At 72.8% G+C, this 115,343-nt stretch carries 94 protein-coding genes and 5 pseudogenes (2 of these 99 cut by a window edge); 67 read left to right on the top strand and 32 right to left on the bottom strand.

The genetic code is table 11. The features are described from left to right. The 7 genes from J3486_RS02415 to denD all read left to right on the top strand — a co-directional run. Window positions 1-254, top strand: partial view of a carbohydrate ABC transporter permease gene (locus J3486_RS02415; protein ID WP_207818225.1) — the final stretch only. It extends 691 nt beyond the left edge of the window; only the last 254 of its 945 coding nucleotides appear in the window; its start codon lies beyond the left edge, outside the window; the stop codon is at window positions 252-254. Beyond that, a complete protein-coding gene (locus tag J3486_RS02410) occupies window positions 251-1,207 on the top strand; it encodes a carbohydrate ABC transporter permease (RefSeq protein WP_229377347.1) in 957 nt (318 codons plus the stop codon). The genes J3486_RS02415 and J3486_RS02410 overlap by 4 nt, the downstream gene beginning before the upstream one ends. 131 nt (window positions 1,208-1,338) lie before the next feature. Next, complete coding sequence (locus J3486_RS02405) at window positions 1,339-2,640, top strand: extracellular solute-binding protein (RefSeq protein WP_207818224.1); 1,302 nt, start codon at window positions 1,339-1,341, stop codon at window positions 2,638-2,640. A 141-nt stretch (window positions 2,641-2,781) separates the two neighbouring features. Continuing rightward, the gene (locus J3486_RS02400; protein WP_207818223.1) at window positions 2,782-4,086 is read left to right on the top strand and encodes a BNR-4 repeat-containing protein; all 1,305 of its coding nucleotides are present in this window, start codon (window positions 2,782-2,784) and stop codon (window positions 4,084-4,086) included. Between the two features lie 246 nt (window positions 4,087-4,332). Continuing rightward, window positions 4,333-5,166, top strand: coding sequence for an endonuclease/exonuclease/phosphatase family protein (locus J3486_RS02395; protein WP_207818222.1), 834 nt, complete (start codon window positions 4,333-4,335; stop codon window positions 5,164-5,166). 9 nt (window positions 5,167-5,175) lie between these two features. Then, the gene (gene otnI, locus J3486_RS02390) at window positions 5,176-5,979 is read left to right on the top strand and encodes a 2-oxo-tetronate isomerase (protein WP_207818221.1); all 804 of its coding nucleotides are present in this window, start codon (window positions 5,176-5,178) and stop codon (window positions 5,977-5,979) included. Further along, window positions 5,976-6,992: a D-erythronate dehydrogenase gene (gene denD / locus J3486_RS02385; protein WP_207818220.1), complete on the top strand. Its 1,017-nt coding sequence runs from the start codon at window positions 5,976-5,978 to the stop codon at window positions 6,990-6,992. Before otnI ends, denD begins: the two co-directional genes overlap by 4 nt. 65 nt (window positions 6,993-7,057) lie before the next feature. Here denD and J3486_RS02380 read toward each other — a convergent pair whose 3' ends face one another. Beyond that, a complete protein-coding gene (locus J3486_RS02380) occupies window positions 7,058-7,915 on the bottom strand; it encodes a LysR family transcriptional regulator (RefSeq protein WP_207818219.1) in 858 nt (285 codons plus the stop codon). Window positions 7,916-7,983: 68 nt separating this feature from the next. On the opposite strand from J3486_RS02380, the gene J3486_RS02375 reads away from it, so the two are divergent. Beyond that, on the top strand, window positions 7,984-8,925 hold the full coding sequence (locus tag J3486_RS02375; protein WP_207818218.1) for a DMT family transporter: 942 nt from the start codon (window positions 7,984-7,986) through the stop codon (window positions 8,923-8,925). Window positions 8,926-8,952: 27 nt separating this feature from the next. On the opposite strand, the pseudogene J3486_RS02370 reads toward J3486_RS02375, so the two are convergent. Both J3486_RS02370 and J3486_RS02365 read right to left on the bottom strand, forming a co-directional pair. Then, window positions 8,953-9,646, bottom strand: a pseudogene (locus J3486_RS02370) (GntR family transcriptional regulator). Between the two features lie 77 nt (window positions 9,647-9,723). Then, entirely contained in the window at window positions 9,724-12,033 is a 2,310-nt protein-coding gene (locus tag J3486_RS02365; RefSeq protein WP_207818217.1) for an FdhF/YdeP family oxidoreductase, read from the bottom strand. 200 nt (window positions 12,034-12,233) lie between these two features. Between J3486_RS02365 and J3486_RS02360 the strand changes: the two genes are divergently transcribed. The 15 genes from J3486_RS02360 (at window position 12,234) to J3486_RS02290 (ending at window position 29,457) form a co-directional block, all read left to right on the top strand. Then, a complete protein-coding gene (locus J3486_RS02360; protein ID WP_207818216.1) occupies window positions 12,234-13,139 on the top strand; it encodes a LysR family transcriptional regulator in 906 nt (301 codons plus the stop codon). 147 nt (window positions 13,140-13,286) lie between these two features. Then, entirely contained in the window at window positions 13,287-14,210 is a 924-nt protein-coding gene (locus J3486_RS02355; protein WP_207818215.1) for an ABC transporter substrate-binding protein, read from the top strand. Beyond that, window positions 14,207-15,013, top strand: coding sequence for an ABC transporter permease (locus J3486_RS02350; RefSeq protein ID WP_207818214.1), 807 nt, complete (start codon window positions 14,207-14,209; stop codon window positions 15,011-15,013). The genes J3486_RS02355 and J3486_RS02350 overlap by 4 nt, the downstream gene beginning before the upstream one ends. After that, window positions 14,980-15,798, top strand: coding sequence for an ABC transporter permease (locus J3486_RS02345; protein ID WP_307804656.1), 819 nt, complete (start codon window positions 14,980-14,982; stop codon window positions 15,796-15,798). Before J3486_RS02350 ends, J3486_RS02345 begins: the two co-directional genes overlap by 34 nt. Window positions 15,799-15,802: 4 nt before the next feature. Continuing rightward, on the top strand, window positions 15,803-17,434 hold the full coding sequence (gene mdlC, locus J3486_RS02340; protein WP_207818213.1) for a benzoylformate decarboxylase: 1,632 nt from the start codon (window positions 15,803-15,805) through the stop codon (window positions 17,432-17,434). A gap of 9 nt (window positions 17,435-17,443) precedes the next feature. Further along, on the top strand, window positions 17,444-18,202 hold the full coding sequence (locus J3486_RS02335) for an ABC transporter ATP-binding protein (RefSeq protein WP_207818212.1): 759 nt from the start codon (window positions 17,444-17,446) through the stop codon (window positions 18,200-18,202). 521 nt (window positions 18,203-18,723) lie between these two features. Next, window positions 18,724-20,265 carry an ABC transporter substrate-binding protein gene (locus J3486_RS02330; RefSeq protein ID WP_207818211.1) on the top strand — a complete coding sequence of 514 codons (1,542 nt, stop codon included), beginning with the start codon at window positions 18,724-18,726 and terminating at the stop codon, window positions 20,263-20,265. After that, window positions 20,262-21,275 (top strand): ABC transporter permease, encoded by a 1,014-nt coding sequence (locus J3486_RS02325; protein ID WP_207818210.1) that lies wholly within the window; start codon window positions 20,262-20,264, stop codon window positions 21,273-21,275. Before J3486_RS02330 ends, J3486_RS02325 begins: the two co-directional genes overlap by 4 nt. Beyond that, the gene (locus tag J3486_RS02320) at window positions 21,272-22,165 is read left to right on the top strand and encodes an ABC transporter permease (protein WP_207818209.1); all 894 of its coding nucleotides are present in this window, start codon (window positions 21,272-21,274) and stop codon (window positions 22,163-22,165) included. Before J3486_RS02325 ends, J3486_RS02320 begins: the two co-directional genes overlap by 4 nt. Before the next feature lie 49 nt (window positions 22,166-22,214). After that, complete coding sequence (locus J3486_RS02315) at window positions 22,215-23,396, top strand: anhydro-N-acetylmuramic acid kinase (protein WP_207818208.1); 1,182 nt, start codon at window positions 22,215-22,217, stop codon at window positions 23,394-23,396. Beyond that, window positions 23,393-24,580 (top strand): serine hydrolase, encoded by a 1,188-nt coding sequence (locus J3486_RS02310; RefSeq protein WP_207818207.1) that lies wholly within the window; start codon window positions 23,393-23,395, stop codon window positions 24,578-24,580. Before J3486_RS02315 ends, J3486_RS02310 begins: the two co-directional genes overlap by 4 nt. Continuing rightward, window positions 24,577-26,271, top strand: a complete 1,695-nt coding sequence (locus J3486_RS02305) for an ABC transporter ATP-binding protein (RefSeq protein WP_207818206.1) — start codon at window positions 24,577-24,579, stop codon at window positions 26,269-26,271. Before J3486_RS02310 ends, J3486_RS02305 begins: the two co-directional genes overlap by 4 nt. Before the next feature lie 136 nt (window positions 26,272-26,407). Next, a complete protein-coding gene (locus J3486_RS02300; RefSeq protein ID WP_207818205.1) occupies window positions 26,408-26,755 on the top strand; it encodes a hypothetical protein in 348 nt (115 codons plus the stop codon). A gap of 6 nt (window positions 26,756-26,761) precedes the next feature. Further along, a complete protein-coding gene (locus tag J3486_RS02295) occupies window positions 26,762-27,790 on the top strand; it encodes a hypothetical protein (protein ID WP_207818204.1) in 1,029 nt (342 codons plus the stop codon). Next, window positions 27,787-29,457, top strand: a complete 1,671-nt coding sequence (locus J3486_RS02290; protein ID WP_207818203.1) for a hypothetical protein — start codon at window positions 27,787-27,789, stop codon at window positions 29,455-29,457. The genes J3486_RS02295 and J3486_RS02290 overlap by 4 nt, the downstream gene beginning before the upstream one ends. Here J3486_RS02290 and J3486_RS02285 read toward each other — a convergent pair. Then, a complete protein-coding gene (locus J3486_RS02285) occupies window positions 29,441-31,228 on the bottom strand; it encodes an APC family permease (RefSeq protein WP_207818202.1) in 1,788 nt (595 codons plus the stop codon). The two genes, J3486_RS02290 and J3486_RS02285, sit on opposite strands and share 17 nt — an antisense overlap. A gap of 151 nt (window positions 31,229-31,379) precedes the next feature. On the opposite strand from J3486_RS02285, the gene J3486_RS02280 reads away from it, so the two are divergent. From J3486_RS02280 to cynS, 7 genes are all read left to right on the top strand, one after another. After that, on the top strand, window positions 31,380-34,271 hold the full coding sequence (locus tag J3486_RS02280) for a Na+/H+ antiporter subunit A (protein ID WP_207818201.1): 2,892 nt from the start codon (window positions 31,380-31,382) through the stop codon (window positions 34,269-34,271). Beyond that, complete coding sequence (locus J3486_RS02275; RefSeq protein WP_207818200.1) at window positions 34,268-34,813, top strand: Na(+)/H(+) antiporter subunit C; 546 nt, start codon at window positions 34,268-34,270, stop codon at window positions 34,811-34,813. The genes J3486_RS02280 and J3486_RS02275 overlap by 4 nt, the downstream gene beginning before the upstream one ends. Next, on the top strand, window positions 34,810-36,414 hold the full coding sequence (locus J3486_RS02270; RefSeq protein ID WP_207818199.1) for a Na+/H+ antiporter subunit D: 1,605 nt from the start codon (window positions 34,810-34,812) through the stop codon (window positions 36,412-36,414). Before J3486_RS02275 ends, J3486_RS02270 begins: the two co-directional genes overlap by 4 nt. Then, on the top strand, window positions 36,411-36,992 hold the full coding sequence (locus tag J3486_RS02265; protein ID WP_207818198.1) for a Na+/H+ antiporter subunit E: 582 nt from the start codon (window positions 36,411-36,413) through the stop codon (window positions 36,990-36,992). The genes J3486_RS02270 and J3486_RS02265 overlap by 4 nt, the downstream gene beginning before the upstream one ends. Continuing rightward, window positions 36,989-37,291: a monovalent cation/H+ antiporter complex subunit F gene (locus J3486_RS02260; protein ID WP_207818197.1), complete on the top strand. Its 303-nt coding sequence runs from the start codon at window positions 36,989-36,991 to the stop codon at window positions 37,289-37,291. The genes J3486_RS02265 and J3486_RS02260 overlap by 4 nt, the downstream gene beginning before the upstream one ends. Continuing rightward, window positions 37,288-37,674, top strand: coding sequence for a monovalent cation/H(+) antiporter subunit G (gene mnhG, locus J3486_RS02255; RefSeq protein WP_207818196.1), 387 nt, complete (start codon window positions 37,288-37,290; stop codon window positions 37,672-37,674). Before J3486_RS02260 ends, mnhG begins: the two co-directional genes overlap by 4 nt. Before the next feature lie 121 nt (window positions 37,675-37,795). Beyond that, on the top strand, window positions 37,796-38,242 hold the full coding sequence (gene cynS / locus J3486_RS02250; RefSeq protein WP_207818195.1) for a cyanase: 447 nt from the start codon (window positions 37,796-37,798) through the stop codon (window positions 38,240-38,242). Window positions 38,243-38,258: 16 nt separating this feature from the next. Here the strand turns inward: cynS and J3486_RS02245 are convergent, their stop codons facing one another. The 7 genes from J3486_RS02245 to J3486_RS02215 all read right to left on the bottom strand — a co-directional run bounded on the left by J3486_RS02245 (window position 38,259) and on the right by J3486_RS02215 (window position 46,678). Beyond that, on the bottom strand, window positions 38,259-38,936 hold the full coding sequence (locus J3486_RS02245) for a hypothetical protein (RefSeq protein WP_207818194.1): 678 nt from the start codon (window positions 38,934-38,936) through the stop codon (window positions 38,259-38,261). A 448-nt stretch (window positions 38,937-39,384) separates the two neighbouring features. Then, window positions 39,385-40,311: a GNAT family N-acetyltransferase gene (locus tag J3486_RS02240; protein ID WP_207818193.1), complete on the bottom strand. Its 927-nt coding sequence runs from the start codon at window positions 40,309-40,311 to the stop codon at window positions 39,385-39,387. Next, a complete protein-coding gene (locus J3486_RS02235) occupies window positions 40,308-42,419 on the bottom strand; it encodes a peptidase C14 (protein ID WP_207818192.1) in 2,112 nt (703 codons plus the stop codon). The genes J3486_RS02240 and J3486_RS02235 overlap by 4 nt, the downstream gene beginning before the upstream one ends. Before the next feature lie 14 nt (window positions 42,420-42,433). Next, the gene (locus J3486_RS02230) at window positions 42,434-43,282 is read right to left on the bottom strand and encodes an SDR family NAD(P)-dependent oxidoreductase (RefSeq protein WP_207818191.1); all 849 of its coding nucleotides are present in this window, start codon (window positions 43,280-43,282) and stop codon (window positions 42,434-42,436) included. After that, the gene (locus J3486_RS02225; protein WP_207818190.1) at window positions 43,279-44,121 is read right to left on the bottom strand and encodes an amidohydrolase family protein; all 843 of its coding nucleotides are present in this window, start codon (window positions 44,119-44,121) and stop codon (window positions 43,279-43,281) included. The genes J3486_RS02230 and J3486_RS02225 overlap by 4 nt, the downstream gene beginning before the upstream one ends. After that, complete coding sequence (locus tag J3486_RS02220) at window positions 44,118-45,308, bottom strand: mandelate racemase/muconate lactonizing enzyme family protein (protein WP_207818189.1); 1,191 nt, start codon at window positions 45,306-45,308, stop codon at window positions 44,118-44,120. The genes J3486_RS02225 and J3486_RS02220 overlap by 4 nt, the downstream gene beginning before the upstream one ends. Beyond that, window positions 45,308-46,678 (bottom strand): aspartate aminotransferase family protein, encoded by a 1,371-nt coding sequence (locus tag J3486_RS02215; RefSeq protein WP_207818188.1) that lies wholly within the window; start codon window positions 46,676-46,678, stop codon window positions 45,308-45,310. The genes J3486_RS02220 and J3486_RS02215 overlap by 1 nt, the downstream gene beginning before the upstream one ends. A 231-nt stretch (window positions 46,679-46,909) precedes the next feature. Here J3486_RS02215 and J3486_RS02210 point away from each other — a divergent pair, with 231 nt between their 5' ends. The 14 genes and pseudogenes from J3486_RS02210 to J3486_RS02150 all read left to right on the top strand — a co-directional run bounded on the left by J3486_RS02210 (window position 46,910) and on the right by J3486_RS02150 (window position 60,863). After that, window positions 46,910-47,734, top strand: coding sequence for an IclR family transcriptional regulator (locus tag J3486_RS02210; RefSeq protein WP_207818187.1), 825 nt, complete (start codon window positions 46,910-46,912; stop codon window positions 47,732-47,734). A gap of 285 nt (window positions 47,735-48,019) precedes the next feature. After that, complete coding sequence (locus J3486_RS02205) at window positions 48,020-50,170, top strand: peptidase C14 (protein ID WP_229377346.1); 2,151 nt, start codon at window positions 48,020-48,022, stop codon at window positions 50,168-50,170. Between the two features lie 34 nt (window positions 50,171-50,204). Continuing rightward, window positions 50,205-51,464, top strand: coding sequence for a Gfo/Idh/MocA family protein (locus J3486_RS02200; RefSeq protein ID WP_207818186.1), 1,260 nt, complete (start codon window positions 50,205-50,207; stop codon window positions 51,462-51,464). A gap of 41 nt (window positions 51,465-51,505) precedes the next feature. Beyond that, window positions 51,506-52,771: an extracellular solute-binding protein gene (locus tag J3486_RS02195; RefSeq protein ID WP_207818185.1), complete on the top strand. Its 1,266-nt coding sequence runs from the start codon at window positions 51,506-51,508 to the stop codon at window positions 52,769-52,771. Window positions 52,772-52,822: 51 nt separating this feature from the next. Further along, window positions 52,823-53,728, top strand: coding sequence for a carbohydrate ABC transporter permease (locus tag J3486_RS02190; protein WP_207818184.1), 906 nt, complete (start codon window positions 52,823-52,825; stop codon window positions 53,726-53,728). Window positions 53,729-53,736: 8 nt separating this feature from the next. Beyond that, window positions 53,737-54,657, top strand: coding sequence for a carbohydrate ABC transporter permease (locus J3486_RS02185; RefSeq protein ID WP_207818911.1), 921 nt, complete (start codon window positions 53,737-53,739; stop codon window positions 54,655-54,657). A gap of 8 nt (window positions 54,658-54,665) precedes the next feature. Further along, window positions 54,666-55,694, top strand: a complete 1,029-nt coding sequence (locus J3486_RS02180) for an NAD(P)-dependent oxidoreductase (RefSeq protein ID WP_207818183.1) — start codon at window positions 54,666-54,668, stop codon at window positions 55,692-55,694. An 8-nt stretch (window positions 55,695-55,702) separates the two neighbouring features. Next, entirely contained in the window at window positions 55,703-56,734 is a 1,032-nt protein-coding gene (locus tag J3486_RS02175) for a dihydrodipicolinate synthase family protein (protein ID WP_207818182.1), read from the top strand. Continuing rightward, window positions 56,718-57,746, top strand: coding sequence for a hydroxyacid dehydrogenase (locus J3486_RS02170; RefSeq protein WP_207818181.1), 1,029 nt, complete (start codon window positions 56,718-56,720; stop codon window positions 57,744-57,746). The genes J3486_RS02175 and J3486_RS02170 overlap by 17 nt, the downstream gene beginning before the upstream one ends. A 47-nt stretch (window positions 57,747-57,793) precedes the next feature. After that, window positions 57,794-58,642 (top strand): fumarylacetoacetate hydrolase family protein, encoded by an 849-nt coding sequence (locus tag J3486_RS02165; protein ID WP_207818180.1) that lies wholly within the window; start codon window positions 57,794-57,796, stop codon window positions 58,640-58,642. Between the two features lie 35 nt (window positions 58,643-58,677). Then, window positions 58,678-58,890, top strand: a pseudogene (locus J3486_RS45105) (hypothetical protein); the annotation flags it as partial. A gap of 53 nt (window positions 58,891-58,943) precedes the next feature. Further along, entirely contained in the window at window positions 58,944-59,930 is a 987-nt protein-coding gene (locus J3486_RS02160; protein WP_374194674.1) for a Gfo/Idh/MocA family protein, read from the top strand. A 20-nt stretch (window positions 59,931-59,950) separates the two neighbouring features. Next, window positions 59,951-60,385, top strand: coding sequence for a helix-turn-helix domain-containing protein (locus tag J3486_RS02155; RefSeq protein WP_207818179.1), 435 nt, complete (start codon window positions 59,951-59,953; stop codon window positions 60,383-60,385). 40 nt (window positions 60,386-60,425) lie between these two features. After that, window positions 60,426-60,863 carry a VOC family protein gene (locus J3486_RS02150; RefSeq protein ID WP_207818178.1) on the top strand — a complete coding sequence of 146 codons (438 nt, stop codon included), beginning with the start codon at window positions 60,426-60,428 and terminating at the stop codon, window positions 60,861-60,863. A gap of 4 nt (window positions 60,864-60,867) precedes the next feature. Here J3486_RS02150 and J3486_RS02145 read toward each other — a convergent pair whose 3' ends face one another. The 3 genes from J3486_RS02145 to J3486_RS02135 all read right to left on the bottom strand — a co-directional run bounded on the left by J3486_RS02145 (window position 60,868) and on the right by J3486_RS02135 (window position 66,944). After that, window positions 60,868-61,581, bottom strand: a complete 714-nt coding sequence (locus tag J3486_RS02145; protein ID WP_207818177.1) for an alpha/beta fold hydrolase — start codon at window positions 61,579-61,581, stop codon at window positions 60,868-60,870. Between the two features lie 80 nt (window positions 61,582-61,661). Next, complete coding sequence (locus J3486_RS02140; protein WP_207818176.1) at window positions 61,662-62,993, bottom strand: M1 family metallopeptidase; 1,332 nt, start codon at window positions 62,991-62,993, stop codon at window positions 61,662-61,664. Between the two features lie 63 nt (window positions 62,994-63,056). Then, window positions 63,057-66,944: a Pls/PosA family non-ribosomal peptide synthetase gene (locus J3486_RS02135; RefSeq protein ID WP_207818175.1), complete on the bottom strand. Its 3,888-nt coding sequence runs from the start codon at window positions 66,942-66,944 to the stop codon at window positions 63,057-63,059. A 281-nt stretch (window positions 66,945-67,225) separates the two neighbouring features. Between J3486_RS02135 and J3486_RS02130 the strand changes: the two genes are divergently transcribed. After that, the gene (locus J3486_RS02130) at window positions 67,226-68,461 is read left to right on the top strand and encodes a cytochrome P450 (RefSeq protein ID WP_207818174.1); all 1,236 of its coding nucleotides are present in this window, start codon (window positions 67,226-67,228) and stop codon (window positions 68,459-68,461) included. A 12-nt stretch (window positions 68,462-68,473) separates the two neighbouring features. Here the strand turns inward: J3486_RS02130 and J3486_RS02125 are convergent, their stop codons facing one another. Continuing rightward, window positions 68,474-69,802: an aminopeptidase C gene (locus J3486_RS02125; RefSeq protein ID WP_229377345.1), complete on the bottom strand. Its 1,329-nt coding sequence runs from the start codon at window positions 69,800-69,802 to the stop codon at window positions 68,474-68,476. Between the two features lie 314 nt (window positions 69,803-70,116). On the opposite strand from J3486_RS02125, the gene J3486_RS02120 reads away from it, so the two are divergent. Both J3486_RS02120 and J3486_RS02115 read left to right on the top strand, forming a co-directional pair. Beyond that, window positions 70,117-71,142: a LacI family DNA-binding transcriptional regulator gene (locus J3486_RS02120; RefSeq protein WP_207818173.1), complete on the top strand. Its 1,026-nt coding sequence runs from the start codon at window positions 70,117-70,119 to the stop codon at window positions 71,140-71,142. Between the two features lie 92 nt (window positions 71,143-71,234). Beyond that, window positions 71,235-71,858 (top strand): histidine phosphatase family protein, encoded by a 624-nt coding sequence (locus J3486_RS02115; protein ID WP_207818172.1) that lies wholly within the window; start codon window positions 71,235-71,237, stop codon window positions 71,856-71,858. Window positions 71,859-71,899: 41 nt separating this feature from the next. Here J3486_RS02115 and J3486_RS02110 read toward each other — a convergent pair whose 3' ends face one another. Next, the gene (locus J3486_RS02110; RefSeq protein ID WP_207818171.1) at window positions 71,900-73,327 is read right to left on the bottom strand and encodes a glycoside hydrolase family 32 protein; all 1,428 of its coding nucleotides are present in this window, start codon (window positions 73,325-73,327) and stop codon (window positions 71,900-71,902) included. 156 nt (window positions 73,328-73,483) lie between these two features. On the opposite strand from J3486_RS02110, the gene J3486_RS02105 reads away from it, so the two are divergent. After that, window positions 73,484-74,413, top strand: a complete 930-nt coding sequence (locus tag J3486_RS02105) for a carbohydrate kinase (protein ID WP_207818170.1) — start codon at window positions 73,484-73,486, stop codon at window positions 74,411-74,413. 149 nt (window positions 74,414-74,562) lie between these two features. After that, window positions 74,563-74,886 carry a hypothetical protein gene (locus J3486_RS02100; protein ID WP_229377343.1) on the top strand — a complete coding sequence of 108 codons (324 nt, stop codon included), beginning with the start codon at window positions 74,563-74,565 and terminating at the stop codon, window positions 74,884-74,886. An 84-nt stretch (window positions 74,887-74,970) separates the two neighbouring features. Here J3486_RS02100 and J3486_RS02095 read toward each other — a convergent pair whose 3' ends face one another. Continuing rightward, window positions 74,971-76,524 (bottom strand): glycoside hydrolase family 32 protein, encoded by a 1,554-nt coding sequence (locus J3486_RS02095; RefSeq protein ID WP_207818169.1) that lies wholly within the window; start codon window positions 76,522-76,524, stop codon window positions 74,971-74,973. Between the two features lie 207 nt (window positions 76,525-76,731). On the opposite strand from J3486_RS02095, the gene J3486_RS02090 reads away from it, so the two are divergent. From J3486_RS02090 to J3486_RS02080, 3 genes are all read left to right on the top strand, one after another. Further along, complete coding sequence (locus J3486_RS02090; RefSeq protein WP_207818168.1) at window positions 76,732-78,141, top strand: extracellular solute-binding protein; 1,410 nt, start codon at window positions 76,732-76,734, stop codon at window positions 78,139-78,141. Continuing rightward, entirely contained in the window at window positions 78,138-79,043 is a 906-nt protein-coding gene (locus J3486_RS02085) for a carbohydrate ABC transporter permease (RefSeq protein WP_207818167.1), read from the top strand. Before J3486_RS02090 ends, J3486_RS02085 begins: the two co-directional genes overlap by 4 nt. A 62-nt stretch (window positions 79,044-79,105) precedes the next feature. Continuing rightward, on the top strand, window positions 79,106-79,954 hold the full coding sequence (locus J3486_RS02080; RefSeq protein ID WP_374194684.1) for a carbohydrate ABC transporter permease: 849 nt from the start codon (window positions 79,106-79,108) through the stop codon (window positions 79,952-79,954). On the opposite strand, the gene J3486_RS02075 is transcribed toward J3486_RS02080, so the two are convergent. After that, window positions 79,929-81,296 (bottom strand): MFS transporter, encoded by a 1,368-nt coding sequence (locus tag J3486_RS02075; protein WP_207818165.1) that lies wholly within the window; start codon window positions 81,294-81,296, stop codon window positions 79,929-79,931. The genes J3486_RS02080 and J3486_RS02075 overlap by 26 nt on opposite strands. Window positions 81,297-81,545: 249 nt before the next feature. After that, window positions 81,546-82,265 (bottom strand): IclR family transcriptional regulator, encoded by a 720-nt coding sequence (locus J3486_RS02070; protein WP_207818164.1) that lies wholly within the window; start codon window positions 82,263-82,265, stop codon window positions 81,546-81,548. Window positions 82,266-82,366: 101 nt separating this feature from the next. On the opposite strand from J3486_RS02070, the gene J3486_RS02065 reads away from it, so the two are divergent. The 7 genes from J3486_RS02065 to J3486_RS02035 all read left to right on the top strand — a co-directional run bounded on the left by J3486_RS02065 (window position 82,367) and on the right by J3486_RS02035 (window position 90,188). After that, window positions 82,367-83,131 carry an IclR family transcriptional regulator gene (locus tag J3486_RS02065; RefSeq protein WP_229377339.1) on the top strand — a complete coding sequence of 255 codons (765 nt, stop codon included), beginning with the start codon at window positions 82,367-82,369 and terminating at the stop codon, window positions 83,129-83,131. Window positions 83,132-83,613: 482 nt separating this feature from the next. Continuing rightward, on the top strand, window positions 83,614-84,453 hold the full coding sequence (locus J3486_RS02060) for a 2-keto-4-pentenoate hydratase (RefSeq protein ID WP_207818162.1): 840 nt from the start codon (window positions 83,614-83,616) through the stop codon (window positions 84,451-84,453). Beyond that, window positions 84,450-85,397 (top strand): acetaldehyde dehydrogenase (acetylating), encoded by a 948-nt coding sequence (locus J3486_RS02055; protein ID WP_207818161.1) that lies wholly within the window; start codon window positions 84,450-84,452, stop codon window positions 85,395-85,397. Before J3486_RS02060 ends, J3486_RS02055 begins: the two co-directional genes overlap by 4 nt. Further along, a complete protein-coding gene (gene dmpG, locus J3486_RS02050; protein ID WP_207818160.1) occupies window positions 85,394-86,407 on the top strand; it encodes a 4-hydroxy-2-oxovalerate aldolase in 1,014 nt (337 codons plus the stop codon). Before J3486_RS02055 ends, dmpG begins: the two co-directional genes overlap by 4 nt. Window positions 86,408-86,629: 222 nt before the next feature. Continuing rightward, window positions 86,630-87,490: an alpha/beta fold hydrolase gene (locus tag J3486_RS02045; RefSeq protein WP_207818159.1), complete on the top strand. Its 861-nt coding sequence runs from the start codon at window positions 86,630-86,632 to the stop codon at window positions 87,488-87,490. Between the two features lie 17 nt (window positions 87,491-87,507). After that, entirely contained in the window at window positions 87,508-89,247 is a 1,740-nt protein-coding gene (locus J3486_RS02040; RefSeq protein ID WP_207818158.1) for a bifunctional 3-(3-hydroxy-phenyl)propionate/3-hydroxycinnamic acid hydroxylase, read from the top strand. Then, window positions 89,244-90,188: a 3-carboxyethylcatechol 2,3-dioxygenase gene (locus tag J3486_RS02035; protein ID WP_207818157.1), complete on the top strand. Its 945-nt coding sequence runs from the start codon at window positions 89,244-89,246 to the stop codon at window positions 90,186-90,188. Before J3486_RS02040 ends, J3486_RS02035 begins: the two co-directional genes overlap by 4 nt. 1 nt (window position 90,189) lies before the next feature. Here the strand turns inward: J3486_RS02035 and J3486_RS02030 are convergent, their stop codons facing one another. Next, a complete protein-coding gene (locus tag J3486_RS02030) occupies window positions 90,190-91,071 on the bottom strand; it encodes an SDR family oxidoreductase (protein ID WP_207818156.1) in 882 nt (293 codons plus the stop codon). Between the two features lie 87 nt (window positions 91,072-91,158). On the opposite strand from J3486_RS02030, the gene J3486_RS02025 reads away from it, so the two are divergent. Next, the gene (locus J3486_RS02025; RefSeq protein ID WP_207818155.1) at window positions 91,159-91,740 is read left to right on the top strand and encodes a TetR/AcrR family transcriptional regulator; all 582 of its coding nucleotides are present in this window, start codon (window positions 91,159-91,161) and stop codon (window positions 91,738-91,740) included. Window positions 91,741-91,767: 27 nt separating this feature from the next. Here the strand turns inward: J3486_RS02025 and J3486_RS43815 are convergent. From J3486_RS43815 to J3486_RS02005, 5 genes and pseudogenes are all read right to left on the bottom strand, one after another. Continuing rightward, window positions 91,768-91,920 (bottom strand): annotated as a pseudogene (locus J3486_RS43815) (acyltransferase); the annotation flags it as partial. Further along, window positions 91,920-92,129 (bottom strand): annotated as a pseudogene (locus J3486_RS43810) (glycosyltransferase family 2 protein); the annotation flags it as partial. The pseudogenes J3486_RS43815 and J3486_RS43810, both read right to left, overlap by 1 nt. Window positions 92,130-92,184: 55 nt before the next feature. Further along, entirely contained in the window at window positions 92,185-92,694 is a 510-nt protein-coding gene (locus tag J3486_RS02015) for an SRPBCC family protein (RefSeq protein WP_207818154.1), read from the bottom strand. Between the two features lie 23 nt (window positions 92,695-92,717). Further along, window positions 92,718-93,962 (bottom strand): MFS transporter, encoded by a 1,245-nt coding sequence (locus J3486_RS02010; protein ID WP_207818153.1) that lies wholly within the window; start codon window positions 93,960-93,962, stop codon window positions 92,718-92,720. A 240-nt stretch (window positions 93,963-94,202) separates the two neighbouring features. Further along, window positions 94,203-95,690: an FGGY-family carbohydrate kinase gene (locus J3486_RS02005; protein WP_207818152.1), complete on the bottom strand. Its 1,488-nt coding sequence runs from the start codon at window positions 95,688-95,690 to the stop codon at window positions 94,203-94,205. A gap of 94 nt (window positions 95,691-95,784) precedes the next feature. On the opposite strand from J3486_RS02005, the gene J3486_RS02000 reads away from it, so the two are divergent. The 4 genes and pseudogenes from J3486_RS02000 (at window position 95,785) to J3486_RS43800 (ending at window position 98,662) form a co-directional block, all read left to right on the top strand. Further along, the gene (locus tag J3486_RS02000; RefSeq protein ID WP_374194673.1) at window positions 95,785-96,960 is read left to right on the top strand and encodes an NUDIX domain-containing protein; all 1,176 of its coding nucleotides are present in this window, start codon (window positions 95,785-95,787) and stop codon (window positions 96,958-96,960) included. A 73-nt stretch (window positions 96,961-97,033) separates the two neighbouring features. Continuing rightward, the gene (locus tag J3486_RS01995; RefSeq protein WP_207818150.1) at window positions 97,034-97,396 is read left to right on the top strand and encodes a hypothetical protein; all 363 of its coding nucleotides are present in this window, start codon (window positions 97,034-97,036) and stop codon (window positions 97,394-97,396) included. Window positions 97,397-97,510: 114 nt separating this feature from the next. Then, window positions 97,511-98,005: pseudogene (locus J3486_RS43805) on the top strand (hypothetical protein); the annotation flags it as partial. An 81-nt stretch (window positions 98,006-98,086) separates the two neighbouring features. Beyond that, window positions 98,087-98,662, top strand: a complete 576-nt coding sequence (locus J3486_RS43800; protein WP_229377519.1) for a fibronectin type III-like domain-contianing protein — start codon at window positions 98,087-98,089, stop codon at window positions 98,660-98,662. Between the two features lie 78 nt (window positions 98,663-98,740). On the opposite strand, the gene J3486_RS01985 is transcribed toward J3486_RS43800, so the two are convergent. Next, window positions 98,741-100,192, bottom strand: a complete 1,452-nt coding sequence (locus tag J3486_RS01985) for an HEXXH motif-containing putative peptide modification protein (protein ID WP_207818149.1) — start codon at window positions 100,190-100,192, stop codon at window positions 98,741-98,743. Next, on the bottom strand, window positions 100,189-101,439 hold the full coding sequence (locus J3486_RS01980; RefSeq protein ID WP_207818148.1) for an FxsB family cyclophane-forming radical SAM/SPASM peptide maturase: 1,251 nt from the start codon (window positions 101,437-101,439) through the stop codon (window positions 100,189-100,191). The genes J3486_RS01985 and J3486_RS01980 overlap by 4 nt, the downstream gene beginning before the upstream one ends. A 243-nt stretch (window positions 101,440-101,682) precedes the next feature. Here J3486_RS01980 and fxsA point away from each other — a divergent pair, with 243 nt between their 5' ends. The 3 genes from fxsA (at window position 101,683) to J3486_RS01965 (ending at window position 106,683) form a co-directional block, all read left to right on the top strand. Beyond that, entirely contained in the window at window positions 101,683-101,901 is a 219-nt protein-coding gene (gene fxsA, locus J3486_RS01975; RefSeq protein ID WP_207818147.1) for an FxSxx-COOH cyclophane-containing RiPP peptide, read from the top strand. Between the two features lie 85 nt (window positions 101,902-101,986). After that, window positions 101,987-105,655, top strand: a complete 3,669-nt coding sequence (gene fxsT / locus J3486_RS01970; RefSeq protein WP_207818146.1) for an FxSxx-COOH system tetratricopeptide repeat protein — start codon at window positions 101,987-101,989, stop codon at window positions 105,653-105,655. Window positions 105,656-105,687: 32 nt separating this feature from the next. Next, a complete protein-coding gene (locus tag J3486_RS01965; RefSeq protein ID WP_207818145.1) occupies window positions 105,688-106,683 on the top strand; it encodes a hypothetical protein in 996 nt (331 codons plus the stop codon). 102 nt (window positions 106,684-106,785) lie between these two features. On the opposite strand, the gene J3486_RS01960 is transcribed toward J3486_RS01965, so the two are convergent. From J3486_RS01960 to J3486_RS01940, 5 genes are all read right to left on the bottom strand, one after another. After that, window positions 106,786-109,065 carry a hypothetical protein gene (locus J3486_RS01960; protein WP_207818144.1) on the bottom strand — a complete coding sequence of 760 codons (2,280 nt, stop codon included), beginning with the start codon at window positions 109,063-109,065 and terminating at the stop codon, window positions 106,786-106,788. A gap of 51 nt (window positions 109,066-109,116) precedes the next feature. Further along, the gene (locus J3486_RS01955; protein WP_207818143.1) at window positions 109,117-110,214 is read right to left on the bottom strand and encodes a hypothetical protein; all 1,098 of its coding nucleotides are present in this window, start codon (window positions 110,212-110,214) and stop codon (window positions 109,117-109,119) included. After that, window positions 110,211-111,116, bottom strand: coding sequence for a hypothetical protein (locus tag J3486_RS01950; protein WP_207818142.1), 906 nt, complete (start codon window positions 111,114-111,116; stop codon window positions 110,211-110,213). The genes J3486_RS01955 and J3486_RS01950 overlap by 4 nt, the downstream gene beginning before the upstream one ends. 51 nt (window positions 111,117-111,167) lie before the next feature. Beyond that, window positions 111,168-112,427, bottom strand: a complete 1,260-nt coding sequence (locus J3486_RS01945) for a hypothetical protein (protein ID WP_207818141.1) — start codon at window positions 112,425-112,427, stop codon at window positions 111,168-111,170. Window positions 112,428-112,807: 380 nt separating this feature from the next. Beyond that, window positions 112,808-115,343, bottom strand: the 3' portion of a protein-coding gene (locus tag J3486_RS01940; RefSeq protein WP_207818140.1) for a S8 family serine peptidase. It continues 1,250 nt past the right edge of the window; 2,536 of the gene's 3,786 nt are visible here — the last part of the coding sequence; its start codon lies beyond the right edge, outside the window; its stop codon occupies window positions 112,808-112,810.

Raw genomic sequence — 115,343 nt, 5'->3', positions numbered from 1 at the left:
GCGGGGTCGCCTCGATCGTGCTGCTCCTGGAGTTCATCTGGAACTTCCAGCACTTCGACACCATCTACGTGCTCACCGGCGGCGGCCCCGCAGGTTCCACCGAGACCTTCGCGACCGCCGTCTACCAGACCGCGTTCAAGGGCTTCGACATCGGGCGCGCGACCGCGCTCGGCGGGCTGTGGATGCTGCTCCTGCTCGTCCTCGTCGCCGTCTACCTCAGGATCACCGACCGGAAGGGCGACGACGCCCGATGACCTCCACGACCCCGACGCCCTCCCCCGTGGCCTCCATGACCTCCATGACCTCCACCCCGCTCGCCGGCACCGACCGGGCGGACCGGTCCGAGACCGCCTCCGGGCCCACCGCCCGGCGCCGGATACGCAAGGACCATGTGCGCTCGCGGATCGTCGCCTGGACCGCGGTCGTCGTCATCGGCGCCTTCGGCCTGCTGCCGGTCTACTGGCTGCTCGCGACGGCGCTGAGCACGCCCGAGTCGACGTTCCAGTTCCCGCCGAAGCTGATCCCCACCGATCTCACCCTCAGCAACTTCACGGCCCTCGCCGAGAACGACCAGCTGATCAAGTACCTGATCAACTCCCTGGTCGTCGCGTCGATCACCGCGGTGCTGAGCGTGATCGTGGCCACGTACATGGGGTACTCGTTCTCCAAGTTCCGCTACCGCGGACGCCGCTCCCTGATGCACCTGGTGCTGGCCTCGCAGATGTTCCCGCAGGCCCTGCTCCTCGTGACGCTGTACGCCGTGTTCTCCAGCTTCGGCCTGCTGAACACGTACACCGCGCTCGTGCTCTCCTTCACCACGTTCACGATGCCGCTGTGCGTGTGGATGCTGAAGGGCATCTTCGACACCATCCCGGACGCCCTCCTGGAAGCCGCGTCGATCGACGGCGCGTCCCGCTGGCGCACCCTGCACTCGATCGTGGCGCCGCTGGCCGCGCCCGGCATGGTCGCAGCCGGTCTGTTCGCCTTCGTCCGCGGCTGGAACGACTTCATCTTCGCGGTGACGCTGGCCGACAAGGAGAAGCAGACGCTGCCGCCCGGCCTCGTCTCCACCTACATCGGTGAATTCCAGACCGCCTGGCCCCAGCTGATGGCCGCCTCGCTCGTCGTGTCGGTCCCCGTGATCGTCGCCTTCATGTTCCTGCAGCGCTACCTCGTCGGCGGCATGACCGCCGGATCGGTCAAGTAGCCCACCGCTGCCCCGTATCGCGCTCGTCACCGAGCCGATCCCCAGCTCGCGATCCAGTCGCACCCCCGCGGGCCGAGCCCGCACGCGCCCCCACATCCTTCCCTTCCGTCCCACTCCCCCATGGAGACACCATGACCACCTCTGGCATCAGCCGTCGCGGCGCGCTGCGCATGTTCGGTATCGGAGCCCTCGGTGTGGCCGGCGCCGGTGTGCTCGGCGCCTGCGCCCCGTCCGGGCCCAGCACCTCCTCCAACGGCGGCGACACGAAGTCCAAGAACTTCGACTTCACCTCGTGGTCGCTGAACGAGGAGGCGGCCAAGCCGTCGATCGAGAAGATCATCAAGGCGTGGGAGAAGGACCAGAACTCGAAGATCCGCGCGGTCTCGTACCCGTACAACGAGTACCTGAGCCAGCTCACCCTGAAGCTCGGCGGCGGCGAGACCACCGGCGCCGTGCACCTCGACATCGCCTGGCTCGCGGCGGTCGCGCAGATGGGCAAGCTCGCCGACCTCGGCTCGGTGGCCGGCAAGGGCGGCTACACGGACGTGGCGCTGAACAGCGGCAAGTACGACGGCAAGCAGTACGGCCTGCCGTGGAACACCGGCTCGATCGGTGTGATCGCCAACTCCAAGCTCCTGAAGAAGGCCGGCATCAAGGAGCACCCGGTCACCGTCGAGGACTTCGAGGCCGCGCTGCGGGAGCTGAAGGGCCTGGGCGGCGGGGTCGTGCCCTACGCCGCCGCGACCAAGGTCGCGCAGCTCAAGGACATCTTCCCGTGGATGCAGACCTTCGGCTGCACGCTGCTGGACGGCGGCAAGGTGACGATCGGGGACGACGCCTCGATCGATGCCGTCACCTGGTACAAGAAGCTGCACGACGAGAAGCTGATCGCCGCGGACGTGGACCGCTTCGACGCGCGCGCCCTGTTCAGCCAGGGCAAGGCCGCCTTCTACGACGACGCCATCATCGGCAAGGGCGTGACCGCGGCCCAGTCGAAGGACAAGACGCTGGCCGACGCGATGCAGCCGATGGAGCGCCCGGTCCTGAAGGCCGGTGACACCCCGCAGGCGCTGCTGTGGGGCGGCGTGATCGCGATCGTGAAGGGCAAGGGTCAGGACGCGGCGACGGACTTCGCGCTGCACACCACCACCGACCAGGCCACCGTCGCCCAGTACTTCACCGAGCGTGCCCTGCCGCCGTCGACCACCAAGGGCCTGGCCGACCCGAAGGTCGCCCAGGACACGTTCAGCACCGAGTGGACCGAGAAGATCACGAAGACGGCGACCGGCAGCCCGTTCTGGCAGTTCGCGCAGAACGCCCAGATCGAGGAGGCCGTCGCCAAGCAGGTCCAGGCCGTCCTCGTCGGCAAGTCGAAGCCGAAGGACGCGATGAAGCAGGCCGGCGAGGAGGTCGCCGCGCTCATCAAGCGCTGACCCGCGCCATCCCCCAGGGACCCGGGGCCCGGTGAACGTCGTACGGCTGTCACCGGGCCCTGCGCTGTCCTGCCCCCGAACCGGCCCGTCCCGCGGGCCACTCCTGTACGGCATCTCACCGCACCCGCGAAGGAGTTCACCATGAGACGTTCCCGACTGCGCACGTACGCCGCGTCGGCGGCGACACTGGCCGCCCTGCTGATGCCCGTCTCGGCCGCCCGCGCCGACGATCCGGCGGCGACCGCCGCGACGGCGACGGTGATCGAGAAGGTCCCGTACACGATGGACTCGTCGAACCAGGCGGCGTGGTGGACGCCCGCGGCCACGTACAAGGGGCGCGGCCAGTACACGTACTTCGCGTTCAACGAGCCCGGCTCGACGGAGACCACGCACCGCCCGGCGATCGCCCGCCGTGACCCCGACGGCGTGTGGAGCCGGCTGCCGCTGCTCAATTCCGACGGGACGCAGGCCGAGTTCGTCGACGACAACGGCCACAACCAGCCGTCGATCGCACGGGACGGCAGCGGCCGACTGCACGTGTTCACCTCCATGCACGCCAATCCCTGGCGCTACTTCCGCACCGAGGCCCCCGGCGGCGACGTCACCGACCACGCCGCCGAGCTGCCCGACCAGGGCGAGGGCATCACGTACCCGGTCCTGACCACGGCCCCGAACGGCGACCTGTACCTGGCCGCCCGGGTCGGCACCGGCGCCGACCAGCGGCCCGGCAAGCTGTACCGCTGGGACAACGCCAACTCCCGCTGGAGCGTGGTCGCCACCTTCGCGAGCGCGCTGTACCGCTCCGTGTACCCCGACGATCTGACGGTGGACTCGGCCGGCCGCGTGCACATCCTCTTCGAGTGGGCCAAGGCCCCCGCGGTGGCGTTCCGGCACATGCTGACCTACATGGTGTACGACCCGTCGACGGGGACCTTCTCGGACAGCAGGGGCGCCGCGGTCACCACCCCGGTCACCCCGGACACCTCCGACGTGATCCAGGGCTTCACCACCGACGAGGTGTGGAGCAACGACAACGCGTACACCGGTCCTGCCGTGCAGAGCGCGAAGCTCACGCTCGACGGCTCCACCCCGAAGGTCGCCTACCGCTACCGCTCGACCGAGAGCGCCGGGAACTTCCGTGTGTACTACGCGTACCCGAGCGGCAGCTCCTGGGTGAGCAAGACCGTGTACGCGGGCGGGCAGACCTCCGCGGCGCTCGGCATCACCTGGGACGAGACGGACACCAAGCGGGTCTACTACGTGACGACGTCCGGCACGGACCGGGTGTTCGCCGCGACGCAGGCCGCGGACGGCTCGTGGACCGCGGAGTCGGCCGCGCCGGGCGTGACCGCGGACCGGCTCGCCGTGCGGCGGGACTCGGACGGGAACGACGTCCTGTACCTGCCCGACACGGCGAACCACGCGCTCTACTACGGCCGCCGCTGAGTCCCGGCGCCGTCGCGGTGTCCTCCTGGCGTGTCGGCGGCCGATGAGTCTCGCCGCGCCGGATCGCCCGCACGGTGGGAAGGTCTCCCACCGTGCGGGCGGGAGCCCGGGACGACGAGGACTCGCATGCCCCCCGCCGTTCGGCCCCGACCATCCGGCGAACTCGCTCCACCACCTGGCCGCCCTCGACCGGACGTCCCGACTGTGATCCCATGTGGGTCCGGCGGAGGAGGCGGGGTGCGGCGCATGGACACACGGGTACTCGCGGGCGCCCTCGCGGTGATCTGTCTGCTGCTCACCGGGCCCAGCGCCCCCAGTGGCGACCCCGCACCCCACCCGCTGCCCACCGACGCCGCCACGGGATTCGTCGCGAACCGGGTCATGACGTGGAACATCTGCAACCCCTGCCGGAGCAGCGGCCAGAACATGGGGCGCGCGGCCGACATCGCCACGTACGCGCCCCAGGTCGTCGCCCTCCAGGAGGCGTGCGTCCGTGATGTCGACGAGATCCGGCGCTATCTGAAGCAGTACTACGGGCTCGACTACCACGTCGCGTACGGGTCGGTGCTGCGCAACTGGAGCCGCTGCGGGGGCCTTCCGTGGCACCCGGGCGGATACGGCCAGGCGATCCTCTCGGCCGCGCCGATCACGGACGGACGGCTCGTGGAGTATCCCGACGGCGGGTCCGAGGACCGCGGTTATCTGGAGGTCACCACCACGGTGGCCGGCCGGCCCGTGCGCGTCTTCGACACGCACCTCGCCGAGCGGCGCCAGGAGGAGGTCCGCGCCCGGCAGGTCCCCGTGCTCGCCGCCGAGGTCGCCCGGCACGACCGGGCGATCGTCCTCGGCGACTTCAACGCCGTGCCGGACTCCCCCGAACTCCACGCCATGTGGCCGCTGGCCACCGACGCGAACCCGGCGTGCCGCCCGTCGTCCGGCGGCGACTGCGAGCCGACCACCGACTGGTACAGCAGGTTCGACTACGTCTTTCTGCGCGGCATCACCGCACACGCCGACCGTGTGCGGCCCAGCGCGTACTCGGACCATCATGTGGTGTACGCCGATCTGGCCCCGCTCTGAGGAGACCGCATGCCGAGGTTCGCCGCGAACCTGACGACCCTGTATTCCGAGCACGCTTTCCTCGACCGTTTCGCGGCGGCGTCGGCGGACGGCTTCGAGGCCGTCGAGTATCTCTTCCCGTACGCCTACGACCCCGCCGAGCTGCGCCGCAGGCTCGACGACCACGGGCTGCGGCAGGTGCTGTTCAACGCGCCGCCCGGCGACTGGGACGCGGGCGAGCGCGGGACCGCGGCGCTGCCCGGCCGCGAGGCGGAGACCCGCTCCGGGATCGAGCGGGCGCTGGAGTACGCGGCCGTCGTCGGCAGCCCGCGCGTTCATGTGATGGCCGGCGTCGCACCGGCGGGGACGGAACCGGCGGCTCTGCGCGACACCTATCTGGCCAACCTCGCGTTCGCCGCCGAGCGGGCCGCGGCCGTGGGCGTGGACGTGCTGATCGAGCCGATCAACGGCCGTGACATGCCGGGGTACTTCCTCCGGCGGCAGGCCGCCGCGCACGCCGTGGTCCAGGAGGTGGGGGCGCCCCGTCTCAAGGTGCAGCTCGATCTGTACCACTGCCAGATCGTGGAGGGCGATCTCACCACGACGCTGCGCCGCGACCTACCGACCGGCCGGGTCGGGCATCTGCAGATCGCGGGCGTGCCGGACCGCCACGAGCCGGACTCGGGCGAGCTCTCCCTCGGTCATCTCTGCGCCGTGATCGACGAGTCGGGCTTCGACGGGTGGATCGGCTGCGAGTACGTCCCGCGGGCCGGTACGCGTGCGGGGCTCGGCTGGTTCACCGCCCTTCGAGGTCTTCGAGGAGTGCACGCATGAGGGTCGTCGTCACGGGTGGCTTCGGTTTTCTGGGGCAGCGGGTGGCTCGCGCCCTGCTGGAGCGGGGCACGTTCGACGGCGTCCCGATCGACCGGCTGGTCCTGGCGGACCTGGTCGTCCCGGACGGATCGCCGCCGGCGGCCGACCCGCGGGTGGACGTCGTCCAGGGGGATCTCACGGACCGGCTCGGCGCCCTCTTCGCGGACCCGGTGGACGTGGTCGTGCACCTGGCCGCCGCTGTGTCGGCCGCGTGCGAGGCGGACTTCGACCTCGGCATGCGCGCCAATCTCGACACGACCCGCGCACTGCTCGACGCGGCCCGTGCCCAGTCGGCCGCCGGTGGGCCGACGGTACGGCTGTTCTTCTCCAGCAGCGTCGCGGTGTACGGGTCCGACGCCGCGCTGCCGCTGCCCGCGGTCGTCACGGAGGCGACGCTGCCCGCCCCGCGGTCGAGCTACGGCGTCCAGAAGCGGATCTGCGAGCAGTTGATCGCGGAGTACACCCGCCGGGGCTTCGTCGACGGCCGGGTGGCCCGGCTGATGACGGTGGCGGTGCGGCCGGGCCGGCCGAACGCGGCCGCCTCCGGCTTCCTGTCCGGCATCGTGCGCGAACCGCTGGCGGGCCTGCCTGCGGTCTGTCCCGTCGCCCCGGACCTGCGCGTCGCGCTGGCCTCCCCGCGCCGCACGGTGGAGGGCATCCTCCGTGTCGCGCAGGCCGAACGCGGCGTGGGCCCCGGCCTGTTGAACGGCACGCTGCCGGTCAACCTGCCGGCGCTCACGGTCACGGTCGCCGAGATGCTCGGCACGCTGCGCGCGCTGGCGGGCGACGCGGTCGCCGATCTGGTGACGCTCGCCCCCGACCCGGCCGTGGAGGCCATCGTCGGCTCGTGGCCCGCCGTCGTCGATCCCGCGCGGGCGAACGGTCTCGGGCTCGCGGCCGATCCGGACTTCGCGTCGGTGGTGCGGCAGTACGCGGCGGAGCACCGGGAAGCCGTCGTCGTACCGGTCCGGTGACCGGCCGCGGGAAGCCCCGCGGCACCCGCCGGTTCGAGCGCGGGAGCGTACGGGCCCACGTGCCGTCAGGTGTCGCCCCGGTACAGCGCCGTGAGCAGTTCGATCACCTGCTGGGTGGCGGGGTGCGGATCGTCGGACCACCAGGCGATCCGCACCGCGATCGGCTCGGCGTCCTTGACGGGCCGGTAGACGACACCGGGCCGCGGGTACTGGTGGGCGGTGGACTCCGCCGTCATGCCGAGGCAGCGGCCGCCCGCGATCACGGTCAGCCAGTCGTCGACGTCGTGGGTCTCCTCGATCGCGGGGCGGGACTCGGGCGGCCACAGTTCGGGGGTGGTGGTGCCGGTACGGCGGTCGATCAGCAGGGTCCGCTCGCTCAGGTCGGCGAGTCGCAGCGACCGGCGCCTGGCCAGCGGATCGTCGGCGGACAGGGCGCACAGCCGCCGCTCCAGGCCGATGATCGCGCTGTCGAAGCGCCGCGCGTCGACGGGCCTGCGGACCACGGCGATGTCGCAGCGGCCCTCGGCGAGCCCGGCGGTGGCGGAGTGCGTCCGCACCAGGTGCAGATCCGTCTCCGGGTGTGCGCTCGCCCAGCGGCGCTGGAACGCGGAGGTGTGCCGTCCGACCGCGGACCACGCGTAGCCGATCCGTACGCTGCTGCGGCCCGACGTGGCCTCCTGGACCAGGTCGTCGACCTCCCCGAGCACCCGGCGGGCGTGCGCCACCACGCGGGTGCCGCTCGCGGTCGGGGTCACCTCGCGCGAGGTGCGCCGCAGCAGCCGTACGCCGAGGGCCCGCTCGAGCGCGGCCAGGTTCCGGGACACCGCCGCCTGGGAGACGCCGAGCCGGATCGCGGCGTCGGTGAAGGTGCCCTCGTCGACGATGGCGACGAGGCAGCGCAGGTGACGGAGCTCCACATCCATACGCCCAGCGTATGGCTATGGGCGTCGGTGCATTTTGCGCATGGCGGCGGACGGCGCACGCTCAGCGCATGCCAGACGCCTCCGCAGCGCGCCCCGTGTCCCCTGCCCCGCTCCCCGCGCCCGCCCCTGCCCCTGCCCCTGCCCCTGCCACCGCCGTCGCCGTCGGAGCCCCGGTGGCCGCCGGGCAGTTGGCCGGTGTCGCCACCGTGCTCGGCAGCGGCCTGTCGAACCAGGTCGGCGCAGCGATCGGTTCCGTGGCGTTCCCCGTGCTCGGGCCCGTGGGGGTCGTCGCGGTTCGCCAGTACGTGGCCGCGCTCGTGCTGTTCGCCGTGGGCCGGCCCCGGCTGCGGAGCTTCACCTGGGCGCAGTGGCGTCCGGTCCTGGGGCTCGCGGTGGTCTTCGGGACGATGAACCTGTCGCTGTACACGGCCATCGACCGGGTCGGCCTCGGTCTGGCGGTGACGCTGGAGTTCCTCGGTCCGCTCGCCATCGCGCTCGGTGCCGCGCGGCGCCGGATCGACGCCTGTTGCGCGGTGCTCGCCGCCGCGGGTGTCGTGGCCCTGATGCGTCCTCAGCCGTCCACGGACTACCTGGGCCTGGGCCTCGGGCTGCTCGCCGCGAGCTGCTGGGCGTCGTACATCCTGCTCAACCGCACCGTCGGCCGCCGCGTCCCGGGCGTGCAGGGTTCCGCGGCAGCCGCCGGGGTGTCCGCGCTGCTGTTCCTGCCGGTGGGTGTCGCGGTCGTGCTGCACCGTCCGCCCACCGTCGGGGCCGTGGGCTGCGCGATCGCGGCCGGGGTGCTGTCGTCCGCCGTGCCCTATCTCGCCGATCTGCTCACGCTGCGCCGGGTGCCCGCCCAGACGTTCGGCCTGCTGATGAGCGTCAATCCGCTGCTCGCCGCTCTGGTCGGGTGGGTCGGGCTCGGCCAGCGACTGGGCCGGCTCGAGTGGGCGAGCATCGTGGCGATCATGACCGCCAACGCGGCGAGCATCCTCGCGCGCAGGAGGTGAGCGGCGGAGGTGAGGGGCCCTCGGGTCTCAGATCAGCGCGCGGATGGCGCGCCCGAAGTCGTCGACGTGCTCGGCGGCGAGGGTCGCCGCCTTCGCCGCGTCCCCCTCGATGATCGCCCGAAGCAGCGCCCCGTGCTGGTGCACGTGCTGGTCGAGGCCGTCGAGGCGGTCGATGAACAGGCACCAGATGCGGGTGGCGAGGTTGTCGTAGCCGACGAGCGTGGCTTCGAGGTACGGGTGGTGCGTGACGGCGTAGACGGCGCGGTGGACCGCCATGTCGAGCCGGATCAGCTCGGTCTCGCGCTCCGGTCCGCGCGCCCTGCCCGCCCCGCCCGCCGTCTCCATCCGTTCCAGCTGCTCCAGGTGGCCGTCGAGCATGTCGCGGTCGGCCGACGTGGCGCGGCGGCTGGCCAGCGAGGCCGCGAGTGGCTCCAGCTCCTGACGGACCTCGCAGATGTGGCCGAGGTCGGCGATGTTCACCTCGGTGGCGAACGTGCCGCGGCGCGGGTACGCGACGATCAGCCGCTCGGTCTCCAGGCGCCCCAGCGCCTCGCGCACCGGCGTGCGGCCGAGACCCAGTTCCTCGGCGAGCCGGCCGTCGTGCACCGGTTCGCCGGGGCGGATCCGCAGGGTGACCAAGACGGTCCGTGATCGTCCGGTACGCCTGCTCGGCGAGGGACACGCCCTGCGCCGCCCCCTCGGCCGCGGATGCGGAGGCCATGCGCCGCTCCCTCGCTTCCCCTCGACTCGATGTGTCAGGAGTGGGGGATTGCCGTAGCGCGGCCGCAGACTGACATATCAGTCCTGTGACGCTGGGACCGGCGCCGGCTCCGCGGGTTCGAGCCGTATGATCACCGACTTCGACGTGGGCGTGTTGCTCCGTTCGGCCACACTGTCCAGCGGCACCAGCACATTGGTCTCGGGGTAGTAGGCGGCGGCCGAGCCGCGCGGTGTCGGGTAGGCGACGGTGCGGAACCCGTTCGCCCGGCGCTCGACCCCGTCCTCCCAGACGCCGACCAGGTCCACCAGGGCGCCCTCCTCGATCCCGAGTTCCGCGAGGTCGTCCGCGTGGGTGAGGACGACGCGCCGGGCGCCCTTGATGCCGCGGTACCGGTCGTCCATCGCGTACGGGACGGTATTCCACTGGTCGTGCGAGCGCAGCGTCTGCAGGATCAGGTGGCCGGGCGGGGCCGTCAGTGCGGTGAAGGTGTTCGCGGTGAAGACGGCACTGCCACTGGCCGTCGGGAACGTCATCGAGTTCACCGGGTTGGGCAGCGTGAAGCCGCCGGGTTCGCGCACCCGCCGGTTGAAGTCGTGGAACCCCGGGACCACGTTCGCGATGTGGTCGCGTACGAGGTCGTAGTCCTCCTCGTACTTCTGCCAGGTGATCCCCTGCTCCTCCCCCAGCACCAGGTGGGCGAGGCGGCTGATGATGGCGACCTCGCTGAGCAGCGCCGGGGAGGCGGGGGCGAGGCGGCCGCGGGTGGTGTGGACGTCGCTCATGGAGTCCTCGACCGTCATGAACTGCTCGCCGGTGGCCTGCAGATCGCGGTCGCTGCGGCCCAGCGTGGGCAGGATCAGCGCCGTGTCGCCGCACACGGTGTGCGAGCGGTTCAGCTTGGTGGAGATGTGGGCGGTGAGGCGGCAGTTGCGCAGGGCGCGTTCGGTGACGTCGCTGTCGGGGGTGGCGCGCACGAAGTTGCCCGCCACGCCCAGGAAGACATGGGCGCGGCCGTCGCGCATGGCCCGGATCGCATCGACGGAGTCGAGGCCGTGCCGGGTGGGCGGCGCGAACCCGAACTCCTTCTCCAGGGCGTCGAGGAACGACTGCGGCATGCGTTCCCAGATGCCCATGGTCCGGTCGCCCTGGACGTTGCTGTGTCCGCGCACCGGGCAGACCCCGGCGCCCGGCCGTCCGACGTTGCCGCGCAGCAGCAGGAAGTTGACGACCTCCCTGATGGTGGGGACGCCGTGCTTGTGCTGGGTGAGGCCCATGGCCCAGCACACGATGACGCTGCGGGACTTCAGGACCCGCTGGTGGACCTCTTCGATCTCCTCGCGCCGCAGGCCGGTGGCGGCGAGCACGTCGTCCCAGTCCAGGGCGCGGATGTTGTCGTTGAAGACACCGAAGCCGGTGGTGTGGGCGGCGATGAAGTCCTGGTCGAGCACGGTGCCCGGGGCCTTGTCCTCGGCTTCCAGGAGCAGCAGGTTCAGCGCCTGGAACAGGGCGAGGTCGCCGCCGGGCCGGATCTGCAGGAACTGGTCGGCGATCCGGGTGCCGCGGCCGATGATCCCGCGCGCCTTCTGCGGGTGCTTGAAGCGCAGCAGTCCCGCCTCGGGCAGCGGGTTCACGGCGACGACCTGGCCGCCGCGCCGCTTGGTCTCCTCCAGGGCGGTGAGCATCCGCGGATGGTTGGTGCCGGGGTTCTGGCCGACGACGAACACCAGGTCGCTGTTGTGCAGGTCGTCCAGGCTGACGCTGCCCTTGCCGATGCCCAGGGTCTCGTTCAGGGCGGAGCCGCTGGACTCGTGGCACAGGTTGGAGCAGTCGGGCAGGTTGTTGGTGCCGTAGGCGCGGGCGAACAGCTGGAGCAGGAAGGCGGGTTCGTTGGCGAGGCGGCCCGAGGTGTAGAAGAGCGCCTCGTCGGGCTGGTCGAGCGCCTTGAGCTCGTCGGCCACGAGCGTCAGGGCCTCGTCCCAGCCGATGGGCTCGTAGTGGTCGCCGCCCGGCCGCTTGACCATGGGCTCGGTCAGCCGGCCCTGCTGGTTGAGCCAGTAGTCGGAGCGTTCGGCGAGTTCGCTCACGGAGTGCTCGGCGAAGAACTCACGGGTGACGCGACGGGTCGTCGCCTCGTCGCTGATGTGCTTGGCGCCGTTCTCGCAGTACTCGTTGCGGTGCCGCTCCTTCGGCGCGCCCTCGGGCCAGGCGCAGCCGGGGCAGTCGATGCCGCCGGCCTGGTTGATGGTGAGGAGGGTGAGCGCCGTGCGCTGCGGCGAGGTCTGGCCGAGCGCGTACGTGAGGGCGTGGGCCACGGCGGGTGCGCCCGTCGCCCAGGTCTTGGGCTTCTTGACGGAGAGTTCCTCTTCCGGCTCGACGATCTCGCCCATACCCATCACCTCAACGTTCCGTCCGTGGACCGCGCGCCTGCGTGGCCCGCGCACAGCAGCATTCGCCCGGGTCTCCCGCACGGTCAAAGCGGAAGATCCGATGGCTGATAGGCGGTTACGATCACCAGGGCCCCGGCAGCCGATTGCGTGCGGCCGTGACGTGCCCGACGAACGATCCGAACAGGCGGTGGCCGCGACCCGTGCTCCTTCGACAGCTCGAGTACCTGGTGGCGCTGGCCCGCACCGGGCACTTCGCGCGGGCGGCCCAGACCTGCTTCGTCTCCCAGCCGACCCTGTCCGAGGGCATCCGCAAGCTGGAGAGCGAGCTCGGGGTGCCGCTGGTGCGCCGGGGTCGCCGTTTCGAGGGGCTGACGGCGGAAGGTGAGGAGGTCGTGGTCTGGGCGCGCCGGATGCTCGCCGACCGCGACGCCATGACGGCTGGCCTGGCCGCGCTGCGCGCCGGGCTCGAAGGCGAGTTGCGGATCGGTGCCGTGCCGACGGCGGTCGCCGCGGTCGCGTTGCTGACCGAGCCGTTCTGCGCGGCGAATCCGCACACGACCGTACGGGTGCACGCGGATCTGCAGGGCGACGAGATCGTCAGGCGGCTGCGCGCATTCGAGTTGCACGGAGCCGTCACCTATCCGAGCCGGGAGCCCGATCTGCCGTTCGTTCCCCTGTACCGGGAGCGCTATGTCCTGCTGACCCAGGAGGCGGCGGAGTTCGGCGAGGAGGGGGTCAGCTGGGCGGAGGCCGCGGATCTGCCGCTGTGTCTGCTGCATCCGCGGATGGTGGGCCGCCAGGTTCTGGACGCGGTCTTCGCCGAACTGCGGGTCAGGGTGGCGCCGCGGGTGGAGACGGATTCGATCGCGTCGCTCATCTCCCATGTCCGCACGGGCCACTGGTCGACGGTCGTCCCGCACACCTGGCTGCACGTCTTCGGGATCCCCGCCGGAATGCGGGCCGTGCCCCTGGTACGGCCCCGGCGCAGTGCGCGCATCGGGCTGCTGCTGCCGCCTCGTACGCCGTTGTCGGTGATGGAGCAGGCACTGGCCGATCTGGCCCGTGACTCGGTCATGCACACGGTTCTGGACGAGCCACCGGGCTGAGTCGGACGACCTTGTGCAAGGACGCGCCGTTCCTCCGGCCGCCCATGGCGATCACGTCATGTACCTGATAGGCACGAAGTTGTGACGTCGCATCAGACAACTGGCTCAGGTGGCTCGCGGACGAGGGCGTACGGGGCCGCGGCGGTCATGGCCGCCCTCACCCTGCTGGCCGCGGGGTGCGGGGACAGTGACTCAAAAGGCTCGGGGGGCGCAGAGGGCACCCGGCTCACCGTCGCCGCACTGCCGTTGACGGACTCCGCGGCGCTGTACATCGCCCGGGACCGCGGCCTGTTCAAGAAGGAGGGCCTGGACGTCCGCATCCAGCCGGTGCAGCAGAGCATCCAGGCGCTGCCCGCCCTCTCCAAGGGGCAGGTCGACGTGATCGCGAGTGCCAACTACGTGACCTTCCTCCAGGCGTACGAGCAGGGCACGCTCGACGTCCGCATCCTCGCGGAGGGTGTGCGGACGGCGTCGCACATGATGGACGTCCTCGTGCCGAAGGACTCCTCGATCAAGTCCGTGGCCGACCTCAAGGGCAAGAAGGTCGCCGTCAACATCCTCAACAACATCCAGTCGCTGACCCTGAACGCGATCCTCGACCAGCGGGGCGCCGGACGGCCCGCCTACCGGCAGATCGCGTTCCCGCAGATGGGCCCCGCCCTGCAGAAGGGCCAGGTCGACGCGGTGCACGCGGTCGAGCCGTTCGACAGCGCGATCCAGAGCGACCTCAAGGCACGGGTGCTCGTGGACGGCGGCTCGGCCCCCGTGCAGTCCCTGCCCATCAGCGGGTACGTCACGACGGCGCAGTACGCGAAGAAGAACCCGGGGACGGCCGCCAAGTTCCGGCGCGCGATCGAGGCCGCTTCGAAGATCGCGGCCGGTGATCCGTCGGCCGTGCGCAAGGAACTGCCGAAGTACACCAAGGTGACGGCGGCGCAGGCCACATCGATGGGGCTGCCCGCGTACCCGTCGTCGACCGAGGCGAGCCGGCTGCGCCGACTGACCGAACTCATGCGGAAGCAGGGGCTGTTGAAGAAGTCCCTCGACCCCTCCTCACTGATCGTCGAGTGAGTCGTCCGCGGCGGCACGGACAGCGGCGCGGGCGCCGCGACATCGCGCTCGGCGTGCTCGGCGCGCTGCTCGCGTTCGGGGTGTGCGAGGCGGTGTCGCGATCCGGGATCGTGCGACGCGACTATCTGCCGCCCGCCTCCGAAGTGGTGCGCCGCGCCGTCGAGTTGGCCGGGGACTCCGCCTTCCTCGACGGGGTCGGGGCGACGCTGCGGGCCTGGGCCCTGGGGCTCGCGCTCGCCTGCCTGATCGCGGTGCCGGTGGGTCTGCTGCTGGGCAGCGTGCCGGTGGTGGACGCGGCGGTGCGGGCGATCGTGGAGTTCCTGCGGCCGCTGCCGTCGGTGGCGCTGATCCCGCTGGTGTCGCTGCTGCTCGGCTCCGGCACCGGGACGGAGGTCGCGCTGGTCACGTACGCGGCGGTGTGGCCGATCCTGTTCAACACGATGTACGGCCTCGGGGAGAGCGAGCCGCTGGCCAAGGAGACGCTGCGGGCCTTCGGGTTCGGGCGGGCCGCGGTGCTGCTGCGTGTCGATCTGGCGGGGGCGGCGCCGTTCGTGGCCGCCGGGATCCGGATCTCGGCGGCCGTGGCGCTGATCGTGGCGGTGGCCACGGAGCTGCTGTCCGGGTTCGGTGAGGGGCTCGGCATCTTCATCGCCCAGGCCCAGCTCGCCACGGACGGCACCCGGGACGTGCTCGCGGGGGTGGTCTGGGCGGGCGCGCTCGGCCTGGCCGTCAACGGCGTACTGGTCTGGGGCGAACGGCGGTTGTTCCCGTGGACGCCCGAGCGGCGGGGCGCGCGGCCGTGACCCGGCGGCCCGCACTCGGTGATCTGCTGCGCCTGCCGGTCCTCGCCCTCGCCGTCGGCATGTGGGAGCTGGCGGCCCGGACGCACGGCAGTGTGTTCTTCCCGCCGCCCTCGCGCATCGGTCGGCACGCGTACGACCTGTGGTTCTCCGGCCCGGCCGGTCATCTGTTCCTGACGGACGCCGCGGTCGACACGATCGGGCCGAGTCTCGGCCGGATGGCGGCCGGGTTCCTGCTCGCCGCGGCCGTGGGGATCGCCCTCGGCGTGGCGATCGGGCGCTCGCGGCGGGTGTACGCGCTGTGCGATCCGGTGCTCCAGTTCGCGCGGGCGGTGCCGCCGCCCGCGCTGGTCCCGGTGTTCGTCGTCGTCTTCGACTTCGGTACGCCGATGCAGATCGCCTCGATCGTGTTCAGCGCGGTGTGGCCGGTCCTGGTGAACACGGCGGAGGGCGCCCGGGGCACCGATCCGCTGCGCCTGGACGTCGCGTCCGTGCTGCGGCTCTCCCCGCTCGAACGGCTGCGGTTCGTGATCGTGCCGTCCGCGCTGCCCCGGATCTTCGCCGGGCTGCGGCTGAGCCTGTCGCTCGCGCTGATCCTGATGGTGTTCTCGGAGCTGCTGCCGGGCACCGAGAACGGGATCGGCTTCACCCTCACCGACGCCCAGTCCCGCTCGGATCTGCTCACCGTGTGGGCGGCGCTCATGCTCCTCGGCGTTCTGGGGTATCTGCTCAACACCGGCCTGCTGGTTCTGGAGAGACGACTGCTCGGCACGGGAAGGACGGCCTGACGGCATGACGACACCGGACAGCGGCGACGCGGGGACGACGGTCAGGGAGGCGGTCGTCGGGCTGTTGCGCGCGACCGGCATGACGACCGTGTTCGGCAATCCGGGCTCCACGGAACTGCGCATGTTCCGCGACTGGCCCGACGACTTCCGTTACGTCCTCGGGCTCCAGGAGGCGTCGGCGGTGGCGATGGCGGCGGGGCACGCCCTGGGCACGGGGCGCGCCGGGTTCGTCTCGCTGCACTCGGCGGGCGGGGTCGGCCACGCGCTGGGCAATGTCTTCAACGCCTACCGGGACCGGGTGCCGCTGGTGATCGTCGCCGGGCAGCAGGCCCGCTCCCTGATCCAGCTGCGTCCGTTCCTCGGCGTCGACGAGCCGGCGCAGTTCCCGCGGCCGTACGTGAAGTTCGCGCGCCAGCCGGAGCGCGCCGCCGACGTCCCGGCCGTGCTCGCCGAGGCGCACCGGATCGCGATGACGCCACCGCGCGGGCCGGTCTTCGTCTCCGTACCGGAGGACGACTGGGACGAGCCGGCGCAGCCGGTGCCGCCCCGTGCGGTGCACGCCGGTTTCACCGCGGACCCGGACGCGCTCGCCGCGCTCGCCGCCCGCCTCGACGCGTGCGCGCGGCCCGCGCTGGTGATCGGCCAGGGCGTGGACGACGAGGGCGCGCTCGATCAGGCGGTCGCGCTGGCCGAGCGGATCCGGGCCGGGGTGTGGATCAGCCCGCTGTCCGGCCGCTCCGGTTTCCCCGAGTCGCATCCGCTGTTCCAGGGGTTCCTGCCGCCGCTGGCCGGGGAGCTGGCGGCGCGCCTGGCCCCGTACGACGTGGTGGTGGCGCTCGGCACGCCCGTGTTCACGTACCACGTACCCGACGACAGCCCGCCGCTCCCGCCCGGCACCGACCTGTTCCATCTGGACTGCGATCCGGCGCAGGCGGCGTGGCTGCCCACGGGCACGAGCCTGGTCACCACGCTGCGCCCCGCTCTCACCGCGCTCGCTTCCTCGGTCGCCGCGTCGGACCGGGAACCACCTCCGCCGCGCACCCGGCCGGCGCCGGTGCCGGCCGGGGACCGGCTCACCCCGGAACTGGTCCTGGACGAGCTGCACCGCAGGCTCCCCCGCGACCGGGTCCTCGTGGAGGAGGCCCCCAGCCATCGGGAGGTGCTGCACGCGCGCGTGCCCGTCGATCTGTCGGGCGGGTTCCTCACCACGGGCAGCGGGGCGCTCGGCTGGGGCCTGCCGCTCGCGGTGGGCCGGGCGCTCGCGGACCGGCGGCGCGTGGTGTGCGTGCTGGGCGACGGGTCGGCGATGTACTCGGTGCAGGCGCTGTGGACTGCGGCGCGGCACGGGGCGCCGGTGACGTTCGTGGTCCTCGACAACGGCGGGTACGGGGCGGTGCGGGCGCTGGGCCGCAGGATCGACATCGCTCCGGTGCCCGGCACGGACATCGGCGGGATCGACTTCGCGCGGCTCGCCATGTCGTTCGGGGTGCCGGCCGACCACGCGGACCACCCGGACGACCTGGACAAGGCTCTCGACCGCGCGGTGACGCGGCCGACCGACGACGACGGGCCTCATCTGCTGCATCTGCACGTCTTGGGCACCGAGGGCACGCTCTACGCACCCTGGGCCAGGTGAGCGCGGCGCATGCTCCGGCTCGACTCCGTGTCCCAGTCCTACGGTGACCGCCGCGTTCTGCACGACGTCTCGCTGACGGTGCCGGGCGGTCAACTCCTGTGTGTCGTCGGCCCGTCGGGCTGCGGCAAGTCGACACTGCTGCGCACGATCGCGGGGCTGCTACCGGCCCGCGCGGGCACGGTCGCGATCGACGGGACACCGGTCACCGGGGTCCCGGACCGGCTCGCGGTGGTCTTCCAGGACTACGGCCGCTCACTGCTGCCGTGGCTGACGGTCCGCGACAACGTGGCGCTGCCGCTGCGCCGCCAGGGCCTGCGGCGCGCCGAACGCCGCGCGCTGGCCGGGGAGTTCCTCGACCGGGTGGGCCTGGAGGCGTCGGCCCGGCACTATCCGTGGCAGCTGTCCGGGGGCATGCAGCAGCGTGTCGCCATCGCCCGCGCCCTGGTGGTCCGTCCCTCGCTCCTGCTCATGGACGAGCCCTTCGGCTCGCTGGACGCCCAGACCCGCGAGGACCTGGAGGACCTGCTCCTGGAGGTGCACCGCACGGACGGCACCACGATCGTGTTCGTCACGCACGACATCGACGAGAGCGTCTACGTGGGCGACCGTGTCGTCGCCCTCTCCCCCGGCCCCGACGCGCACCTCACCCTCGACCTCCCGGTCCGGCTGCCCGCCGAACGCGACCAGATCGCCACCCGCGGCCTGCCCGAGTTCGTGACGCTGCGGGCGGAGGTGGGACGGGCGGTGCGGAGGCAGGGGCGGGTGTGAGATACGGGATGTACGGGTCCGAGGAGGCGGCCTGAGGACACGGAACTTTTCCCGTGCCCTGCAACAACCCGCCCGAATAGAGCAGTTGGGCTTCGCCGGCGTTCACCGCCCCATGCGGGCGGGCGCGCCGGCGGCCGGGGGTGCGCACCGGTCCTGCCGTCGTGGTCGGCGGGACGCGAGGGCCGGCCGGAGCGCCCCTTCCCGTGCGGCGACATCTCGGCCCTCCCGTCCCGCCGGAAGCCGGAACCCGCTGGCCGGCTCCCCTCGCTCCCCACTTTTCGCGCCTCCCACCCTGCGCAGAACGGGACGTCGGGCCCGCCGCCGCGCCGGTCGGCCCCACGACCGGGACCGGAGGTCCCGGCGGACACTGCGTGGACCACACATGGAAACGGTCGTTTCTGGAAAACCTTGCGCCTGAGTCCCTCGGCACCCGCCGCACGCAGCCGCCGTCTTCAGCGCACAGGAAAGGAGTCACGCCGGAGAAGGCGCGTCCAGGTCTTCGGGAGAAAGCGAGAACGCTCGTGTCCAGACGACCCCGCCGTACGCCACGGCGCCTGATCGCCGTCGGCGTCGCGGTCACCGCGCTCGCCACCGCCGCCGCCTGCTCCGGTTCCGGCTCCTCGTCCAAGGGGTCCAAGGGGCCGCTGGTGTTCGGGATCAGCGCGGACGCCACCCAGTTGCTGCCCTGGACGGCCACCGCCGTGCAGTCCCAGCAGGTACTCGGGCAGGTGTACAGCACACTCCTCGACCAGAACGCCGCACTCGCCCCGGTCAGCGGTCTCGCGAAGCTGCCGCAGGTCTCGAAGGACGGCCTGACGTACACGTTCACGCTGCGGTCCGGCGTCACGTTCTCGGACGGCTCCGCGCTGGACTCGGCCGACGTCACGTACAGCCTCGACCAGGTGCTCGACCCCGGGACCAAGGCGGTGGCGCGCAGTTCGCTGGGCGCGGTACGGAAGGTGACGGCGCCCGACGCGCGGCACGTCGTGATCACTCTGAAGTCGCGGGACGCGTCGCTGCTGACCGCTCTCACCAGCGTCAACACCTCGATCATGCCGTCGGACAAGTCGCTGGACGCGCTGAAGAAGAAGCCCGTCGGCTCCGGCCCTTACGCGTTCAAGAGCCGCACCCCGAACCAGTCGGTGACCCTGGTGCGCAACGCCGACTACTTCCGCGGCCGGCCCGGCCTGCCCTCCCTGGAGTTCCGTGTCATCCAGGACAAGAACTCCATGGCGTCGGCGCTGCGCTCCGGCTCCGTCGACATGGCCGTCTTCGACGATGCGGTCACCGCGAGAACGGCGAAGTCCGGCGGGGTCACGCTGCACACGGTGGATCAACTCGACTATCACGTGCTGCAGTTGAGGGCGGACGCGGCACCGTTCAAGAAGCTCGACGCACGGCTGGCCGTGCAGTGCGCGATCGACCGGCAGCAGGTCGTGAAGACGGCGGCGCTCGGCCAGGGCAAGGTCGTGGGGCCCTTCACGTCGCCCGAGTTCGCCTCCGACCCCGCCGCCCGGCCCTGCCCCACCCGGGATCCGCGGGCCGCCAAGAAGCATCTCGCCGCCGCCGGCGAGCCGAAGGGGTTCGCGTTCACCGCCCTCGTGCCGCAGGGGCTGTACTCCAGCGCCACCGACGAGGCGCAGAACCTTCAGGCCCAACTCGCGGACGTCGGGATCAGGATGAAGATCGAGACGCTCGACTCCAGTGCGTACGTCGACCGTTGGCTCGCCGGGACGTTCGACGCCGCCGTCGCGCTCAACGGCGCCGGCGCCGACCCCGCCCCGACGTACACCCGGTACTTCACCAGGGACGGGAACTTCAACAAGGTGGCGGGCTACCGGTCCGCACGCCTGGACAAGCTGTTCGCCGAGGGGATCGCGACCACCGACACGGCGGCGCGCGAGGAGATCTACACGAAGGTGTCGCGGGAACTGGAGGACAACGCGGCCTGGATCTGGCTGTACACCGGGCGCAGCCACATCGCGACGAGCACCCGGGTGCACGGCTTCGAACCGGTGACCGATGTGAGTCTGCTGAGCCTGTGGAAGACGAAGCTCGCATGACGCCGACCTCGTCAAGAACGTCGTCCGGAACGTCGTCCGCGCTGCTGCGGCTCGCCGCGCATCCGGTGCCGCGGCGGATCGGCGAGGCCGTGCTGACCCTGCTGGGCGTGAGCATCCTGACGTTCCTGGTGCTGCGGGTGCTGCCGGGCGACCAGATCACCGCGTCGTACGGCGTCGACGCCGGTGATCTGAGCGGGTCCCAGCGGGCCCAACTGCGGTCGTACTACGGCCTGGACAAGCCGCTGGCCGAGCAGTACTTCTCCTGGCTCGGCGGGATCCTGCACGGTCGCCTCGGCTACTCCGCCAACGCCGGGCAGAGCGTGGCGCACCTGACCGCGCACGCCCTGCCCGTCACCCTGGAGCTGGCCGTGCTCGCGATCGCGCTGGCGCTGCTGCTCGGTGTCTGCGGCGGCATGATCGCGGCGTCCCGGCCGGGTGCGCTGCGCGACGGCGCGGCCCAGACCCTGAGCCTGCTGGCGCTGTCGGCACCCGTCTTCCTCACCGGCACCGTCCTCGCCCGGGTGCTGGCCGACTCCTTCGGCTGGAACCCGAACGGCGAGACGTACGCCCCGCCGACCGGTGATCTGCCGCTGAATCTCCAGCAGATGGTGCTGCCCGCGCTGGTCCTCGGCGTGAGCATCGCCTCGCCCGTCGCACAGACCACGCGGGCGGCGGTCCTCGACGTGCGCGGCGAGGACTTCGTCACCACCGTCCGCGCCAAGGGAGTTACGGAACGCGCACTTCAGGTGCGGCATGTGCTGCGCAACGCGCTGATCCCCGTCGTCACCATGAGCGGGCTGCAATTCGGTTTCCTGCTCGGCGGGGCCGTGGTCGTGGAGCAGATCTTCTCGCTGCCGGGGATCGGCCGACAGGTGCTGCTCGGCATGGGGCAGAAGGAGTACGCGGTGGTGCAGAGCACGGTGCTGGTGATCGCGGTGCTGTTCGTCGTGGTCAATCTGGCGACCGATCTCGTCTACCGGCTCGTCGATCCGAGGGTGTGGTCGCGATGAGCGCACTGCCCACGCAGCCGGAGGCGATGGCGCCGTCCGCTCCGGCCCGCCGCGACTCGCTGCCGCGGGCGCTCGTCCGCAACCGGTCGGGGCTCGTCGGGGCCGTCCTGACCTTGCTGGTGCTGGTCGTCGCCGTCGCCGGATGGGCGGGCGCGGTGCCGTACGATCCGGCGGCGCAGGAGGTCGCCGTCGCGCTCCAGGGGCCGAGCGGCTCGCACTGGCTGGGCACCGACCAGTTCGGCCGGGACGTGTTCTCGCGGGTCGCCGCGGGCCTGGGCAGCTCGCTGCTCGTGGCGGCGGGGGCGGTCGCCGCGTCCGGCACGGTGGGGGTCGTCCTCGGCATCGTCGGCGGCTACTTCGGCGGGATCGCCGACCGGGTCATCGGCGTACTGACCAACGTGCTGTTCGCGTTCCCCTCGCTGCTGCTGGCCCTCGCCCTGGCCTCGACGCTGTCGCGCAACCGGGCGACGGTGGCGCTCGCCGTCGCGGTCGTGTACGTGCCGATCTTCGTTCGCGTGGCGCGCGGTCCGGTGCTGACGCTGCGCGGCACGGACTACGTCGTCGCGGCGACGGCCGTCGGCCAGCGCCGCCTGGCCACCCTGTTCACCCACGTGCTGCCCAACATGGGCGGCATCGTCCTGGTCCAGGTCACGCTCAGCCTCTCCTGGGCGGTGCTGACCGAGGCCTCGCTCGGCTTCCTCGGCTTCGGCACCCCGCCGCCCGCCGCGTCGCTGGGCGTGATGGTGTACGACGCCCGCACTCTGTCCGACGTGGCGCCCTGGCTGCTCGCGGGGCCCGGCGTCGCGCTCATCGTGTTCGTGTTCGGGCTCAATCTGCTCGGCGCCGGACTGCGGGACGTGTTCGACCCGCGGACGGGCGGCCGTCGTTGACTCCGCCGCCGGCGGACCCCGCGTCGTCCCCGCTCCGGAAAGGACCGCGATGCGCGTACTCGGCATGATCTCCGGCACCTCCCACGACGGCATCGATGTCGCCGTGGTCGACTTCACGCAGGACGGCACGATCCTGCACGGTCGTCTCGTCCATCACGGTTCGACGCCGTACCCGCCACGGCTGCGGGACGCTCTCGTGGCGGCGCTGCCCCCACGCCGGATCACCGCGGCGGACGTCTGCGCGCTCGACACCCGGATCGGGCAGGCCTTCGCCGACGCGGCCCGGGACGCGCTCGCCGTCGCGCCGGCCGACGCGATCTGCAGCCACGGGCAGACGCTCTACCACTGGGTGGAGGGCGCCACGGCCCTCGGTTCGCTGCAGATCGGCCGCCCGGCCTGGATCGCGGAAGCCACCGGGCTGCCCGTGGTCGGCGATCTGCGCAGCGCCGACGTCGCCGCGGGCGGGCAGGGCGCCCCACTCGTCCCGCTGCTCGACCTGATGCTGCTCGAACCGGCGGTGGCGGACGGGCTGCGGGCCGGGGCGCTGAACCTGGGCGGCATCGCCAATCTGACCGTCGTGGCGCCGGGTACGGATCCCGCCGCCTGGGACATCGGCCCGGCCAACGCGCTGATCGACGCGGTGGTGGCCGCGGCGCCCGGTACCCCGGACGCGTACGACCGCGACGGCCGCCTCGCCGCGTCCGGCACCGTCGACGAGGTCCTCCTCGACGCGCTGCTCGCCGAGCCGTACTACGCGCTCGCCCCGCCGAAGAGCTGCGGCAAGGAGCTCTTCGACGCCACGTACGTGGAGAAGGCGCTGCTGCACGTCGGCCGGCGGCCCGCCCTGGGCGACCTGGTCGCCACCCTGACCGCGCTGACCGCGGAGACCGTCGCCCGCACCGTGCGCCGGGCGCGCCTCGACGTCCTGTACGTGTCCGGTGGGGGCCTGCGCAATCCGGCGCTGATGGCGGCGCTCACGGACCGGCTCGCGGGCCTGCCCGTGCACCCGAGCGACGCGCTCGGCGTCCCGTCGGACACCAAGGAGGCGCTCGCGTTCGCCCTGCTCGGCTGGAGCACGTTGCACGGGCTGCCCGGGAACGTGCCCGGCTGCACGGGGGCGTCGGGCGAACGGGTGCTGGGCCATCTCACGCCCGGGGCACGGGGGTTGACGTTGCCCGGGGTGCCGTCCCAGCGTCCTCGGCGGCTGCGTGTCACCGGTGGCGGGGCATGAGGGCGGGCGCGGCGCACGGGCCGCGGGCGGGCGGCGCGAGCCCCGATCTGGCGCCCGTCGCAGGTGAGGTGCTGCGGACGGGCGGCCCCGTGTCGCGGCCCGCCGGTGTCTGTCTGGGGGTCCTCGTCGACGGCAAGGACCCGTCGGTCGCCGCCACGGGCCGGGCCCGGCTGCCCGACCGCACGGGACCGGGTGAACCGATGACCACGGGGCTGCTCTTCGACCTCGCCTCGGTGACCAAGGTGGCGGCCACCACCGCCGTCGTGATGCGGCTGGTCGCGGCGGGCCTGCTGGACCCGGACGCCCCGGTCCGCCGTCACCTGCCCGGCTTCCGCGGCAACGGCAAGGACCGGGTGACCGTGGCCCAGCTGCTCGCCCACCGCGGCGGGCTGGCCCCCTGGTGGCCGTTGTACTGCCGGACCACGGACCGCGAGGAGGCCCTGGACCTGGTGGAGCGGCTTCCGCTGGAAGCGCCGCCCGGGGCCCGGCGCGCGTACTCGGACCTGGGGTTCATGCTGCTAGGGCGGATCGTGGAGCGGATCACGGGCGCCGGGCTCGACGCGGCGTTCCGGCGGCGCGTCGCCGAACCGCTCGGGCTCGTCCGCACCCGGTTCGGGCCCGTGGATCCGGCCGCGTCGGCGGTGGGCAGCGACGGTGACGGGATCGAGGCGACCATGGTCGACAGCGGCCGCCCGTATCCGGTGCCCTGCACCAGCGCCGAGTTCACCGGCTGGCGCACCGCTCCCGTGCGGGGTGTCGTGGCCGACGGCAACGCCGCGCATGCCCTGGCCGGGGTCGGCGGGCACGCGGGCCTCTTCGCGCCGCTGGACGAACTGCTGCGCCTGGGTGCGGCGCTGGTCCACGACGACTCCTTCGTCCCGGCCGCGGTACGGGCCCGGTTCCAAGCCCCGGCCGATCCGCGCGCGCCCGAACAGGCCCTGGGATGGCGCCGGTTCACGCTGCCCGCGCCGGACGGACCGATCCCGATGGTCGGCCACGGCGGTTTCACCGGCACCCATCTCGCGGCGGCCACCGACCGCCCGCTCGTCGTCGCCCTCGCGGCCACCCGGCTGCACGGCGCGTGCGGGGCGGGCCGTGACGCCCTGGTCCCCGTCGACCTCCTGGCCCGCCGCGCCCATCTGGGCACCCTTCGCGTCCTCTTCGCCCCGCAGGAGCCGTCATGACCGCACCCGTCCCGGCCGAGGCCACCTCCGGGGGCGGCGCCCCTCCCGGCCCGCCCACGTTGCGGATCCGTGGGCTGTCCGTCGTCTACCGGGCCGCAGGGCGCGACGTCACCGCCGTCGACCGGGTCGATCTCGATCTCGCCGCGGGCGAGACGGTGGCGGTGGTCGGTGCGTCGGGATCGGGGAAGTCGACGCTGGCGGGCTGCGTCAACCGGCTGCTCGCCGAGAACGCGCGGATCACCCAGGGCTCTGTGCGGCTCGGCGACCTCGAACTCACCTCCGCGCCCGAGAAGGTCCTGCGGCAGGTGCGCGGAGCGCGGGTCGGGATGGTGCCGCAGGATCCGATGACCAACCTCGATCCGGTCGCCACGGTAGGCGCGCAGATCGCCGAGGCGCTGACGGTGCACGGGCGGGCCCGGGGCCGCGCGGCCCGCGACGAGGCCGCGGCACTGCTCGCACGCGCGGGGATCGACGACGCGGCGTCCCGGTGCGCGCAGTACCCGCACGAGTTCTCCGGCGGGATGCGCCAGCGCGTCCTGATCGCCATGGCCCTGGCCTGCCGGCCGGACGTCCTGGTCGCCGACGAACCCACCTCCGCGCTCGACGTCACCGTGCAGCGCCTGGTGCTCGACCAGATGGCCGAACTCACCCGGGAGATGGGCACGTCGGTGCTGCTCATCACCCACGATCTGGCGCTCGCCGCGGAGCGCGCCGACCGGGTCGTCGTGCTCCACGAGGGACGTGTCGTGGAGACCGGGCCGGCCCGCGCCATCATCGCCGAGGCCCGGCACCCGTACACCCGGCGACTGGTGGCGGCCGCGCCCGGCATCGCCCGGCCCAAGATCGCGCCGGTGCCGCGCCCCACCGGGCACGAGGATCCGGCGCCGCTGCTCGAACTGCGCGAGGTCTCCAAGGAGTACCGGGTGCGCGGCCGCCGCGATCCGCTGCGGGCCGTCGACGGCGTCAGCCTCAGCGTGCTGCCCGGCCGCACGGTCGCCCTCGTCGGCGAGTCCGGCTCCGGGAAGTCCACGACCGCCCGGATCGCGCTGCGCCTGGAGGACTGCGACGCGGGCGCCGCCTACTTCGACGCCACGGACATCACGCGCACGCGGGGGCGGCGACTGCTGCCGTTCCGCCGTGCGGTGCAGCCGGTGTTCCAGAACCCCTACGCCTCCCTCGATCCCCGGCACACCGTCGCCCGGATCGTCGCCGAGCCGTTGCGGGTGCACGGCGTCGGTGACGGCCGCGCCGGGCACCGGGCCGCCGTCGAGCGGCTCCTCGACCAGGTGGCGCTGCCCGCCGGGTACGCCGACCGCTATCCGCACGAGCTCTCCGGCGGGCAGCGCCAGCGCGTCGCCCTCGCCCGCGCCCTCGCGCTCGGGCCGCGTCTGATCGTGCTGGACGAGGCGGTCTCCGCGCTCGACGTGCTCGTCCAGGACCAGATCCTCGACCTGATGGTCGACCTCCAGCGGGAGCTCGGCCTCGGCTATCTGTTCATCAGTCACGACCTCGACGTGGTCCGGCTCGTCGCCCACCACGTCCTGGTGATGCGCAGGGGGCGCGTCGTCGAGGAGGGCGTACCGGAAGCGATCTTCGAGCGGCCCGGCCATCCGTACACCCGGGCGCTCATCGACGCGATCCCCGGAAGCGGAGCGCGTGGCGCGTGCGGTCCGCGGCGGCCTCCGTGGTGATCAAGTCGCGCACGGGGTGCGTGAGTTGGTGAGTGTCATGAGGCTGTAACGGTGATCGGTCCGCCCTCGCTTCGGCAGCGGCGGCCTGGCAGACTACTGAGGATGCTCTGACCGCCGCGGGGGAGGACCGGACGGTATGACAGCGACGATCTCCGTGCGCGTGGAGGGCCCGGTCGGCCTCGACGAACCCGAGGAACTCCTCGTCGAACTGGGCCGGGAGACCGGCCTCGACTGGCGGCTCGACCAGCCGGACGACGAGCGCGGCACCCTCGACGGGGGCCTGAGCGCGGCCCTGCTCATCGCGGTCCTCAGCAGCACCACCGGCGCCGTCGTGCAGGCCACGGTCCAGCGCGCGATCGACAACTGGCGGGGGCGCAGGCTCGATCCGCCGCAGGTCACCGTCATCGTCCTGCCGCCTCAGCCGCCGACGCCGACCTCCGACGCCGACGACGCCGAGCAGCCCGCAGTGTCCGAGGGGAGCTGACCGGCGATGGCCTTCCGCGCGCTGGTGATAGGCGTCGGAACGTACGACGCGGACTCCGGGATGAGCGGCTATCCCACGATCGAGACGAGCGCCCGCGCGTACGGTGACGCGCTGGCGCGGGACGCGCGGTGGGGCGACGCCACCCGTTCGGTCATCCTCTCCGGCGACGAGGCGCGTTCCGCGGACGGCGTGATGCGCGCGCTGCACGAAGCGGCCGCCGCCGCGCAGGGCCCCGAGGACACCCTGCTGGTGGTGTACGTCGGCCATGGCGCGTACTGGAAGGACGTGCCGGGCGGCCAGGTCCACTTCGCCGTGGGCTCCTCCCGGGTCAACGAGCCGTGGACGTGGCTCTCGTCCTGGTACGTGTACCGGGCCATCCGGCAGAGCAAGGCGGGCCTCAAGGTCCTCATCACGGACTGCTGCTACTCGAACCTGCTGCCGCATCTCGGCCCGGACTCCCCGCTGCCCGGCATCCTCGGCACTCGTTCCGAGGGCACCTGTGTCTTCACGGCGGTCAGCGGCAACGTGCACAACGCGGCGGCCGACGCGTGCGCCAACCTGCCGAGCCCGCTGAACGGTTGCACGCCGTTCAGCGGCCATCTGCTGAACGTGCTGGGGCAGGGCATGTCCGAGCACGACGACGACCTCACGCTCGGCGCGCTGCGCGCCGGGATCGACGAGGGCATGCACGAGTGCGGAGTGCACGACGCGCCGCGGATGCTGCTGAACGACGCGTCGGAGGCGGCGACACTGTTCACCAACCACGCCAAGGGCCGCCGCCCGTCCGGCCGTGAGCCGCAGACCGAGGACGACTGGGTGCGGGAGCTGCGGCTGTACGGGGAGCGCAAGTTGCGCACGCTCATGCGGGAGCCCGCGCTCGCGGGCCGGGTCGTGGTCCGCCTGAAGTCCGGCGACGAGCAGAGCCGCGACCTGGCGAGCCGGATCGAGAGCCGTGCCGCCGCCCTGCTGTCCAACCCGGTGGACTTCGTCCGCTACTGGAGTGAGATCGAGTCCGTCCTGCTGGGCGGCGCATGAGCGAAGGGAACGGCGCGGCGGGCGCGCGCCGCACTCATCTCCTCTTCCAGCCGGACGTCGCCAAGCTGCTCACCGAGGACTACGCGTGGGTGACGCAGGTCGACGGGCGGCAGTTCGCCCGCATCCTGGACCAGATGCGGTCCACGAACAACGAGGCCATGGCGATGCGCGCGCTGCACGCCTTCGCGCTGCGCCGCAGCGTCGACGACCTGGTGGACCTCACGGACGGGTTCGACGCCAGGGACGCGGTCATGATCATGGCGACGGCCGCGCTGGCCCGTCCGGTCAGCGAGGCGGCCGAACTGGCGATGCTGCAGCGGGAGCGGGAGGCCGGACGGCAGAGCGCGCCGATCACCGCGAGCCTCGTGCACGACGTCGCGTGTCAGCGCACGGCGTTCGACGTGGCCGTGTTCGTCCGGGTCGTGCACGTCCAGTACCCCGAACTCGCGGACCGCACGGTGGGGGTGTTCGCCGGATCCGGTTCGGGCCGCACCAATCTCGACAAGGTGCTGCTGCACACGGCGCTGCTCGACGAGAAGTGCCGGCTACAGGCCGACCGGCTCCTCGAACTGACCCTGCACGTCGTCGCGGTCGACACGCCGGGCGGCGCGGAGGAGCAGGGCGAGGAGATCGCGGACCTCGCCGGGGCGTTCCTGCATCTGAGTCCGCACGGGCAGGTGCTGGAGACGTGGGCGCAGAGCCAGTTGAGCGCGCCGGACGCCCGGCAGGTGGACCACGCGCGGAAGCTGATCGCCCGGCTGATCGCCCGCCGCGGTTCGGGCCACGACGCGCTCGCCGCCCACATCGGGCGCACCGCGCAGCCGCGCGACGTGGTCAAGCTGTGCGCCCTGCTGACCCGCGAGGAGCTGTCCCCCGCCAAGTGCGCGCTGCTGCGCCGCCACGCCGCCGGGAACACGGACGTGCAGGGTCTGGCGAAGCTGGTGTCGCTGTGGCACCGCGACCCGGTCCTGACCGCGTCCACGCGTGAGCTGCTGACCGACATCGTGACGGTGCCGACGGGCGTGGACGGCGCGCCGCGCTCCCTGGACGTGCTGGCCCAGCTGTGCGACTGGCTGAACGAGGAGGAGGGCGGCGACGACACGTGTGCGGCGCTGCTGTGCCACATCGCGGCGGTGCAGGTGCGCGGCCGCTCGGGCAGCGAGCTCGCCGAGCTCCTGAACCGCATCAAGCGCAGCCGTGAGCGGACCAGGGCCGCGCACGAGGTGGGCCGTCAGCTGGCGGTGGTGGTGATGGGCCCGCAGGGCGACCGGCAGTGGTTCGTGGACTGTCTCCGGGTGCTGCGCCATGGCCGGCACGCCGAGGCGGTGGACGCGGCGTGCCGCGAACTGTCGGACCCGTCGCCCGAGTTGACGGCCGACGCGCTGCTCGTCGCCGAGGTCGCGGGGCAGCTGCACATGGTGGGTCTGGAGAAGGCGGCCTGGACGCTGCTCGAACGGTTCCTGGAGAACGAGCAGTTGGTGCAGCCGCCGGACGTGCTCGCCGTGGTCGACGGCATCCTGGCGATCCCGCTGCCCGACGCGGAGCTGCTGCTGCGGGCCACCGTGGGCCGCTGGTCCGACGTGCGGCACCGGGACGCCACCGTCGACGCCCTGCGCACGGCCGGCCGCCATGAACCGGCCGACTGGATCGTCAAGTCCCTGCGCTGACCGGCTCGGGCACGCTGGGCGCGGCGCGCCGGCCCGGCAGCGTCGGCTTGACCTGGTCCATGTAGCGGCGGGCGGCGCGCACCAGCAGCGGGAAGACGACGACGGCCGCCAGCACGGACACGGACCGTGTCACCGCCGCGATCCCGTCGAACAGTTCACGCAGCGCCGTGCAGGAGACGAGCACCACCAGGTAGCCGACCAGCAGGAGGAGCGGGCGCACCGCGGGGTCGCCGCGCCTGCCCAGCCGGGAGAGGTGCTCACGGGCGTCGTAATGGCGCAGCACCCGCCCGATGTACGGCAGGTCGCGCACCGCGAGCCAGGGCAGCGCGAGCAGCAGCACCGAGCCGACGCCGACCCCGGCCATGCCCCGCCACACGTCGGCCCAGCCGGCCTCGTGGATCACCAAGGCGATGGACACGAACGCGCTGTAGGACAGGCACCAGCGCACCGCCTTGCGCCGGCCGCTGGTGTCGGCGCCGGGCAGCGCCACGAGGACCACGCCCGGCATGGCGTAGACGACCATGATCGGCACGCTGTTGAGGGCGACGAGTTCCTCCCAGTTGCCGCGCACCAGGGCGAGCGTGGTCAGCCCTATGACGAGGTTGACGACGAGGATCATCCAGTACGCGTCGATCTCCGCCCCGCGGAACCGGAACGAGGCGCGGCGCGCCGTCTGCAGCCCGCGGTGGGTGAGGTGGGCGCGGCTGAGGGCGGCGACCTCGCGGGTCAGGGCGTGGGTGAAGACGATGCCGGAGCCGAGCGGGGACAGCACGGCATTGAGGCGGACCAGCCAGGCGAGCCAGGTCATCGACGCGGCGAGGGCGAACTGCGCGTACGGCGACTGGAGCATGTCGGCGGTGAGGGCGCCGCAGCGCCGGGAGAACACGTACTGCAGCATCGTGTACAGGGCGACGGCGCCGACCAGGGTCCCGTAGACGGCCCAGCGCAGCCGGGCCGCCTCCCCCATGCCGCGCCGCTTGATGTTGCCCGCGAAGTCCAGGGGCGCCTGGAAGCCGATGTAGGCGTAGATGATGCCGCCGCCGAGCACCACGTACAGGACCGAGGCGTGTCCCGCCTGGCTCTTCAGCTGGCCGGCCGTGCCGGACTGGCCGCTGAGGTACCAGGCGTGGTCGGGAGTGCAGGAGCCGGCCGCGTCGGTCGCGGCGAGGAGGAGACAGGCGACGATGAGCAGCGGGACGAGGACCTTGATCACGGTGACGAAGAGGTTGAGCCGTATCAGTCTCCTGGCGGGCAGCAGGTTGAAGCCGACGACGACCAGCATCAGGCCGACCGCGCACAGGGCGCCGGTGAGCGACAGGTCGTAGGCCCGGTCCATGCCCAGGGAGGGTCCGCCGGGGCCCGCGGTCGCGCCTTCGTGGCCGCTGCGCAGCAGGGACGGGAACCAGTGGGCGAGGCCGCGCACCGCCGCGGCCGCCTCGCTGGCCGGGTTCACGGCGTAGACGATCCACAGCGCGGCGGCGACGACGGTGGCCACGAGCGGTCCCGCGGCCTGCAGCGGGAGGAAGATCAGGCCGCCGGTCTTCGGGGCGGCGATGCCCAGTTCGACCATGACGGCGGCGATCACCAGCATCACGACGCCGCCGATCACCCAGGCCCAGACGGCGTCGGGTCCCGCGGCCCAGTGCGCCTGTCCGGCCGCGAGCAGCCAGCCGGATCCGACGACGCCGCCGGCCGCGAGCCCCACCAGATCGAGAACGGAGAGCCGCCGCCCCTCGTCCACGTCCTCGGCCGAACCCCCGCGGGCACGCATATGACCCAACTCCTCCCCCCGTCACTGGAGTTATAGCTGGCCAGGCTATCCCCGATGGCGTACGGAAGGCAGATGAACAGCACAACGATCCGGACGGTCCATCCGGCGCGTCTCACCCTTTCTGCCCCATTGATCCATATATGCATGGTTCATGACCTTGTTGGTCCTCGCTCATTTCGCCGTCGCGCTGTGCGCCGCCCCGCTGATCCGCCGGGCCGGGCCGCGCGCGTTCGTCCTGCTCGCCCTGCCGCCCGCCGCCGCGCTCGGCTGGGCGCTGTCGCGGTGGGGCGAGGTGGAGGCGGGGCGGCCGGACGGCGCGTCCTGGACGTGGATCGAGGCGTACGACGTCCAGGTCTCGTTCCGCCTCGACGCGCTGGGGCTCGTGATGGTGCTGCTCGCGGCGGGTATCGGGGCGCTGGTCCTGGTGTACTGCGCCGGATACTTCAGCGCCGGCACCCCGCAACTGGGCCGGTTCGGCGGGAATCTGCTCGCGTTCGCGGGCGCGATGCTGGGTCTGGTCCTGGCCGACGACCTGATGACGCTGTACCTGTTCTGGGAGCTGACGACCGTCCTGTCGTTCCTGCTGATCGGGTACGACAGCGAGAAGCGGGCGAGCCGCCGCTCGGCGCTCCAGGCGCTGACCGTGACCGCGGTGGGCGGGCTCGCGATGTTCGTCGGGTTCCTGATGCTCGGTCAGCTCGCCGGGACGTACCGGATCTCGCGGATCGTCGCCGATCCGCCCGCGCCGGGCGCCACCCTCACCGCGGCGGTGCTGCTGATCCTGTGCGGGGCGCTCGCCAAGTCGGCGGTGTGGCCGCTGAGCCTGTGGCTGCCCAACGCGATGGCGGCGCCGACGCCGGTCAGCGCCTATCTGCACGCGGCGGCGATGGTGAAGGCGGGCGTGTACCTGGTGGCGCGGTTCGCCCCGGCGTTCGCCGACGTCAGCCCGTGGCGGCCGCTGCTGCTGACACTGGGCACGGCGACGATGCTGCTCGGCGGCTGGCGCGCGCTGCGCCTGAACGACCTGAAGCTCGTGCTCGCGTACGGCACCGTCAGCCAGCTGGGCTTCCTCGTGGTGCTCGCGGGCGCGGGCTCGCACGACACCGCCCTCGCGGCGATCGCCATGATCCTGGCGCACGCCCTGTTCAAGGCGCCGCTGTTCCTGGTGACGGGGATCGTCGACCACGCGGCGGGCACCCGTGATCTGCGGCGTCTTTCGGGAGTGGGGCGGTCGCTGCCGTGGGTGTGCGCGGTGGCCGTCGTCGCGGCTGCGTCGATGGCGGCGCTGCCGCCGCTGCTGGGGTTCGCGACGAAGGAGGCGGCGTTCGACGCGCTGCTGCACGGGAGCGTCGCCGAGCGGTGGGTGCTCGCCCTGATCGTCGTCGGTTCCGCGCTCACCACCGCGTACACGCTGCGCTTCCTGTGGGGCGCCTTCGCTCGCAAGCCGGGCGTCGCCGACACCCCGGTGCACCGGGTCGGCGCGGGCTTCCTCGCGCCGCCCGCGCTGCTCGCGCTCGGCTGTCTGGTGCTGGGTCCGGGGATCGGTCTGGTGGCCGGTCTCTTCGAGGCGTACGCGCACGCGTACCCGGTGCCCGAGCACCCCTACCACCTGGCGCTATGGCACGGGTTCGGGCTCGCGCTCGGCCTGTCGGCGCTCGCCTGGGCGGGCGGCGCCGCGCTGTTCGTGGCGCGGGAGCCGGTGGTCCGGCTCGGACGGCGTCTGGCCTGGCCCAAGGCCGACGAGGTGTTCGGCCGGATCGTGCTGGGCGTCGAGCGCGGCGCGCTCCAAGTGACGGGCTCCGTGCAGAAGGGCTCGCTGCCCGCGTACGTGGCCACGGTCCTGGCGGTCATGCTCGCCGGGCTGATCGCGGTCCTGGCCACCGACCGGCCCTGGCACGGCACTCCGGCGCCCCGCCTGTGGGACTCCGTGTGGCAGCCGGCGGTCGGCGCGCTGACCTGCGCCTGCGCCCTGATGTGTCTCGCGGTGCAGCGGCGGATGAAGGCGGCCGTCCTCGCGGGTCTGACCGGGTACGGCACCGCGGCGCTGTACGTCGTGCAGGGCGCCCCCGATCTCGCGCTCACCCAGTTCGGGGTGGAGACGGTGTCGACGGTGGTCCTGGTACTGGTGCTGCGGCGGCTTCCGGTGTTCTTCGGGGACGCGCGCAAGGTGCGCCGCCGGCTGACGGCCGTGGTCCTGGCGCTGGGCAGCGGCGCGGTGGTGGCGTGCGCGGTGTGGCTGGCCGCGGGGGCGCGCCGGGACGATCCGGCGGGGGCCGCGATGACGGAGGAGACCGCGCACCACGGCCTCAAGGACGTGGTCGCGACGATCCTCGTGGACTACCGGGCCTGGGACACGATGGGCGAGTCCGCCGTCCTCGCGGTCGCCGTGCTCGGCGTGACGAGCCTGCTCTACGTGCACCGCAGGCAGGGCCGCGGGTCCTCGGCTCCGGTGCGGCTGCCCGGCGGGGTGACGGCGTGGTCGCTGGCCACGTCCCGGCTGCGGGTGCCCGAGAAGTATCGGCAGGGCGCGCCCGAGCGGAGCTGGCTGGTCGCCGGGGACACCCTCGCCCCCGAGCACCGCTCGGTGGTCTTCGAGGTGGTGGCCCGGCTCGTGTTCCATCCGATCCTGATGCTGTCCGTGTATCTGCTGCTGTGTGCGGAGAACCTGCCGGGCGGCGGCTTCGTCGGCGGGCTCGTCGCGGGCGTGGCACTGACGATCCGCTATCTCGCGGGCGGGCGCCACGAGTTGGCGGCCGCGGCGCCGGTGCACCCGGGGTTCTTCACCGGGCTCGGCCTCGCCCTGTCGACGGGCGTGGCCCTGCTCGGCCTGGCCGACGGCACCGTGCTGCACGCCTGGACCTGGCACGGCCGTCTGCCGCTGATCGGCGACTGGCACGCGGGCACCGCCGTCCTCTTCGACCTGGGCGTCTACCTGCTGGTGCTCGGCGTGGTGCTCGACGTCGTACGGGCCCTCGGCTCGAAGATCGACCAGCAGACCGAGTACAAGGCGGGCCTCGCGCTCGCCGGTGAGGAGCGCGGGTGACCGTCAGCGCGACCCTGCTGGTCTGCGCCGTCGTCCTGGTGGCCGTCGGCGGGGTGCTCATCCTGACCCGCAGCCTGACGCGGGTGCTGATCGGCGTCATCGTGTGCGGCAACGGCGTCAACCTGTTCGTGCTCGCCTCGGCGGGCCGGGCGGGTCTGCCGCCGCTGTTGTACCCGGGTGTCCCGCACGCCCGGGTGACCGACCCGCTGCCGCAGGCCATCGTGCTGACGGCGGTCGTGATCACGCTCGCCACGACGGCGTTCGTGCTCGCGATGGCGTACCGCTCCAGTCAGTTGACCGGTTCGGACTTCGTGCCGGACGACATCGCGGACCGCCGTGTGGTGCTGCGCGCGCAGATTGCCGCCGAGCGGGACGAGCTGCGAAAGCAGCACCGCGACGAGGGCCCGCGGGCCTGGCGGGACGAGCGCCGCGAGCAGCGGCACCGGATCCGCGCGGAGCGGGCCTTCCAGGCGCGTGCCCGGGACGCCGACGGCGACCTGTGGGACGACGTACTCGGTTCCGATCCGGAGGACGCCCGGTGAACGCTCTCGTTCCGCTGCCCGTCGTACTGCCGCTCACGGTGTGCGGCCTGAGCCTGTTCATCGGGCCGCGGCTGCGCTGGCTGCACCGGCTGATCACCGTCGGGGTGCTCGCCGGGGTCGTCGCGGTCGACCTGGTACTGCTCGTCGAGTCCGACCGCACGGGCCCGCTCGCGGTCCATCTCGGCGACTTCGGGCCGCCGCTCGGCGTGACGCTGGTCGCCGACCGGCTGGCCGCGCTGATGCTGACCGTGTCCGGCGCCGTCACCCTCATCGTGCTGGTCTACGCGATGGGCCAGGGCATGGCGGACCGGGAGGACGGGGCGCCCATCGCCGTGTTCCACCCCGCGTACCTGGTCCTGGTCGCCGGGGTCTCGCTGACCTTCCTCGCCGGGGACCTGGTCAATCTCTACGTCGGCTTCGAGATCATGCTGATGGCGAGCTTCGTGCTGCTGACGGTGGGTGCGACCGAGCCGCGCATCCGCGCCGGTTCGACGTACGTCGTCGTGTCACTGGTCTCGTCCCTGGTGTTCCTCGCCGGGGTGGCGGTGACGTACGCGGCGGCGGGCACCGTGAACTTCGCGCAGCTCGCCGTGCGGATGCCCGAACTGCCTCTCGGTGTACGGACGTTGGCGGAGGTGCTGCTCCTCACCGTGTTCGGTGTGAAGGCCGCCGCGTTCCCCGTCGCGGCCTGGCTGCCGGACTCGTACCCGACGGCGCCCGCGCCGGTGACGGCGGTCTTCGCGGGGCTGCTCACCAAGGTCGGCGTGTACTCGATGATCCGCGCCGAGACGCTGCTGTTCCCCGGCAACCGGCTGTCGGCCGTGCTCATGGCGGTGGCGTTCGCCTCGATGGTGATCGGGATCCTCGGCGCGGTCGCCCAGACGGACCTGAAGCGGCTGCTGTCGTTCACCCTCGTCAGCCACATCGGCTTCATGCTGTACGGGCTCGCGCTCGGCAGCCGGGACGGCATCGGCGGTGCCATCGTCTACACCGCCCACCACATCACCGTGCAGACGACGCTGTTCCTGGCGGCGGGCCTGCTCGAAAAACGGTACGGGACCACGGAGTTGACCCGGCTCGGTGGCGCCGCGCGGACGGCCCCGCTGCTCGCCGCCCTGTGGTTCGTGCCCGCCATGAACCTCGCCGGGATCCCGCCGCTGTCCGGCTTCATCGGCAAGCTCGCGCTGATGCGGGCGGGCGCGGCGGACGGCGGCACCTGGGCGTACGTCCTCCTCGGCGGCGCCGTCGTGACGAGCCTGCTGACGCTGTACGTGATGGTGAAGGTGTGGAACCTGGCGTTCTGGCGGGCGGCTCCCGTGGCCCGGCTCACCGACGGGGGCGATGTGCTGGAGGAGAACGACGACCCCGACTCGGCGCCCGACGAGGACACGGGAGGCGCGACCGGGACGGTGACGGCCACCGCGGTGTGCGTCCGCACCACCACGCGCATCCCGCACGTCATGACGGCGGCGACGGCGGCCGCGGTCGCGCTGGGTCTCGCCTACACCGTCCTGGCCACCCCGCTCACCGGCCTCGCCGACCGCTCGGCCGCCGAACTCCTCGCCCGTACGCCCTACGTCAAGGCGGTGCTCGGACCGTGAACTCGCCCAACCTCGCGGCGCGCAGACGCCGTATCGACCTGCCGCTGATCGCCTGGCTGACCGTCATCTGGATGCTGCTGTGGTCGGGCCTGACCTGGGGCAATCTGATCAGCGGCGTCGTCGTCGCGGTGCTGCTGTGCCTGGCGTTCCCGCTCCCTGCCGTCGATCTCGACCTGCGGCTGCGGGCGCGCGGCATCCTGCGGCTCGCCGGTTATCTGCTGTACGACATGGTGGCCTCCAGCGTGGTCGTGACCCGGCACGCCCTGTCGGGTCGGCACCGTCCCGCGGCGGTGGTGCGGGTGCCGCTGCGCTGCCGCTCGGACCTGATGATCGCCGCGACGGCCGTCGCCGTCTCCAGCGTGCCGGGCGGCGCCCTGGTCGAGGTGAACGCGGCGACGGCCACCCTGTATCTGCATGTGACGGACGCCGACGACCCGGCGACAGCGCCCCGGGCCCGCCGTGACGTCTGGCGCCTTGAGGCGCTCGTGGTGCGGGCGTTCGGCACGCGCGAGGAGATCGCACGGGTCGCGGCGGAGCCCGCGCCCCCCTCCCCCACCGGAAAGGAGACCGGCGCATGACCCTGGCCGACGACATCCTGCTGGACGCCGCCCTGACGCTGATCGTCATCGCGGGCGTCCTGCTGCTCATCCGCATCTGGCGCGGGCCGTCGATGCTGGACCGGGCCGTCGCCGTCGACGTGGCGGCGGTGCTGATCATCGCGGGGATCGGCGTGGACGCGGCGATCACCCGGACCCGCTACTACCTGTCGATCATGCTGGTGCTCGCCTTCCTCGGGTTCACGAGTTCGGTCGGCATCGCCCGGTTCATCGCGGCGCGCGACCGCGCCGGGACCCCTTCGGCCGAGGAGCGCTCGTGAACACCTGGCAGCACGTGGCCGATCTCGCCGGTTCGATCCTGCTGTTCATCGGCGCGGCGGTCTGTCTGGCCGGTGTCATCGGCATGCTGCGGCTGCCCGACGTGCTGACGCGCAGCGCGACCGCGACCAATCCGCAGACGTTCGGCATGCTGCTGCTCCTGAGCGGGGTCGCCCTGCGGCTGCGCGACGGCGTCGACCTCGGCACGCTCGCCCTGGTCGCCTTCTTCCAGCTGCTGACCAGCGCCGTGGCCGCCCATCTGGTGGCGCGGGCCGCGTACCGCACGGGCCAGACCGGCGACTGCGCCCTGCTCTACGACGAGTTGGGCGCCGAACTCCGCAAGGGCGAGGGCATGCCGCCGTCGAGCCCGGTCACCCGCACGTAACCCCGGCCGCACACGAGCGAAACGAACCCGGAGGACCCTGCCCGGAGCGGTATACCGCTCCGGCCCGAAGCCGACCGTTTCCCCGCCCTCTCTTCCCGCGCCCGCACAGGAGTTGACGCTCGTGATCGACCGCAGTGAAGCCACCCACCGGATCCTGGCCGCGAAGGAGTCCGCCGGGCTCTCGTTCGAGGAGATCGCCGCCGCGGTCGGCGCCCACGAGGTCTGGGTCGCCTCCGCGCTGCTCGGCCAGAACACCATGACCCGCGACCAGGCCGCGGCCGCGGGCAAGCTCCTCGGCCTCGACGAGGAGACCGTCGCCGCGCTGACCCGGGACGCCTCGCGCGGCAGCCTCGGCCAGGCGGTACCGACGGACCCGCTGATCTACCGCCTCTACGAGATCGTGCAGGTCTACGGCACGACGATGAAGGCGGTCATCGAGGAGAAGTTCGGCTCCGGAATCATGTCGGCGATCGACTTCTCCATGGACATCCAGAAGAAGCCCGATCCGAAGGGTGACCGGGTCGTGGTCACCCTGGACGGGAAGTTCCTCCCGTACCGCACCTGGTGACGGGTCGTCACACCGCTCACGCGCGAGCCCGCGCCCGGCGCTCGTCGAGGAAGCCGACACCGACGGCCAGGCCCGCCCCGGCGGCGGCGCACGCGGCGGCGATGCCGTTGAACCAGCCGTAGCCACCGCCGCCCGCCGCGACGGTGCCGTCGTCGAGGACGCAGTCGAAGCCCAGGGGCAGGTAGGACGGCCGGTACGTGGCGAGCCGGTCGAGCACGTCGGGGGCGAGGACCCGGCAGGGCTCGGCGGGCGCCGAACCGGCCCCGGACTCGGCCTCGCTCGCGGCCAGCTGCACCGCGCCGAGCCCGATCACATAGACGATCACCGTCGCTGCCGCCGCCATCGCCGCGCTCCACAGCAGCAGGTTCCTGCCCCAGTCGGGGCGGCGACCCGGCAGCACGACGGAAGCGAGCTTGACGAGGACGGCGACGGCCCACACCGGAACCGCGAGGAAGGCGCCGTACATCAGCAGGACGAACACGTAGCTCCGATCACCGTGCGGGGCGGCCGGTGCGGGTGCGCCGCCTGTTGCTCGGGAGACGACGGGGGCGCGCGCCCGGTTCCCGCGCGCCTGCGGCTTTCCCTTCGCGGAGCGCTCCGCGGCGTGGGCGGCGATGTCACGGCCCACCTGGCGGCCGAAGACCGTCGCCGGGCCGATGTCGGCGCCGCAGCCGGGACGTCCGCCGCCGAACACGGAGACCGCTCAGGTGCCGACCGCGGAGAGCCCAGGGACGGGTACACCGTCTCGGATCCCGCCCTGCCGACCCCCTCCCTCCTGGCCGACCGGCTCGTGCGGACCGCCGTCGGCGTGGTCGGCGTGCTGCTCGTCCTGTGGTCGACCGGCCGCCGCGCCGCACGTCGCACGCTGCGGCGCCGATGCGCCGCGCCACCGAGGCGGTGGACGCTCTGCGCGCCCGCACCACGGCAGCCACGGCGCAGTCCGAGTCGCCTCAACTGGCGCGCCGTGACGTCCAGTTCGAGCTCGGCCGACTCCGCACCACGCTGCCGCACGCCGTCGCCGACGATCCGCGTGCGCCCAGTGGCAGCCGGCGGCCAGAACGTTGGCCCACGCGGCACCCGCGGCATCCGCGGCGCCGGCGGCGAGCCGGGCCGTGCCTGCGGCCGTGCGGACCGGCGCGTGATCAGAAGGAGTCGCCGTACCAGTAGGCGGCGCCGGCCGCCCCCAGGGTCCGTTCCACGCTGCGGGCCGGGGCGAGCAGCGGCCGGTACATGCCGGTCGTGTCGGTGCCGTGCGTGACGGCACCGGAGCGCACGAGGCGGGGCAGGGCCCGTTCCGCGACGGGGGTGACGGGCAGCCGGGTGCGGGCCCGGGACGCCCCGGCCGCGCGGGCCCGGACGGCGAGCCCCGCGTACAGCTCGCCCAGAGCGCCCTCGTCGGCGACGGCCGCTTCCAGGACGTCCGCCGCCCCTCCCCCGGTCCGAGCCACGAGCCAGCCCCGCATCGCGCCCTCCGGATCCTCGGTCACCAGCGAGAGCGTGTCGGGGCCGTACCAGGACGGCACCCGCCCCCGCCAGTCGTCGGCCGAGCGCACACAGCTGAGGGGGCGTCGCGCGTTGGCCTCGGCCTGGAGCCGGACCACGGCGTCGATGTCGTCCGGGAGTGCCGCCCGTACGCGGGTGGGGGCGTCCTGAGCTTCGGCCAGGGGTCCTTCCGCGTACGGGCGCGGGAAGGTGCGCCAGCCCGAACTCCCGTACACGCGCGGGGTGTCGGTGAAGAGCAGCGACCAGGCGCAGCCCTCCGTGAGCATGGTCGCCGTGGCCGCCGCGAGGAGGCCGCGCACCAGCCCCCTGCCGCGCGCCTCGGGGCGGGTGGCGACGCTGCCGATGCCGCCGACCCGGTGCGGGATGCCGTGGGCGTCGCGCACCGTGCGCGGGACGTAGACGACGACGGCGTCGAGGGTGCCGTCGTGGCGGGCCGCGACGAAGGTGCGGTGGTGGTGGCCGTCGTCGAGGGCGTGCAGGGCCGGCAGGTGCGGGGCGTCGTCGAAGCAGTCGGCCCACAGGGCGTGCAGGGCCGGCTCGTCGGCGGGGGTGGCGGTACGGATCACAGGAGGAGGTTTCCGTCGGCGCGGACGCGGTCGCCCTGGGGCGGCAGGGCGCTGCGGGTCGTGCCCTGTTCGACGCAGGAGGTGTGCAGGACGTCGGCGCAGGCGCCGGGTTCGAGGTGGAGGCGGCCGCCGGTGAAGCGGCAGCCGGTGGCGGCGTAGTGGTTGGTGCCGTCGGCGATGCGCAGGTGGGCGGTGGCCGGGTCGTCCGTGGTGCTGGTCGCGCCGGTGAGCTGCCAGGTGACGGTGCCGGGCCCGGCGGCGCGGCTCAGCAGGGCCTTGTTCCTGTTGCTGCCGCTGAGGACCGCCGCGCCCGTGACGTGGACGAACTGGTCGCGGACCGCGCTGAGTTCGAGACCGGTGTCCGTGAACGTACCGCCGTCGACGACCAGTCGGGCCGCGCCGACCGACAGCGGCGCGGCGTCCGGAGCACCCTCGACGGTGCAGTCCGTGAAGTGGACGGGGCCCGGCCCGCGCAGCACGAGCCCGTCGGTCCCCTTGAACGTGCAGCGCACGAAGTGGACGGGCGCGGTGACCGGGGTCTGGACGAGGACGGTGCCCGCGGGCGGCGCGAACGAGCAGTCGCTGATCACCGTGGGCCGAGTGGAGCGCGCCGAGCGCTGGGCGACGGCGAACGTCTTCGCGGTGCAGCCGCGCAGCTGCGCCCCGTCGGCGTTGACGGTGAGCGTGCCGGCCCGGTCGAACGTGGGGCGGGCGATGACGGTGACGTCCTCCAGGGTCAGATCGGTGATCTTCGTGTTGGCGGTGAACCATGAGCAGGTGTGCCGTCGCACGGTGATGCGCTTGGCCGAGATGCCCCATTGGGCGCCGGAGTTGGCGATGTCCATCAGGCCGGAGTTGCCGTCGAAGAGCAGGTCGTGCTCGTACTGGCCGTGGGTGGTGAAGGGGTTGCCGCCGGCGTCGTCCCCGTCGCCGTGGCAGTTGACGACCGTGCAATAGGCGGACGCCGTCAGGTCGTTGAGGTGGCGGACGTTGCTGGTGGTGCAGTCCGTGATGTGCCCGTAGAGGCAGTAGATCTGCTGGGTGAGATAGCCGGCGCCGCCGTACTCGACGGTCGGCGGGTTCTTGAGGGAGCACTGCTCGGTGCGGAACCGGGTGCACCAGCGCCGCATGATGACCGGCCAGAAGCTGCCGGTGGCGTGGATGCCGGAGACGTCGCAGTCCACCGCGTACTCGTACGAGACGGGGTGCGAGCCGGTGTACTCGTCGTCGCCCGCGCCCTCGAAGACGAGGTTGCGGACGTGGGTCGACCGGACCGGTGCGACGCGGGTCCAGGTGAGGGTGCGGCCCTGGGCGAGGGGCCAGCCGTTGAGGTAGCCGACACGGATGTGGGTGCCGTCCACGATCTCGGTGACCTCGACGAGTTTCTGCAGCTCGCGCTCGTCGCGGCCGCCGCCCGCCACCGGTTCGATCTGCACGGCCCACCACTGGCCGACCTCGAAGGCGTCCGCGTCCGGGACGGGGAAGGTGTCGGTCAGTTCGATGACTTCGGAGGCCAGCTTGTGGACGACCGTGGTGTCGGTGGGGGTGCCGCGGAAGGCGAGGACGGCGCCGAAGGGGTTGTCGTGGGTGTTGGCCTCGATGCCGGTGGTGAGCATGCGGTGGCCGTGGAAGTCGAGTTCGATGTGGGAGCGGTGCCACAGGTGGCGTCGGGTGAAGAGCAGGTCGGTGTGGGCCTCGACGCGGTGCACGGCCGGGTCCTGGACCATGGCGTCCAGCGCGGCGTCGGCCGGGTCCTTCGCGTCGAAGTGCCCGAAGGTACGGAAGTCGACGACGCCGGTGTGCAGTTGGAGCCAGCGGCCCTTGGGCGGGTTCTTGGCGGGGGCGATGACGGTGCCGCCGTTGTGGGCGGCCTCGGAGGCGGCGTCCCAGCGCACCGTCATACCGCCGCCGTCACCGGGCGCACGGTAGCCCGCGACGATCACGACGGCCCCGTCCCGGGCCGCCCTCGACACACGCAACACCTCGACGGTGTCGACGTGCACGACGTCCTCCGAGGGCGCCGCCGCGCCGGCCGTGCCGGTGGCCGCGAGAACGCCCGCGCCCGCCAGGCCGGAGAGCAGCAGGGCCCGTCTGCGTGACTCGTCCATCAGGACGTCACTCCTCAACTGTCGTGAGAGGTCAGCGAGTTGCGGTACGGCGGCATGAACCGCATGCGCGGCATCTGGTCGGCGAGGACCCCGCCGTCGACGACGATCCGGGCCCCCGTGAGGTAGGCGCCCGCGTCGGACGCGAGCAGGAGGAGCGCGCCGACGCAGTCGTCCGGCTGGGCGTAGTGGCCGAGCGGGATGCGCTCGCGGTAGGCCGCCTCGAACGCCTCGCGGTCGAAGGGGAACTCCCCGTCGATGGGGGTCTCGACCATGCCGGGCGCCAGGGTGTTCGCGGTGATGCCGTGCGGGGCGAGCTCCACGGCGTATGTCTCCGTGAGCAGCTGCGCCGCCGCCTTGGAGGCGTTGTAGTGCGCCAGGCCGGCCTCGGCGACCAGGGCGTTCTTCGAGGTGATGGTGATGACGCGGCCGGGCACGCCGTCGTGGACCATGTGCTCGGTGACGCGCTGGGTCAGGAAGAAGACCGCGTCGACGTTGACCCGCATCACCGCCGCCCAGCTCGCCGGGGTGATCTCGCCCACGCGCTCCAGCGCGGCCGTGCCCGCGTTGTTGACGAGGATGTGCAGGGGCCCGCAGTCGGCGCGGACGGTGTCGGCGAAGGCGGCCAGTTCCTCGGTGCGGGAGAGGTCCTGGCCGTAGATCCGGACGCGTCGGCCGAGCTGTTCGACCTCCTTGGCCGTCCGCGCGATGCCCTCGGCGTCCGGGAGGTCGACGAGGACGAGGTCCGCGCCCGCCTCCGCGAGGCCGACGGCGAAGGCGCGGCCGAGGCCGCGGGCCGCGCCGGTCACCAGCGCGGTGCGGCCCGTCAGGTCGAAGCGGTCGACGCCCCGTGCCCCGGCGCTCACGACAGCCCCAGCAGGTCGAGCGAGGGCCGTTCGACGATGGCCTCCACGGCGTCCGCGTCGAGCGGCGGGAGGCCGGGGATGCCGGGGATCGCGGCGATCTGGCGCAGCCCCTTCACCGAGTCGTCGACCGTGGTGAACGGGTAGTCGCTGCCGAACAGCAGCTTGTGGAGCACGCCGTAGTCCTGGGCCAGGCGCAGGCTGTGCCAGAGCTGGAACGGCCGGTAGTGCAGGGCGCTGACATCCGCGTACACGTGCGGGTGCTTGCGGATGACGGCGATGCACTCGCCCTCGAAGGGATGGCCCAAGTGGGCCAGCACCATGCGCAGTTCGGGGTGGCGGATGGCGACGGCGTCGAGGTGGCGCGGCATCGCGTACTCCAGCGGTGCCGCCGACACGAAGGTGGTGCCGGTGTGCACGAGGAGGGGCAGGCCGTGCCGTTCGGCGTACGTGTACAGCTCGTCGTACTCCTCGGCGGCCGGGTCGAAGCCCGCGTACATCGGCATCAGCTTGATGCCGCGCAGGCCCAGTTCCTGGTGGCCGTGGCGGAGTTCGTCCTGCCAGCCGGGCTGGGTGGGGTCGAGGGCGAGGTAGCCGATGAGCCGGTCCGGATGCTCGGCGACGTACGCGGCCACGGCCTTGTCGTCGACCCACAGGCCGCTGCGGCGGGCCTTGCCGCCGACGACGATCGTGCGGGTGTCGGCGGGGGAACTGGCCGCGTACTCCTCCCACTTCACCGTGAGATCGACCTCGCCCGCGTGGGCGCGGGCGGAGTCGGAGGCGAACGGGTCGGTGAAGTCGTGGCTGTGCCGGAACAGATGGGAGTGGACGTCGACGATCATGTCCGGTTCCTCTTCTCCCAGCCCTCGGCGAACATGTTCCAGAACCGGTGGGTCGGGGGGTGTTCCTCGAAGACCTCGTCGACGAGCTCGACGCCGAGGCCGGGCGCCGTGGGCAGCTCGATGTGGCCGTCGGCGGCGAGCGGCAGGGTGCCCTTGAGGGCCTGGAAGACGTGGTCCTCCAGGAGCGCGTCGAAGGTCTCCAGGATCTTGAAGTTGGGGATGCCGAGCGCGGCGTGCACCGAGACGGTCGTGCACAGCGGCGAGTTGGAGTTGTGCGGGGCGACGAGCATGCCGTGCGTGTCCGCGATCGCGGCGATCTTGCGGACCTCGGTGAAGCCGCCGGCCATCGACAGGTCGGGCTGGACGATGTCGACGGCCTCGGTCGCGAAGAGCTGCTTGTACTCGTAGCGGTTGTGGAAGTGCTCGCCGCCGGAGATCGGGAACGGGGCCCGCTGGCGCAGTTCGGCGTAGCGCTCGATGTGGGTCCAGGGCAGCGGTTCCTCGAACCAGCCGATGTCGTACGGCTCCAGCTCGCGCAGCAGCCGGGACGCGGTGGGCATCGCGAAGCGGGCGTGGCCCTCGATGAACAGGTCGACGTCGGGCCCGATGGCCTCGCGCACGGCGGCGACGAGGTCGACGGAGCGGCGCAGTTCAGCGCGCTCCAGCTCGTGCAGACCGGGGCCGAAGGGGTCGAACTTGAGGGCGGTGAAGCCCTTGCCGACGATGGCGCGGGCCTTGGCGGCGAAGACCTCCGGGTCACGCTCGCCGTTGTACCAGCCGTTGGCGTAGACCCGGACGCGGTCGCGGCAGGCGCCGCCGGTGAGCCGGTAGGCGGGCACGCCGAGGGCCTTGCCCATCAGGTCGTACAGGGCCTGGTCGAGGCCGGAGACGGCGATGCCGCCCATGTCGCCGCCGCGCAGGAAGTCGCCCTGGTACAGGCGGAGCCAGATCTCCTCGATGTCGAAGGGGTCGGCGCCGATGAGGTGGCGGCGGGCGAGGGACTCGGTGAGGGCGCAGACCTCCTGGCCCCGGTAGGGGTGAGTGATCTCGCCGACGCCGGACAGGCCCTCGTCGGTGTGGACGCGGACGTAGCCGAAGTCGCGCCAGGCGGTGCCGAGCATCAGGGTCTCGACGCGGGTGATGCGGCCGGCGGGCCCTGCGGGGCGGGTGGTGTTCACGGTGAGCATCAGTCGACCGCCCCGCCCATCGTGGAGGCGTTCTCCAGGTCGCGGGCGCCGCCCTCGGCGAGGACGGCCTTGACCGCGGCTTCGGTGCCTTCGAGGAGCCGGTCGACGTCGGCGTCCGTGTGGGCGTAGCTGATGTGGCTGCGCTTGAGGTTGAGGGGGAGCTCGAACAGGCCGTGGTCGAGGAGCCGGCGCCGGTAGCCGACGAAGAGGGAGGCGTCGTTGGCGAGGAGGTCGTCGTAGGTGCGCGGGGTGTCGGGGCCCGGCATGAAGTACGAGACGAAGACGGAGCCGTGTCCGGTGACGACGGCGCAGACGCCCAGCCGGGCGTACAGCGCGGTGAGTTCGGAGCGGACGCGGTTGCCGAGGCGGTAGACGTGGGCGTGCACCGGCTCCTCGCGGAGTTTGCGCAGGGTGGCGAGAGCGGCGGCGACCACGGAGGGGTGGCCGTTGTAGGTGCCGGCGAAGAACGCGGGGGCGCCGGGCCGGGTGGAGAAGAGGTCCATCAGGTCGGCGCGGCCGCCGATCGCGCCGACGGGCGCGCCGTTGGCGATGGCCTTGCCGAGGGTCGTCAGGTCGGGGGTGACCCCGCAGACGGCCTGCCAGCCGCCGAGGTCGTGCCGGAAGCCGGTGATGACCTCGTCGAAGATCAGGACGCTGCCCGCCCTGGTGGTCTCCTCGCGCAGAGTGGTGAGGAACTCCTGGTGCGGCAGGAGCGCGCCCACGTTGTGGGGGACGGGTTCGACGATGACGGCGGCGATGTCCCGGCCGTGCTCGGCGAAGGCGCGGCGCACGGCCTCACTGTCGTTGAACGGCAGGACGAGGGTGGCGTCGAGGACCTCGGGCAGGATGCCGGTCGAGATCGGGTCGTGGGAGCCGACCTTCTCCGGCGCCGAGATGACGTTGAGGCTCACGGAGTCGTGCCAGCCGTGGTAGCAGCCCTGGAACTTGACGACGAGCCGGCGTCCCGTGGCCGCGCGGGAGACGCGCAGCGCGTGGAACGTGGCCTCGCTGCCGGTCGAGGTGAGCAGCACCTTCTCGACGGACGGGATCAACTCGACGAGCTGCTCGGCGAGTTCGACCTCTCCCTCGGTGACACCCACGCCCATGTGACCGATGCGCGTGCCGGCCTCGGCGGCGGCACGGGCCACGTCGGGGTCGTTGTGGCCGAGCAGCGGAGGTCCGAACGCGGCGTGGAAGTCGGTGAACTCACGGCCGTCGGCGGTGCGGAAGCGGGCGCCTCCGGTGCCGGTGACCACGAGGTCGGTGAGGCCGGGGATGCTGCGCTGGCCACTGTTCACACCACCGGGCACGACCGTGCGGGCGCGCTCGGCGATCCGGGCTCCGGAGGGGGTGTCCGGGCCTGAACTCATGGGGCTTGCTCCTTGCGTCGAGAGTCGTCGGTGTCACGGGGCCCTGCCCGGCCCCCGCACCCTGGCGCCATCCGCCCGGCGGTCTCCGCAGGAAGTGGTTCTCACTGCGTCCCGCATTTTCCAGAACAGCGTTCTGTAATGCAGAACACATCGGAGACTACGGCCGCATTCCGAGCCGGTCAACCCCCTCAGGGCTCAATACCGAACGGGTTGCGGCTAGACTGTTCGGTCATGACGAACAGAGATGGCCCGGGCTCCCCACCGGTCGAACCGAAGTACTGGGTCAAGAGCGTCGCCAGGGCCGCCGACATCCTGGACATCCTCGCCGCTCCCGCACCCGGTCACGGGTTGAGCGTCACCGAGGTCGCGCAGCAGTGCGGGATCTCCAAGAGCGCCGCGTTCGGCACCTTGCAGACGCTGCGCTCCTACGGCCTCGTCTCCGACGACGGCGAGGGCATGAGCCGGCGCTACCGCCTCGGCATGGGCCTCGCGCGCCTCGGTGACCGGGCGCGCGCCCAGGTCTCGCTGCGCGGTGTCGCCCATCCCGTACTGCGCGAGCTGACCGGTGCCACCGGGATGGCCTCGCGTCTCGCGGTCCCCGAGGACGGGCACGCCGTGGTCGTGGACCAGGTCGAGCTCGATCAGCGGGTCCGGCTCGACCTGCGCATGGGCCAGCGCGAACTGCCGCACTGCACCGGGCTCGGCAAGGCGCTGCTGTCCGCGGTGCCGCAGACCGATGCGGCGGCGGTCGTGGAGCGCTTCGGGCTGCCGCGGCGCACGCCTCGCACGATCACGGACCCCGCCACGTTCCTCGCCCACCTCAAGGACATCGACCGCGTCGGGTACGCGCTCGACGACGAGGAGGACGCGGAGGGGATCATCTGCATCGGGGCGCCGGTGCGCGACGACCACGGCACGTGCGTCGGCGCGATCAGCATCACGGGGCTCAAACTCGGCCTCCCCGCCTGGAAGTACCAGGAGCTGGGCGGTCAGGTGCGGGACGCCGCACGGCAGATCAGCGGCGCACTGGGGTGGGTCCCCGAGGACACGCCCTAGGCGTCGTCGGAGGTTCCGACGCCGCGCGACCGCGGGCCCCGTGCGGCTGGTCGCGCGGTCGGCCGGGTCCCGGGCGGGGCTTGACGGCCCGGAACGTTCGACGTACGGTCCGTGCCAATCGCCGGGACATGTTCTGGTCATCGGTGATGCATCCGCACGGACCGACTCCCGATATCTGCCCACGTCACCGGAGTGCGCACGGTCCCTTTCCAGCCATCCGCCAGCACGGCAGCACTCGCAGGAACGCTCCCCTCCCCCGGCACTTCTCGGAAGGCGAAGTCCGCCATGAGCGTTCCGCAGCACCCGAGCACCACCACAAGAACCGACCGCCGCGCGCTGCTGCGCGCCTCCGGTCTCGCAGGACTGGCCGTCGTCGGCACCGTCGCGGCCACCGGCACGGCGAGCGCCGCTCCCTCCGAAGATGTCGTGCACGTCGACACCGTCGAGGTGTTGCGTGCGTCGAGGGCGGCCCGGGACGGGGCCGTCGTGATCGTCGCGGGCTACCGTGCGCCCGGTGACGGCGGCGGTATGACGGTGCGCTGGGACGCCGCCTCCGAGGCCGGCCACAACGGCGGCACCGTCATCGCCCCCGCCCAGAACCCGGCCAAGGGCCGCTGGCTCCAACTGCACACCGGCGTCGTCGACTTCCGTACCTTCGGGCACTTCGACGCGAAGGACCCGGCCGACGCCGCGCTGGACGCCATGGTCCAGGACCCCGCCGTGCACCGCGTCGAGGCCCACACCGACCTGCTCTTCACCCGACGCCACCTGTGGCACCGCTCCCACATCGAACTCGACTTCCACGGCCACCGCATGCTCACCACCGGCATCGAGGCCAACACCCACGACAACCCCTTCGGCGCCGTCCTCGCCTTCCGCGGCACCCCCACCGACACCACGCACACCCACAAGCTGGGCGCCGTCATGCCCGACCTGTCCGACCTGTTCGAGGTCGGTGACTCCGCCGGGTTCGCCGTCGGGCAGTGGTGGGCCGTCGAGGTGGACGCCCTGTCGGGGAAGTACGAGAAGGAGATCCAGCGGCTCGTCCAGGTCACGGATGTCGTCGACGGCACCCGCATCCGCGTCAACTACCAGATCGGCTGGGAGCTCTCGGCCGGCCGCACCCTCACCTGGACCCGTGTCGAACCCGTCGACGGCGCGCATGTGCGCAACCTCGTCTTCGAGGGCGCGGGCGACGACGAACTCACCGGCTCGCACCCGGTGTCGTACGAGTACGCGGTCCGCTGCGACGTCTCCGGCATCGACGCCACCGGCACCTTCTGGCCCGTGGTGATGCGCCGCTGGTGCACCTTCTTCCGCACCGAGCAGTGCTCCCTCGCCAACCCGAAGTCCGTCACGTACGGCGGCGCCGGCTATCTGACGCAGCAGATCTACTGTCTGTACGGGCACGTCGAGGACTGTCACACCTCCAACGCCCGGCATCTCAACGACTTCACGGCCTCCGCCTACTGCTATGTGACGAACTGTCATGGCGACGGCGACGACCAGGGCCCGTTCGTCACGCACGGCCAGTTCGAGCACGACCTCGTGTACACCGGCAACTCGGGGCTCATGACGTTCGCCAACTCCGGTGCGGCGTGGGGCGGCGCGGCCAAGCGGATCACCGTACGGCGGCACGCGTGTTCCTGGTTCGTGGCCCGTGTCAAGGTCACCGACCTCACCCTGGAGGACGTCACCGTCATCGGGAAGCCGTCCCTCGACGGGTCCGGGATGCTCTGGGTGAACGCCGACGGCGTACAGATGCGCGGCTGCACCGCGAGCGGACCGCTCATCGTGTCGCAGGCCTCGCAACGCTCCGAGAGACCCAACGTCATCGCCGACTCGTCCTTCTCGTTCGCGTCCGGCGCCGAGATCACCAAGGCCGACGTCACCTCACCGCTGCTCCTGCGCGGTGTCACCCTGAACGGAGTCGGCGGCGCCGCCTTCAACGGGACGGGCCCGCTCACTCTGGACGACTGCACCCTCACCGGCGCCCCGGACGCCGCAGCGGCCACGTACGCATCCCGCGAGCTGACCCTGCACGGCGGTCAACTGACAGACACTGGCGTGCAGTTGACCGGTTCCAAGGACCAACGGCTGCGAGCCGACGGAGTCCGCATCGGCGGCACCACCAAGGGCCATGCCCTGCTGACCCGCTCCGGCGGCGAGCGCACCGTCACCTGGGAGCTGACCGGCGTCACGGCCACGGCCGGCGACGCGAGGACGGCACACGTCCTCGTCACCGAGGGCGTCAACCGCTACCGCGCCACCGGCTGCACCTTCACCGGCGGCCGGCTCGACCTGCGCCCGGCCGCGTTCGCCGCCGCCCCCAGCCATCTGCTGCACACCGGCTGCGTGGAGGACGGCGTGGAGCGCGCGGCCCTGCCCGACGAGGGCGAGCGCGTCGCGCACACCGCGGGCACCGTCCGCTACTGACCTCCCGGCCCACCGACACCACCAGGGAGCCCCCGTGTCCCCGCACGCCCCGATCACCGGCCGTCCCGTCCGCGTCGCCCTCGTCGGCGCGGGCAACCGCGGCCTGACCTACACCGACTGGATCAGGCGGCACCCCGAGCGGGCCGAGCTCGTCGCCGTCGCCGATCCACGGCCCGCGGCCCGCGCCGCGGCGGGCGCACCCGTCGCCTTCGAGGACTGGCGGCCGCTCGCCGAGGAGCGGATCGCGGACGCGGTGATCGTCGCCACCCAGGACCGCGATCACATCGAGCCGGTCCTCGCGCTGGCCCGCGCCGGGTACGCGATCCTCGCCGAGAAGCCGCTCGCACCCACCGAGGAGGAGACGCGCGCGCTCGTGGAGGGGGTGCGCCAGGCCGGGGTGCTGTTCGCCGTGTGCCACGTCATGCGGTACATGCCGTACACCGACCTGGTGAAGGAGGTCGTCGACTCGGGTGTCCTCGGACAGCTGGTGTCGATCGACCACCTGGAGCCGGTGGGCTGGTGGCACTACGCGCACAGTTACGTCCGCGGCCCGTGGCGCAGCGAGAAGGACTCCTCGCCGATGCTGCTGGCCAAGTCCTGTCACGACCTGGACTGGATCTCGTACGTGATGGGCGGGGCCCGCATCGAGCAGGTCGCGAGCTTCGGCGGGCTGCGGCACTTCCGTCCCGAGAACGCGCCGGAGGGCTCCGCCGACCGCTGCCTCGACTGCGCGGTGGAGGCGCAATGCCCGTACAGCGCACTGAAGTTGTATCTACCGACACTGCGTGAGCAGGGCCCGGTGTGGCCGGTCACGCATGTCACGGAGGCGACCGACGAGGCCGGGCTGCGCGCTGCGCTGCGCGAGGGCCCGTACGGCGTGTGCGCCTACCGCTCCGACAACGACGTGGTCGATCACCAAGTGCTCGCCATGCAGTTGTCGGGCGGGGTGACCGCCACCTTCCAGATGGTCGCCTTCACCGAGCAGACGCACCGCCAGACCCGCATCTTCGGCTCGCACGGCTGGCTGCGCGGCGACGGCGAGCGGGTCACCGTGCAGGACTTCCGTACCGGCGCCACCGTCGTGCACGAGCTGGGCGCCAGCGGGTCGAACGCGGCCGACGGACACGGCGGCGGCGACCCGGCGCTGGTCGAGGCGTTCGTGCGGGCCGTCGCGACCGGAGATCCCAGCGCCGTGCGCTCGGGGACGACGGCGTCCCTCGGCAGCCATCTCGCCGCGTTCGCCGCGGAGCGCGCCCGGCACACCGGGACGGTACAGACCGTCCCCGAGCAGTGACTTCCGCACCACTTTCCCCTGAGCCCGTGGAGGCAACCCTCATGTCCCGTACCCAGCACCGGAGTTCCAGACTGCGCGCGGCCGCCGTGCCCGTCGTCGCCACCGCTCTCGCCGCGAGCGCCCTCGCCGGGTGCGGCGGCTCGGGCAGCGGCTCCGACAGCAAGACCGTCACCATGTGGACGTACCCCGTGATCTTCGACGAGGCGAAGAACAAGGCGTACTGGGACGGTCTGGTCAAGGCGTTCGAGAAGCAGCACAAGGGCGTCGACGTCAAGGTGGAGACGTTCCCCTGGGCCAACCGCGACACCTCCCTCGCCACGGCCATCGCCTCCGGCAAGGGGCCCGACGTGGTGTACCTGGTGCCGGACCAGCTGCCCAAGTACGCGAAGAACATCGTGGCCGCGGACGACTACATGCCGGCCGACGCGAAGAAGGACTACACCGCGTTCGCGCTCGACTCGGTGACCGTGGACGGCAAGGCGCTGGGCACACCGGTGCTCACCAGCGCCAACCCGCTGATCTGCGACAAACGCGTCTTCAAGGCGATCGGCGAGACCTCGTACCCGACGACGTGGTCCGAACTGGAGTCGCTGGCACCGAAGTTGAAGAAGAACGGGTACTACGCCACCAGCTACAGCGGCGACACCCAGCAGACGCTCAACATGACGTTCTACCCGCTGCTGTGGCAGGCGGGCGGCGACGTGTTCTCCGAGGACGGCAAGAAGACCGCGTTCAACAGCGCGCAGGGCGTGAAGGCGCTCACCTACCTGAAGAAGCTCGTCGACGGCGGTTACACCGACAAGGACCTGGTGACGACGACGCCGAAGCTGGAGCAGACACCGGTCGCCAAGGGCAAGGTCGCCTGCACCTGGCAGAACACCCCGGCGGACGTCGAACCGTTCTGGGGCAAGGAGAACATCGTCGTCCAGCCGCCGCTCAAGGACGTGAAGTCGGTGGGCTACGGCACGGTCGGCGCGCTGTCGATGCTGAAGGGGGCCAACACCGAACTCGCCGGTGACTGGATCAACTTCGTGGCCGAGCCCAAGAACGCGGCGGGCCTGGAGAAGGGTGCGGGCTACTTCCCGGCGCGCAGGTCCGCGGCGGACCTGTACCCGGGCGACGCCCTGCAGAAGGCCGTCGGCGCCACCCTGCCGAGCATGGACGTGGGCCCGCTCCAGGACAAGGCGCGCGAGGTCATGGGGCTGCTCGCGCCCGAGATCCAGGCCGCGCTGCTCGGCAAGAAGTCGCCGAAGGACGCACTCGACACGGCGGCGAAGGCCGCCGACGCGATGGTGTCGCGCGGCTGACCGCCGCCCGCCGTACCGCAAGCCATCCCCCGTACCGCAAGGAGACCGACCGTGGCAGTCGTCGCGGACCACACCCGCCGAAGCAGGCGCAGCGGCCCCCAGGCGCGCCGCGAAGCCCGGATCGGCCTGCTGTTCGTCCTTCCCTGTTTCCTGCTCTTCCTCGCCTTCCGGTTCGGTCCGGGCGTGGCCGGTGTGCTGATGAGCTTCACCGACTACTCCCTGACCGGCGGCGGAAAGTTCATCGGCGTCGACAACTTCACACGCCTGTGGGCCGATCCGCTGTTCTGGAAGGCGCTCAGGGTCACCGTCCTGTACACGGTGCTCGCCGTGCCGGGCACCCTGCTCGCGTCGGTGGCGCTCGCGCTGCTGACGCGGCGGGCGTTCCGCGGCTCGAAGGTGTTCCGCTCGGTGTTCTTCCTGCCGGTCGTCACCTCGCTCGTGCTCGCCGCGACGGTCTTCGTGTGGATCTTCTCCACGGGCGGCCCGTGGGCGACGTTCGTCAGCTGGTTCGGGATGTCCGACGCGTCGTGGCTGACGTCGGACACGCTGGTCGTGCCGGCGCTCGCCGTCGTCGGGATCTGGTCCCGCTTCGGGTACGGGATGCTGATCCTGCTGGCCCGGATGCAGGACATCCCGCGCGAGCTGGAGGAGGCCGCGCTCACCGACGGGGCGGGGCCCTGGCAGCGGTTCCGGCACATCGTGCTTCCGCAGCTGCGGCCCGCGCTGTTCTTCCTCGCCGTCATCGAGACGACGGCGTCGTTCCAGGTGTTCGACGCGGTCTACACGATGACCGGCGGCGGCCCCGCCAACGCCAGCTACACGCTCGTCTTCCAGCTGTACGACGCCGGGTTCAAGTACTTCGACCTGGGCTACGCCTCCGCGATCGGGGTCGCCCTGTTCGTGCTGACCCTCGTGGTCGCCGTCGTCCAGCGGATCGCGATCGGGAAGGACCAGTGACCGTGACCATGACCGCACCGCCCGTCGAGAAGACGCCCCTGGCTCCCGTGCCGTCCAAGCCTGCGCGCCGACTGCGCCGGGAGGCCGAGCGGGACTTCGTGCCGCACGGGCTGCGCGGCACCCGCGGCGGCCGGATCGTGCGCGGGATCCTGCTCACGATCGCGGCGCTCGCCACGATCTTCCCGTTCTACGCGATGGTCGTTCTGTCCCTGAAGCCGTCCGCGGCGGTCGAGTTCCCCGGCAGCCTGCTGCCGTGGCCGCTGACCGGCGAGGCGTACGACGCGGTGATGGGCGCGCAGGACGTGCCGCGCTGGCTGCTCAACACGCTGATCTACTCGATCGTGTCCGTGATCGGCGTGCTGCTGCTGGCGTCGCTCGCGGGCTACGCCTTCGCCAAGAAGCGGTTCCCCGGCCGCGAGGCGATGTTCTGGTCGTTCCTGTCGATGGTGATGGTCCCGTACCACGTGACGATGATCCCGACCTTCGCGATGATCTCGAAGCTCGGCGGCGTCGACACCTACTGGGGGCTGATCGTGCCGACCCTCGCCAACGCCCAGGCCGTCTTCCTCATGCGGCAGTTCATCCAGGGCCTGCCCGACGAGCTGTTCGAGGCGGCGCGGCTCGACGGGTGCAGCGAGTGGCAGGTCTTCCGGCGCATCGTGCTGCCGCTGCTCAAGCCGATCCTCGCCACGCTGGGCGTCTTCGTCTTCCTGTGGCACTGGAACGACTTCCTGTGGCCGCTCGTCATCGGCCAGTCCACCGACATGCGCACGCTCACCGTCGGCATCGCGTCGCTCCAGCAGCAGAACGTGCCGCTGAACGTGGTCCTGTCGGGTTCCGTCATCGCGTTCGTGCCCATCTTCGCCGCGTATCTGGTGGGCCAGCGCTACTTCACCGAGGGCGTCACGGCGTCCGGGATCAAGGGTTGAGGCTGTACATGTTCGTCGACGAGGCGGCGCTCGAAGAGCGCCTCGCCACCCCCTCCCCCGCGCTCGTCGCGGATCTCGCCCGGCTCGACGGGGACCTCCTCGTCCTGGGCGCGGGCGGCAAGATGGGCCCGAGCCTGTGCCGGCTGGCGCGCCGCGCCCTGGACGCGGCCGGGCGCACCGACGTCACCGTGCACGCGGTGTCGCGCTGGTCGGACCGCGCCGCCGCGCAGGCGCTGGAGGCCGACGGTGTGCGCACGGTCGCCTTCGACCTGATGGACCCGGAGGCCGATCTCGGGACGCTGCCCGACGCGGGCAACATCGTGTTCATGGTGGGCGCCAAGTTCGGCTCCGCCGGGGCGCCCTCGCACGCGTGGGCGGTGAACGCGGCGCTGCCGGACCGGGTGGTGCGGCGCTGGCCGCGGGCGCGGATCGCCGCGTTCTCCACCGGCAACGTGTATCCGCTGGTGCCGGTCGGCTCGGGCGGCTGCACCGAGGAGGACCCGGTCGGGCCCGTCGGCGAGTACGCCATGTCGTGCCTGGGCCGCGAGCGGATCTTCGGCCACGCCGCGCTCACCCGGGGCACGCCCGTCGCGCTGATCCGCCTCAACTACGCGGTGGACCTGCGCTACGGCGTCCTCGCCGACATCGCCGCGCGGGTCCTCGCGGGCGAGCCCGTGGACGTGACGACCGGGCACGCGAACGTGGTGTGGCAGGGGTACGCCAACGAGGTCGCCCTGCGCTCGCTGCTCCACGCGGGCGACGGCGACGGGTTCACGGTGAACCTCACCGGACCGGAGACGGCGTCCGTGCGGCGCCTGGCGCACTGGTTCGGCACGGAGTTCGGCAAGGAGCCGTCCTTCGAGGGCGAGGAGGCGGCGACGGCGCTGCTGTCCGACGCCTCGCGCTGCCACGCCCTGTTCGGCTATCCGGACGTGCCGCTGCGCACGCTGGTGGCGTGGCAGGCCGACTGGCTGCGCCGGGGCCTGCCGCTGTCCGGCAGGCCCACCAAGTTCCAGGTCCGCGACGGAAGGTTCTGACCCGCACCATGTCTGACGCTCTGGACGTGCTCCGTGAGGGCACTGTCGTTCCCGCCCACCCCCTCGCCCTCGACGCCGGGCGCCGGCTCGACGAACGCCGCCAGCGGGCGCTGACCCGCTACTACATGGCGTCCGGCGCGGGCGGTGTCGCGGTGGCCGTGCACACCACGCAGTTCGAGATCCGTGAGCCCGGTGTCGGTCTGCTGCGGCCGGTCCTCGAACTGGCCGCGGAGACCGTGCGGGCCGAGGCGGGCCGCCCCTTCGTGATGGTGGCGGGCGCCTGCGGGTACACCGCGCAGGCCGTCGCCGAGGCGGAGCTGGCGGCATCGCTCGGCTACGACGCCGTGCTGCTGAGCCCGGCCGTGCCGGGCGCCGACGAGAAGGGGCTCCTGGAGCGGGCCCGCGCGGTCGGCGAGGTGCTGCCGGTCATCGGCTTCTACCTCCAGGAGGCGGTCGGCGGGCGGTACCTGTCGCCGTCGTTCTGGTCGGCGTTCGCGGATCTGCCGTCCACGGTGGCCGTGAAGATCGCCCCCTTCGACCGGTACCGCACGGCGGACGTGATCCGGGCGGTGGGCGCGGCCGACCGCGCGGACGAGGTGGCGCTCTACACCGGCAACGACGACGACATCATCGGTGATCTGCTCACTCCCTACGGCACGGCGGGCGGACGCCGCTGGTTCGCGGGCGGGCTGCTCGGCCAGTGGGCGGTGTGGACCAGGTCCGCGGCGGCGCTCCTGGAGGACGTGCGCGCGGCGCGGGCCGGTGACCACGAGGCGCTGCTGCGCTGTCTGACCCGCCGCCCCGAACTGACCGACGCCAACCAGGCCGTGTTCGACGTGCGCGGCGCGTTCCGCGGCTGTATCGCCGGCGTCCACGAAGTCCTGCGCCGTCAGGGCCTGTTGGCGGGCACCTGGTGTCTGGACCCGGCGGAGTCCCTGTCTCCGGGGCAGGCCGAGGAGCTGACGCGGGTGGCGGCGGCCTATCCGTGGCTGACGGACGACGCGTTCGTGAAGGAGCACCTCGATGACTGGCTCCGCTGAGACGGCGCGGACCGGACGGCCCAAGGTCGTCGTCAGTGTCCCGCCGCACCTGCGGGAGGAGTTCTTCACCGAGGAGACCTGGCGGCGGCTGTCCACGGCCGCGGACCTGACCGTGCTCGACGACCACACCGACCGGGCCGCGCTCGCCGCCGCGCTGCCCGGCGCCCGCGCCCTGGTCACGTCCTGGGGCACACCACGCATCGACAGCGAACTCCTGGACGGCGGCGCGGAGTTGGAGCTCGTCGCGCACACCGGTTCGGCGGTCGCCCCGTACGTCACCGAGGACGTGTTCCGGCGCGGGGTGCGGGTGACGCAGGCCGGGGACGAGATGGCGCGGCCCGTCGCCGAGGTGGCGCTCGCCTTCACGCTCGCCCTGCTGCACCGCACGCACCGCTTCGACCACGCGCTGCGCACCGGCGCCCCCTGGGAGAGCGCGGGGCAGGCGCCGCCGCGGCACGAGATCCACGGGAGCGCGATCGGCGTGATCGGTGCGTCCCGCACGGGCCGGGCCTACATCGCGCTCGCGCGGGCGCTCGGCGCGCACGTCTCGGTCGCCGACCCGTATCTGACGCCGTCCGACGCGGAGCGGCTCGGGGTCCACGTGGTGGCGCTGGAGGACCTGTTGCGGCGGAGCCGGATCGTGGCCGTGCACGCCCCGGCCACCGCCGAGACCCGCCGCCTTCTCGACGCGGAGCGGCTGGCGCTGCTGCCCGACGGGGCCGGTCTGGTGAACACCGCCCGTTCCTGGCTCGTCGACGAGACGGCGCTCGCCGACGAGGTGCGCAGCGGCCGGATCGACGCCGCAGTCGACGTGTTCGACTCCGAACCGCTGCCCTTGGACCACCCCTTCAGGACCCTGCCCAACATGCTGCTGACCCCGCACACCGCAGCGGGGACGGTGGAGTGCAGGCGGCGGCTCGGCGCTAGCGCCGTGACCGAGGTCCTGCGGCTCCTCGACGGTCTGCCGCCGCTGACGGCGGTGGACGAACGGTCCCTGGCCAGACTGCACTGACCCCGTAATCCCCTGCACCATCACACCAGTTGGAGAGCACTTCCGTCATGCGTCTCATGCGCGTCGGCCCGCCGGGCCGCGAACGTCCCGTCCTCGCCGCCCCCTCCGGCCGCCACCACGATCTGTCGTCCGTCACCGACGACATCGACGGCGCCTTCCTCGCGGCCCTCACGGAGCGCCCCGATCTGCTGCCGCCGCCTGCCGAGCTGCCCCTGTTCGACATCACGGGACAGCGTGTGGGCGCGCCCGTGGCGAGGCCGTCGGCGGTGCTGTGCATCGGTCAGAACTACGCGGCGCACGCCGCCGAGTCCGGCGCCGAGCCGCCCACCCGGCCGATCCTCTTCTACAAGTCGCCGAACACGGTGGTCGGCCCGTACGACGACGTGCTGATTCCACGGGGCGGCGAGAAGACGGACTGGGAGGTCGAGCTGGCCGTCGTCATCGGCCGGCGCGCCTCCTACCTCGCCTCCCCCGAGGACGGGCTCGCGCACGTCGCCGGGTACGCGGTGAGCAACGACGTCTCCGAACGGGCCTTCCAGCTGGAGGAGTCGGGCGGCCAGTGGTCCAAGGGCAAGAGCTGCGCCACCTTCAATCCGCTCGGCCCGGTGCTCGTGACGGCGGACGAGGCGGGCGATCCACAGGATCTCCGTCTGCGGTCGTGGGTGAACGGCGAGGCCCGGCAGGACTCGGTCACCGCCGACATGATCTTCTCGGTGGGTGAGATCGTGCACCATCTCTCCCAGTACCTGGTGCTGGAGCCCGGTGACGTGATCAACACCGGTACGCCGCAGGGCGTCGCACTGTCGGGCCGGTTCCCCTATCTCGGGGCGGGCGACGTGATGGAGATGGAGATCGCCGGGCTCGGCCGGCAGCGGTCGGTCTGCCGGCCGGCCTGACACCGCTTCGCGCGCGGCCCGTGCCTCCGCCCACAGGTGTCCACGCCACGGCAGGGTGCACACCACGGACAGTCCAGCACGCGGTGGAGTGGCAGACCGTGTGCGCCCTCGTGGAGACCGGTCTGGGCGTCTCGCCGGCCCCGGCGAGCGTCCGGAATCCCTTGGTCACGCGCTTCCTGGCCACCATCAGTGCGCTGCTGGGCCCGGTATCAGGACGGCCTCTGGTCCGCACGCTCGACTTGCTGTAGGAACGGCACAGGCGACGACGCCGACCGACGTCACAACAGAAGGAGACGACGCCGTGACCCTGGGAGTGGCCGTCATCGGGACCGGGAAGATGGGCGGCGACCACGTCCGGCGGATCGCCACGGCGATCAGTGGCGCCCGGGTCGTGGCCGTGGCCGACGTCGACGAGGACCGTGCCCGGCGGACCGCCGCGGACCTGGACGGCTGCACCGTGCACACCGAGTCGGCGTCCGCCCTCGCGGCACCCGGCGTGGACGCGGTCCTGATCGCCTCGTCGGGCCCGGCCCACGAGGAGACGCTGCTCCAGGCGCTCGCCCTCGATCTGCCCGTGCTGTGCGAGAAGCCGCTCACCCCTGACGCGACGGGCGCGTACCGGGTCGTGGAGGCCGAGCGGCGCCTGGGCCACCGCCGGATCCAGGTCGGCTTCATGCGCCGCTTCGACGCCGAGTACCAGCAGTTGAAGGCGGTGCTCGACGCCGGTGACCTGGGGCGGCCGCGGATGCTGCACCAGCGGCACCGCAACACCGTCACCCCTGGGCACTTCACCGAGCGCATGATGATCACCGACTCGGCCGTGCACGAGATGGACATCACCCGCTGGCTCACCGGCCACGAGATCGCGGCGGTCCAGGTCCTCAAGCCCGCGCCCGCGTCCCCGCAGGAGGTGCCGGACCCGCAGCTGGTGATCCTGGAGACGACGGGCGGCGTGCTCGCCGACGTGGAGCTGTACCGGAACACGGGCTTCGGCGACCAGGTCCAGTGCGAGGCGGTCTGCGAGCGCGGCACGGCCCGGATCGGCGACGGCCACGCCATGGTCGTGCAGACGGCGGGGCGCTGGGGCGGCGCCATCGACCAGGACTATCTGACCCGGTTCCGGGCCGCCTACGACCGTGAGGTGCAGGCGTGGGTGGACGCGACCCGCGCCGGCCGGGTCACCGGTCCCTCGGCCTGGGACGGGTACGCGGCGGTAGCCGCCTGCGAGGCGGGTGTACAGGCCCAGGCGACCGGCGAGCGCGTCAAGGTGGAGCTCGCGGACTGCTGAGCGGCCCGCACAATGGGGGTGTGGCCACCGTTCCGATCGCACGTCATCTGCTGCGGGCCAAGGATCTCGCCGACGCCCGCTACGCGGAGCCGCTGACCGTGGCCGACCTGGCGGCCGCCGCCGCGCTCTCCCCCGCCCACTTCAGCCGCAGCTTCAAGGCCGCGTTCGGCGAGTCCCCGCACCAGTACCTGCTGACCCGCCGCCTGGAGCGGGCCTGCTCCCTGCTGCTCGCGACCGACTGGACGGTGGCGGAGGTCGGTGTCGCGGTCGGGCTGCGCAGCATCGGCTCGTTCACCACGAGCTTCCGCCGGATGTACGGGACGACCCCGCAGGCGTACCGCGCGGCCCGTCCACCCGCCGCCCGGCATGTGCACGTGCCGCGCTGTGTGGCGATGGCGTACGGGCGGCCGCGGAACCGCACGTTTCGAGAAGACACGGCCGGCGGGGCTGCATAGCGTCGAGAGCAGCACGGAGTCGTCGAGCGAGGAGCCGGCCATGACCACGATCAAGATCGCCAACGCGCAGTTCTGGGTGCACGACCAGGACGCGGCGCTCGCCTTCTACACGAAGAAGCTCGGGTGGGAGGTGCGGGCGGACGTGACGATGGAGGCGTGGAACTTCCGGTGGGTGTGTGTCGGCCCGCCCGGAGGCGAGGGTCCCGCCCTCGTCCTGATGCCGGTGCCGGGTCCTCCGATGCTGGACGAGCCGAGCAGCGCCCAGCTGGCGGACCTGGTGGCGAAGGGCGCGGGCGGCACGCTGTTTTTGGAGACGGACGACTGCAAGGCGGCGTACGACGAACTGTCGGCCCGCGGCATCGAGTTCAACGACCCGCCGACGGCCCAGCCCTACGGCATCGACACGTCGTTCCGGGACCCGTCCGGCAACAACATCCGGCTGACCCAGGTGATGGAGTTCGATCCCGGGCGGAGCTGACCGTTCAGCGCGTACGGCTGCCTGCGATCGCCTCCGCCACCGCCTTCGGGTGCGACAGGAACGGCGAGTGGCTGGAGTCCGCCAGCTCCAGGACCTCGCCGGCCCGCCGCGACAGCCTGCGCTGCACCACCGTCGGGGTCGCGTTGTCCCGCCCCGTGATCAGGTACGTCGTCGGCAGGGCGCGCCAGGCGACGGCGGCCGGTGACTGGTCGAGGACCGCGGCGGACATGGGCCGCAGATGGCGTACGGCCTCGGCGGCCGCCGCCGGGTCGAGGTCGGCGCAGAAGATCGGCACGGCACGCTCCGGCCTGACCGTCATCAGTCCGGTGCCCGGGTCGATGACGAGGTCCCTGGCCGGGTCGAGGACGTCGGGGCCCGCGTCGGGCAGCGCGTACCCCATCAGGGTCTCGTCCGCGTCGGCGAGGTACGCGGCGACGTAGACGAGCCGGCGCACCACCGGATGCCCCGCCGCGGCCTCCGTGGCCGGGATGCCGCCGTAGGAGTGGGCGACCAGGATCACGTCGCCCGCGCAGCCGTCGAGGACCCGGCGGATCTCGGCGACGTCGGCGTGCAGATCGGCCGGGCCCGCGCCGCCGCGGCAGCTCGGCAGATCGACGAGGACGCTGCGGATGCCGTGCTCCGCCAGCTCGTCGACGACCTTGTGCCAGCACCACGGGCTGTGCCAGGCCCCGTGCACGAGCACCGCCGTTTCCGCCATGGCCGTCCCCTCCGCCGCCGGGTCCTCCCATGGTGGCATGGTGGCACCGGCGCGCTCGGGCGTCACGGTCCCCGCCCGCCTCAGGTCACCGGGAAGGGCAGCGGCGGCAGCGCCGTCCCGTACACCCACTCCTCGAACAGCTCGCCCACGGGACCGGGCGCGTACCGCTCGACGTGCGCGGCGAACATCTGCGTGCTGACGACGCCGTGCCGGTGCACGACGGCCCAGTCGCGCAGCATGCGGAAGAACGCGGGGTCGCCGAGGGCGCAGCGCACCGCGTGCACGGCCACGCCACCGCGTTCGTAGAGCCGGTCGTCGAACATCGACTTGCGTCCGGGGTCGGCGAGGGCGAGGTCCTGCGGCAGCCGTTCGAGCAACTGGTGGGCGTACGCGGCGCGTTCCCGGGCCGGGCGCGCGCCCGAGCGTTCCGACCAGAGCCACTCCGCGTACTTGGCCAGTCCCTCGTTGAGCCAGATGTGCCGCCAGTCGGCGACGCTGACGCTGTTGCCGAACCACTGGTGGGCGAGTTCGTGCGCGACGAGGTTCTCGTGACCACGGGCGCCGTCCACGTGGTTGACGCCGAACAGCGAGAGGCCCTGCGCCTCGACGGGCACGTCGAGTTCCTCGTCGGCGACGACGACGCCGTACTCGCCGAACGGGTAGGGGCCGAAGAGTTCCTCGAAGACGTCCATCATCTGCGGCTGCCGCGCGAAGTCCCGGGCGAACTCGGCGAGCAGGTGGGCCGGGACGTGCCCGGTCTGCGGGACCCCGCTCAGGCCCGGGTCGCCGAGCAGGACGGTCTGGTACTTGCCGATGGAGAGGCCGACCAGGTAGCTGGAGGTGGGGGCGGGCTGTTCGTAGAGCCAGGTGGTGGTGGAGGCTCTGGTGGTCCGGGTCAACAGGCGTCCCCCGATGACCACTTGGTACGCGGAGGGGGTGGTGACGGCGATCTGGTACGAGGCCTTGTCGGCGGGCCGGTCGTTGCAGGGGTACCAGGACGGCGCCCCGACCGGCTGGCTGGCGACCAGCGCGCCGTCGGTCAGCTCCTCCCAACCGAGCCCTCCCCAGGGGCTGTTGACCGGCTTCGGGTTGCCGGAATAGTGCACCTCGACGGTGAACGCGGCCCCGGCGGGCAGGGTCTTCGCCGGGCGGATGCGCAGCCTCCCGCCGCGCAGCGTGTAGTGCGGGGCGCGGCCGTCCACCCGGATCCGGGCGATCCTGAAGTCGCCCAGGTTCAGCGCGAGTTCGGCGAGCGGGGCACGGCCCGCGATCGCGCTGAGCCGGGCCGTGCCCGAGAGCCGGTTGGGCACCGGCCGGTAGTCGAGGTCCAGCTCGTAGCGGTGCACATGGAAACGAGGGTCTCCGTGAGCCGGGAAGTAGGGGTCAGGTGCCGTCTGCTGCTGCCCGTTCACGCCTCGTCCGCTCCCTGGTACGACGTGCCGCCGTGCTCTCCTTCGACGGCGGCCCGCCGCCGCTCAGGGGCGCCAGGCCTCGATCGGGTTGCCCAGCCAGCGGGTGTCCGCCGGTACCGACTCGCCCGCCATGACGAGGGAGGCGGGGCCCAGGGTCGAGCGGGCCCCGATCTCGCTGCCCGGCAGCACGATCCCGCCCGGACCCAGCGTGGCGCCCGCACGGAGAACCACAGTATCCGTCCGCAGGATCCGATCATGGAAGAGGTGTGTCTGCAGGACGCAGCCCCGGTTCACGCTCGCGGCGCTCTCGACGGTGACGAGGTCGGCCTCGGGCAGCCAGTAGCTCTCGCACCACACGCCCCGGCCGATGCGCGCGCCGAGCCCGCGCAGCCACAGGGTGAGGACGGGGGTGCCGGGCACGGCCCCGGCGAGCCAGGGCACGGCGACCAACTCGACGAAGGTGTCGGCGAGTTCGTTGCGCCAGACGAACGAGCACCACAGGGGGTGCGCACCGGGCCGGTGCCGCCCCACGAGCAGCCGTTTCGCGACGACCGACAGCAGCGCGCCGAGCGCGCCGGCGGTGAGCAGCACGGCTCCGGACAGCAGCGCCGCGAGCCACCAGCCGTGCGCGGCGGCCGCGGCGAACAGGGCGACCGTGAGGATCGCGAGCGCCCCCGAGCAGCAGGCGGGGACGATCCGGCAGAGCTCGACGAGGGCGCGGGCGGCCTTGAGGCGGGTGCGGGGCGCGTAGGTGCGGCTGTCGTCGTGCGCGGTGGCGGCCCGGGGCAGTTCGACGGGTGGCTGGCCCAGGTAGGAGCTGCCCTCCTTGGCCTTCTTGGGGGTGGCCGAGAGCACGCCGACCAGGCCGTCGTCGGGGACCCTGCGCCCGGGTGCGGTCATGCCCGAGTTGCCGAGGAAGGCGCGCCGGCCGATCTCGGCGCGGCCGATCCGGACCCAGCCGCCGCCGAGTTCGTACGGTGCGGTCAGGGTGTCGTCGGCGAGGAAGGCACCCTCGCCGACCGTGGTGAGGCCGGGCAGCGCGAGCACCGTGGACACTTCGGCGCCCCGGCCGACGCGCATGCCGAGCAGCCGCATCCAGACGGGGGTGACGAGACTGGCGTAGAGCGGGAAGAGGGTCTGCCGGGACAGGTCCATGAGCTGGGTGACGGTCCACGCCTGCCAGCCGACGCGGCTGTGGGTGGGGCGGACACCGGTGTGCAGGCCGAGGCCGAGCAGGCGCACGCCGACGAGGATCGACGCCGCGTAGCCGAGGCCGAAGACGAGCGTCGCGGGGACGACGGCGCGCAGGGCGCCGGGCACGGCCGCCCCGAGCGAGGCGTCGGCGGGGACGAACGCGCGGACCACGCAGAGCGCGGGCACGGCGGCGGCGACCGGCAGCAGCCCGAGGGCGGCGCCGGTCAGCCCGTACATGGCACGCCAGTGGACGGCGCGCGGCGGCCGCTCCTCGGGCCAGCAGCGCTTGGCCCGGCCGGTCTTGTACGCGGGTGAGCCCGCCCAGCGCTGTCCGGTCGGGATCTGCCCGCGCACGGCCGAGCCGGGGGCGACCTCGGCGCGCTTGCCGACGCGGGCGCCCGGGAACAGGATGCTGCGGGTGCCGACGACGGCGCCCGCGCCGACCCGGACGGTGCCGATCTCCAGGCGGTCGCCGTCGAGCCAGTGCCCGCAGAGGTCGACCTCGGTCTCCACGGCGCAGCCGCGGCCGAGCCGGAGCAGCCCGGTGACCGGCGGCAGCGAGTACAGGTCGACGTCGGGGCCGACCCGGGCGCCCAGGGCGCGGGCGTACCGCTCCAGCCAGGAGCCGGTCAGGGAGGTCGCGCCGCTGTACTCGGCGAGGCGTTCGGCGGTCCAGAGCCGCAGATGGACCCGGCCGCCGCGCGGATAGGTGCCGGGTCCGACGCCGCGCAGCAGCAGCCGGGCGCCGCCCGCCGCGATGCAGAGCCGGCCGGGCGGGCTGTACAGGACGAGGGCGCCGGCGGCGATCGCCCACCACGAGGCGGTCGGGGCCCAGGGGCAGGGCCCGAAGTGGTGCAGCACGGTGCAGAGCGCGGCGAACGCGACGAGCCTGCGCAGTCCCACGAGGGTGAACAGCGGTAGGAGCAGGGCGAGTTGGATGACCTGAGCGCGCCGCGGGACGGGGGTCACGACGCGTTCGGCGCCCTCGTCCTGCCGGGACTTCTCCAGTCTGCGGGCGAGTTTGCGCAGGACCGGGCGCTCGTAGACGTCGATGACGGCGGCGCCCGGGAAGCGGGTCCGCAGGGCGGTGACGAGTCGGGCCGCGGCGAGGCTGGTCCCGCCGATGGCGAAGAAGTCGTCGAACGGGCCGGTGACGGGGATGCCGAGGATCCCCGTCCACTGCTCGGCGAGCCATGCCTCGGTCCCGTACAGCTGCTCGGCGCCGCCGCCGGTGTCGAGGTCGGGCAGTGGCCAGGGCAGCGCCTCGCGGTCGACCTTGCCCGAGGTGCGGGTGGGGAGTTCGGCGACGGGGGCCAGCAACGGGACGAGGGCGGCGGGCAGTTCGGCGCGCAGCCGGGCCACGGCGGCCGTGTGGTCGAAGTCGTCGTGGGTGACGAGGTAGCCGACGAGGAGCTGGTTGCCGCCGCGTGCGGTGCGGACGGCGGCGGCCGCGCCCGCGACGCCGGGCAGGGCGAGCAGCGCCGCGTCGACCTCGCCGAGTTCGATGCGCCGCCCGCCGAGTTTGATCTGCTCGTCGCCGCGTCCGAGGAAGATCAGCCCTTCCGGGTCGGCCTTGACCAGGTCGCCGCTGCGGTAGGCGCGCGGCCAGCCCACCGACTCCAGCGGCGCGTACTTCTCGGCGTCCTTGTCGGGGTCGAGGTAGCGGCCGAGTCCCACGCCGCCGATGACGAGGTGGCCGCTGCCGCCCATCGGTACGGGCTGTCCGGCCTCGTCGACGACGGCCAGCTCCCAGCCGCTCAGGGGCAGTCCGATGCGGACCGGTTCCTCGCCCGTGAGGAGGGCGGCGCAGGTGACGACGGTGGCCTCGGTGGGGCCGTACGTGTTCCACACCTCGCGGCCCTCGGTGACCAGGCGCCGGGCGAGCTCGGGCGGGCAGGCCTCACCGCCGAAGATCAACAGGCGGACGTCGTCGAGGGTTTCGGGCTCCCACAGGGCGGCGAGGGTCGGCACCGTGGAGATCACGGTGATCTCCTGCTCGACCAGCCAGGGCCCGAGGTCGGCGCCGCCGCGCACCTGGGAGCGCGGCACCGGGACGAGGCAGGCGCCGTGCCGCCACGCGAGCCACATCTCCTCGCAGGAGGCGTCGAACGCCACGGAGAGCCCCGCCATCACGCGGTCGCCGGGGCCGAGCGGTTCCTCGGCGAGGAAGAGCCCGGCCTCGGCGTCCACGAACGCGGCGGCGCCGCGATGGCTGACCGCGACGCCCTTGGGCCGGCCGGTCGACCCGGACGTGAAGATGATCCACGCGTCGTCGCCGGGTCCGGGGCGCGCGGCCGGGACGTCGGCGGGTTTGTCGACGGTGAAGTCGAGTCCGGGCCCGATGACGGTGCGCACGTCGGCCTCGCCGAAGACGAGATCGGCGCGCTCGTCGGGGTCCTCGGCGTCGACGGGCACATAGGCGGCGCCCGCGGCGAGGACGCCGAGCAGCGCGACGTACAGCTCGTTCGTCCCGCTGGGCAGCCGGATCCCGACCCGGTCGCCCAGGCCGACGCCTGCCGCGTCGAGCCTGCGCCGTAGCTGTTCCACCTCGGTGGCCAGCGTCCGGTACGTCAGTTGGCGGGTGCCGTCGTCGAGCGCGGGGTCGTCGGGGTGGGCCCGCGCCGTCGCGTCGAGGATGTCCAGGAGGGTGCGCGGCCGCGCGGCGTCTCCTCCGGTGAAGCGGGCGATGTCACCCGCCGGTCCGCTCGTCTCCGCTTCGAGCAGGTCGAGTGCGGCGTTCGCGCGCGTGGCTGCCATCGGATCCCGTCGTCGAGGGCCGCGCAGTCCGGGGAGCTCGCCTCGCCGCTCCCGGGGTCTGCCTGAGGTGGTGCGGGACTGGTGCCGAAGAACCGGCAAATCCTAAGCGTTCCGGGCGAGTTGGGCACCGCGGACCAGAGGATCGGCGGGAACTTACGGATGGTATGGGCGTCTTACGTGGTGCGGGGCGGATGCGGCATGCTGTCGGCCGTGGCCTCGCTCCACCCGGCGGACGCACGGGTCCGCCCGCCCCCCACCTCGACCGCCGAAGGAACCTCATCGTGCCCGAACCGCAGTTACTCGTTCTTGACCCCCACGGCTCCGACGAGCACGCCGAACAGCGGGCCCTGCGCGCCCGCGGCCCGGCCACCCTGGTCGACATCCTCGGGGTGACCGCCTGGTCCGTCTCCGACCCGGCGCTCCTCAAGCAGCTCTTGACCAGCCCGCACGTCTCCAAGGACGCCCGCGCGCACTGGCCGGGGTACGCCGATGCGCTCGCCACCTGGCCGCTGGCGCTCTGGGTGGCGGTGGACAACATGTTCACCGCCTACGGGAGCGACCACCGCCGGTTGCGCCGGCTGATCGCCCCCGCTTTCTCCGCCCGCCGTGTCACCGCCATGAAGGCGGACATCGAGGCCCTCGCGGACGGACTGCTCGACCGTCTCGACACGGTGCCGGACGGAGCCGTCGTCGATCTGCGCGAGGAGCTGGCCGCCCGGCTGCCGATCGCGGTGATCGGCCGGCTGATGGGCGTACCGGACGAGCAGGCGGGCGAGTTCCGCACCCTGGTGAACAACGTCTTCGACACGACGCTCTCCGCCGACGAGGCCGCGAAGAACACGGCCACCGTCTACGGGCTGCTCGCCGAACTGATCGCCGCCAAACGGGCGCGGCCCGCCGACGACATGACCTCGCTGCTCATCGCGACCCGCGACGAGGAGGGCGACGGCAGTCGGCTGACCGACGCCGAGCTGCGCGACACCCTGCTGCTGATGATCAGCGCCGGGTACGAGACGACCGTCAACGTCATCGACCAGGCCGTCTTCTCACTCCTCACGGACCCGGCCCAGCTGGCCCACGTCCGTGCGGGGCGCTGCTCCTGGGAGGACGTCGTCGAGGAGACGCTGCGCCATGAGCCCGCCGTCAAACATCTGCCGCTGCGGTACGCGCTGCGCGACATCCCGCTGCCCGACGGGCGGACGATCCGCGCCGGTGAGGCGATCCTCGCGTCGTACGCCGCCGCCAACCGGCACCCGGACTGGCACGGCGAGACGGCCGACACTTTCGACGCCACCCGGCCCGGCAAGGAGCATCTGGCGTTCGGGCACGGCGTCCACTTCTGTCTGGGCGCGCCGCTCGCCCGGCTGGAGGTCGCCACCGCTCTGCGGCGCCTCTTCGAGCGCTTCCCGGAGATCGGGCTCGCCGTGCCGGCCGAGGAGTTGGGCCCGTTGCCGACGTTGATCAGCAACGGGCACGTGTCCCTGCCGGTACGGCTGCGCCCGGCACGGCCGAGCTGACGGAGCGGGGCCTCAGTCGGCGAGCGCGCCCATGGGGTCCCAGGCGGGCAGGACGATCGGCGGCTCGTCGAGGGCGGCGGACAGCTCGGGCGGCAGTGCGGAGCGGCGCACGGCGACCTCGAAGACGTGCTCGCCGAACCACGAGTCGTTCATCGTCCAGAAGCCCTTGTCGGCCTTCTCGGCGCCCCAGCTGTTCTCCACCCGCCAGCGGCGCGGGGCGCCGTCGACCACGTCCACGCCGGTGAACAGCATCGCGTGGGTCATCTGGGTCTCGTGGTGGATGAGCCGGGACGCCTTGTCCATGGCGAGCGGCGTGTCGTAGACGGCCTCGTAGTCGTAGAGACCGGCGTCCCACAGGCCGAGGTCGGAGTGCATCATCCGGGCGACGTCGCAGCCGAACCAGACGGGCTCGCCGCCCACGACGGACTCCATGCTCAGCCGCTTCAGCAGCTCCATCTCCACGTTCAGATAGACCACGGGCGGCGCCTCGACGACATTGCCGAGGTGTTCGACGGTGAAGGTCCGGCCGAACGGGCTGGACTCGCGCGGGTCGTGGACGAGGCACACGTACGCGTCGAGGGGCAGTTGCACGTAGGCGGCGGCGAACTCGGTGGGGGTGAGCCAGCCGTCGCGGTGGAACTCCTTGTCCTTGTCCCGCCACTGCCACAGGAACCGCTGCGGCGGGGTGCCGAGGTGGATGCTGAGCACGCGGTGGACGGCGGCGAGGATCTCGCGCTTGTGCTCGCGCTGGGCCTCGACGCCCTCGGCGGCCAGCCGGCGCAGGTCGCGGGCGCCGCGCCGCAGCAGGCTCTTCAGGGCCCGGTTCATCGGCCCGGTCGAGGACGAGCTGTCGGTCTCCGGCATGGCCGACTTCGGCACCAGGCCGTGCTTGGCTATCAGCGCCACGAACATGTTCCACTGGCCGCCGTCGCTGATGGGGTCCTGGAGCAGCAGCGCGACCGTGCGGTCCTCGACGTCGCGCCCGGAGGTCTCGACGATGCTCTCCAGGAAGTAGTTCGCCCGCTCGAACTTGTCCCACCACAGCACGTAGTTCTGGGAGAACTCGAAGTCCTTGACGCCGAGCTTCTCCGCGGCGCCGACGCGCAGCAGGTTGAGCCCGGCGAACATCCAGCAGCGTCCGCTGCGCTTCTGGTCGGTGACCTTCCAGTCGTCCAGGAGGTGGGAGACCGAGTGATCGGCGGCGGTCACGATCCGCCGGTCCAGGGCGATGTCGTCCACGGGCGTCCGGGTCACGGCGTTCTGCATCAGCCGGTTCGCCGGGCGGGCCGCGAACTCCTTCTCGAAGAACTCGAGTTCCGTGGGGGTGAGACTGCGGTCCATGGCCTGGGGGGAGTATTCGGGTCCGAGCGTCACAATGATCCGCTTCCAGTTCTGGTAGAGGCCCGCGATCGCTCGGGCCGGGGCGGAGGGAGGCAGCGCGGTCTCACCGTTCCACGGTGTTTCCGCGGCAGTCAACGGGCCGTGCGGGTCCCTGTGCAGGTGAGCGCGCGGGGCGGTGGTGCACGGGAAATCCACGGACCTGTGCGGCGGACCGTGATCGGGAAGGCACACTGGTCTGCGGAAGCTGTCCGATCGGACACGACGGCGTGCCCGTTCGGACGCCCTGCCCCCGACTGCCCGAAGGAGCCCCGACGGTGAAGCGCCCCACCGCCCGTGACGTCGCCGAACGCGCGGGGGTCTCGCGAGCGGCCGTGTCGTTCGTCTTCAGCGGCCGGGCCGAGGGGAACCTCTCGGCCCGTACGCAGCAGCGCATCAAGGAGGCGGCCGACGCGCTCGGCTACCGCCCCGACGAGGTGGCGCGGTCCTTGCGCGGGCGGCGCACCGGGGTGCTCGGCATGCTCAGCGACTCGATCGCGACGAGCCCGTTCGCGGGCCGTACGGTCCTGGGCGCGATGGAGGCGGCACGCGCGCGTGGGCACCAGATACTGCTGATGGAGTCGGGCAGCGACCAGGCCGCCGCGAGCGAGGCCATCGCCGAGCTGCGCGCTCGCCGGGTCGACGGGTTCGTCTACGCGGCGATGGAGCTCAACCCGACGGACGTCCCCGAGGGCCTGGAGCCGGACCGGACCGTCCTCGCCAACTGTCTGCCACGCACGCCCGGCACCTACGCGGCCGTGGTCGCCGACGAACGGGCGGGCGGCCGCAGCGCCGTCGACGCCCTGCTCGCCGCGGGGCACCGCGACATCGCCCTGATCGGCGGCCCGGACGGCAACATCGCGGCGGACGACCGCACGCGCGGGTTCCACGACGGCATGCGCGAGGCGGGCCTGCCGGTCCCCGACGGGCGGGTGCTGCGGGTCGGCTGGCAGATCGACGAGGGGTACGCGGCCGCGGCCCGCGTCCTCGCGTCGGCGCCGCCCACCGCCGTGGTCTGCGCCAACGACCGCGTCGCGGCCGGGGTGCTGCTGGCTGCGGCCCGTGCGGGCCTGTCGGTGCCGGACGACCTGTCGGTGGTCGGCTACGACGACCAGGACCAGATGGCCGCCCACCTGGTCCCGGCCCTCACCACGGTGGCCCTCCCGCACCACGCGATGGGCGCGGCGGCGGTGCACACCCTCCTCGACGCCGTGGAGGCGGGCACCCCGGTCCCGCGGACCGAGGTGTCGCGCCTGAACTGTCCGCTGGTGGAACGGGATTCGGTGGCCCGGGTGCGCGGCTGAGCCGGTCAGTCGCCCGGCCCCTCGGGAACCGGGCCGCGCGGGTCGACGTCCTTGCGCGCGTCCGCAAGATCGACCACGCGAAGGACCAGCCGATGACCGGTACGGCCACCCGCTATCTGTATCTCACCCGCCACGGCGAGGCGTCCGAGGACGAGAGCGAGCTGACCGATGCGGGCCGCCACCAGGCCGCTCTGCTGGGCGAGCGGCTCCGCGGGGTGCCGCTGACGGCGGTCCACCACGGGCCGCTCCCCCGCGCCGCGCAGACGGCCCGCCTGATCGGCGAACAGCTCGACGGCGTCCCGGTGCGACGCTCCGCCGCGGCCGGCGACTACCTCCCGTACGTGCCGGCGCGCGAGGAACTGCCGCCGGAGTCGGCGGACGCCCTGCTCGGGTTCCTCGATCGGTTCACGGCCCAGGAGCGCGCGGACGGCCCCGGGCTCGCGGCGGCGGCGTGCGCGGAGTTCACCGGGCCCGTCCCCGGTGACGCGCCGCGCCACGAACTCGTGGTCACCCACAACTTCCTCACCGGCTGGCTCGTCCGGGCCGCCCTCGACGCGCCGAAGTGGCGCTGGCTGGGCATCAACCACGCCAACGCGGCCCTGACCGTGATCCGCTACGCGCCCGGTCGCGCGCCGGCACTCCTGCTCTTCAACGACACCGGGCACCTCCCCGTCGAGCTCCGCTGGACCGGCTTCCCGCCGGAGCTCCACGTCTGAGACCCGCGGGTCGCCCGGGCGCCGCACCGCCGGGCGCCCTGTCAGGCATGCGCCCACCCCCGCGCAGCCGTCTGCGCGGCGCTCTGCGTCACCTCCACCGTCCACTCCCCCTCCGGGCCCGGATGGACCTTCTCCGTGAGGGCGAGCCGTTCGTCCCAGATCGCCTCGACGATCGGGCCGTCCACGAGGACGCGCAGGCGCCCGCCGGTCGCGGCCGGGCCCGTGGCCGTCGCCGTCGCCGTGCGCGGGTAGGGGTGGGGCGCCGTCGCGGGCGTCGCCGAGCGGTCCAGAGTCAGCGTGCCGCGCGTCGGATTGACCCGCAGCGCGACGGCACGGCCGAGCCGCACCGTCACCTCCGCGTCCGGCGCCTGGGCGCGGACGTCGACCTGAAGCTCGTAGGAGGGCGGGAGCCGGTCCCCGGGGCCGAGCTCGCGGCCCCGCAGCCCGAGGAGTTCGCGCGCGAAGGCGTGCCGGACCGTGCCGTCGGGGTGGAGGCCGAGCTCACGCGGGTACGTCAGGCACCCGGCCCAGCCCGCCGCCACCGACGCCTCCTCCGCGCGCGACTCCCAGCTCCAGCCCCACACCAGGGTGCGGTCCTGCTCGACGAGTGCGGTCGGGGCGTAGAAGTCACGGCCGTGGTCGAGGAGTCCGCCGGTGCCGTCCGGCGCGAAGCGGAGCCCTTCGCCGTGCGGGCGCAGGGTGCCCGTGAGGTACGTCGCCGTGTACGTGACCCCCGCGATCCACAGCGAGACCACCAGCATCCAGCGGTCGCCGTCCAGCGGGAACAGCGCCGGGCACTCCCACGCCTCGGCCGGCATCGCGTGCCGGGCGGCCGCCGGGTGCCCGGCGTCGAGCAGCGAACCGGCGTACCGCCACGGCTCGTCGAGGCCCCCGGCACCGACGCGGTACACGAACACGTCCGGCCGCGGGCCCGCCGCACGGTGTCCCGCGCCGATCAGGGCCCAGCGTTCGCCCTCGTACGTGAAGAGGTACGGGTCCCGGAACGCCAGCAGGTCGAGGTCCGGCGGCGGTCCGGGAACCACGGGCCGGGGCAGCGCCTCGAAGCGGCCGACGGACGGATCGGCCGCCCGCGCGAGCATCACCGAGCCGATGCCGTCGTCCCGGTCCATGCCGGTGTAGACGGCGGTCGGCACCCCGCCGTCGACGACCGTGCACCCGGACCAGGCGCCGAGCCGGTCGGGCAGTCGGGGGCTCGGCGCGAGGGCGATGCCGTGGTCCGTCCAGTGGACGAGGTCGGCGCTGGAGGCGTGGCCCCAGTGGATGTCGCCCCAGACGGCGGCGTGCGGGTTGTGCTGGAAGAACAGGTGGTAGCGGCCGTCGTGGAACAGCGGCCCGTTCGGGTCGTTGCACCAGTTGCCCGCGGCCGGGCGCACATGGTGGCGCGGCGCGGAGCGGTCCGTAGGAGCGCGGCCCGTGGTGTGCGGGGCGAGGTGCGTGACGTGCGGCATGCGGCGTGACTCCTCGGCGTCGTCAGGGAGTTGGGGGCAGGGCGAGCCGTCTCAGCGGCCGCGCGATCGGTCGCGTTCGCCCTGCGCAGCGCAACCTAACACGTGATAGCTTCACCCTCTCCTCCCCTGCCGCCCCGAACTGGAAGGAACCCGCCCGTGATCGTCGTCGCCGGTGAGGCCCTCATCGATCTCGTGCCGCAGCCGGGCCACGGCCCGCTCGCGCCGCTCACACCGAAGCGCGGCGGCGGCCCGTACAACACCGCCGTCGCGCTCGGCAGGCTCGGCGCACCGACCGCCTTCCTGTCACGGATCTCCCACGACACCTACGGGGAGGAGCTGTTGGCCGGACTGCGGGCGGCCGGGGTCGACGTCGCGCACGTGCGGCGCGGCCCCGAGCCGACGAGTCTCGCGGCGGCCGTCCTCGGCCCGGACGGCTCGGCCCGTTACACGTTCTACGTCGAGGGCACGGCGGACCGGCTCTTCACCGCCCCGGCCGAACTCCCGGACGGAACGAGGGCGGTGTCGTTCGGCACCTGCTCGCTGGTCCTCGAACCCGGGGCGAGCGCCTACGAGGAGCTGCTGCACCGAGCCCACGCGCGCGGGATCTGTACGGCCCTCGATCCCAACATCCGCCCGGGCCTGATCCCCGACCCGGACGCCTACCGGGCCCGCATGCGTTCCTGGCTGCCGAGCACCACGCTGCTCAAGGTGTCGCAGGAGGACCTGGAGTGGCTCGGTGACGATCCGGGGGCCTGGCTGAAGGCAGGGCCCGCGGCCGTGGTGGTCACGCGCGGCGGTGACGGTCTGAGCGTCCTCACGCGCGCGGGCGAGGTGTCGGTGCCCGTGGTCCCGGTGCGGGTCGCGGACACGATCGGCGCGGGCGACACGGTCAACGCCGCGCTGCTGCACCGCCTTTCGGCCCACGACGCGCTCGACGGCGCCGCCCTGGCGGCGCTCGGCGAGGAGCGGTGGCGCGACGTCCTGGACTTCGCGGCGCGCGCGGCGGCGGTGACGGTGTCCCGGGCCGGGGCCGAGCCTCCGTACGCGCACGAACTGGCCGGCCAGGGCCTGTCCGGCAGATCGTGAGCTCCCGCGCACAGACGGCAGCGGCGGAGGGCGGAGATTGCCTGGTCCCGGCATGGTCGGGCATCACCGAGCCCAGCGACGATGGCGACGTCCTCGGGCCGGTCGTTCCCCGCGTTCCGGGCCTCTTGCGGTCAGAGCGGAGCCACACCATGACATGGGCAGTAGGAACAGGCGCGCTCCTGGGGCTGGTGGTGATCGCATCGGGAATCGTCACGCTCCGGACAGGGTGGATCGTGCCCACGGCGCGCCGCCACGTCACCAGGCCCGCACTCCACGGTCTCGGCGCCCTGCTCACGGGCTCCTCCGTCGTTCTGCAGGGCCTCTTCTCCTTTCGCATCGCGCCGAACGTTTCCTGGGAGGTCCGCTTTTTCGGTGGGAACGCCCTCCTGTTCGGCGGACTGCTCCTGATCGCCCTCAGTCAGCTGCTGGCGCTCCCCCGAAATCGGGATCACACAGACCCCTCAGGCATCTGAAGGGTGTCGCCTCCCAGCGCGCCTCCATGTCGCCCGGTAAGGGGCGCCCACCACTGCGGGCGCCCCTTACTCGCCTCACCCGTCTCAGCCCAGCCCGTACTCGACGATCTCGACGTCCCCGAACACGGCCGGACCACCGGACGCGTACAGCGCCACCACGTCGTCGCCGGGCAGTCCGAACGCCTGGTGGGTGTGGACGTGGCGACCGTCGCCCAGGAACACCTCGACCGTCGTGCGGTCGACGAGGATGCGCACCGCCAGCTTTCCGGCGTCGGCCGCCACCGGTGTGTGCGTCTCGCGCGTGCCGCCCGGATAGAGCGTGCCGCCGCGGTTGACGTAGGCGTAGCCGCCGGCGACGTACACCCCGACGTCGACGTGCCGGGTGCCGCCGGGCGCCTTGCGGAGCTGGAGGCCGACGTTCTCGGTCGTGCCGGGTGTCCAGCGCAGTTCGCCGCGGATCTCGTAGGACGTGCCCGTGTAGTCCAGCGTCGTGGAACCGTCGACCGTCACGTCGCCGAGGCGGACCGTGCGTGTGGCGTACGCGTCGAGGGCCGGCGTGGGCCGTGAGGCGAGGAAGTACGTGCCGTCGCCGTCCCGCTGGAGGGTGATCTCGCGGGTGACCGAGTCGGTGCCGTTGAAGCCGTCCGCGATGAGCGTGGGCGTGTTGTGCGGGTACTCCCAGTTGTTCGTCCAGGCGAAGGCGTACCGCGCCGCCGGGTCCACGGAGCCGTCCGCCGCGCGCTTCTCACAGGTGACGGCTGCGTACCAGTCGGGGCCGTGGTCGAGCCACTGCGGCGCGTCGGCGTCCGCCGTGAAGGTCGCGCCGTCGAAGTCCCCGGTCCAGTACGCGTAGGTGGCGGGCAGGCCGCTCGCCGTGCCGTTGGCGCTCGCCGCGAGCACCCAGCGCCGGGTGCCGTCGGCGGCCTCGATGCGGAAGAGGTCGGGGCATTCGAGCGTGCCGTAGCCGTCGCGGACGAATCCGCTGCGGTACGTCCAGGACTTCAGGTCGCCGGACGTGTAGAGGCCGATCTTGTCGCGCTCGGCGAGCGCCATCACCCAGCGGCCGCGTTCCGTGTCGCGGACGACCTTGGGGTCGCGGAAGTCCTTGACGCCGGGGTTGGGCAGCACCGGGCCGGTGCCGTGCGGCTCGAAGCTGCGGCCCTTGTCGGTCGAGTACCACAGGTACTGGGCCTGGGAGTTCGTGCCCGCGTCCGGTTCCATCGTGACCAGGGCGATCACCGCGCCGGCGCCGAAGCCCGCCGTGTTGTCGTCGTCGACCACGGCGCTGCCCGACCACGCGTCGCCCGCGGGCGTCGTGTCCTTGGGCAGGGCCACGCCCTGGTCGGCGTACTTCACCAGGTCGGAGGAGGTCGCGAGGCGCCAGGACGTGCCCTCGGCGCCGGTGATGTAGTCGGCGTTGTAGAGCGTGAAGTACGCGTAGGCGCCGTCGATCCAGATCGGGCGCTGCGGGTCGTTCTTCCAGTTGTCGGGGATCGTGAAGTGGTACGCGGCCCGGTAACTGCCCAGCGCCGAGGCCGACTTGGACTTCGCCTCGGCGCGGGTGACGGGGAGGGCGAGCGCACCCAGGGCGGAGGCGCCGAGGAGCGCGGCTCGGCGGGTGACGGGTCTGGCTGCCATGGAAGGGGCCTCTCGGGTAGGGGTGAGCGGGCCGCGGCGTCGTCCGCTCCGCAGCCCGAGGCCCGTAAACCTAACTCGTGCTAGGTCAACTCCCGCAAGGGGAGTACACAGATCGAAAAAACCTTCGCGCACCCTCTTGACGGACCCCCGTCACGCCTTCCATCATCCGGAAGCCACCTCAACTATCACGAGTTAGGTCTCCGCACGATGACCCTCACCGCCCCGAGCCGCCGCACTCTGCTGCGCGCCGGCGGCTACTCCCTCGCCGCGGCCGGCCTCGCCACCACGGCCGCGAACTGGGACCGGCTCAGCGCCTCCGACATCCCGGGCCGCGACGGCTCGATGCTCACCGTCGCGATCCTCGGCTCCGCGATCGACCCGAACCAGCAGAGCGTGCTCGTCGAGGACTTCCAGCGGCTGCACCCGGACATCAAGGTCCGGCTGCTGGCCGTGCAGTCCACCGACTGGAACGACTTCTTCTCGAAGATCCTCACGCAGATCGCGGCGGGCACCGCTCCCGACGTGGTCTATGTGGCCACCGAGGGCGTGCAGTTGTTCGCGAAGCGGCTCGGTGTCGCCCTCGACACCTGGGTGCGGCGGGACGCCGAGGAACTGCGCGAGTACTTCGCCGACGTCCATCCCTCGCTGGTCGAGTCGATGATGTACGAGGGGTCGCTGTACCAGCTGCCCGTCGAGTTCAACGCGGCGAACATGTACCTCAGCACCAAGGTCCTCGACCGCACGCACGCCGAACTCCCGCCCGCCGACTGGACGCGCGACGACTTCACGGCGCTGCTGCGCGACATGAAGCGGTCCGGCGGGCGCGGTTTCACCCCCTTCTTCTGGACGAACCGGCTGTGGGGCGGGGTCGTGCCCTGGCTCTTCGCCAACGGCACCAATGTGCTGACCGAGTCCAAGGCCCCCGGCGGCGACTGGCTCTGGGACCGCTTCTACTCGGCGCGGCAGCGGCGCGGGCGCGGCGGCGGTTACCGCTGGACGAGCCCGCAGGCGCTCGACGGCCGGGTCGAGGAGGTCTACGACTATCTGGCCTCGCTGGTCCACGACGGTCTGTGCTCGCGGCCCGAGGGCGGCAGCGGCACCAACCTGATCGGCGCGTTCTCCACCGGCCGCGTCGGCGTCACCCCGGCGGGCGGCTTCTGGGCGGGCGGGCTGCACGAGGCGGGGGTCCGACGGGACGCGTACGACGCCCAGTTCTTCCCGCGCTGGCGCACGCAGCGCCACCAGTACGGCGCCGCCGGCTATGCGATCCTGCGCACCTCGAAGCGGCAGGACGAGGCGTGGGAGTTCGTGAAGTACGCGGTCCGCAAGGACGTGATGACGCGGCTCTTCCAGAAGAACCAGACGACTCCGGCGCGCCGTTCGATGCTGACCGCCGAGCGGTACGCGAAAACCGGCCCGGCGCACTGGGACATCTTCTACGACACCCTCGACCGCTTCCCGACCTCCGGACCGATCCCCGCCCCGCCGCAGGTCGCCGCCGTCGAACTCGCCCTCACCAAGCACACCGCGACCGCGCTCGGCAGCGTCGGCAGCGTGCGGCCCGCCCTGCGGGCGCTGCACCGCGACCTGGAGCGCGCCATGGAGCGTGACATATGAGCACCACCGCACCCGCACCCGCCCGACAGCCTCTCCGGCACCGCGCCCTGACCTGGCTGTTCCTCGCGCCGACGGTGCTCGGCGTCGTCGTCTTCACCGTCGTGCCGATCGTCGGCTCGGTGATCCTGTCCTTCTTCCACTGGGACGTGATCGACCCGCCGACGTCCGCGGGCCTGTCCAACTACCGTGAGCTGGCCTCGGATGCGTCGGTCCTGACGGCGTTCGGCAACACGCTGCTGTTCATGGTGTTCGCGGTGACGCTGCAGATGGCGATCGCGCTCGTCCTGGCGCTGGCGCTCCAGGGTCGGATGCCGCGCTGGATCCAGCAGGCGCTGCGCTCGGCGTTCTTCTTTCCGCTGGTGCTGTCCGCCGCGTCGATATCGGTGGTCATGAAGTACCTGTTCAACCAGGACTTCGGGGTCGTGAACTGGGTCCTCGGACAGTTCGGTGTCTCCCCCGTGCCGTGGCTGACGTCCGAGGGCTGGGCGATGGTGGCGGTCGTGCTCGTCTATGTGTGGCAGCAGTTCGGGTTCTCGTTCCTGCTGTTCGTCGGCGGACTCGCGAACATCCCGCGCGAGCTGCACGAGGCGGCCGCGATGGACGGCGCGACGGGCCTGCGCAAGCACCTGCGCATCACGCTCCCTCTTCTCTCCCCCACACTCCTGGTCGCCTCGGTCGTCGGCGTGATCAACGCCCTTCAGGTCTTCGAGCAGCCGTACGTGCTCACGGACGGCGGGCCCGGTGACGCGACCCGGACCGCGGTGATGGTCCTGTACCAGACCGCCTTCGAACAGCTGCGGTTCGGTGAGGCGTCGGCGGTGGGCGTGGTGCTGTTCGCGCTCATCCTCGGGGTCACCGCGCTCCAGTTCCGTCTCAGCCGCCGCTTCGTGCACTACCAGTGAGAGGGCTCTCCCCGATGACCTCCGTGTCGTACTCCTCCTCGTCCCCGGCCGCGCCCGGCCGGCTGCGCGAGCGCACCGGGACGCTGACCGCGCGCCGGCTCGGCACCACCGCGCGCGTGGTGGGCCTGTGCGTGGTCGCGCTGCTCACCATCGGGCCGGTGCTGTGGACGGTGTCCACGTCGCTGCGCTCCCCCGCCGAGTCGTTCGACCTGCCGCCGAAGATCCTGCCGACGGGCGGCACCCTCTCCTCGTACCGGCAGGTCTTCGACCAGCTGGACGTGTGGCTGCTCGCGCTCAACTCCGCCCTGGTGACCGGTCTGATCGCGATCGGCCAGATGATCACGGCGGGCCTCGCGGGCTATGCGTTCGCCCGCCTGGACTTCCGTTTCAAGCGGCCGCTGTTCGGCCTGGTCCTCGCCACGATGATGGTGCCGGTGCAGGTCACGATCGTGCCGGTGTTCCTGATCCTGAAGGGCATGGGCCTGACCGACACCCTGCTCGCGCTGATCGTGCCGGCGGTTCCCACGGCGTTCGGCACGTTCCTGATGCGCCAGTACTTCATGACGATGCCGAAGGAGCTGGGCGAGGCCGCGATGATCGACGGGGCCGGGCCGTGGCGCGTGTTCCGCTCGGTGTACGCGCCGCTGGCGACCCCGGGACTCGCGATCGTCGGCGTCCTCGCCTTCAACTACCACTGGAACGAGTTCTTCCGGCCGCTGATCCTGGAGACCAGCAACCAGAACTTCACGATGCCGCTGGGCCTGGTGTCTCTTCAGGGCAACCTCGGCACCGGGTCGATCTCGGTGGTGCTGGCGGGAGTCGTGCTCTCGATGATCCCCGCGGTGGCCGTGTTCGTGGTCGGACAGCGGCCGTTGCGGGAGGGGATCACGTCGTCGGGGCTGAAGGGCTGAGCGACCGGTCGGGCAGCGGCGTCTGCGGTGCGGCGTCGGTGAGGTCGGCGCGGTGGGACTCCCTGGTCAGGGCGATCGCCGCCGCGCTGACCAGGCAGACCCCGATCAGGTAGAGGCTGACGGTGGCGGAGTGGGTGCCGCCGCCGGCCCCGGCGAGCAGGCTGCTGGCGATCAGCGGCGCGGTGCCCGCGCCGAGCGTGGAGGCGAGCTGGTAGCCGAGCGAGGCTCCCGTGTAGCGGGCGCGGGTGCCGAACATCTCGCTGACGAACGCCGCCATCGGCCCGTACATCGACGCCTGGAGGATCGGGTTGCCGATGAGGTACGCCACGAACAGGAGCACTACGGAACCGCTGTTGACCAGGGCGAACAGCGGGAACGCCGCGGCAGCGGTGACCAGGGCTCCGGTGATCATGACAGGGCGGCGGCCCACCCGGTCCGAGAGCATCGCGAACGCCGGGATGGTGAAGATGTGCAGCGCCGAGGAGACCGTCTGCGCGAGCAGCACGGTCGAGCGCTCGAAGCCGGCGCCCGTGGCGTACGTCAGCATGAACGTGGCGAGCAGTGACTGGAGCACGAGCGCCGCGCAGCCGCCGAGGCAGGACAGGACGATGTTCTTGCGGTAGCGGCGCAGCACGGTGACGAGCGGCGCCTCCTGCCCGGCCGTCTCCTGCGCGGCCCGGCGCTGCGCCTCGGCGAACACCGGGCTCTCGGTGACCTTGAGCCGGATGAACAGGCCGATCGCCATGAGCAGCAGGCTGAGCAGGAACGGCACGCGCCAGCCCCAGGCCAGGAAGTCGTCCTCGGGCAGCGCGGAGAAGCCGGCGAAGACCGCGGTGGCGAGCACGGCGCCCGCGGGGCCGCCCATGTTGGCGAAGGACGCCATCAGACCGCGGCGTTCCGTGCTCGCGTGCTCCATCGCCATGAGCGCGGCGCCGCCCCATTCGCCGCCGACCGCGATGCCCTGGACGAGCCGGCAGGCGACCAGCAGGGCCGGGGCCCAGATGCCGACGGTGTCGTAGGTGGGCAGCAGACCGATGGCGAAGCTGGCGAGCGCCATCAGGGTCATGGTCAGCACCAGCATCGACTTGCGGCCGACGCGGTCGCCGAAGTGGCCGAAGACGATGCCGCCGAGCGGGCGTGCGACGTAGCCGACGGCGAGGGTGCCGAAGGCCGCGATGGTGCCGGCCAGCGCGTTCAGGTCGGTGAAGAACAGCTCGTTGAAGACGAGCGAGGCGGCGGCGCCGTACAGCAGGAAGTCGTAGAACTCGATGGCGCTGCCGACAAAGCTGGACAGGGCGATACGCCGTGACTCGGCGCGACGCGCAGCGTCGTTGATGGGCATCTGCGGCTCCGGGATTCCGTGCGTCGCGAGGGCGCTCTGGCGCCCCGCGGGCGGCGGCCGGAATCGTCCACGGCCACCGTTCGACTGCGGCGTGTGCATTCTTCGCACACTCCTCTGTAGATAGCGAACACCTTGCGGGCGACCACAGAGAGTGTCAAGACCCGCCCGGATGATCGATCAAAGCGGCGCGCGCAGCGAAAAGGGTCCCCACACGTACATGGGGACCCTTGGGACGGGACGGGGTGCGGCTCAGCCGAGCGCGGAGATCTCCTCGGCGACCGCCTTCATCGCGGCGACGGACCCACGGGCCACGTCCTCGCGGGAGGTGATCAGGTTGACGCACATGTGCAGCGCCGGGTCGGCCATCCGCAGCGGGACGGCGACACCGTACGCGCCGGGCTCGATCTGCCCGAAGGTCTGCGCGTATCCGTCGGCGCGGGCCAGGGCGACCTCGGGCGCCTCGTCCGGCGCGGGCGGGCGCAGCGCCGCGAGGGCCAGGCCCGCGGCGCCGACCCCGACGGGGTGGCGGCTGCCGACGCGGTAGCTGAGGTGGTAGTCCACGGACCATGGTTCGACCACGGCGACGGCCACGGCCTCGTCGCCCTCGGCCGCGATCAGGGCGACCGTGGCGCCGAGTTCGTCCGCGGAGCGGCGCAGCAGCGGGAGGGCGGCCTCGCGGACACCCGCCGCGTAGCCGCGGGCCAGCGTGACGGTGCCGGATCCCGCCCGGTAACGGCCGTCGGAGGTCCGCACGACCAGGTGGTGCTCGGCGAGCGTGACCAGGATCCGGTACGCGATGGTGCGGTGGACGCCGAGGCGCTGCGCCACGTCCTGCACGGCGAGGCCCTGCGGCTGCCCGGCGACCAGTTCGAGGGCGAGCAGTCCGCGCGCCAGCGTCTGGGAACCGACGGCCCTGCCCTTTCCCGCGGTCTCGCCGGCCGTGCCCGCTCCTGCCTGGTTGTCGCTCATTCGCACAGTCTATGTCCGCGCCGGTGACGCAGCGTCACCCCGAGGGGCGCGGTTCGGGTCCCGTACAGTCGAGACGTAGCGACGCCCGGAAGGAAGACCCGTTGAGCGACGACGCGCCGAGCGGCGTCCTGAGCAAGGCCCTCGCCGTGCTGCAGGCGTTCACCGTCGAGGACACCTCCCTGGGCTTCACGGAACTTCAGCGGCGTACGGGCTTCGCGAAGAGCACGCTGCACCGGGTGCTCGGCGACCTGGTCGCGGCCCGGCTCCTCGACCGCCACCAGGGGCGGTACCGCCTGTCGGGTCTCGTCTTCGAGCTGGGGATGCGCGCGTCGGTCGAGCGCGGGCTGCTCGAAGTGGCCACCCCGTTCCTGGAGGACCTGTACGAGCGCACCCACGAACTCGTCCACCTGGGCACCCGGGAGGGCACGGAGGTCGTGTACGTCGCCAAGATGGGCGGCCATCAGCAGGCCGACTCCCCGTCGCGGCTGGGCGGACGCATGCCGCTGCACGCGACCGCGCTCGGCAAGGTGCTGCTCGGGCATGCCCCGGCCGACGTGCGGGAGGCGGCCCTGCGCGGGCCCCTGGAGCGCAAGGCGCCACGGACGATCACCAACCTCGACGTGCTGACGCGGCAGCTGAACGAGGTCGTCACGAAGGGCGTCGCCTTCGAGTACGAGGAGTCCGCGGTCGGCATCGTCTGTGTGGCCGCCGGGATCTTCGGCCCCTCGGACGAGATCGTGGCCGCGGTGAGTGTGACGGGGCCGGTCCATCGGTTCCAGCCGGCGCGGCATGCCAACAGTGTGCGGGCGGCTGCCGCCGGGATCTCCGCGACCCTGGGCCGCCGCGCCGAATTGCGCGGCCACTGACGGCCCCGCCCGGCTGCAGCACCCTCGCCTTGGGCAATCCGCCGCGCCCCGGAGCATTGGGCAATCTGCCGCCGGTCGCCCGCGCCGTGGGCGATCCGCCGCCGGTCGCCCGCCCCGGCCGGCTGCCGCGCCGCCTTGGGCAATCTGCCGCCATGGGCGGCAGGGTGGGCAAGGCGGCACCCCGGCGCGGGGCGAGCGCTCCAACCGGCCTCCAGCTCGGTCCCGGTCGCACCACCGCCGGGTGCAGGCCAGGTGGGGGCTGGTCGCACAGTTCCCCGCGCCCCTGGCGGGGCACACCTCACCGCCGGTCGCGCCCGCGCGGCGGAGCCGCAGATCGGACACAGCCCCGCGCCCCTGACGGGGCACGAGCACTGCCCCACATGGACGCGGCCAGGAGGGCCACCCCACCGATCGGCGGACTAGTTCCGCGAGGCGGAACTGATCGCTGGGCGTCGGGCGACGCGCGTGTCCAAGCTGGGGGCATGAACGAGATCTCCCCCGGCAACGACGCCGTGGCGCAGGCGGCCGAGCGGCTGCTCCGCGCCACCGCCGACCATGTGCCCTGCCCCCCGGTGCGCGATCTGATCGGCAGCGACGACGTGAAGGCGGCGTACGCCGTCCAGGAGCTGCTCACCGCGCGCCGCCTCGCGGACGGCGCCCGCGTCACCGGCCGCAAGATCGGCCTCACCTCCCCCGCCGTGCAGCGTCAACTGGGCGTGGACCAGCCGGACTTCGGCGTGCTGTTCGCCGACATGAGCGTCGCGGACGGCGCCTCCGTGCCGGTCGGGACGCTGCTGCAGCCGAAGGTCGAGGCGGAGATCGCGTTCGTGCTCGGCGCGGACCTCGCCGAGGGCCCGCTGGACGACGCCCAGATCCGTGCCGCCGTCGCGCACGCCGTCCCCGCCCTGGAGATCGTGGACAGCCGGATCGCCGACTGGGACATCACCTTCGGCGACACGGTGGCCGACAACGGCTCCTCGGCGCTCTACGTGCTCGGCACCCCGGCCAGGACGCTCTCCGAGTTCGAGCCGGTCGAGGCCGCCATGACCCTGGACCGGCACGACGAGACCGTCTCCAGCGGCGACGGCGCGGCCTGCCTGGGCGATCCGCTCACCGCCCTGGCCTGGCTCGCCCGGACCGCCCGCGACGTCGGCGACCCGCTGCGCGCGGGCCAGGTCGTGCTCTCGGGCGCGCTCGGCCCGATGGTGCCCGCCGTGGCCGGAGACGTGTTCACCGCCAGGATCACCGGCCTCGGCACCGTCTCCGTCCGCTTCCACGCCTCCGCCGGCGAAGCCGCCGGCAACGAAGGAGCCTCCGCATGAAGACCAAGGTCGCCGTCATCGGCTCGGGCAACATCGGCACCGACCTGATGATCAAGGTGCTCCGCCTTTCGGACACCCTGGAGATGGGCGCGATGGTCGGTATCGACCCCGCCTCCGACGGGCTCGCCCGCGCCAGGCGGCTCGGGGTGCCCGTGACCGCCGAGGGCGTGCAGGGCCTGATCGCCATGGACGGCTTCGAGGACATCAGGATCGTCTTCGACGCGACGTCCGCGAAGGCGCACGTCGCCAACGCCGCCGCGCTCGCCCCGTACGGCAAGCAGCTCATCGACCTGACGCCCGCCGCGATCGGCCCCATGGTGATCCCCGCCGTCAATCTGCACGACCATGTCGCCGCCGACGACGTGAACATGGTGACGTGCGGCGGCCAGGCCACCATCCCGATCGTCGCCGCAATCTCCTCGGTGGCGCCGGTCCCGTACGCGGAGATCGTCGCCTCGATCGCGTCGAAGAGCGCCGGGCCCGGCACCCGCGCCAACATCGACGAGTTCACGGAGACGACCAGCCACGCCATCGAGACGGTCGGCGGCGCCGAGCGCGGCAAGGCGGTCATCATCCTGAACCCGGCCGAGCCGCCGCTGATCATGCGCGACACCGTGCTCGCGCTGGTGGACGCGCCCGACGAGGCGACCCACGCAGCGATCCGCGCGGCCATCGCGAAGCGGGTCGACGAGGTGTCGGCGTACGTGCCGGGCTACCGCCTCAAGCAGCAGGTGCAGATCGCCCCGGTCCCCGCCGACCAGCCGGTGCACACCCTCACCGGGGCCCCGGCCACCCACCAGGTCTCCGTCTTCCTGGAGGTCGAGGGCGCCGCCCACTACCTCCCGGCGTACGCCGGAAACCTCGACATCATGACCAGCGCGGCCCTGCGGATGGCCGAGGCCATGGCCGCCCGCGCCACCGCACTCCAGGGAGCCGACGCATGACCGCCACCAAGCTGTTCATCCAGGACGTCACCCTGCGCGACGGCATGCACGCCATCCGGCACCGCATCGAGCCCGGGCAGGTAGGCCGGATCGTGGCCGCGCTCGACGCGGCCGGTGTCGACGGCATCGAGGTCTCGCACGGCGACGGCCTCGCCGGCGGCTCCCTCAACTACGGCCCCGGCAGCCACACCGACTGGGAGTGGATCGAGGCCGCGGCCGCACAGATCGAGAACGCCCGCCTGACCACGCTCCTGCTCCCCGGCATCGGCACCATCGAGGAGCTGAAGCAGGCGTACGCGCTCGGGGTGCGCTCGGTGCGGGTCGCCACGCACTGCACCGAGGCCGACGTCTCGGCCCAGCACATCGCCACCGCGCGCGAGTTGGGCATGGACGTCTCCGGCTTCCTGATGATGAGCCACATGGCCGACGCGCGGACCCTTGCCCAGCAGGCCAAGCTCATGGAGTCGTACGGCGCCCACTGCGTCTACGTCACCGACTCCGGCGGCCGGCTGATGATGGACGGCGTGCGCGAGCGGATGCGCGCCTACCGCGACGTGCTCGACCCGGCCACGGAGATCGGCATCCACGCCCACGAGAACCTCTCCCTCGCCGTCGCCAACTCGATGGTCGCGGTCGAGGAGGGCGTGACCCGCGTGGACGCCTCCCTCGCCGGGCAGGGTGCGGGCGCGGGCAACTGCCCGATCGAGCCGTTCATCGCGGTCGCCGACCTCAACGGCTGGGACCACGGCTGCGATCTCTTCGCGCTCCAGGACGCGGCCGAGGACCTGGTGCGCCCGCTCCAGGACCGCCCGGTGCGCGTCGACCGCGAGACCCTCACGCTCGGCTACGCCGGGGTCTACGGGTCGTTCCTGCGGCACGCGGAGGCGGCGGCCGAGCGGTACGGCGTCGACGTGCGGACGATCCTCGTCGAGGTCGGCAGGCGCGGTCTCGTCGGCGGCCAGGAGGACATGATCGTCGACGTGGCGCTGGGGCTCGCGCAGGCGAGCTGACATCACGTACGACGCAGGGCCGGGAGGGCAGTGTCTCCCGGCCCTGTTCGGCGTGCCCGCGCACCGGGATCCGTCCGCTGCGTCCCTGGTCACAGCGTCGCCCGGCCCCGGACGACGTGACCAACACCCCCTTGACATTCCTACCGACCAAGCGTTCCATCAGAAAGACCAGCGTGTAAATAACGATCGCTGATGTGCACATAGAGAACGAGGAGCCAGATCATGTCCCTCACCAAGGAAGCCGCGGCGCACGACATCGCCCTTCCGTCGGGTCTGCGCATGCGCTACTACGAGGCCGGGGAAGCCGGCGCCACACCGGTCGTCCTGCTGCACGGGTCCGGCCCCGGGGCGACGGGCTGGTCGAACTTCTCGGGCAACATCGGCGCGATCGCCGACGCCGGTTTCCGCGTCGTCGCCCCCGACATGCCGGGGTGGGGCGACTCCGACGCGCAGGCGACCGCGGACATGGACCACGACGCGACGCTCGTGGAGTTCCTCGACGCGCTGGGCCTCGACAAGGCGGCCCTCGTCGGCAACTCGATGGGCGGCCACACCGCCGTCCGCTTCGCCACGCTGCACCCCGAGCGCCTCACGCACCTGGTGACGATGGGCGCCTCGCTCGGCCGCGGGCCCGCCTCCCTGTTCGGTCCGGGCGACGGCCCGAGCGAGGGCCTGAAGGTCCTGGTCAAGGCGTACAAGGACGCGAGCCCGGAGAACATGCGGGCGCTGGTCGAGATCATGACGTACGACAAGGCGCGGTTCGCGACGCCGGAGCTGACCCGGGCCCGCTCGGAGGCGGCGCTCGCCCGCCCCGACCACCTGAAGAACTACGTCGAGGGCCTCGCGCACGGCGCGCCCATCCCGATCAAGGTGGACCGCGCGCAGATCCCCGGCATCACGGCGCCGACGCTGCTGATCCACGGCAAGGACGACCGGGTCCTGCACTACGAGACCAGCCTGTGGCTGCTCGCGAACATCCCCGACTCGCGGCTCGTGCTGCTCAACCGGTGCGGGCACTGGGCGATGATCGAGCACGCCGCCGAGTTCAACCGCCTCGTCATCGACTTCCTGTCGCACAACTGAACCGATCGGACCCACCCATGAGCACCTTCGACACCGACGTCGTTGTCATCGGAGCCGGGCCGGTCGGCCTCACCCTCGCCAATCTGATCGGCGTGCGCGGCCACCGGGCCACCGTCCTCGAAGCCCGCCACGAGCTGATCGACTACCCGCGCGGCGTCGGCCTCGACGACGAGTCGATCCGCACCCTGCACACGGCCGGCCTGTGGCAGCGGATCGAGCCGTTCACGGTCCCGCACCACGTGGTGCGCCTGGTCAACGGCACCGGCCAGGTCCTCGCCATCAACAATCCGCGGACGCAGGAGTTCGGCTATCCGCGCAAGCACGGCTTCATCCAGCCGCTGGTCGACAAGGAACTCGCCGCCGGGCTCGACCGGTTCGCCGGCACCGAACTGCGCTTCGGCCACAAGGTGGTGGGCCTGAAGGACCGCGGCGACCACGTCGCCGTCACCGCCGAGCGGCTCGACGCCGAGGGCACCGCCGTCGGGACCGTCACCTTCACCGCCCGCTACGCCGTCGGCTGCGAGGGCGGCAGCTCCTTCACCCGCAAGTGGATGGGCGTGGAGTTCGAGGGCAAGTCGCCGTCGACCCGCTGGGTGGTCGTCGACGTGGCGGACGACCCGATCGGCACCCCGTCCGTCTATCTCGGCGCCGACCCGCGCCGCCCGTACGTCTCCATCGGCCTGCCGCAGGGCATCCGCCGCTGGGAGTTCATGCTCCACGACGACGAGCCGACCGAGCGCTGCGCCGACCCCGCCTTCATGCACGAGCTGCTACGGCGGCACGTCCCCGACCCGGCCGCGCTGAAGGTCATCAACCAGCGCACGTTCACCCACCACGGCCGCGTCGCCTCCGACTTCCGCAAGGGCCGGGTCTTCGTCGCCGGTGACGCCGCGCACCTGATGCCGGTCTGGCTCGGCCAGGGCTGGAACTCCGGCATCCGCGACGCGACGAACCTGGCGTGGAAGCTCAGCGCCGTCCTCGCCGGCGACGCTGGCGACACGCTCCTGGACACGTACACCGAGGAGCGCCGCAAGCACGCCTCCGACATGATCGACGTCAACATGGCGGCGGGCACGGTCATGAAGATGGGCCGGTTCGGCGGCGCCGTGCGCGATGTCGCCGCGTCCGCGCTCAACCTCGTACCGAAGTGGAAGTCGTACTTCACCGAGCTGCGCTTCAAGCCCATGCCGCGCTACGCCGCCGGGGTCGTCGTCGACCAGGCCACGCTCACCCCGGGCCGGGCGCGAGCGGGCTTCAAACGCGGCGCGACCCTCGCACCCTTCGTCGACTCGGCCGGTGAACTCTCGCCCGTCGGGCTGCAGTTCATCCAGCCGCGCGTCAACACGGCTGACGCCACCGGTGTGTTGCTCGACGACGTCACCGGGGACTGGTGGACGCTCGCCACGTGGGGCACCGACCCGACGGCGTTCCTGACCGACGCGGACCTGGCGTTCGTGCGCCGGCACCGGATCAAGCTGGTGTCCTTCATGCCGGAGACCCAGCGCGCCTGGGCCGAGGCCCGGTACGCCGCGTCGCCGGAGCCGGTCACCGTGGTCGGCGACAGCACCGGAGCGCTGAAGGACTGGTTCGACGTACGGGCCTGCGGCCTGGTCGTGCTGCGTCCCGATCACTTCGTGGCGGCGGCCGCCCTCACCCGGCAGGCGCCCCGCGCACTCGCCGCGCTGCGCACGGCCGCGTCGCTGACCCCCGTATCCACCCCCGTCGCGGAGCGGGCCAAGGAAGGAGCCCCGGCATGAGCGTCGCCCTCGTCACCATGTCCCACAGCCCGCTGCTGGACTACGCGGACCCGCCCGCCGAGGTGAACGCCGCGGTGCAGGGCGCCTTCTCCGCGGCCCGGACCTTCGTCAGGGAGTTCGACCCGACCCTCGTCCTCTCGTTCGCGCCGGACCACTACAACGGGTTCTTCTACGACCTGATGCCGCCGTTCTGCATCGGGTACGAGGCGCTGGGCGTCGGCGACTACGGCACGGCCGAGGGCCCGCTGGACGTGCCGACGGCGCGCGCCGAGGAGCTCGCCCAGTGGGTCGCCGAGCGCGACATCGACGTGGCGATCTCCCGCCGGATGGAAGTCGACCACGGCGCGATCCAGCCGCTGGAGATCCTCTTCGACGGCATCGACAAGGTGCCGACGATCCCGGTCTTCGTGAACGGTGTGGCCAAGCCGTTCGTGACGATGCGCCGGGTCCGGCGGCTCGGCGAGGCGATCGGCGGCTTCCTCGCCACACTGACGGACGAGCGGGTGCTCGTCCTCGGCTCCGGCGGCCTCTCCCACGACCCGCCGGTCCCCCAGTGGGCCACCGCAGACGACGCCGCCCGCGCCATGCTGCTCAACGGCCGGCACCCCACGGCCGCGGCCCGGGACGCCCGCCAGCAGCGGGTCATCGACACGGCGAAGGCCTTCGCGGCCGGTACGGCCGCCATCAAGGACCTGAACCCAAAGTGGGACCGGTCCCTGATGGCGACGCTGGCCTCGGGCGACCTCTCCCCCATCGACGCGATGACGCCCGAGCGGATGGCCGAGGACGCGGGCAACTCCGCCCACGAGGTGCGCAGCTGGGTGGCGGCCTTCGCGGCGCTCGGCGCGGCGGGCCCGTACGAGGTGGCGTACTCCTTCTACCGGCCGATCAAGGAGTACATCGCCGGGTTCGGAGTGATGGCGGCGCGCACCTCCGCCTGACTCAGGCCGACATGTTCTCCAGGTCGTCGAGCAGGCTCGGGTGCGTCGGCTCCCAGCCGAGGGCGGCGCGGGTGTGGGCGCTGGAGGCCGGCTGGTCGGTGGCGAAGATCGGGCCGAGGGGACCGAAGTTCTCCTCCGGCAGCGAGGCGACCGGCAGGCCGAGGCGACGGCCGATGACCGCGGCGATGTCACGGACGGCGTCGCCCTCGTCGGCCACGGCGTGCCACGAGCTGCCGCCCGGGGCCTTCTCCAGCGCGAGCCGGAACAGCACGGCGGCGTCGCGGGCGTGCACCGCGGGCCAGCGCTGGGCGCCGTCGCCGGGGTAGCCGACGGTGCCCGCGCCGCGGGCGATCTGGGCGAGCAGGCCGGCGAAGCCGCCCTCGCCCTCGTTGTGGACGGTGCGCGGCAGGCGTACCGCCGAGCTGCGCACGCCCTGGGCGGCGAGGCCGAGGGCGCGCACGACCGACTCGCTGCGGCCGCCGACGGGACCGTCGGTGGGCAGCGGGTCGTGCTCGGTCGAGGCGCGGCCCTCGACCTGCGGCGTGCCCGACACGGTGACCAGCGGCCGGTCCGTGCCGACGAGCGCCTCGCCGATCGCGGCGAGCGCGGCGCCCTCCTCGGCGACGTTGCGCGCGAGCGCCTCGGGCGAGCTGAAGTCGTTGCCGAAGGCGAGGTGGATGACGCCGTCGGCCTGCCGCGCGCCGGCGCGCAGCACCTCCAGGTCGGTCAGTCCTCCCCTGACGACGTCGGCCCCGGCCTTCGCGGCCCGGTCGGCGGAGGCCTCGGACCGGGCGAGAGCGGTGACCGAGTGGCCCGCGGAGAGAAGTTCGGCGACGACGGCCGAGCCGATCAGGCCCGTGCCGCCGGTGATGAAGACGCGCATGGCTAGCTCCAAGACAGTGATGCGACAGGTGTCTCATCACTGTACACACATTGATGCGACACCTGTCGCATCGCATAGGATGGCCATATGCCCAGATGGAAACCGGATGCCCGCCAGCGCCTCGTCGTGGCGGCGCTCCACCTGTTCGCCGAGAAGGGGTACGACGACACGACGGTCTCCGAGATCGCCGAGCGTGCGGGGCTGACCCGCAGCACGTTCCACCGCCACTTCACGGACAAGCGCGAGATCCTCACCGCGGGCCAGACGACCCTGAGCCGGCTGCTGGCCGAGGGCATCGAGGAGGCGCCGGCCGACGCGTCCCCGCTGGCGGCGGTCGAGGCGGGGCTGGAGCGCGCCTCGGGCGAGATGACCTCGTTCAACCGCGAGCTCGGCCCGCTGCTGCACGCGGCGATCGAGGCCAACGAGGAGCTGCGGCAGCGCAACGCGATGAAGGGTGCCGGCATGGCGGCGGCCATGGCCGACGCCCTGGAGAAGCGGGGCGTCCCGCGGGCCCCCGCGCAGGTGGCCGCCGAGCTCGGCGTCCTCGCCTTCAGGCTCGGCTTCACCCGCTGGGCCGACCCGTCCCGCGACGAGGACCCCGGCACTCTCGCGGTGCACACCCGCGCCGCGCTGGCCGAGCTGCGGGCCGCGATGTCGGAGCTGGACTGACCCCGTCCACGGGCCCGCCCCCGGCCAGGGCGGCAGTCGCGGTCTCCGTTCCGCCGCAACGTCCTCGACCCGGCCCCACAGCGGAACGGCCACCGCGATCAGCACCCAGCCCCACGCGAACATGAACCACTGGCTCCCGAGCGGCAGCCACGTCCCGAAGGCGGGTACCTTCCAGAACTCGGGCGGCCGAGCGCCTCGACGATCTCCGCGGTGCCGTCCGGCGAGCCGTCGTCCACCACGATGATCTCTATCGGATGGGTGCTCGCCGCAAGGGAGTGGACGGTGTCGGCGAAGCACTCGCGCTCGTGGTACGCGGGCACGATGACGCTGACCGGCCGGGACGCCTGCGGTCCCCGGCTGAAGCGGCGCTTGTTGCGCTGCCGGTGGTGGACGGGCAGCTGTCTGCCCGGCCACGCCGTCGTCAGCCGCCCGTCGGGCCCCTGGTCAGGACTCCGCGTCCGCCTTCACGCCGGCCAGGGTCGTCTCGATCCCGGTGCGCAGGAGACCGAGGCGGCCGGCGACGATCTCCTCCTCCCGCTCCGGGTACTTCTCGACGAACGCGTGCAGCGGGCCCTTCCCCGTACCGAGCCGGACCCCGTGCCGCACCCGTGTCGCCGTCCCGTCGACGGCGGGTTCGACGCGGTACGTCCACACGGCCAGCGCGTCGCCCTGGCGGTCGTCCTCGTAGACCACCGCCCACTGGAAGAGGCGTCCCTCCTCGACCGCCTCTATGCGGCTGACCGTCCGCCACTCCCCCAGGTGGGAGTTGTGGTTGCGGCCCGCGAAACAGGCTCCGACGGCCGGCCCCTCGGCGCCGTCGAGCCACTCGACCTCCTGGAGTTCGGGGCTGTGGCGCGCCGATGTCGAGATGTCCGACACCAGCTCCCAGACGCGGTCCACGGCGGCGTCGATGTCGATCGTGCACTCCACCTGGGGGCGGTCAGCGAGACGCATGGATCTCTCCTCCAACCTGTCGACTACATGGCGGAGTTGATGTTGTCATGTGCTGAACCGGCGCCGGACGGCTCGGTCCGCGCCGGAGCGTTCTTCGCGAAGGACACGGCCACGTCCGTGCCGCCGGTGCCGCGGTCCGTGCGGCCGCCCACCAGTGCGAGGGCCAGGCCCGCGAGGGCGAGCACGGCGCCGGCCAGGTTGGGCGAGGCCCAGCCCCAGCCCGCCGAGATGACCAGGCCGCCGAGCCAGGCGCCGCCCGCGTTGGCCAGGTTGAACGCGGAGTGGTTGGAGGCCGCCGCCATGGTCGGGGCGTCCTTCGCCTTCGCCATGAGCAGCATCTGCACGGGCGTGGTGATGAGCGAGCCGAGGGCGCCGATGAAGGTGATGGTCAGCAGCGCGGGGATCGTGCTGTGCACCGTGAAGTAGAACGTCACGAGCGCCGCGGCGAGCAGCGCGAGGCTGACGTACATGGTCGGGCGCAGCGCGCGGTCGGTGAGCGGGCCCGCCACCAGCGTGCCGAGCGTCATGCCGACGCCGTAGAGCGCGAGGACGGCGGTGGTAGAGGTCTCGGAGATGCCGGTCAGGTGGGTGAGTATCGGCACGAGGTAGCTGTAGACGGCGAAGAATCCGCCGAACCCGACGACGGCCGTGGCGAGGCCGATGACGACCTGCTTGTTGCCCATGGCCCGCAGCTCGTGCCGGACGCCCGCCTGGGCGCCGCGCGGCTGGTGGGGCACGAAGAGGGCGAGCGCGGCGAGGGCGACGAGTCCGATGACGGCGACCGCGTAGTAGGCGGCGCGCCAGCCCAGTTGCTGGCCGAGTGCGGTGCCGGCGGGGACGCCGATGATGTTCGCGACCGTGAGGCCGAGGAACATCCGGGACACGGCGGTCGCGGCCCGCTCGGGTGCCACGAGCCGGGAGGCGACGACGGCGCCGACGCCGAACAGCGCGCCGTGCGGCAGTCCGGCCACGAAACGCGCGGCGAAGAGCGTCCCGAAGCCGGGCGCGAGCGCGGACGCCGTGTTGCCGACGACGAACAGGCCGGTCAGCAGGAGCAGCAGCCGCTTGTGCGGGATGCGCGCGCCGATGCCGGTCAGGACGGGGGCGCCGACGACGACGCCGAGCGCGTACGCCGAGACGAGGTTGCCCGCGTGCGGCACGGACACGTGGATCCCGTCGGCGATCTGGGGCAGCAGCCCCATCGTGGCGAACTCGGTCGTGCCGATGCCGAACGCGACGACAGCCAGGGCCAGCAGAGCCAGGGGCATGGTGCAGGAGAACCTTTCGAGGAGCTGGCGGAACCGGGGACCGGCTCGGCCCGCGTGACCACGCACCGGACGCGATCGCCCTGCGCACCCCCCGAGCAGAGCGAGCCCATGACGGGTCCAGCAGCGGTATCCGTGCCCGCATTCCGTGATCGGGCCCCTGATCCGCGTGATCTACGTCATGCGTGCCCCATACATCCGATAGATGACGGACGGCCGCGGTCCTGCGACGGACGCGTGCGGTCAGGTACGTGCCTGATGGTCGGCCAGCGCGTGGACGACGCGCGCCGATGCCGGGTACAGCTCGCGGTACAGGGTGTAGGTCTCGTCGTAGCGGGCCGCGGTCTCCGGGGCGGGGGCGACGGTCCGCGCGACGGGGTTCCAGTCGTCGATGCGGGCCTCGCCGACGAGCCCGGCGGCGAGCAGCGCCCCGCCGTAGCAGGCGCCCACGGACGTCTGCCGCATCTCCTGCGGGCGCCCGGTGACGTCGGAGACGATCCGGGTCCACAGGTCGCCCTGTGTGCCGCCGCCGACGGCGACGACCCGGCGGATGTCGCCGCCCGCCGCCTCGATCGCCTCGATGTTGTGCCGCACCCCGTACGCCGTGCCCTCCAGCGCGGCGCGGTACAGGTCGCCGCGGGTGTGCGAGAGCGTGAGTCCCGCGAGGACGCCGCGCGCCCGCGGGTCCATGACGGGGCTGCGCTCCCCCGCGAAGTACGGGAGCATCAGCAGGCCGTGCGCGCCGGGCCCCGACTCCCTTGCCAGGCGCAGCAGTTCGGCGTAGTCGGGCGAGCCGAACAGTTCGCGCAGCCAGCCGGTGACGGCGCCCGAGGTCGCCATGCCGCCCGCCAGGTTGTGAGTGCCGGGCAGGGCGCCGACGGTGCTCCACAGCGCCGGGTCGCGCAGCGGCCGGGGCACGGTGTGCACGAGGAACATGGTGGTGCCGTACATGAGCATGAGGTCGCCGACGCCGTGTGCGCCGACGCTCAGCGCCTCGGCCCAGGCGTCGATGGTGCCGGTGACGACCGGGATGCCGGGGCGCAGGCCGGTGCGGCGTGCGGCGTCTTCGGTGACCGTGCCCGCGCGGTCGCCGGACCAGGCGAGCGGCGGCAGCTCGATGCCGGGGGCGACGGCGACGGCCCACGGCTCGTGCCAGGCGTGCGCCCCGATGTCGTACAGGGGTGTGCACTGGCTGGCCGAGTGGTGGTCGAGGACGTAGGTGCCGGTGAGCCTGCGGACCAGCCAGGAGCTGGGCATGTAGAGGTGCCGGGCGCGACGGTAGAGGTCCGGTTCGTGCGCGGCGACCCAGGCCACCTTGGGGCCCGCCGCCTGCGTGGTCAGCCGTGAGCCGCAGCGGCGGACGATCTCCTCGGCCCCCAACTCCCGCTCGATGCGGTCGATCTGCTCGACGGAGCGGGTGTCGACGCCGTACAGGATCGCGGGCCGCAGCGGGGTGTCGTCGGCGTCGGCGAGCAGGACGCACGGCCCCATCCCGCTGACCCCGACGGCTGCCACGTCGACTTCCTCGCCCCGAACGGAGGTCAACTCCCGCGCCAGGGAGACGAAGTCGTCCCACCACACGGTGGCGTCCATCTCCACGTGGCCGGGGGCGGGCCGGTCGACCGCGTGCTCACGGACGGCGGTGTGCAGCACGGTGCCGTCGAGCGCGACGAGGACGCCCTTGCTGCTGGAGGTGCCGATGTCCACGCCGATGACTGCTGTGAGGGGCATGCGTGCACCGTATCCGCACCCGTGCGCCGTTCCTCCGGGCGGCGCCGGACGGCATCATGACTGCCGCCCCGCCCGCCCGCGAGACAGGAGAACCGTGACGGAGCCCTCCCCCAACGCCGCAAGCTGGACCGCCTACGGCCGCCATCAGCTCGACCACGGGTACATGCCGCCCGTGCCCGAACAGCTCCGCTGGGGTTTCTGGGACGGTGTCGGCCCCGGCGACGACGCGCTCGGACCGGTCACCGGCAAGCGGGTCCTGGACCTCGGCTCCGGCGCCGGGCATCACGCGGTCCACCTCGCCCGGGACCGCGGCGCGCTCGTCGACGCGGTCGAGCTGTCGCCCACCCAGCACCGGCGCGCCACCGGGCACTTCGGCACGGTGCCCGGCGTCCGGTTCCTGCATGCTGACGCCGTGGCGCAGCTGCGGCGGGCGGAGCCGTACGACGCGGCGTACGCCATCGGCACGCTCGCCGGGATCGACCCGTACGTCTCACTGCCCGCCCTGCGCGACGGTCTGCGGCCCGGCGCCCCGCTGGTCTTCTCCGTGCTCCACACCAACGCGCACGGCCACGGCCCGGCCGACACGGTGGCCCCGCGCGACGAGGCGCTGAGGCTCAGGGACCTGGAGCCGCTGCCGCTGCGGACCTGGGTGCTGGCTCCGCACGTGTGGGAGAAGCTTCTGACGGAGCACGGGTTCGGCGTGGAGTCGATCACGCTGCTCCGCGCGCCGGATCCGGGCAACCCGGTGGTCTGGCAGCTCGTCCGGGCCCGGCGTGTCCCCGTCCGCACCGGCCGGGTCACCAGCCGCCCGCGGGGCCGGCGGCCGCCCGTGCCGCACGCCGCGATCGGGGTGGGCGTCATCGTCCTGGGCGAGCGGGGACTGCTGCTCGGCCGGCACCGGCGCGGCACCATCGAGCTGCCGGGCGGCACCGTGGAGGCCGGGGAGTCCCTGGAGCGGACGGCGGTCCGCGAACTGGCCGAGGAGACCGGGCTGCGCGCCAGGACCGAGGACGTCACGCTCATCGGCACGCTGATCGACCACGTCGGCGACGTCGTCCGCGTCAGCGTGGGGGCCGTGGTCACCGCGTGGCAGGGCGAGCCCGCGACGCAGCCGGACGAGAGCGTCGGGGAGTGGGCCTGGTGGCCGCTCGACGCGCTGCCCTCCGGGATCTTCGAGTGCAGCGCCCAGATCCTCACTGCCTGGCGCCCCGGTCTGCCCCTCGACCATCCACCGGCCCACTTCACCGCGTACGCCCGCGAACGGGAGTAGCGGCGGTGGCGGCGCCTCCCCCGGGCGGCCCGGCGCGGTGGCCCCGCCGCCCGCCCCGTGCCAGGCTCGGCCCGTGTCCGTCATCAGCAAGCTGCAGATCAAGCCGGGCCTGAGCGTCGCCGTCCTGGCCGAGCCCGAGGGCGTCCGCCTAGATCTGGCGGACGCCGTCGCCACCGACGACGCGGCCGCCGCGGACGCGGTGCTCGCCTTCGTGACCGGCTCCGGCGACCTCGCCGGTCCGGCCGTGCGGGCGGTGCTCGCCGCCGCCCGGCGCGACGCCCTGGCCTGGGTGGCGTACCCGAAGGGCGGGAAGTTGGGGACCGATCTGAACCGCGACACCCTCGCGGCGGCGCTCATCGCGCAGGGGGTGCGGCCCGTGCGGCAGATCTCCGTCGACGACACCTGGTCGGCGCTGCGGTTCCGGCCTGGCGCCTGAGCGGCACCGCTCCGGCCCCTCTCGGTGCGTTCGTCGAATCGCTCCACCACCCCGCTCCCCGCGCTCTCGTCACAGCGTCGCGCCCGGATCCATGCATGATCAACTCCCTTGCAGATGCGTCTTCGACTGGGGCGCCGGCATCGTCACGCTGCGGGCGGTGGCGAACGGACAGCACGTGGGCCGCGGCGACGCCGGTTTCGTCAACGACCAGATGCAGCCGGGCGGCTGGTACGTGATGCAGCAGTTCGGCCTGGAGGAGCAGTCCGACGGCACGTACCTGCTGAAGTACGCGGGCTACGAGATCGCCGACTCGTGGTGGACCTCGCCGGTCCAGCTCGGCCCGTCCGGCGCCGACGGCGTGCTGGGCCTCGTGGAGAAGTCGGCCGCCGCACATTACGCACGCGAGGTGGTCCGCTCGGGCACCGAGGAGGCCGTTGCGGCGGTCGAGGGCAAGGGCGCGGCGATCGTCGTCATCGGGTCGATGCCCGCGATCAACGGCCCGACCTGCTGTTCGGCGACGCGAACCCGGCGGGCCGCCTCACCCAGACCTGGTACCGCTCCGAGGACGATCTGCCGTCGATCCTCGAGTACGACATCATCAAGTACGAGCGCACCTACTGGTACTTCAAGGGCGAGCCGCTGTACCCCTTCGGCCACGGCCTCTCCTACGCGTCGTTCCGGTACGGCGAGTTGAAGCGCTCCACCGGCGGCTACTCGGTCCCCGTCACCAACACGGGCCGCCGCGCGGGCGACGAGGTCGTGCAGCTCTACGTCCATCAGCGCACGTCCCGCGACGTGCGGCAGCTGAAGCCCGGCGAGACGAGGACCGTCCGGTTGCGGCTCACCGAGCGGGATCTCGCGCACGGGGACGTCACGCGTTCCCGGTGGGTCGTGGAGGCGGCCACGTACGACGTCCTGGCCGGGTCGTCCTCGGCGGACGTGCGGGCGCGGACGACGTGGAAGGTCACGGGCGTGACGATCCCGCCGCGCGATCTGTCGCGCACCACCCGCGCCGAGAACTTCGACGACTACGCCGCGATCCGGCTCGTCGACGAGTCGAAGGTGCGGGGCACGGCGGTCGGCGCGACCGGCGACGGCGCCTGGGTGTCGTACGCGGACGCGCGGCTCCGGGCGGCGGAGCGTTCAGGGCCCGGGTGGCGGGCGCGGCGGGCACCCTGGAGGTCCGGCTCGGCTCCCCGACGGGGCGCCGCCCCGGCCCGGCCGCCTTCGACGGCACGTCGTCGGAGTACGCGTACACGTCGGTGACGGTGCGGCTCGACGGTGTGCCGGACGGGCGCGGGGACGTGGTCGTGCTGCTGGACGAGGGGATGCGGCCGGCGTCGTTCACGCTCGGCTGGGCACCGGTGGGGACGGCCCGTCCTGGACGCGGACCGGTGCCGTCCCGTACCGGCCCGACCAGGTGGACCTGTGCCGCCGCGCCGACGCCGAGGCCCTGCGGCGGGCCTCGGCGGGCACCGGCAGGCGGCACAGGTCGTCGAGCGTGTCCAGCATCCCGTCGGCGAACCGCCGTCCCAGCGGGGTGAGCCGGCCCGAGCCGAGGACGCTGCGGGTCGCCTCGCGCGCCGCGGACCGCCAGCGCGCGAACTGGACGTCGGCCGCGGCGCGGGCGCCCGGGTCCCGCGCCGTCTGCCGGCGGCGGCTCCAGAACTGGGCGACGCCCAGGTGCGCGTACGCCCCGTGGAAGAGGCCGAACAGCGGGCGCGGGTCGGGGCGCCAGGCCGCGTAGTACAGCTCGGTGCCGCCCGGTTCGAACAGGTCGAAGAGGTGGAGCAGCGCCGCGAACTTGTTGTGCTGCAGTTCGTGCGCGAGCGTCACCGCGAGTCCTGTGGCCGAGCGCGGCCTGGACAGCGCTACGCAGCCGAACGTCTCGGCGCTGCTGCCGCTGACGTTGCCCCGGCCGCCTCCGGGCAGCGGCACCAACACCCTTGGTCCCGCGGCGAGTTCGGCGTGCAGGAGCGGGTGTTCCGCGCGCAGCAGACGCACGGCGTCGCGGGCCGTCGCCTGCCACCGGTTCAGTTCGTCGGTGCCGAGCGCGAGGGGGCCGCCCACCGCGCCGGGGAAGCAGGGCGGGTCGATGGTGTCGAGCAACAGCGGTGTCCCCGGGGCGAGTTCGGCGAGGACCTGGGCGCCCTGCCAGCGGCCGTGTGCCCCGTACCGCTCGCCCGGCACGACGACCGGGTCCTGGGCCGGGCGCCCACCGGTCAGCGTGAGGCCGGCGTGCCCTTCAGCGCCGACGGTGAGCTCCACGGTGTGCCCGGGGCGGGCGCCGTGGAAGTGGGCGCGGCCGAGCGAGGGCAGCGTCACCCAGGGGCCCGGCGCCGCCCACCGCACCTGTCCGGGCAGCCCTGCCCGGACGGCGACCGCGGCGGCGAGCGCGGTGAACCAGGACATCGGCAGGTCCGCGGGGCCCGACACCGTTCGCGGCCAGGGCAGTTCACGGTGTTCGGGCCGGGCCGCGGCGGGTCCGCCCGCACGGACGCGGTCGAGTCCGACGAGCAGCCCGACCAGGGCGGGGCCGGCCGCGGGGTGCGTGAGCACGGCCGCAGCCGCCTCGGGCGCTCGGGCGCGGGCGGTGGCGAGCAGTTCCCAGGCCCGCTGGGCCTCGTCCGCGACCGCGCCGCCGATGTCGCGGGCGGCGGCGGTGACCGCGTGGACGCAGACGAGGCGTCTGCTGTGCTCGGCGCGGGCGAGCAGCCGCAGCCCCTCGGCCCCGCCGGCCCCCGCGGCCATCGCGTCGAACAGTTCTCCGGGGATGCGATGCGGCTCGGGCGTCATGCCACCTCCGACGACGGCACGGGTGGGCGCTCGGCCGGGAGGCCGAGGTCCCGTGCCAGCCGTGCGCGGACCCGGCGGATCAGGGCGGTCAGGTCGGCGCAGTACACGCTGGGGTTGGCGAATCCGGTGGCCCGGCGGTACCGGTTCGCGTAGTGACCGCCGCCGCACACGCGGTGCAGCGGGCAGGCCCGGCACTCGGCGCACAGTCCCGCGGCGCCCCACTGACGGGCCGCGATGCCGGGGTGGCGCAGCAACTCGTCGAAGGTGTGGTGCCGCAGGTCGAGTCCGGTGCGGGTGGCGCCGTGGTAGGCGGTGCGCAGGGTGTCGTCCTGGGCGAGGGAGCCGTCCGTCTCCACCACCGCGTACCGCACGGGGCCGAGTCCGAGGGCCTCGGTGTCCGGGGCCGCGCCGAGCAGCAGCGCCATCAGGTCGTCGAGGAGGCGCACCCTGGTCTCCCGCCGGGCGGGTGCGTACCAGCGCTCGAACACGGCCCACAGCCAGTCCGCGTACGGGGTGCCGGGCCGGCCGGGCGTCAGTCCGGGCGGCGGTGTCTGCCAATGCCCCAGCGGGAGCAGGAAGTCCAGCGAGGGCGGGCGGTGCACGAGCAGGTCCTCGTAGCTGCGGACGGGGTCGTTGCGCAGGTCGACGGTGCACAGCAGGCCGGCGAAGAGCGGGCGGTGCGGCCCGTCGGCGAGCAGCCGCAGCGCTGCGGCGACCCGGGCGTGGCTGCCGCGCCCGTCGGCGCCGCGCCGGTGCCGGTCGTGCGCCGCGCGGCCGCCGTCCACGCTCACCCCGACCCGGATGCCGTGCTCGCCGAGGAGATCGAGGCGGCGCTCGGTCAGCCGTACGCCGTTGGTCTGCAACGACAGATGCAGCCGTACGCCGGATCCGACGGCGGCGCGCAGCACGTCCGCGGTGCGGGCGAGGGCGGCGTCCCCGGCGAGCAGGGGTTCGCCGCCGTGCAGGACGACGCCGGCCTCGCCGATACCGTGCGTGTGCAGATGTTCGGCGATCCGCTCCGCGGCGCGGTCGACGGTGGCGGGCGCCATGGTGCGTGGCTGTTCGCGCCAACTTCCGTCCAGGGAGCGGTACATGTAGCAGTAGTCGCAGGCGAGGTCGCAGCGGCTGTGCACCTTGAGGACGAACGAGTGCAGCGGCGAGGGCGTCCAGCCCGCCGCTTCCCTGGCCACCACGTCGGCGACCCCGGGCCAGGGCGGCTCGACATGACGCAGTGGCGGTCGCCTCATCCGCTTCCCCCCGAAGTGGCGCGCCGCCCGACGCGATCCGGGCGCAGCACACCGTGTTCGTCCAGTATTCGGGCGGCGTGCGCGGAGCGTCAACATCATGAATCGGACAACAGTCGTACCTGCGAGGGGAGTTGAGGCTTCCCGTGCAGGTCCGCTCGTGCTCACGCAGCGCTACGATGACAGGGACACCCGACCCCGGGCCCCGACCGCGGAGCGGTCCCGAGACGCCACGGAGTGCACACCATGGCCGCTGCCGAGGACGCCGCCCCCCAGGGCGCGGACGTCGAGCCGGGTTCCGGTCCCGCACCGGACGCGGAGTCCGCCGTGCTGGACGTCTCCGGCCTGTCCCTGGAGGAGATCGCCGCGCTCCCGCCGTCCGCGCTGGGCACCCTGCTGCGCCGGCTGCACGAGGTCACGGCCACCGGCGACCCGTTCGTCACGGGCCACACGGAGAGCGCGTGAGTCCCTCGGCGCGGCTCTATACTCACAGCCCCCTGGCGTCCTTTTTGTCCGCCTTCCGCCCCTGTGTCGCACCCGCGGAGAGACCATGCCCGCAGCTCACCTCCCCGAGCGTTCCGGCCCGTTCACCGTCTTCTTCACGACGTCGGAGAACCTCGGCCTGAGCACCACGTTGCGCAATGCCGCGGACATCGTCAGCGAGTCGCGGCGCAGCGTCCTGATCGTCGACGCCCGTACCGGCCGGGACGGTGCGGGCGATCCGGTGCCCGAACCCGATCCCGGCACCGTCGCGTTCGTGCGCCGCCCCGAGGCCGCCTCGCTCGTCGCGCTCGCCGACGACCCGGTGGCGGCCGCGTACGACCTCGTGCTGATCGAGGCACCGGTGCCGGACTCCGTAGGCGCCGCGGAGCCCGCCGCGCTGGCCGCGCTCGGCGACGCGTTCGTGTTCTGCTTCGCGCTGTCCGCGTGGTCGATCGACGGCGCGGCCGCGCTCGCCGAGGAGCTGGCCGGGCACCGCGACGAGCGCCCGTACCGGATGCTGACGCTCGGCCTCAAGAGCTACATCGGGGTCGGCGACCGGCTGCGCGACGCCCGAGAGCGGGTCCGGCGCCGCTTCGGCGCCCTCGCCCAGGCGCTCGGCGACAGTGAGGTCCCGTTCCTGGAGATCCCGTTCAACCCGCTCTACCAGGACAGCCGACGGCTCGCCGTCGACCGGGAGGACTCCGGTACGGTCGCGGGTCTGCGCCCCTACTACGAGCAGCTGGCGGACTGGCTGCGGGAGCGTTCACCGCGGCAGCTGACCGCCGTCTCCCTCGTGCACGGCGCCGGTCACGTGCCGTGGGCGGCCTGGCTGCGGGACTGTCTGGAGGGCCGCGGCATCGCCACGACGCTGCTCAGGAGCGACACGTACGGGGGCGAACAACCGGGCCCCGGGCAGGCGCTGCTGTTCCTCTCCCCCGGTGACGACCCGACCCTGCTGCCCAAGATCGGCGCGCTGTCGCACCCCGATGTGCGGATCGTGCTGGTGGACGAGTCGTTCGCGCAGGCCGACGCGGCCCACCACGAGCGGATCGACCTGCGCGAGCTGGCCGAGGACGAGGCGCTGCAGACGCTGTACGCGGGCCTGGGTGTCGGCGCCGCGCCCTTCGACGACACCACGCCCCGGGCCCGCTTCCCCCGGCTGCCCAAGATCTCCAACCTGATGGCGCGCAACGGTGAGTTCGTCGACCGTCCCGCGCTGGTCGACCGCCTCGACGAGAGCCTGCGCGAGGCGGCCAGGGCCGGCAGCGCGCTGGTGCTGCATGGCCCGAGCGGCTGGGGCAAGAGCGAGGTCGCGTGGCAGCTGTGCCACCAGTACGGCTCCGGGTACGACGTGGTCTGGTGGGTGCGCTCGTGGGAGACCCAGCGGATGCGGCGCGGCCTCACCGGCCTCGCGAACCTCCTCGACACCGCCGAGGACCGGCTCGGCACGGCCGACGACGACGCCGGAACGGGCCAGTTGCTGCGCCGCCTTTCGGACCCCGACTCCGGCGTCGGCCGCTGGCTCGTCGTCTACGACGGCGTGGCGCACCCCGACGACCTGGAAGGGGCGCTGCCCGTACCGCACGAGCGCGGCCACGTCCTCATCACGAGCCGCAGGCCGCCGGACGACGGCGACCCGGCGACGGCGCCCTTCGCCGTCCCGCGGATGGCGCCCGAGGAATGCGCGGCGGTGCTGCGCGAGATGGCTCCCGAGATCACCACCCAGGACGCCCTGCGCATCGGCGGTGTCCTCGACTTCGTCCCGATGGCGCTGCGGCTCGCGGCGTTCTGTCTGGGTGAGCGCGTCGCCCATCACCACCGCGAGGGCCGCCACGAACCCGCCACGGTCCCGCGGACCGCGGTCGCCGACGTCCTCGACCAGTTCCGCTCGGCGAAGACGGGGCTGCTCACCCGCGCCGACAGCGCGCCGCCGATCGAGGTCATGGTGCTGGTCGCCCGGCGTCTGGCCCAGGACACCCCGGGCGCCGCCGCGTGGCAGGGCGAGGCCCCCGGCCGCGACGCGCTCGGCTGGCTGCTCAACGCCGCCTCCCTGCTGACCGGGCGCGGCATGGGCCTGGAGCTGCTGCGCTCCCGGCGGATCCTGTCGGAACTGGCCAGGGACGACTCGACCGGCGCGGCCCAGCCTGCCGACGGCAGGCCGCTGCGCCACCCCGACGACGTCCAGCTGCCGGACGAGCACATGGTGAGCGTCGCCCTGTGGTCGCTCGCCCAGGTGGGCCTGATCGACGTCGACTTCGACCGCGCGCAGCAGCCGCTCGTCCAGCACCACGTGCTGCGCGACGTGATCAGGGCGAGCATGACGCAGCGGGAGCGGGCGGACGTGGAGTCGGTGCTGCGCAGCATCCTCGCCGAGTACGTGCCCCACGAGGACAAGGATCTGCCCGCCGACTGGGCGCGCGAGGTGACGTCGCTGCGGCTGTGGGAGGATCCGCGGCCCCGGGTGCGCCGTTCCCTGCTGCGCCACCTCACCGCGCTCAACCAGCGCGGCGAGAGCGCGGACCTGACCCGGGTGCTCGACATCGGGGGCCGGGCCCTCGACGCGTGGGCCGCTCCGGGCGACGAGCAGGCCCCCGAGTATCTGTCCCTGCTCAACCGCATCGCCCGCGCCCACCGGCTGCGCGGCGACTACGACTCCGCGCGCACGTACTCGGAGCAGGCGCTGCGCGGCCACCGCAGGCTGCTGGGCCTGGTGCACCCGCGCACCCTGCTGTCGGCGGACTCGCACGCGGCGACGCTGCGGGCCCTCGGCAGATTCGACGACGCGCTGATGCAGAGCAGGCCCTCCCTGGAGGGGCTCACCCTGCTGCTCGGCCGCCATCACACGGCGACGGTGCAGGTGGAGCACAACCTCGCGCTGACCGAGGCCCTCACCGGGCGCTACGACGCGGCGCTGACGCTGCTCCAGGACCGGTTCCGGCACCGGCAGGCGGTCGGCGGCAAGGACGACCCGCTCGCCTGGCGCTCCGCGGATCTGCTCGCCTACCTCTACCGGGCGGTGGGCCGCGACGGCGAATCCCGGGACCTGCTGCGCCAGTTCCTGCGCCGGCACGGCGACGTGTGGGACGGTGCGCGCCTCAAGGTGGAGGTGGGCCTCGCCATCAGCGAGCGCCGGATCGCCGACATGTACCCGTCGGGTGCGAAGGATCCGATGTACGGCTTCGAGCGGGCGCACGCGCGTGACGCGGAGGCGCTGGGGCTCTACGTCCGCCAGTTCGGCAGTCGCCGACTGGAGACGCTGCGCTGCCAGTTCAGCCTGGCCGCCGATCTGCACGCGCTCGGCAAGTTCGGCGACGCGGAGCACCAGGCGCGCACCTGTGTCGAGTCGCTCACCGACACCCTGGGCGCCGCGCATCCGTACACCGGGCTCGGCCAGGTGCGGCACGGCGTGTACCTGCGGGCGCTGGGCGACACCGACGGGGCGGTGGCCCTGGGCCGCGCGGCCGTCAACTCCCTTGCGCACAAGCTCGGCCGGAACCATCCGTGGGTCTCCGCCGCGGAGAACTCACTGGCCGCGTCGCTCGCCGCCGCCGGACAGGGCGTGGAGGCCACGGAGCTCGCGTACAGTGCTCTGACCCGGCTGCGCGACCTCGGCATGGCGCACCGGCCGCTGGGCCGCAGGGTCCGGGCGCACCACGCCTGGCTGAGCGGCTCGGACCCGGGCCGTGTCGCACCGCCGACCGGCTTCGACATCGACCTGGAACTCCCGGGCCTTTAGGTAGCCGACACCACACCGGAAGGGGAGCGCTCGTGGCAGCCCCGGCGCATCACACGATCCATACCTTCAAGGAGTACCACTGGCTGCCCGAGCGCCACGGCACGATCACCGAACTGTGCGAGGCGGCCGCCGAGGCCACCCCGCAGCTGCGCTCGGTGTCGCACTACAGCAACGGCATCCTCGACTTCGTGGTCTGCCGGACGGAGCGCTCCCCGCTGAGCAGCGCGGTCGCCGAGTCCGGCGGCGACGCCCAGGACGAGGCCCTGCCCGGCAGCCGGCTGCTGCTGTGCACCGAGGATCTGGACGCGCGGCTGCACCGGCTGCGCACCGGCGATCTGATGCGCACCGTGGTGGCGGGCCCCGCGGGCGGTCTGTGGGGCGGGCGCGTCAAGCCCGGCGAGTACCTGGCCGCGGTGGCCGACGCGAGCGCAGACGTGGCGGCCATGGACCGGACGATGAACGCGCTCGCGTCCCGGATCCGCTCCGAGGTGCACGACCTGCCGCCCGAACTGCTCGGCGGCGAGGAGCTGCGGAACTTCGAGGCCCCGCGTCCCTCCGCCCAGTTGCGCATCGACCTGGGCACGGGCGCCGACCAGAACGGCGCGTACGAGCAGCGGCTGCGCTCCCTGTGGGGCGCGCACCTCAGCGTGACGGATCTTCAGTACGCCGCGTTCTACCGGGACTTGACCCTGGTCTGCGTCGGCGACGTGTTCGAGGACGAGTTCCTCGGCCCGCGCTTCATGGACGTCGGCATCCGCGCCCGGCGCACCGCCTACCAGGACCTCACCCGGACCCTGCGCGGCCATCTCGCCCGGCTCGCCGACGCGCTGGAGATGGTCGGGGCGCCGGGCGGGACCCGGCCGCCGATGAACCGGCTGGTCCTGGACGTGCAGGAGGGCGCCGTGTACTTCCTGTGGCCCTCGCCCCGCGAGTTCGTCATCGGCGTGACGCTCAATCAGACCCGGGTCGGACAGGCGGAGGCGCGGCTGCGCGCCCTCGCGGGCGCGCTGCACGGCCTCAGAGCCTGACTTTGAACCCCCGTCGTCCGCCCGGAGGGCGGGCCCGCAGCGGCGGTCGGTGCGTGCGATCGTCGTGCGTCGGGGCGCAGGCGGGGGTTCGAAGACGGGCTCTCACGGTGCCGGAGCAGCGCTGAGCGTCCCCCACACCTCCTCGGCGAGCACCTCCACGGTGCGGGCCGCGGTCAGCGGGTGGGCGGGGCCCGCGCCGCCGAGCAGGTGCACCGGCAGGACCTCGACCGAGGTCTCGTAGTCCCGGCAGATCCGGCGCAGTTCGGCCCACTGCTCGTCGCTGGGCACCCGGGCCCGGCGCACCCGGCACCAGGCGGCGACGGCCGCCCGGAAGTCCTCCGTGAGCATGCGCACCAGCGTGGCACAGCCGAGCCGGCCGAGTTCCTGGCCGAGTTCCCGGTCGGTCCCGGTGGTCCTGCGGGGCCGGGCGACCTTGTCGGTGAGGCGGCGGCTGACGGTGTCGAGGACGGAGAGCGCCTCACGGAAGCGGTGCCTGACCGGTTCGGGCAGGTCGGGCGGCTCGGCGGGTTCGGCGACGCCGTCCGGGCGCACCGGGTCGGGCGACAACGGTTCGCGGCGGACCGTCCACTCCTCGCGCAGTTCGGCGAACTGGCGCCGCTGGGCCTCGAACTCGCGGCGCATCCGGTCGCCGAGGTCGGCGAGGTCCGCCTCCCTGCGCCCCTCGCGCAGCCGTCCGCCGAGCGCCTCCAGAGCCTCGTACGCCGCCCTGACGAAGCCGGTCTGGCGGTACACCAGCGGCCGGGACCCGATGGTCCTGCTCAGCCGGTCCTGCATGGCGTGCGAGAGATGGCCGTTGACCACGAGCAGCACTTCGAGGCGGGCGGGGTTCACCGCGGTGCGCAGCGCGTGCACATGCGCGGTGACCTGCTCGACGTCGGCGGCCACCAGGACGGACGGGGTGAGGATCACGGCGAGGTAGGCGTTCGCCGCCGGGGCCAGCCAGTACAGCACCTCCTGCGTGCTGCCCTCGGGCGAGGAGAGCCGCTCGGGGACCGGGTCGCGCGAGGCGATCCGCCACTGCCCCCGGCCCAGGGCCGCGCGCACTCCCGCGAGGACCCGCTCCCGTGAGACCTTCTCGTGCAGGGCGCGCACCGCCCGCAGCACGGTCGCCGCGGTCACCTCGCGCACCGCGCCGCGCTCGTCCTCGCTCAACTGCCAGGCCTGGTGGCAGGTTTCGAGGACCTGGCGGGGCACGCCCTCGGTCAAGCGGTGCAGCAGTTCCAGGGTCTGAGCGCCGAAGGGCGGCGGGGGCGGGTCGTCGTCCACGGTGCCGCGTCCCGCCATGACGTACTTCGTGACGAGTTCGTTCGTGAGCGACTCGTCGAAACCGGTCGGCCAGACCTGGACGACGCGCTCGTGCAGGCTGGGGCGGAACGCGGACAGGCCCTCGGGGGACACGGAGAAGATCATCAGGCCGCCGCGGCTGACGTAGATGTTCACCAGCCGCTCGAAGGCGTCGACGAAGGTGCGCCGGGTCGCGTCGGGCCAGTCCAGCACCTTCTCCAGGGAGTCCATGAGCAGGACGTAGGGCCGGCCGACCCGGCCGTGCACGAAGCCCTGGACGGCGAGCGCGTCGAACACCCGGTGGATGCCGGCCGATTCACCGCGCTCGTCCCCCGCGGCGACGCCGATCGGCTGGGTGATGCCGCGCTCGCGCAGCGGCTGCGCCGGCTCGTCCCCGCCCAGCCACGCCCACACCATCCTGGTGAACTCGGGGGTGGGCAGCAGGGCGAGCGCCGTGGCGAAGCTGCGGTGCTCGGTGACCTCGCTGAGTTTCTGCCGCAGGTCGGTGTGGATCACCTCGGGGTCGTAGCGCAGCGCCGCGACGACCTTGCCGGGGTCGAGGCTGCCCTCCCGCAGCCGGTCCGCCAGCTCACCGAGGTCGCCGAAGCGGGCGTCCTCGCCCTGTTCGCCGACCCGCCGGGCGGTGACGTACGCGTAGTAGTTGCGGACGATCTCCTCGAACGCCCGGCGTCCCGCCTCGGTGGCGCCGGGGCCGCGCAGCCGGTCGCGGTACATCCAGCCCATGTTCCGGTCCGGTTCGTCCACGATCCACAGGGCCGGTGCGTCCTGGCGGGCGCTGAGCTCGGCGTACACCTCCCGCAGGGCGTGGCTCTTGCCGAGCCCGAAGTCGCCCACCACGGCGACGGCCCGGCCGCGCCGGCCGCCCACGGCCGGTTCGGCGAAGTACTCCTTGCTCAGCCGGTCCAGTTCCTCCAGGGTGCGGGTGGGGACGGTGACGTTGCCCGAGTCCGCCGCGGGCACCCGCGCGTCGCCGAGGTCGACGGAGGAGTCGAGCCGTACGACAGGGGTCGAGGGAAACGGGTTGCTGTGCCATGGCCTTCCGGTGTCCGTGGTCACGATGGCACTCCTTGCGTATCCGACGAGGACGGAGAAGGGGTGGTGGCGGGGTCACTCGCCGGGCTGCGGGTCCGGTGGGGGCGGTGGGTCCCAGCGCAGATCGTCCAGGTTGGGCCGGCCGGGCAGATGCGGCCGCAGATCTTCGTAGGTGACGAACGCGTCGGCCCGGTCGTGTCTTCGGCACTCCGCGGTCGCGTAGAAGACCTTGCGCATCTCCCGTACGTCCCTGGGGCGCCACTCGCGATGAGCCCGGAGCAGACCCTCGCGGGCCAGGTCGGGGAGCACGGCGTGGGCGGGGTGGTCCGACGGCCGGCTCTGGCTGAATTTCATGGTGTCCTCCTCTTCGAGGGGACCGAGCGCGAGATGGGTGATCGCCTGGCTGGCGCCGATCTCCTCGACCACCCGGGCGGCGTCCTCACCGTCGCCGTGACTGACCTCGGCGAACAGTACGACTCTCGTCACCGCGCGGTTCAGGCAGGTCCGCAGGAAGTTGGTGCGCAGCCCCGCGCCGTACCACTCGATGTGCGGAATGACCGCGAAGAGCAAGGAGTTCTGCATGGCCAGCAGTTGGCTGATCTTCTCCGACGTGGTGCGGATCGGCTCGTTGTCGGCCGGCTGGTTCTGCCAGTCCGGGAAGTGCTTCGCCAGTTCTCCGACGATTCCGGCGCTGATCTGCGCGTTAATCGCTTCGAGGCCCGCGCGCTCGCCGTTGTCGTTGGTGTGCATCTGCCCGCCGTCGTTGTCGTAGCCCTTCGGGATCGCGACGAAGTGCCGGGGCACGGTGGGGCGGGGCGCGCCGTCCGTCTCCGGGTGCGGGTAGCGGGAGAGGGCCTTGAGGTGCTCGATCGTCTCGTGGATGCAGCGGTGTATCAGGGTGGTCTTGCCCATGCCGACCGGCCCGCTGACGATGACCAGACGGCCGCGTCCGACACGGGGGTTGAGCACGTCCTCCAGGCGCACCAGGCTTCTCCTGAAGTGGTCGAGCTGGGTCCTGGCGTGGTCCACGTCCGCCCACTGGCCGATATGACTGCCGTCCTCCCAGGGCACCAGCGGATGGTCGTCGACCGGCGGGGGCGGGAGCCCCGGCAGCCTCGGCTTGTTGTCGGGCACCCGTACGCCGTACGGGTTGCCCCCGGTCGGCCCGGTCATGGCGCACCGCCGTCGCGCCGCTCGCGCAGCCTGCGCCACCACCAGTACCCGGCCCAGCGGTTGAGGTCCGCCACGGCGCGCACCTGGTGGTCCACCGCCGTCCGTACCGTCTGCGCCACATGCCGCCGCTCGTCGGTGCCGTAGAGCTCGCCGTCGGCCGCCGCCGGCAGCTGTCCCGGCAGCGGCAGGTCGTCCGCGGCGCGCCGGGCCGCCCGGCCGCGGGCACCGCCCGCCGTGATCTGTGCGAGAGCGCCGTGCAGCGCCTCCCGGGCCGGCACGACCGTTCGGTGGTCGGCGGTGGGCTGCTCCTCGTACGCCCTGAGGTACTGCCTGGCGGCCGTCCGGAACGCCTGTGAGGTCTCCTCCAACTGCTGTCTGCGGCGCCGCCGTTCGGCGTTGACGCGCTCGGAGTACTGTCCGCCGAGCGTGAGCACGGCGCCCGCCACCAGGAGGGGCAGCGAGTCGACGAAGGTCGTGAGCCAGCCGCTGTCCTCCCCCGAGGTGGCGCCCGGACGGTCGGAGCCGGCCGCCATCAGCGCGTCGCAGGCCCGCCCGAAGTCGTCCTGCTCGCGCCGGGCCCACCGGTCGGCGGTCATCGGGCCGCCGCCCTTGCCCGGGACCACGACGCGGTCCTTCGCCCCGGGCACCGGGCGCACCAGGCCCAGCCGGACGGCCGCGTCCACGAGGGCGCCGCGGTGGGCGTCGCCCAGGCAGTAGACGAGCTGGGTGTCGCGTTCCTTGGACGCGGCGGGGGCGGCGAGCGCGGGACCGGCGGCGGTGAGCACGATCAGCGCCGCCGCCAGGGGAAGGATGAGACGCCCGGGGCCCGAGCCAACGGGGGCGGCGGGGCCGGGTGCCCCGCTCGCTCCGCTCACCGCCGTCGTCCCTGTGCCCTGCCTCATCCACGCTCTCCCCGTCCGGTCACGTCCGTGTGCCGCCGCCTGCCCCGCCGTCTAGGACTTGAGCGGGCCCACGACCGGGTTCGGGGCACGCCCGGGAGGACGCCCCGGGGTGCCGTCGAGTTCCGTGCGCCGCTGCTCCGGTGGTTCGCTCTCGCGCGTGCTCCGGCCCGGTGCGACGCGCTGCCGGATGCGGGGCAGCCGGGCCCGCAGTCCGTTCGTCGCGCCGTGCAGCAGGTTCACGGTCACCACGGCGGGACCCACGATGCCGGCGGTGCCGGGGAAGTCCCGTTCGAGAGTGAGCGCGATGAGGATGGCCGTGATCCCGTTCTGCTGACCGAGTCCGAGCGCCACCCGGTCCCGGCGTTCGAGGCCGCGGACGAACAGCGGCAGCACGAGCAGCGCCACGACCGCCTGCGCGGCGAACGCGGTCGCGCCGAGCAGGATCCCCGGGCCCAGCCGCACTCCTTGGGCGAGGAACAGGCCGAGCGCGAGCGCCGCGGCCAGGAACGCGCCGTCAACGGCGCGTCCGACGTACCGCTCGAAGGCTCTGACCCGGACCACGAGTCCGGCCAGGGCCACCGCGAGCATCAGCATGCCGGCGGCGGCCACCAGGAGCATGACGACGAGGAGCAGTGCCGCGGGCAGCAGTTCGACGGCCCGGCCGCGCCGGTCCGCACCGAGGGAGCGCGCCGTCGCGATCCGGCGGCCCGCCCACCACAGCAGCAGCACGGCCGCCAGCAGCGCCCCGTTCAGCAGGAGTCCGAGGGCGTAGCCACGGGCTCCGCCGCCGGCCACGGCCGGGGTGCCGTGGTGCCCCGCCGCCGTATAGGCGTATCCCGCGACGTACAGCGTCAGCAGGACCGTCATCGGATCGTCGAACGATGCCCAGGCCGTCAGCAGCGACCGGGCCCGCTGCGACATCCGTCCGGATCTGCCGAGCGCCGCGACGGACAGCGGGTCGATCTGGGCGACGGCGATACCGAGGACCAGGTACTCCGGGCGTCCGTACGCGAGGATCATCACCCCGGCGATGAGGGCGGCCTTGAGGACGACGCCGAGGGTCACGACGGCCACCACGCCGCGCAGGTCGACGCGGAGGGTGTCGCGCTCGATGGCGCTGGTGCTGCCGTACAGGCCGACGGCGAGCAGCAGGCCCGCCCCGAAGAGGTACCCGTCGGTGCCGATGAGGGCGGAGGGGTCGAAGGCCGCGCCGATCCCGACACCCGCCGCGAGCACGACGACGCCGAGGAGCTGGATCCCGGGCACGGCGTCCGGCAGCCGTCGGCGCAAGCCGCGTACTGGCGTGACCACTTGGGCCTCCCCCTCCCCCCGTCCACTCCCCCGGCCCTGTCCCGGCCGGCACGCTCCGCTCTCGCGCACCTCTCATGTATCAGAGGTCGAACTCCGCTGTCACATGAGGCAGTTGGGACCAGCCTCCACCACGCCCGGGGCGGGTCAGCCGCATCGTAGGCCGCCCGGAGCACGGGCCGGAAGCCGCTCTCCAGCCGCTTTCCCTCTCAAGATGCCCGGTGCCCGGCACGGCCGAACCCCGTCCCCGGGCTTCACATGGAGTCGCGAGGGAGCGCGCAGGAGCATCGGGACCCGGTGTGCGGTCCCGGCACCGCGCACGTCCGCCGGGCGAACCCCGGAGGGTGCGCCCGGCGGACCGGTGCGGGGTGACGAGGGGCGGGTCAGCGCACGTCGTAGGCGCGCGTCACCGTCTGGGTGACGGAGTTCCCCTTGTCGTCGGTGAGCTGCGTCCGAAGGGTGACCTGCTTGCCGGAGGCCCCCGCGTGGTTCACGGTGGCGCTCCAGTCGCCGTCGGACCGACGGGTCTTGGCCTCGGTCCAGGTCTCGCCGCCGTCGTAGGAGTACGACACCTTCGCGTCGACGAGCTGTCCGGGCGTGTAGCCCTGGTGGCCGGTGGCGGACAGGGTGAGGGTCTGGCCGTCCTTCGCCGCCAGGGTCTTCATGCCGTCCTCGGGCAGCCCGTACTTCGGGAAGAGGAGGGGCAGGCCCTGCGAGTAGACGTCCTTGTCCTCGGCGGAGGTGAACCGGAAGACGGTCTGCACCTGGTTCGAGCGCTGGAAGAACCGGGCGGGCGAGCCGAACTTCATGGTCTGCAGCGTCAGTTCGTACGTGCCCCTGGCCGCCGGCACCTCGAAGACGCCCGAGGTCCAGGCGGTGGAGCCGAGGTCCTCGCCGTTGTACGTGAGCTTCAGGTTGCCGGCGTCACCGAAGGAGCCGGGGGCGCCGTAGTGGCTGCCGTCGCGCCAGTAGGCACCGCTGAAGTTGACGCCGATCAGGTTCGCCTGCCGCTCGCCGACCAGCGTCTCGGCACCGGCCTCGTCGCGGGCGGCGGTCGGGACGAGGACGCCGTCGTACCAGTTCTCCTTCAGGCGGGCGCCCTTGGGGTAGCTGCGCGCGGTGTTCAGCATCGCCTCGCCGAACGGCATCGAGGAGCCGAGGATCCGCTGGAACGTGACGTCCGCGTCGGCCGTGAAGTACTCGGCGCGGCGGCCCGGGGCGTACACCGTGTCGAAGCTGTCCGGGTAGCCGGAGATGCCGTCGGCGGTGCTGACGGCGACCAGGTCGGAGAAGTCGCCGGCGACACCGGCCGACGTGTAGGCCGAGTCGACGCGGGCCAGATCACGGTCCTGGGAGACGTAGGTGCGCGGCGCGGTCAGTTCGTGGTGCTCGGTGTGGACGAGGTTGTACAGGTACGGGCTGGCGGCCGTGGCCTTCCAGGTGACCTTCGTCGGGGCCGCGGCGAGCCCCTTGGCCTCGTCGGACGGCAGCGTAAGGACCGGCAGGGCGGGCGCGGTGCCGAGGCCGGTGGCGGGGGTCCAGCGGGCGGCGTCGTCGTGGTAGCCGATGACGGCGACGGCGCCCGCGGCCTTGGCGGCGTCGGCGAGCTTGAACATGGAGGTGTCGGTGTCGGCGAGCTTCACCAGGGCGATCTTGCCCTTGACTCCGGCGGCGGCCAGTTCCTGGGCCGTTCCCGCGCCTGCGGCGACGACCTCGGCCATGCCGGTGCCGTCCAGGTTGACGTGGGTGGTGGAGCCGGCCCACGGGTGCAGCCGGGTGCCGTCGGCGGTGCGGAAGTCGCTGATCAGCGGGGCGGCGTTGCGCCACATGCTGGTGAACGCGAAGTCGCCGTCGGTGGCCTCGCCGCGCACATCGGCGTAGTAGCCGCGGATGGACCGGCCGCCGCTGATGGTGTTGGCGTACATCCAGTAGTCGTCCCAGGTGCGGGACGAGCCGAGGACGGCGCCGCGGGTCTCGGTGGCGTGGTCCTTGGTGACGGCCTTCAGGCGGCCCGCCCTACGGGCGTCGAGGACGAGGGTGGTGTCCTTGGTGAGGCTGAGCTGGGGGCGGCCCAGGTAGGTGAGCGAGTCGTACAGCCTGGGGTTGTCGCCCGCGTCCGGGGTGCCGATGAAGGCCTGCACCTCGTAGTTCCCGGCGCGCAGTCGGAGCGTCTGCTCGGTGGCGCCGTCGTTGGCGCCGGTGCTGCCGGTGGCGTCGTCGGTGCCGATCACGTCGAACGAGGAGACGCCGGCGGCCGGAGCGCCGCCGCGGTCGACGAGCTTGAGGGTCAGCTTGACCGTCCTGGGCTGCACGTACAGCGAGAACGGGGTGGAGACGTGCACACCGCCGGGCCCGGTCGCCAGGACGCGACCGGTGATGTCACCGTACTGCGCCGTCTTGAGGGCCGCGTCCGGGTCGAGGGCGAGCGGCACCTTGACGGTCCCGCCCGCCGGGACCGTGACGGTCCGCTTGCCGAGGAAGGCGACGCGGGAGCGGACGGCGGAGCCGTCGTTGCCCGTGACGTGCGCGACGTCCAGGGTCAGTGTGACGGGCTTGTCGCCGGTGTTGGTGTAGGGGACGTCGACGGTGGTGCGGTCGCCCGCGGACTGCGGCCAGTCGAAGCTGCCGCCCTGTACGGAGCCCGCGCCGAGCACGGTCTGCTTCAGCGCCTGGTCGACGCGGAGCGAACCGCCGCCGGTCTCGCGGACGTCACCGGTGAGGTCGCTCTTGGCGGAGGAGACGAGGGCCTGCTTGATGCGCTGCCCGCTCCAGTCCGGATGTTCCTGCTTGAGCAGCGCGGCGGAGCCCGCGACGTGCGGCGTCGCCATCGAGGTGCCGGACATGGTGGTGTAGGCGTAGATGCCCCGGCCGCCCGCGGCCACCGCCTTGACGGCGACACCCGGCGCGGCGATCTCGGGC

The organism is Streptomyces sp. VRA16 Mangrove soil (assembly GCF_017377775.1).
GTDB lineage: Bacteria > Actinomycetota > Actinomycetes > Streptomycetales > Streptomycetaceae > Streptomyces.
This window is presented reverse-complemented; position numbering and strand designations above follow the sequence as displayed.

What these genes read in the sequence shown, in the direction of transcription:
- J3486_RS02410 (WP_229377347.1), top strand. Translation starts at nt 251, where the DNA reads ATGACCTCCACGACCCCGACGCCCTCCCCCGTGGCCTCCATGACCTCC.
- J3486_RS02405 (WP_207818224.1), top strand. Translation starts at nt 1,339, where the DNA reads ATGACCACCTCTGGCATCAGCCGTCGCGGCGCGCTGCGCATGTTCGGT.
- J3486_RS02400 (WP_207818223.1), top strand. Translation starts at nt 2,782, where the DNA reads ATGAGACGTTCCCGACTGCGCACGTACGCCGCGTCGGCGGCGACACTG.
- J3486_RS02395 (WP_207818222.1), top strand. Translation starts at nt 4,333, where the DNA reads ATGGACACACGGGTACTCGCGGGCGCCCTCGCGGTGATCTGTCTGCTG.
- otnI (WP_207818221.1), top strand. Translation starts at nt 5,176, where the DNA reads ATGCCGAGGTTCGCCGCGAACCTGACGACCCTGTATTCCGAGCACGCT.
- denD (WP_207818220.1), top strand. Translation starts at nt 5,976, where the DNA reads ATGAGGGTCGTCGTCACGGGTGGCTTCGGTTTTCTGGGGCAGCGGGTG.
- J3486_RS02380 (WP_207818219.1), bottom strand. Translation starts at nt 7,915, where the DNA reads ATGGATGTGGAGCTCCGTCACCTGCGCTGCCTCGTCGCCATCGTCGAC.
- J3486_RS02375 (WP_207818218.1), top strand. Translation starts at nt 7,984, where the DNA reads ATGCCAGACGCCTCCGCAGCGCGCCCCGTGTCCCCTGCCCCGCTCCCC.
- J3486_RS02365 (WP_207818217.1), bottom strand. Translation starts at nt 12,033, where the DNA reads ATGGGCGAGATCGTCGAGCCGGAAGAGGAACTCTCCGTCAAGAAGCCC.
- J3486_RS02355 (WP_207818215.1), top strand. Translation starts at nt 13,287, where the DNA reads ATGGCCGCCCTCACCCTGCTGGCCGCGGGGTGCGGGGACAGTGACTCA.
- mdlC (WP_207818213.1), top strand. Translation starts at nt 15,803, where the DNA reads ATGACGACACCGGACAGCGGCGACGCGGGGACGACGGTCAGGGAGGCG.
- J3486_RS02335 (WP_207818212.1), top strand. Translation starts at nt 17,444, where the DNA reads ATGCTCCGGCTCGACTCCGTGTCCCAGTCCTACGGTGACCGCCGCGTT.
- J3486_RS02325 (WP_207818210.1), top strand. Translation starts at nt 20,262, where the DNA reads ATGACGCCGACCTCGTCAAGAACGTCGTCCGGAACGTCGTCCGCGCTG.
- J3486_RS02320 (WP_207818209.1), top strand. Translation starts at nt 21,272, where the DNA reads ATGAGCGCACTGCCCACGCAGCCGGAGGCGATGGCGCCGTCCGCTCCG.
- J3486_RS02315 (WP_207818208.1), top strand. Translation starts at nt 22,215, where the DNA reads ATGCGCGTACTCGGCATGATCTCCGGCACCTCCCACGACGGCATCGAT.
- J3486_RS02310 (WP_207818207.1), top strand. Translation starts at nt 23,393, where the DNA reads ATGAGGGCGGGCGCGGCGCACGGGCCGCGGGCGGGCGGCGCGAGCCCC.
- J3486_RS02305 (WP_207818206.1), top strand. Translation starts at nt 24,577, where the DNA reads ATGACCGCACCCGTCCCGGCCGAGGCCACCTCCGGGGGCGGCGCCCCT.
- J3486_RS02300 (WP_207818205.1), top strand. Translation starts at nt 26,408, where the DNA reads ATGACAGCGACGATCTCCGTGCGCGTGGAGGGCCCGGTCGGCCTCGAC.
- J3486_RS02295 (WP_207818204.1), top strand. Translation starts at nt 26,762, where the DNA reads ATGGCCTTCCGCGCGCTGGTGATAGGCGTCGGAACGTACGACGCGGAC.
- J3486_RS02290 (WP_207818203.1), top strand. Translation starts at nt 27,787, where the DNA reads ATGAGCGAAGGGAACGGCGCGGCGGGCGCGCGCCGCACTCATCTCCTC.
- J3486_RS02285 (WP_207818202.1), bottom strand. Translation starts at nt 31,228, where the DNA reads ATGCGTGCCCGCGGGGGTTCGGCCGAGGACGTGGACGAGGGGCGGCGG.
- J3486_RS02280 (WP_207818201.1), top strand. Translation starts at nt 31,380, where the DNA reads ATGACCTTGTTGGTCCTCGCTCATTTCGCCGTCGCGCTGTGCGCCGCC.
- J3486_RS02260 (WP_207818197.1), top strand. Translation starts at nt 36,989, where the DNA reads ATGACCCTGGCCGACGACATCCTGCTGGACGCCGCCCTGACGCTGATC.
- J3486_RS02235 (WP_207818192.1), bottom strand. Translation starts at nt 42,419, where the DNA reads ATGGACGAGTCACGCAGACGGGCCCTGCTGCTCTCCGGCCTGGCGGGC.
- J3486_RS02225 (WP_207818190.1), bottom strand. Translation starts at nt 44,121, where the DNA reads ATGATCGTCGACGTCCACTCCCATCTGTTCCGGCACAGCCACGACTTC.
- J3486_RS02220 (WP_207818189.1), bottom strand. Translation starts at nt 45,308, where the DNA reads ATGCTCACCGTGAACACCACCCGCCCCGCAGGGCCCGCCGGCCGCATC.
- J3486_RS02215 (WP_207818188.1), bottom strand. Translation starts at nt 46,678, where the DNA reads ATGAGTTCAGGCCCGGACACCCCCTCCGGAGCCCGGATCGCCGAGCGC.
- J3486_RS02210 (WP_207818187.1), top strand. Translation starts at nt 46,910, where the DNA reads ATGACGAACAGAGATGGCCCGGGCTCCCCACCGGTCGAACCGAAGTAC.
- J3486_RS02205 (WP_229377346.1), top strand. Translation starts at nt 48,020, where the DNA reads ATGAGCGTTCCGCAGCACCCGAGCACCACCACAAGAACCGACCGCCGC.
- J3486_RS02195 (WP_207818185.1), top strand. Translation starts at nt 51,506, where the DNA reads ATGTCCCGTACCCAGCACCGGAGTTCCAGACTGCGCGCGGCCGCCGTG.
- J3486_RS02185 (WP_207818911.1), top strand. Translation starts at nt 53,737, where the DNA reads ATGACCGCACCGCCCGTCGAGAAGACGCCCCTGGCTCCCGTGCCGTCC.
- J3486_RS02180 (WP_207818183.1), top strand. Translation starts at nt 54,666, where the DNA reads ATGTTCGTCGACGAGGCGGCGCTCGAAGAGCGCCTCGCCACCCCCTCC.
- J3486_RS02175 (WP_207818182.1), top strand. Translation starts at nt 55,703, where the DNA reads ATGTCTGACGCTCTGGACGTGCTCCGTGAGGGCACTGTCGTTCCCGCC.
- J3486_RS02170 (WP_207818181.1), top strand. Translation starts at nt 56,718, where the DNA reads ATGACTGGCTCCGCTGAGACGGCGCGGACCGGACGGCCCAAGGTCGTC.
- J3486_RS02165 (WP_207818180.1), top strand. Translation starts at nt 57,794, where the DNA reads ATGCGTCTCATGCGCGTCGGCCCGCCGGGCCGCGAACGTCCCGTCCTC.
- J3486_RS02150 (WP_207818178.1), top strand. Translation starts at nt 60,426, where the DNA reads ATGACCACGATCAAGATCGCCAACGCGCAGTTCTGGGTGCACGACCAG.
- J3486_RS02145 (WP_207818177.1), bottom strand. Translation starts at nt 61,581, where the DNA reads ATGGCGGAAACGGCGGTGCTCGTGCACGGGGCCTGGCACAGCCCGTGG.
- J3486_RS02135 (WP_207818175.1), bottom strand. Translation starts at nt 66,944, where the DNA reads ATGGCAGCCACGCGCGCGAACGCCGCACTCGACCTGCTCGAAGCGGAG.
- J3486_RS02125 (WP_229377345.1), bottom strand. Translation starts at nt 69,802, where the DNA reads ATGGACCGCAGTCTCACCCCCACGGAACTCGAGTTCTTCGAGAAGGAG.
- J3486_RS02115 (WP_207818172.1), top strand. Translation starts at nt 71,235, where the DNA reads ATGACCGGTACGGCCACCCGCTATCTGTATCTCACCCGCCACGGCGAG.
- J3486_RS02110 (WP_207818171.1), bottom strand. Translation starts at nt 73,327, where the DNA reads ATGCCGCACGTCACGCACCTCGCCCCGCACACCACGGGCCGCGCTCCT.
- J3486_RS02100 (WP_229377343.1), top strand. Translation starts at nt 74,563, where the DNA reads ATGACATGGGCAGTAGGAACAGGCGCGCTCCTGGGGCTGGTGGTGATC.
- J3486_RS02095 (WP_207818169.1), bottom strand. Translation starts at nt 76,524, where the DNA reads ATGGCAGCCAGACCCGTCACCCGCCGAGCCGCGCTCCTCGGCGCCTCC.
- J3486_RS02090 (WP_207818168.1), top strand. Translation starts at nt 76,732, where the DNA reads ATGACCCTCACCGCCCCGAGCCGCCGCACTCTGCTGCGCGCCGGCGGC.
- J3486_RS02085 (WP_207818167.1), top strand. Translation starts at nt 78,138, where the DNA reads ATGAGCACCACCGCACCCGCACCCGCCCGACAGCCTCTCCGGCACCGC.
- J3486_RS02075 (WP_207818165.1), bottom strand. Translation starts at nt 81,296, where the DNA reads ATGCCCATCAACGACGCTGCGCGTCGCGCCGAGTCACGGCGTATCGCC.
- J3486_RS02070 (WP_207818164.1), bottom strand. Translation starts at nt 82,265, where the DNA reads ATGAGCGACAACCAGGCAGGAGCGGGCACGGCCGGCGAGACCGCGGGA.
- J3486_RS02060 (WP_207818162.1), top strand. Translation starts at nt 83,614, where the DNA reads ATGAACGAGATCTCCCCCGGCAACGACGCCGTGGCGCAGGCGGCCGAG.
- J3486_RS02055 (WP_207818161.1), top strand. Translation starts at nt 84,450, where the DNA reads ATGAAGACCAAGGTCGCCGTCATCGGCTCGGGCAACATCGGCACCGAC.
- dmpG (WP_207818160.1), top strand. Translation starts at nt 85,394, where the DNA reads ATGACCGCCACCAAGCTGTTCATCCAGGACGTCACCCTGCGCGACGGC.
- J3486_RS02045 (WP_207818159.1), top strand. Translation starts at nt 86,630, where the DNA reads ATGTCCCTCACCAAGGAAGCCGCGGCGCACGACATCGCCCTTCCGTCG.
- J3486_RS02040 (WP_207818158.1), top strand. Translation starts at nt 87,508, where the DNA reads ATGAGCACCTTCGACACCGACGTCGTTGTCATCGGAGCCGGGCCGGTC.
- J3486_RS02035 (WP_207818157.1), top strand. Translation starts at nt 89,244, where the DNA reads ATGAGCGTCGCCCTCGTCACCATGTCCCACAGCCCGCTGCTGGACTAC.
- J3486_RS02030 (WP_207818156.1), bottom strand. Translation starts at nt 91,071, where the DNA reads ATGCGCGTCTTCATCACCGGCGGCACGGGCCTGATCGGCTCGGCCGTC.
- J3486_RS02025 (WP_207818155.1), top strand. Translation starts at nt 91,159, where the DNA reads ATGCCCAGATGGAAACCGGATGCCCGCCAGCGCCTCGTCGTGGCGGCG.
- J3486_RS02015 (WP_207818154.1), bottom strand. Translation starts at nt 92,694, where the DNA reads ATGCGTCTCGCTGACCGCCCCCAGGTGGAGTGCACGATCGACATCGAC.
- J3486_RS02010 (WP_207818153.1), bottom strand. Translation starts at nt 93,962, where the DNA reads ATGCCCCTGGCTCTGCTGGCCCTGGCTGTCGTCGCGTTCGGCATCGGC.
- J3486_RS02005 (WP_207818152.1), bottom strand. Translation starts at nt 95,690, where the DNA reads ATGCCCCTCACAGCAGTCATCGGCGTGGACATCGGCACCTCCAGCAGC.
- J3486_RS01985 (WP_207818149.1), bottom strand. Translation starts at nt 100,192, where the DNA reads ATGACGCCCGAGCCGCATCGCATCCCCGGAGAACTGTTCGACGCGATG.
- J3486_RS01980 (WP_207818148.1), bottom strand. Translation starts at nt 101,439, where the DNA reads ATGAGGCGACCGCCACTGCGTCATGTCGAGCCGCCCTGGCCCGGGGTC.
- fxsA (WP_207818147.1), top strand. Translation starts at nt 101,683, where the DNA reads ATGGCCGCTGCCGAGGACGCCGCCCCCCAGGGCGCGGACGTCGAGCCG.
- fxsT (WP_207818146.1), top strand. Translation starts at nt 101,987, where the DNA reads ATGCCCGCAGCTCACCTCCCCGAGCGTTCCGGCCCGTTCACCGTCTTC.
- J3486_RS01955 (WP_207818143.1), bottom strand. Translation starts at nt 110,214, where the DNA reads ATGACCGGGCCGACCGGGGGCAACCCGTACGGCGTACGGGTGCCCGAC.
- J3486_RS01950 (WP_207818142.1), bottom strand. Translation starts at nt 111,116, where the DNA reads ATGAGGCAGGGCACAGGGACGACGGCGGTGAGCGGAGCGAGCGGGGCA.